The sequence below is a fragment of the Campylobacter sp. CNRCH_2015_0338h genome, assembly GCF_025772785.1.
GTDB lineage: Bacteria > Campylobacterota > Campylobacteria > Campylobacterales > Campylobacteraceae > Campylobacter_D.
Window position 1 is genome coordinate 57,672 of record NZ_JAKMST010000003.1, and the last position, 115,343, is coordinate 173,014.

The following is a 115,343-nucleotide window of genomic DNA, read 5'->3' on the forward strand; positions in this document are numbered from 1 at the left end:
CAAAAAGCTTAAAACGCTTAAAAATTTCAAAGTTTTAGAAGATGAAAGTATTGATTTTGGAGATTTTACTTTAAGTGGGACTTTGGATTTGGCTGCTAAACGTTTGGGTTTTAAAGAAAGCAATATAGAAAAAATTAAAACTCAAATCAATCAAGAAAAAGTTAATATTTTAATCACGCATCAGCCAAAATATGTAAAAACTTATGATGTGAGTGGGTTTGATTTGATTTTATCAGGACATACACACGCAGGACAAATTTTCCCTTTTTCTTTGCTAGTATATTTAGAGCAAGGCTTTGTGTATGGGCTTTATAAATTAAGCAAAGATAGTTTGCTTTATGTAAGCAGTGGGGCTGGATTTTGGGGGCCTGCTGTGAGATTTTTAGCTCCTAGTGAGATAGCTTTGATTAGATTAAAAGGAGAATGAGTGGGATTTAGCAATAGTGCTTCAAAAATGTTTGGAATCATAGCAAAATATAAATTTCCAAAAATCATACAAAAAAACATTAATAAAGCTTATGTGAATGCTTTTAATATCAATATGAGTGAATTTAAATCCTTAGAAGAATATGAGAGCTTAAATGCTTTATTTACAAGAACTTTGTTAAATGAGCGAGAATTAGAAGATGGCTTTGTAAGTCCAAGTGATGGTAAAATTTTAGAACTTGGAAGTAGTTTTCAAAATGACTTAAAAGAAAATTTAGCCTTTAGCATTAAAGGTTCAAGTTATAGCATAGAAGAGCTTTTAAAAAACTCAGCTAGCAAAGAAGAATTAGAAAATGGCATAGATTATGCAAATATTTATCTATCTCCAAAAGATTATCATCATTATCACGCACCTTGTAATATGCAAATTTTAAGTGCTACTTATATGAGCGGGGCTTTATTTAGTGTGAGTGAGGCAAAGTTGGCTAAGATTATAAACCTTTATACTAAAAATGAAAGAGTAGTTTTAAAGTGCTTAGTGGAAGGAAAATTTATACTTTGGATGGTATTTGTGGGTGCGCTAAATGTAGGTAAAATGCATTTTAGTTTTGATACTAGTATACAAACTAATGCTGCAAATTTTGATTTTACTCATACTTATGATGGGCTTTTTGCAAAAAAAGGTCAAAGGCTTGGAAATTTTGAGCTAGGTTCGACGATAGTTTTAATTGCCCAAAAAGGGTTTTTAAAATTTAGTAAAAACGCTTATGAGCAAGTTGAATTTTCTAAGAAGATTGCGGATTTTGCTTAGTCTCATCTTCATTAGCAACTTTATATAAAAAGGCAAAAATTTCAGCCACTGCTTTATACATATTAGGTGGGATTTCATCGCCCAAGTCAAGCTTGCTAAGAACTTCTACTAAGTCTTTGTCTTCTTTTATGGGTATGCCATTTTCTTTAGCTAAAGAGATGATTTTAGCAGCGTTTTCACCTTTAGCATTAGCTAGAATTTTTGGTGCATTTTGATCTTCTTTGTTATAGCCTAGCGCAACAGCTTTTTTTGTTTTTTTAGCCATTTTTAAGCCCTTGTATCAAAACCCATATTAAAGTCATTGTATTCTTCTTGATTGTGAAATTTGCTTTTAACTATATCACTGATGAAAAAATTAGAGCTTAGAAGTCCTACTTTAACCAAGGCTTTTTTTAGCTCATGCGCTCTTTCGTAAAGTTTTTTTCTAAAATTAGCATTTTCTATCATCATATTTATATCGATGTATTTATCATTACTTAGAGATAAAAATACATTGATTTTTCCTAATTTTTCAAATTCAAGATTAATTTGTGCATAAAATTTATCTTTTTTGCCACGTTTAAAGACTACATTAGATTTTTCTAAATCATCCCAAAAGAAAGGTAAAAAAGTATGAATGCTATTATTGGCTAAAGATAAAAGCTGATTAAACTCAAGCTGAGCTATAAGACGATTTGCTTGATTTAGTATGCTTTCATTGTCTAAATTTTTAGCTAGATTAGAAACTTGCAAAAGAGTGGATTTGATATCTTTTTGTAATTCTGAAGAAATTTCTGTGCTATCTTTTGGAGTAATTTTTCCAAGATCTTTTATAGAAAGTTCTAATTTTTTTTCTATGTTTTTTATATCATCTAAAGAATTTTTTGCTTCATGATTTTTAGGATCTAAAGCTTTTAAAACCTCATTGAGTTTTCTTCCTATTAGGCCTAATTCTTTGTTTAGATTATTTAAAAGCTCTTCTTGCAAATTTTGGCTAAAATTAAGATTTTTACTTACATTTTGTTTGAAAATATCTTCTAGTAAAATTTTGCCTGAAGTACTTTTAAATATATCTTCCAATTTAGTGTTATTTGTTTGCAAATTTTGACTTTTGCTATCATTTTTGCTTGGTTCTTCAGCATTTTTTTGTAGTGTTTTTGGTTCTTCTTTAGGATTTTCTTTGATATCTTTGCTTTGTGGTGTTTTTTCTTCTTTTGTGTTTTGAATTTCTTTATCTTTTACTATGCTTTCTTGTTTTTGTTGAGTTTCTTTTTTATCCTCTGTGTTTTTTTGTGGAGTTTTTATTTCCTCTTTTAACTCTTCTTTGATGTCTTTAGTATGTGGAGTTTTATTTAAATTTTCTTGTGTTGTTTCAGTTTTGTTTTTGTGATTTTTGATATCTTTTAAAAGCGTTATAAGATCTTTAATGTTTTGACTAAGTTCTTTTAGTATATGCGTATTTTGAATTTTTATATTTTCAGGTTTGGCTAGTTCTTTATTGATAAGTGCTAAATTTTTATTAAGATTTTTAATGAAATTATTAGCAATATTTTGTAGCTTTTCTTGATTAATGGAGTTTGGATTTTTATTGATATAGTTTTTAAAATTTTCTATTTTATCAAATAGTTTAAAAAGTGTCTTGTAGTTTGTATTTTCTAAAGAAATTTTATTATCTTTTTTGTGATTTTGTAAGATGTGAATAAGTTCTTTCAGTGTACTTGTGGTGTCAAGATTTTTAAGATCTAAATTACTTATATCGCGTTTTAGATTTTCACTAGTAGCTCCTTTTATGGTATTTAAAAGATTAAAAAAGCTTTGTGGTAAATTTTGCTCTTTTAAAGAATGATTGAGTTTTGCTTCTAAAAATACACCTGAATTTTTTACCAAAGATGAAAGATTTTTATTGTTGATATCTTTAGCGGGTTTAACTAGATCTTCTAAAACTTTAAGCAGTTTTTCAAATTCAGGTTTTTTAGAAAGCTCTGCTTGAAGTTTTTTAACTTCATTGGCAAAATTAGGTGCAAAATTTAAATCTTTGTGATTTTTTAATACTGCTAAATCAGGATCTTTGTTGGTTTTGATTTGATCTAAAAGTTTATTTAATAATTCTTGTAATTTTTGATCGATTTTGCTTACATAATCTTTAGGTAATTTGATTTCGGGATCATTTTTAGAAAATAAAGGATTTTTTAAAGCATCAATAAGTGAGGTTTTTTTGTCTGATTTCTCGCTTTTGTTCTCTTTGTTTGTTTCGTTTTTTGCAAATTGATTTTGATTGTTAGAAATATTAGTTATCATCTAGCATTACCATATTACCTGGTTTTCTTTTAAATTTGGTTAGATTTTTAAATTTTGGTTTATCTATAGCAAAGGCAATTAAAACAGTCAATAAAACGATGTAAAAATACATAAAACCATTGCCTTCAAAATAATACATCAAAGTTCCAAGCACAGCAGGCGCAAATAAAGCGCCAAAAGAATAAGTAAAAAGAACGGCTCTACCTAGCTCAACTCTTTTGCTAGAATCATCAAGCATATCATTTGCTCTGGCTAAAGAAAGAGCGTATAAACAACACATACCCATACCTAGTAAAAAGCTAAAAAAGTATTTTAAATAAATATTATAACTTAATAACAAAATACAAAGCATAGCACTTAAAGCGGTAAAAGCACATAAAATAATAGCAAATTTACGACTAATTTTATCAGAAAGGGTTCCGATGAAAAGTTGAGATATAAACCCTCCTAACATGGTACAAAATATAAAAATCGACGCCTCTTTTGCGCCAAATCCTTGTATAAGTATAAATAAAGAAGCCATGGAGAAAAATCCATTTAAAAGCATACCTGCTATAAAGCTTGTCACTAAAGCTAAAGGCACTATATCAAAAACTTTAGGGATGGAAATTTTGGTTTTTTGTGGTAAAACCGGCTCTTTAATACGGATTAAAAATAAAGGAATAGAAGCAAACATAATAAAACTAGCGCTTAAAATAAATACTGTATTACTTGGGAAGTCAAATGACATAAGTAAAATTCCAAAGCCTGATGATGAATAAAATACTACTTCATAAAAGGCTATTACTCTTGAGCGAATAGCATTTTTTGCTTTTTCATTAAGCCATGATTCTATGACCATTAAAAGTGCATAGTAACAAAAACCAAGCAAAAATCTCAAAACCATCCAAAAATAAAGATTAGAGTTTAAACTATGAAGCATAGTAGCTATACCAAAAATGATGGCAAAAATTCCAAAAGATCTTATATGTCCTACTTTAGAGACTATCCTATGAGCACTAATAGTGCTTACCATAGCACCAAGAAAATAACAACTTCCTATTATCCCTATATAAAAATTACTAACATCGTTATGTTTTAAAATAATTGCTATAGAATTTACCGTTAAAGCACTTCCTATAAAAACAAAAATCATACCAAAAAACAATGCAGTTAATGATCTAATCGTTCTCTTTGAGCTCAACATTTTCTTATTAAAAAATTATATATTAATACCGCTATGGGTGTGACAAACATTGCACAAAACAAGGCAAAAATACTCATTAAGCCTTGAAACTCTAAAAATAAAAATCCTGCTATTAAAAATACATAAGCAAAAATTTTAAACAAAGAAAAAAAAGCTAATGCGTTTTTAAAAATACTTTTAAATTTTGGTTTTAAATCGTCATCTATATGGATAAATTTTATAATTTTTGGCAAAGAATGTTGTTTTTTAGCAAAAATTTGCAAAGGCCTTTGTGTAAAATCATAATTTTTAGCTGCTTTAAAAATAAAATTTTTATAATTTAAAAAAGATATCAGAATGATTAAATTTTGAGCCAAAAATCCAAATTCAAAGCTTATAAAGGTTTTAAAGCTTAATTCTTTATAGAAAAAAACTCCTGCTAAGAAAAGTAAATTCAATCCTAGCAAGAGTTTTAGTAAAATTTTAGGCTTTAGGATCATTTTTTAAATCTTTATAGCGATTTTCTTCTTTAAATTCCTCATAGCTTTTTACTTGTGCTTTGTAAGCTTTGTAAACATTTAAAATCGCTGCAGCTACTCCTATAAACACTCCTACCCAAAAAAGCCAAATAATGCCGGTTAAGTTTTTTAAAAAATAGCCTATGCCAACTCCGATTAAAACAGCTACAACCATGGATATGCCAAGGCTTAATCCATCTGCAGCTTCTATACCTTTGCGAATGATTTTTTGTCTTTTATTCATAGGGCTTTAAAACTTTCTTGTGCTGCTTGTATGGTTTTATCAATGATTTTTTTATCCATACATTCACATATAAAACCTGTTTCAAATTGAGATGGTGCTAAATACACACCTTTGCTTAGCATTTGTGCATGAAATTTAGCAAATAATTTAGTATCTGATTTTAAAGCATCTTGATAATTATTAACAGGGTTTTCACAAAAGAAAAATCCAAACATAGAACCAACGCAATTAACTTGCAAAGGAATTTTGCAATCATTTGCAGCTTCTTTAAAGCCTTGAGTAAGTCTTTTACCTAGTTTTTCTAATTTTTCATATAAACCTTCATAATTTCTTGCTTTTTTTAAGCTCGCATAACCTGCAGCCATAGCAAGAGGATTGCCACTTAGTGTTCCTGCTTGATATACCCCGCCCAAAGGACTTAATAAATCCATAATTTCAGCTCTTGCAGCAAAAGCAGCCGCAGGCATACCTCCGCCTATAACCTTACCAAAAGTTACTATATCAGCTTTTATATTATTAATTCCAAAAGAGCCTAGGTATGAAGCTCTAAAACCACTCATAACTTCATCAAAAATTAAAAGAATTTGATGCTCATCACATAGTTTTCTTAGCTCTTGTAAAAATTCTATTTTAGCAGGTACTAAGCCCATGTTTCCTGCAATTGGCTCTATAATGATACAAGCTATATTATCATCATTATTGATTAAGTTTTTAACACTATCAATGTCATTATAAATAGCTACTAGAGTATTTTTAGCTACATCGGTTAATACTCCTAGTGAGCTTGGGGTGTTAAAAGTAGCGGCGCCACTTCCAGCACTTACTAGTAAAGAATCAGAATGCCCATGATAACATCCTTCAAATTTGATGATTTTATCTTTTTTGCTAAATCCTCTTGCAAGACGAATAGCACTCATAGTAGCTTCTGTGCCACTACTTACAAAGCGTATTTTGTCTAAATGCGGCCAATCTTTTAGGATAAATTTAGCTAATTTAGTTTCAGCTAGGGTTGGTGCGCCAAAGCTTGAACCATGTTCTAAAGCTTTTTTACAAGCTTTTTCAATATCCTCATCACAATGTCCAAAAAGTAAAGGTCCCCAGCTTTGTACATAATCTATATAAGTATTATCTTCTATATCGCTAATATAAACACCTTTTCCTTGCTTGATAAATAAAGGATTGCTACCTACACTTGCAAAAGCACGCACAGGAGAATCAACCCCGCCTGCTATATATTCACAAGCTTCTTCAAAGGCTTTTTTATTATTTTTCATTTTTTACTCCTTTTGTTGTTAGTAATATAATCATAAAGCGATTTCATCTCATCTTCTGTTAATGAGTAAGTCGGCATAATGCTTTTTGCTTCCTGAGGTTGGCTTAGAATTTCTCTAAAACGTGTATAAGGAGTGTTTTTAATACTTGGCACTATAAAAGGAGTTTTTTCTCCATTTTTAGTATAATATCCTAGTGTTTGTTGTCCTCCATCACCATGACATTTAGCACAACTTATGCCTCTTGGATTTTTGTAAAGGGATTCTTGGTATTCTTTAGGTGAGATAAAATCTTCAGCCCAAACACCATAAACTATAAAAAACAAAAATAAAATAATTTTCATTTATCACCTTTAACAAAAAAGAAGTTTTATTATGATACAATTTTTTAAGTTAAAGAAAGCTATAAATTTAAGGAAAGAAATGACACTTTTAGATGGTAAAAAGTTAAGTGATGAGATAAAAAATAATCTAAAACAAGAAGTATTAGAACTTAAAACCCAAAGTATAGAGCCTTGTTTGGCCGTGATTTTGGTAGGTGAAGATCCTGCTAGTGCTACTTATGTGGGTTCTAAAGCAAAGGCTTGCGAGCAATGTGGGATTAAGTCTTTGGTTTATAGACTTGATGTAAACACAACTCAAAATGAACTTTTGGCTTTGATTAATACTTTAAATCATGATGATAGTGTTGATGGAATTTTAGTTCAGCTTCCATTACCAGCACATATTAATAAAGATATCATCCTAGAAAGTATTAATTTCAATAAAGATGTAGATGGTTTTCATCCTTTTAATGTCGGGAATTTAAATTTAAATTTAAAAGGTGGTTTTTTGCCATGTACGCCTTTGGGTGTTATGAAAATTTTAGAGCATTATGATATAAAATTACAAGGTGCTGATGTGATTGTAATAGGAGCTTCTAATATAGTAGGTCGTCCTATGGCTACGCTTTTATTAAATGCTAATGCTAGTGTGAGTATTTGTCATATTTATACAAAAGATTTAAAAGCTTATACAAAAAATGCTGATATTATCATCGTAGCGGCAGGTTGTCCAAATCTTTTAAAAGAAGATATGGTTAAAGAGGGTGTGATAGTAGTTGATGTAGGGATTAATAGGGTTGATGGGAAAATAGTGGGTGATGTTGATTTTGAAAATGTAAGCAAAAAAGCTAGTTATATTACTCCTGTACCAGGTGGAGTAGGACCTATGACTATAGCAATGCTTTTAGAAAATACTATAAAATCAGCTAAAAATAGGATTAAAAAATGAATTTTCTGAAAAAAATCTATAAATTTACGCAATCTTGGACAGGAACTTTAATAGTTGTTTTATTGATTATATTTTTCTTTATACAAGCTTTTACCATACCAAGTGGTTCTATGAAAAATACTTTATTAGTGGGGGATTTTTTATTTGTAAAAAAATTCTCTTATGGTATTCCAACTCCGCATATTCCTTGGATAGAAGTGCCTGTTTTACCTGATTTTAATAAAAATGGACATTTAGTAAGTGCTGAGGGTCCTAAAAGAGGAGATATTGTAGTATTTAGATATCCACATGAGCCAAAAATCCACTATGTAAAAAGATGTGTGGCTAAGGGCGGAGATGAGGTTATTTTTGCAAATAAAACCTTATATGTGCGTATGGTTGAGGGTGATGAATATATGAAAGATTATTATCCTAATAAAACAAAAATCATAGGCGGAAGGCTTTTTGTAAAAGAACCTTTTGTAGAAAAAGGAATACATTATGATTCTAGAGTGGATATAGAAAGTGTATTTTTTCGCTATTTAAATTTAGGTCAATTTGCTATGAAGCCCGCTTCTTTTGATGAATTAGGTGCTAATAATATTTATGGTTTTAATGCTTATTATTATAAAGTTCCTGAAAATGAGTATTTTATGATGGGAGATAACCGTGATCACTCTAGTGATAGTAGATTTTGGGGGAGTGTAGATTATAAATATATAGTTGGTCAACCTTGGTTTATTTATTTTTCATGGGATGAAAATAAAAAAGTTAGATGGGAAAGAGTAGGGCGTTTGGTTGAAACTATAGAAAAAGATGAGCGTTTTATCCATCATAATGAAAGCGATATAGAAGCTTTGGAATAATTACTCAAAGAAACAATATAAAATTTTTATGTGTAGAAAATGTATAGTTTCTACACAAATTTATAAAAATATACACTCTTAATTTTATTCGTAGATTTTTTTAAGCTCCAAGTTGTAACAATTAACACAAATAAAAATCAAAGCAAAAATAAAGGATAAAAAATGCTAAGTCAAAGATCTCAAAATCTAGGAGAATCCTTAACTTTAGTAATGACTGATATAGCCAAAACTTTAAAAGCAAATGGTGAAAAAGTTATTAGTTTTTCAGCAGGTGAGCCTGATTTTGATACTCCAGAAATCATTAAAAAAGCAGCAATTGAAGCTATTGAAAAAGGTTGCGGGGCTTATACGCCAGTTGTGGGTATAAAAGAAGTTATAGAAGCTATACAATATAAATTTAAAAATGATAATAATTTAGAATATAAAGCAAGTGAAATCATTACTAATGTTGGTGCTAAACATTCTTTGTTTATGGCAATTGAGTGTTTAGTTGAAGAAGGTGATGAGGTTATTATACCAAGTCCTTATTGGGTAAGTTACCCTGAAATGGTGAAATTTGCAGGTGGAACTCCTGTGTTTATAGAAGGTGAAGCAAAAAATGGCTTTAAAATTACTCCTGAGCAATTAAAACAAGCTATTACTCCAAAAACAAAGGTTTTGATGTTTAATTCCCCATCAAATCCTACAGGTGCTATATATTCTAAAGAAGAAATTACTGCTTTAGCTAAGGTTTTAGAGGGAACTAAAATCGTGGTTTTGAGTGATGAGATTTATGAAAAATTAGTTTATGATGGAGAATTTTGTGCTTTTGCACAAGTGAGCGAAGATGCTTTAAATAGAACTGTAAGTATTAATGGTCTTAGTAAATGCGGTGCTATGCCAGGATGGCGTTTTGGCTATATGGCAAGCAAAATGAGTGAGTTTAATAATGCTGTTAAAAAATTACAAGGACAAAGCACTTCAAATATCTGCTCAATCATTCAGCATGCAGCTTTACCGGCCTTGCTTGGAAAAGCAGATAGCGATATTGAAATGATGAGGCAAGCCTTTTTAAAGCGTAGAGAATTAGCGTGTGAAATTTTAGCCAAAAGTGATAAGTTAAAATTAGAACAAATTCCACAAGGAGCTTTTTATTTATTTATATCTTGCAAAGAAGTTGATAATGATTCTATGAGATTTTGTAAAAGACTGCTAGAAGAGCAAAAAGTAGCTTTGGTGCCAGGTATTGGTTTTGGCATGGAAGGGTATTTTAGGCTCTCTTATGCAACTAATGAAAAAGATATTATTGAAGGTTGTGAAAAAATCGTTGAATTTGTAAAAAACTACTAAAATCTTAAGCCTGTTAAAAACAGGCTTTCTTTCAAAAAAACTTATAAGCAAGTCTTTGGTATGATTATGTAAAAAATATAGGAAAATCAATGGAATTTGAAGTTCAATATAAAAGTGCAAATGCTAGAGCTTGTCGTATAAAAACTACACATAGTGAAATTTTAACTCCCATCTTTATGCCAGTTGGAACTTTGGCTGCGATTAAAAGTTTAGATGCTGTTGATATGAGTGAGATTTTAAACGCAAAAATCATTTTAGCAAATACTTATCATTTGTATTTAAGACCAGGATCTAAGGTGATTAAACAAATGGGTGGCTTGCATGGTTTTAGTAAATTTAATGGATCTTTTTTAACAGATAGTGGAGGCTTTCAAGCTTTTTCTTTAAGTAAAAATTCCAAACCTGATGAAAAAGGAATTCAATTTAAAAGTCATATTGATGGAAGTTTGCATTATTTTACTCCACAAAGTGTTTTAGATGCTCAGTATGATTTTAACTCAGACATTATGATGATTTTAGATGATTTAGTGGCTTTGCCTACAAGTAAAGAAAGGATAGAGCTTTCTTTAAAACGTACTATAAAATGGGCAAAAGAAGCTATTGATTATCATAAATTAAAGCAAAACCAAGGTGTAGGAATAGGGCAAAATATCTTTGGTATTATCCAAGGTGGAACGGATTTTGAAGCTAGAAAAATTTGTTCTCAAGCACTTTGTGAGATGGATTTTGATGGACTTGCTATAGGTGGATTGAGCGTAGGAGAAGAAAATGAGGCTATGTATGATACGGTTGAAGCTATGATGCCTTATGTGGATAACAATCGCCCTAGATATTTAATGGGAGTTGGCACACCTGAAGATTTGGTAGAAAATGTAGCAAGAGGTGTTGATATGTTTGATTGTGTGATGCCAACAAGAAATGCAAGAAATGGAACTTTATTTACTAGCTTTGGAAAATTTAATATCAAAAAAGCAAATTTTATCACTGATCATGCTCCTATAGACAGCAAATGTTCTTGCTATACATGTAAGAATTTTTCAAGGGCTTATTTAAATCATTTATTTAAAGCTAAAGAATTAACCTTTTTTAGACTCGCAAGTATTCATAATTTGCATTATTATCTAAATTTGGTAAAGCAAATGCGTGAAGCTATTATCAAAGATGAATTTGAAAATTTTAGAAAAGAATTTTATAGACAAAGAATGTAAGTAAAGTGGTACGCCCAAGAGGATTCGAACCTCTGACCTTTTGAACCGCAATCAAATGCTCTATCCAGCTGAGCTATGGGCGCAAAATAAAAGAGTAATTTTATCAAAAAATTCTTAAAATTAGCAAAAATAAGTAATTTTATAGAATTTTTATATTTTTATGCTAATCTTCTTTGAATAATATTTTAGCTTAAGGCAAAGTAATGATACATAAGATTTTAATAGCTAATAGAGGTGAGATTGCAGTAAGGGTAATCCGTGCTTGTAGGGATTTGCATATAAAAAGTGTTGCTGTTTATACTGAACCTGATCATGAGTGTTTGCATGTAAAAGTTGCTGATGAAGCATATAGAATAGGAACTGATGCTATAAGAGGGTATTTAGATGGCAAAAGAATAGTTGAAATTGCTAAAGCTTGTGGAGCCGATGCTATACATCCTGGATATGGCTTTTTAAGTGAAAATTATGAGTTTGCTAAAGAATGCGAAGAAGCAGGGATTATCTTTATAGGACCAAAATCAGATGTTATCCGTAAAATGGGAAATAAAAATATAGCAAGATATTTAATGAAAAAAAATGGAATTCCTGTAGTTCCAGGTACTGAAAAATTAAATCATTGTACATTAGAAGAGATAAAACTTCAAGCTTTAAAAATAGGTTATCCAGTGATTTTAAAAGCCAGTGGTGGCGGTGGTGGTAGAGGTATACGCGTAGTACATAAAGAAGAAGATTTAGAAAAATCTTTTGAAGCTTGTAAGAGAGAGGCATTAAGCTTTTTTAAAAATGATGAAGTTTTTATGGAAAAATATGTTATTAATCCAAGGCATATTGAGTTTCAAATTTTAGCAGATAATTATGGTAATATCATTCATCTTTGTGAAAGAGATTGCTCAATACAAAGAAGACATCAAAAAATCATTGAAATAGCACCTTGTCCAAGTATCTCAGAAAAACTAAGAAAAACCATAGGAGTTACCGCAGTAGCTGCTGCAAAAGCTGTGGGTTATACGAATGTTGGGACGGTTGAGTTTTTACTTGATGATTATAATAGATTTTATTTTATGGAAATGAATACAAGAATTCAAGTAGAACACCCAATCACAGAAGAAATCACAGGAATTGATCTTATCACAAGACAAATTCGTATAGCAAATGGGGAAATTTTAGATCTTGAACAAAGTGATATAAAACCAAGAGGTTTTGCGATAGAAGCTAGGATTACAGCAGAAAATGTATGGAAAAATTTCATTCCAAGTCCGGGCAAAATCACAGAATATTTTCCAGCTTTAGGGCCATCTGTAAGAGTGGATAGTCATTTATATAAAGACTATACCGTGCCACCTTATTATGATTCTTTGCTTGCAAAATTAATCGTTAAAGGTTCAAGTTATGATAGTGCGGTTAATAGACTCGAGAGGGCTTTGAAAGAATTTGTGATTGATGATATTAGAACAACTGTGCCATTTTTGATTGCAATTACCAAAATAAGAGAATTTAGAAGAGGGTATTTTGATACTTCTTTTATAGAAACACATATGGAAGAGCTTTTAGAAAAAACAGAAGATAGACACCAAGAAAACAAAGAAGAAGTAATTGCTGCAATAGCTGCGACTTTACAAAAGATAAAAGAAAGTAGACAATCATGAGTTTTTTAGATGAATTAAAAGATATAAAAAAAGCACTCCAAAAAGAACAAGGTCAAACAAAAAAAGAAAAGGTTAAAGCGAGTAAAAGTGGAGTAAGTATGAAAAATACTGACTTAGATGCTATACAAAAAGATTTAGCTAAGCAAAAGGAAGATAAAAAACAAGAGCAAGAATTTGAAGATATGTTTTTAAAAGAAGAGCGTTTGGCCAATGAATTTATGGAATTTGTAAAAAATAGCGATATTAAAAAGATCTAATGAATAATATTATTGGTTTTTGTACTTTAGAAGAAGAATGCCCTTATCTTGAAAATAGGTACTGTAGAAATGAGTATAATTATATATCTTTTATCACAAAAACACAAAATCAAGAACTAGTTTCAAGAGGTTGGCGTCGCTTTGGTTCGTATTTTTCAAGACCAATATGTAATGATTGCAATGAATGTCAAAATTTACGTATTTTAGTAGAAAATTTTCATTTTAGCAAAAGTTATCGCAGGGTTTTGAAAAAAAATACAGCCACTAAAATAATCTTACAAAAACCTTCTTTAAGTGATGAGCATTTATTGCTTTATGAAAAATATCACCATTACCAAAAAGATAAAAGAAATTGGAAAATTTATGATTTAAATTTTAGAAAATATTATAATCTTTATGTAGATAATGCTGGTACTTTTGGATATGAGCTTGATTTTTATATAGACAATAAGTTAGTTTGTGTTGATTTGATTGATATTTTAGAAGATGGAATTTCTAGTATATATTGTTTTTATGATCCTGATTTTTCCCATCTAAGTCTTGGTAAATACTCACTTTTAACAGAAATTAAACTTGCACAATTAAAAAAATTAAAATATATTTATTTGGGATATTTTGTAAAAGGGTGTCAATCTTTAGCATATAAAGCCGATTATAGTCCAAATGAAATTTTAAAACACACTAGTGCTTTAAATGAGCAAGCATTTTTGTGGAGTTAGGTTTATAGAGAGGATTTTATGCAAGTAGTGCAAACTTTAGAATCAGTTAGTGTTAATACTGATGATTTTTTAATGTTTAAATATTTTCAAGATCTTATCCGTAAAAATTTTTCCAAAGTTATAGGTAATAAAAATAAAACCTTGTCTTTTTTTGTAGAAAATGAAATTCCTCAAAGAAGATATTTTTTAAAACTTGTTAATCATAAATATAAAAAAAACACTGGAAATCAAATTGATAATCTTGCTTTTGCACATTATAAAACCTTTAAATTAAATCTTGCTCAAGCAAATACTTTAAAGCCTGTAATCTTTGCTAAAATAGGCTTTGCACAAAAGAATATTTTAATCACACTAAGTTCGAATGAAAAATTATTTGCTGTGTATTTAGAGCAGTATTTTAAAGATCATAAAAGCTTGTATGATGAAAAAAATTGTATATTTTCAGTAGAATACAAAGATGATAATACTTTAAATCTTTTAGAAATTTTAGCTAGTGTAAATGAGCATTTGAAATATTGTGTTGATTTTACGATTAATGAAACTCAGCTTTTAGAATTTAGAAATAAAATGAAAAACAAAGCTAGTACTAATTGGAAATTTAATGCTCTAGCAAAGCTTTTTGAAAATTATTTTCAAACACTAGGATGTAATTCTAGTGATGATTTTGCTACTATTAGACAAAATTATCTTAATTTGGTTAAAATTTATCATCCTGATCGCCATCAAGGTAAAAGTAAGATCGAACAAGTTTATTGCCGTGAAGAATTTGAGAAAATTCAGCTTGCTTATGAGAGTTTAAAATCTTTATATAAAAATAATACTTGATGCTAAAATAACATCATTTTAAGTTGCAATTTATTAAAATTAATTTTTTATAAAAATTTAGGGAATAACATTGGTTGCTGATAGAAAGTTATTTTTTTTAAGTTGCATTCTTATAACTATAGGAATACTTTTTTCATATTCTTTAAGTGCTTTTACTGTTCTTTATTTAGAATATAATGAATTTCATTTTTTTATCAGACAGCTTTTTTTTGGGCTTAGTGGTATAGCTATTATTTATTTTGTTTCAAGATTAAATCCTGATAGTAAAATGGCGCATTATTTGATGATAAGCGTTTTACTCATCTCTTTTTTATTTATACTTATTTTACCTTTTCTGCCTACCTTTCTTGCTACTGCAGCAGGTGGTGCTAAAAGGTGGATTAGGCTTGGTCCTTTATCTATCTCTCCAGTTGAATTTTTTAAAATAGGTTTGATTTATTTCCTTGCTTGGTCTTATACAAGAAGAATTGATGATAGCAAAAAAGCAATCAAACATGAAGTTTTAATTTTAATTCCTTATTTTATTTTAGCTGCTTTTGTTATTGGTTATATTTATATGACACAAAATGATTTAGGGCAAAGCGTTATTTCTTTTTTCTTGGTTTTTGCTTTAGCTTTTTTTGCAGGAGCTAGTAAAAGACTTTTTGCTTTTGGTGTGGTTATTGTTGGAATGATTGGGGTTTTGGTAATCTTAAGTAATCAAAGAAGAATTCAGCGTATTTCTGCTTGGTGGGGAAATATCCAAGATGCGTTTTTACCTTTCTTTCCTGATTGGTTAGCAAGTGTTTTAAGAGTAAGTCACAACTCAGAGCCTTATCAAATTTCACATAGTTTAAATGCTATAGCTCATGGTGGATTTTTTGGAGAGGGTTTAGGGCTTGGAACTTTTAAACTAGGATTTTTAAGTGAGGTCCATACGGACTTTGTCTTATCAGGGATTACTGAAGAGATAGGATTATTGGGATTAAGTATTATTTGTTTTATATATTTGATGGTAATACTTCGAATTTTTAGAATAGCAGGGCGTTGTGAAAATAAAGTTCATTTTTTGTTTTGTTCGGGTGTAGCTTTGCTTTTATTATTTTCATTTTTTATGAATGCTTTTGGAATTATTTCCTTGACTCCATTAAAAGGTGTTGCTGTGCCGCTTTTAAGCTATGGAGGTAGTTCAATGTGGTCTATTTGTCTTGGAATAGGCTATGTTTTAATGATTAGTAAAAAGGTAAAAATATAAATTTGTTAATTAAAATATATAAAAAATAACTTAAATAAAAAATATTTGCTATCAAGTCTTTACAAAAAACTTTTTTCTGCTATAATTATGCTACATTTATTATACAAGGAGGCGGATATGAAGAAATACAGGCGTTTAAACACATTATAATCATTTATCAATTTTATTTTTAATTTTTAATAAAGGAAAGAAATGAAAAAAATATTATATGTTGTTTTGGCGTTATTTGGTATATTGGCTTTAGGTGCTTGCTCAAGCGATAAAAATCAAGCTAGTGCTTCTAGTGAAAAAGTTTATAAAGTAGGTATAGCTGCAAATTATCCTCCTTTTGATTTTGTTAAAGATGCAAAAATTACCGGATTTGATGTTGATTTACTAGAAGAGATTGCAAAAAGAGAAAATTTAAAACTTGAGTGGGTAAACATGAGTTTTGATGGTTTGATTCCTGCTTTAAAAGCTGGAAAGATTGATATGATAGCTTCTGCTATGAGTTCAACACCACAAAGACTTACTAGTATGGATTTTAGTGATACTTATTTTAATACCAAAAATTTATATTTAAAACTAAAAACAGATTCTAGTATTAGCGATAAACAAAGTTTGGAAGGTAAAAAAATAGGTGTTCAACTTGGAACCATCCAAGAAAGTGCTGCTAAGGCTATTCCAAATGCTCAAGTGGTGGCTAGCGAAGAAATGTTAGCTGCAATTTTGGCTTTAAAAGCTGGTAAAGTTGATGCAGTTTTAACAGATAAAGATATCGGTAAAGGTTATTTAAAAACTAATGAAGAGTTAGAAGCATTTTTAGAAGAAAATGATGGAAGTTCAGGATTTTGTATAGCTTTTGATAAAGGAAAACAAACTGAGCTTGTTCAAAAAATTAATGCAGGTTTAGAAAAAGTTAAAGCTGATGGTACTTACCAAAAAATCGTAGAAAAATACGATTTACAATAATCAACTTAAAGCCTTGATACTTGCTTTCAAGGCTTTAAAAAAATACTCTATATCTTCTTTTGTGTGTGTATAATGAAAACCCACTCTTAGCCAACCTGGTTTAAATTTTAGCTCTTGATTATCTTTTAATTTTAGTAAATCATGCCCATAGGGTCCTGCGCAAGCACAGCCTGCTCTTGTTTCTATCTTATAAGTTTTGCTTAGTTTGTAAGCTAAATCAAAAGGAGAAATTCCTTCTATGTTAAAAGCAAAAATAGGCAATCTATGGGTGATATTTTTTGCATATAAGATCATTTTTGGAAAATTTGTACATTGTTTTAAAAAATACTCACAAAGCTCTTTTTCTTTTTTTTCTATATTTTTTAAACCTATTTCATTGCGTACTTTAAAAGCTAAACTTGCTCTAATAAGTTGAATAATTCCAGGTGTGCCACCTTCTTCTAAATTTTCAACCTCGCATAAGTATTGCTGAGAAGTTCTTGAAACATAGCCTACGGTTCCACCTGCAGCAAAGCTAGGAGTATTACCACATAGATTTTTTTTAATAGCAAGTAAGCCACAAGATCCTACACCACCAAGTAATTTATGAGAACTGATAAACACTGCATCGTAAAATTTAGGATTTAAGTTAGCATAAGGAGCTAAGGTGGAAATATCAAAGGCGACTACGCCATCATATTGTTTGATTAGAGTGTAGATTTTTTTATAATCACTTAAAATTCCTGTGACATTTGAAGCAGCGTTAAAGCTTGCTATGATTTGTCTGTTTTTGGATTTTTTTAACAATTTTTCCAAAAAAGCATAATCTAACTCGCCTTTTTTATCTAAGGGTATGCGAACGCATTCACACAAAGCTTCTCTGAATGAAAGTTCGTTAGAGTGATGTTCATAAGGTCCTACTATAACTAAAGGTAAGGTGCTTTTATCTGTATTTTTAAAGTATTTTTCTTTAATAAGCGGGGGTATATATAGACCTAAAAGTTCTTGAAATTTTTTAATAGCAGCTGAAGATCCACTCCCGCAAGCTATAAGAGCAAAGCTATTATCTAATTCAAGGTATTTTTTTAAATTTGTTCTTGCATTTTCATAATGTTGCTGTGTGATGAAAGAATTTAAAGAGCTATCTGAATGTGTATTTGCATAAGTTGTAAGAATTTTTTTTATTTCTTTTTCTATACTTTTTAATGCTAAAGCGCTAGCTGTAAAATCAAAATAATATATGCCTTTTTTTAAAATAATATCTTGTTTTAATGTTTCAATATTCAAAAAAATCCCCCAAAAATTTGTTAAAATTATATCATACAAAATATTTAAAATAAGGATGTGGTTATAAATTTTAGTGATTTTTCAAAATGCTGTGAAACTTTGGAGCTTAAAAATATTTTTGATTTTTATAGTATTTTTGATGAGTTTGAATTTGATTTGAAATTAAGTTTATATGATAATATTTTAAATGTTTTTATTTTAAAAGCTTTTGATATTTTATATTATTTAAATTTAGATGATAATGCTTTGAAGGCTTTGAGCGTTTTAAGTAAAAATGATAGAAAACGCTATTCTATCAATAAATCTATTCCGCATTTTCAAGCTCTAGGACTTGTTAATAAACTTTTAGAAAAAAATATTTTGACTTTGGAAAAAAGTCAAGAAAAGCCTATTGTGAAAAATAAAAGACAAAAGATTAAAAAAGAATTACGCTCATATAGCATTCAAGATAAGGTTGTTTTTAAAAATCAAGGATTGAGATTTTTCTTTTATTTTATATATCCTAATTTAAACTTAATTACGATGAAAAGATACAACAAGCTAATGGGAATAATCCAAGAAAATTTAGAAAAATATCAAAGCTTTACTTTTGAGCTTTTGTGTAAAGAATTTTTAGCTAAAAAGCTTAAGGTAGAGCAGGTGTATAGTTTTTGGAATTATTATTGTGAGATAGATCTTTATTATAAAAAAGAAAATTTTTGTGTTTTAGGTGAGGTTAAATTTAAAGAAAGAAAAATATGTAAAAATATTTTAAATACCTTAAAAAACAAAGCAAAACAGTTGCAAATTCAACCTAATTTATATGTGCTTTTTTCAAAGAGTGGCTTTAGTAAAGAGCTTATTCTAAATAAGGAGCGTAATTTGCTTTTATATACTTTAGAAGATTTTCAATTTTTAATTAAGGATTAAGTGTGGATGAGAAAATTTTAAAAAGTTTAGATTCTAGTGAAAAGGAAGATTTCCAAAAAGGTTTAAAATTTTTAATAGAGCAAACTTTTGTAGTAGAAAATGCTTACAATCAATTGATAAAAAACCATACAGAGTTAATGCAAACAATGAATGAAATTATAGAAGTCTTACCAATGGCTTTGTGGGTTTTAGATACTAATAAAAAGATAACACTTCAAAATAACTTAGCTAATCAACAACCAAAACTTTTAGAAAAAATTGATCTTGAAAAAACTCATTATGAGCTTGAGTTTGATCATAAATTTTATTTAATAAAAGTCACCTCTCATGCGGATAAACTTATAGTTAGCGCCACTGATATTAGCGATGAAAAAAGGAATGAAAGATTAGCCAGTATGGGTACAGTAGCAGCACACCTAGCACATGAAATACGCAATCCTATCGGTTCTATTTCTTTGTTAAGTTCTACTTTGTTTGAAAGAAGTGAGTTGAAAAATAAGCATATAGTATTAGAAATTCAAAAGGCAATTTCTAGGGTGGAGCGTATTGTAAATTCTACTTTGCTTTTTACAAAAGGAGTGCATGTTAATTTAAATGAATTTAATTTAAAAGAATTACAAGATGAATGCGAACAAGCTATTGGAGCTTATAATTATCTAGCTAATATTGATTTTACATTTGAAATTTTAGATTTAAAAATCAACGCAGATAAATCTTTGCTTGCTTTGGTTTTGCAAAATTTGCTGTATAATGCCATAGATGCTATTGAAGAAAGTGAAAATGATGATGGTTGTATAAAAGTTAAATGTGAGCAAAAAGAAGATAAAATCTTTATCAAAGTTTATGATAACGGGGTAAGTATCAAAGATAAAAAAATGGTTTTTGAAGCTTTTAAAACAACTAAGTTAAAAGGCAATGGTCTAGGACTTTCTTTGTCAAAACAAATTATTGATGCACATAATGGAATTTTAGGTTTTGATGAAAATCCAAAATGTTTTTTTATAGAGCTTAAAATTTAAGCTCTATAAAATAAATTTTTTCTTAAAATAATAAAAATATTTGTCCTCATAGCTCAGCTGGATAGAGCGCAGAATTCCTAATTCTGAGGCCGCAAGTTCAAACCTTGCTGGGGACACCATTATTATTTAAATACATTTCTTATATTTCTTTAAACATCTATTTTTAGGCATTTGTAGTATTTTATTTATTTCTTTTATTTCATTTATTTGATATAATTTCAATACCCATTTTATACCCAGTGTTATTTTTTATAGGTATTGGGTATATTTTTGGTATTTTTTGGGTATAAAGGGGCGAAAATGGCACTCTCTCAAAGTGATATAGAAGCATTAGAAATAAAGGAAAAACAATACTTAGTTCCGCTCGGTGAGCCAAAAGAGCTTTATTTAAAAATTCATCCTACAGGTAGAAAAGTTTTTCAACTTAGAGAGCAAAAATTAAAAAAATATATAACCATAGGAGAGTTTAGAAAAGGATTGTTAAGTCTTGCAGAAGCTAGAAAGGAAGCGATTAAGATTTTGCAACAATTAAGAAGCGGGGATTTTATCGATAATAAGAATAAAAAATTTACATTAAATATAGCAAATGATCATTATATGGAAACTATAGGAAAAAAACTTTCATATTTTACTATCAAAAAGGAGCAGGGGACTTTTGTAAAATACATACAGCCTATGCTAGGAGAAAAGCCTATTAATTTGCTAGAAAAGAAAGACTTTCTTCCTATTTATGATCATATGAATTCAAAAAATATTTATTCAACTTTAAATAAAAGTATTGCTTTTATTTGCAGAATTTTAGAACTTGCAAGACAAAGAGGAGAATTAAAAACTAGCATTATTGCAGATTTGAAAGATTTACAAAAGTACTATAGATTAATCAATGATGATTGCAATGTGAAGCATTTTAAAGCTTTGGTAGAAGAAAAAGAGGTTAAGTTTATGCTCGAATGTATGAAAGAATACAGACAAAGAGCTAGGGTTAATGTGAATATTATAAATGCAATTTATTTTACGCTTTTGACAGCGCAAAGAAGTAAAAACATACGATTTGCTAAATGGAGTGAGATAGATTTTGATAATAATCTTTGGGTTATACAAGCTGAAGATATGAAGGTAAAAAGTAATGGTGGAAATATTATCCCATTGAATGAATATGCATTAAAAATATTACAAATGCAAAAGATGTTTAATATAAACAAAGAATATGTGTTTTTTAATTTTGATAAATGCATTAGCGATAACTTTGCAAGCAAGTTTTTCAAAATGTATGATTTGAAACATACAATACATGGATTTAGAAGTACTTTTAGGAGTATATGTACAGAAAAAAGCAACGAGCTTATAAAACTTGGCATAGGCAAAGATATCGCTGAGATGATATTGCACCATGTAAATGGAAGTGAAGTTGAAAGAGCTTATAATAGAAGTAAGGCCATTGATTTAAGGAAACAGCTTATGAGTTGGTATGGCGAATACTTAAATTCCTTGTGTCCATTTGATTTTAAATGATAACTTTTTTAGATTTAAACCAATGATCTAGTTCTGTTTTTTTGTACCTGATTGTTTTAACATCAATCTTGTAGTGTGGCATGCCATTGCTTCTTGCTCTAAATTGTTGTAAAGGGTTTAATCCATACATTTGCTCTACTTGCTTTGGTGTTAAAAATTCTATATTTGACATGGGGTTTCCTTTAAATATTGTATTTTATATTGATGATTTTAAACAAAATGTCTTTGTATGCATTCCATACTTGCGTATAATCTTCACGGCCATCGTTTAACTCTTCATTTTTTACATTTTTCCACCATGATATGCTTTCTTGTTTGCAACCTATGGCTATATCTTGAGAATTAAAGGATATAGAAAATTTTTCTACTTGTAATGAGCATATATTTTCCATATCTCCTATGGTATTTGAAATTAAAGTATTTTTAAAAAATGGATTTGTAATTCTTGTTTTTAAGAAATTGTTTTCTCTTAAATCAGCCCCGCTAAAATCACAATCTATAAATCTAGCAGAATTTGAAAAAATGTTTTGTAGCGAGCAATTTTTAAAATTAGTTTCATTTGCAATTACATCTTGCACATAAGCGTTTTTTAAAACAGCATTTGTAAAAACAGCATTTGATATAATGCTTGATTGAAAATCGCAACATTGTAAAATGGCATTAGTGAAATCAGCCCCGATTAGATCCAAACTATTAAAATCTACGCCTGTTAAATTTTGCTCTTTAAAATTAGCATTTTTTAAAGATATTTTTTGCTTTCTGCAAAAATCAAGTAGTTCGCTCAAACTAAATTCAGTTTTTTCTATAATAATATTTCCATTTTTGTCATAAATTATAGCCATTTTATTTCCTTTAGAATTGTTTTTTAAAGAATGGGTGTTTTGAATAAAATTTTTCTATATCATCGTAGTTTTTATAGTAGTATAATTTGTTTTCTAGTCTTTTTAAGATAGCTTCAAAAACTTCATTTTTTCCTATTTTTTCTGCAAATAAACTAAACTCCCACTCTTTCATGCAAAGAATGTTATAATCACGAGCAAGTATTTTCCTAAGCTCTAATAATTCCTCATTGCTAAGTCTTCTTTTAAAGCTTAACTCGTTTTTATGTTCTAAATCATACTTTAAAGCTTTAATCTCATTTTCATATTTTAGCTTTTGCTGTTTAAGTTGAGATTTATAACCTAAGCTCTGTCTAAAAGCTAGTTTTTGCATTTGTTCTTTTTCGAGGTTTTTAAGGCGTTTTTCACATTCTATAAAATAACGCCTTGCTTGTCTACCTTTTTCATTGTTTTCAACCATACAAAGCTCTTTTGCCATATCTAAGGTTACATAGTATTCTTTGCGTGGGCGACCTTTTGTATAAACAAGTTCTATAATGTAGTCTTGATTTTCAATGAAATCGTAATTTTCAATTCTTTCGTTTATCCAATTTGCAAATTGTCTCTTAGCATCAATAAAAAAATGCAAATCTCTAGCTAAAATTTGATTGTTGTGTCTAAGCGGAATTAAATCTGTCATATCATTTCCTTATCATAATAAATTCATTTATAAATCAAATTATATATAAAACAATATCATTTGTCAATATAAAAGAATATAAAATGATAAGTAATTGATATGTATCTTTTTAACAAATTTGTTAAAAAGATTTACGAATCTTTTAAATCTTTTGTAATAAGAAAAATAATATATTGCGTAAGTGGTAAACCAACTTCATTAGCTTTTTTTTGCAACTCACCTTTTTGCTTATTGCTAAGCCTTATCTGTACGATATTACTTCCCTTGCTTTCTACTATAGAAAAATGTAAATCAAATATATATTTATAGTTACCTTTAAACCATTCTATCCACATACCTACAGATTTTAAATTAAAAAATAAATTATCATTATCTTCTAATTGCCATTCTTTGTATATGTTATACATTTTTTCATAAGGGCTGATTTCTTGCATATCTATTTTTAAGCCATAATCTAATAAAAATTCATCAATTTTTTCTTTGAATTCTTCTTCTGATACAATCAATTTTGGTCTTAGATATTTTATAATTTTAGAAGATAATTCATTCACAATATTATCAAATGGTTCTTTTTTTGTTCTTCCTAAAAAACTATCTTTAATACTATATAAAAAGTTAAGGGCTTGTAGCATTTGTTCTTGATTAAGCTCAAACTTATCATTTACTATATCTATACTTTCTGCTATAACACCTTCATCACCTGCTGAAGTCTCATCTTTAAATATTTCTTTTCTATATTTTTCTAAGTTTTTCATTGGTTTTCCTTATTTAAAATTTTTTCGAAATTTCGAAAAAGGGTTTTAATTATCTTTTATTAAAAATAATAATAATGTATTTTTCTCATTTTTTAGAAAAATTATTATGACTATTTTTCCTTCAATCTACCTTTTTCATCAAATTCTATATCTTCTTCTTGTTCTCTTATTTTTATCTTTTTGAAGTTTTCCCACATTTGTTTCATATTATCACTAGTTTGCATTATACCTATAACCTTATATATTTGTGCTGTTAAATTTGGCTGTCCTATGTCTTTAGATAAACTTTGATGATATCTTGCATTTTTGGGAGTTTTTTCTTTTAATTCTTCTAAAACTCCTTTTGGAAGTTGTTCGTAAATAAGCACATTAGTCCATTTTCCTATTATTGCTGGGCGTTTTTGTATCCCTTTTGTTGTAAAATCCCAACCATTAAGTCTAAATAATTCCTTATAAAAATCATCTGGAAATCTTTTTTCCCACTTAAGTAATTCTTCGCTAATATAAGCTTTTAGTATTTTTTGAAGTTCATCTCTTTCTCTCTCATATTGATAACCTGTTGCTTCATCAACTAAAGCTGTAATTCCAAGTCTAGCCAAAGAACGAATTAAAATCTCTGCTTTTTTGGCTGTTTCTATTTGTGCTTGTGTTAAAATATTTTCTTCTCTTGCTTTTAAATATAAATCAGCCACTAAAGGTAATATATCGGCATTATAACCTTCTTTAACTTTGCCGTTTTTATCCAAATATGAAATTCGGTTGATCTGGGTTTTAAGTTCCGAAGAAATCAGTGGTTGGAGATTTTTTGCATCCATAAAAGCGGGTATTTGATCTAATCTTGCATTTCCCCTTGGTTCTCTTCCTAAGGCTTTAAATACCCCGCTATGAGTAATAATTCTTATACCATTTTCTAAAACCGCTACATCAATAGAAGTTTCATTTATTTTCAACACACCATCTGCTAAAGATTTCAATAGTTTATTTCCATTCATTACCCCTCCTCCTTTTTTTATTTTTGATAATTTTATCAAAAAGTATTTTATAAACAACTTCTTTGTTTGTAGATTTGAAGATTTTAGTATGTTTTATCTAATTTAAACATCCTTTTATATTTTTTAAGATTATCTTTTGAGAAAATTTCAAGAATAAATAATCCTATGATAATTGCACAAATCCCAAGAAATGCAAAAGTTAAAGCTAATATTGAGATAATAATATTAAAAGCTTTTGAGAGGGCATTTAAAGCAGATCTTATTGTTTTTGTAATCATAGCTTGCAACTCTCATAATCAGCTTTATACCATTTAATGAAATTTAATTCTATATCACCACCTAACGCACTTTTGTATTTAAAAGTCCATATTATGTTATCTTCTTTGTGTAATTTAGGTTTAGTTTTTCCATTTAGACTTGGTTCATTTGATTCGCGATAAAACGCTAATTTGTATGCCTCATCTAAGGTATAAGCACCAGACATTTGATAAAACTTATTTTCATATTCACAGTAATTGCCTATATTTTTACTTTCTATTTCTTTAATTGTTTCAATCATGCATTTATAGAAATCAAAGCCTAAGTTTTTAACTAAAATCTCTATCTCAACAATTAATAAATATTCAAAATCTTCATCTTTGTTATTATTATAAACTGTCTTATTGTTGTGTTCTATAAAATAGCTTGTAAAATGGTCAATCAAATGAATCATACTTGCTCTTTTTATATTTGAAAATGCTCCAAGTTTTAAATCAAAAGCATTAAAACAAAATACTGCAATATCACAAAGTGCTTTTACTTTTTCTAAGTCATCTTTTGCCTTAAAATACTCACTAACTTTTTCAAAAGCATTACCTAAAAACTCTGCTTGTTGATTTTCATAGGTTAAATGCCTTATTTCTCTATATTTAGTTAATCTTTCTTTGATTTCATTAAATTGTTCTCTTGTCATTTTTCGCCTTTCAATAATTCTTTTGCTTTTATCAAGAGTTTTTTTAAGTCATCTAAATTAGATCTTAATTCATCCTCATCACACTCTTCCATGTAGTCAATCAACTCTAAGCATTCTTTGTTAATTAAAGCCAAAGCTCTTGCGTGTTCTATGGCTGTGTTAATTTTTTCTTTTAACATTTTTACTTACTTTAAAATGGAAGCTCACCATCATCTTCTAAGGTGGTATTTAAAGTATGAGTTTGTTGAGGTTTTTGATTAAAATTTTGTGCATATGGATCAAATGAAATGCTTTGAACTTGAAACTCATTTTGCTCTTGTGGTAATTTTTTGTGTCTGGCTTTAAAGTTTTTATATGCAACTGGCTCTTTTTGGTTTTTAAATTCATCAAGACTTTGTAGTTTTGAGTTAAAAATTCTACTAAGTACTATTTTATTTTCAACTTGATTGTTTTTATTTAAAAACTCTTCTGTGTCAAAACCCAAAAGCAAAGTTTTATTTGTTAGCTCATCAAGACTTGTAGCTTCTGTTTCTTTTCCGTAGATATTTGCTTTTGTTTTTTTGCTAAGATCAAGTTCTTCTATACCTAAAAATAGCATTATTGCGTTAAGTTGTCTAAAGCCTAAGTAGCTTTCCTTTTCGCCTTTTGAAGTTGTGTATGTAAAATCTCCATTCTTTGCAATAAATAAATTAAAATCAGCTAATTTATTGTGTTTTTGGCATACAAATTCACATTTTACAAAAGTATTTGTATGGCCTGTGTTGCCGATAGTATCATATAAGAATATTTTTCTAAAATAGCCACCATATAAACCACCTTCGTTTAAATATTCAAGTAGTGGCTGATAATTTGCCACTTCATAATTTGCTTTAAATGTTGGTATCATTTTTTAGTCCTTGTTTAAGTTCGAATATTTTATTTTTATCATCTAACAATTCTTTTATTTTCTCTCTTGTAAAGATATTGTTGTTTTTGATAAATGCATTTTGTTCTTCTTTATTTAAACCCATATCCTCTAAGGTTTTTCTTAGTTCAAGCCCAAGTTTTTTTAGCTCATTTGCTTCATCTTTTATTAGCGTTGCTTTAGTATTGTTATAGTCTCTGATAGTATCTAATTCACTCTCATCTAACATTCCAAGACCGCAAATACTTAAAGTAACGCGCCTTTTAGCTTTAGTTATGGCTTTCATTAAAGCATTTGCTAGGTTATCTCCGCCCAAATTTTTAATATTTAAAGCTCCTGTGTCGCAATCTGTTCTACCATCTGGAGTGCTAGCATAAACCGTAACCATATAAATATCTCCAATTTGATTAGCTTCTGTTTTAGTGATAGATACTTTATGGATTTGTCTTAACTGATCTGTTGCTGTTTTTGTTGCATAAAGAGTTAATTTGCCATTAAGTTCAATGTACTCAAAAGGCTTAGTTAGCATATTGATGCCTAAACTATCGCAAATACTTTTTACATAAGAAGTTCTTTCTTCATCACTTAATTTTGATAAATCTCCTTTAACTAGTGCTAATTCATATGGATTAAAGTTAAAATTATTTTTTTGTGTTTTTTCAGCTACTACTAATTCACTCATTTTATGCTCCTTTTTTGATTTTTAAACACATTGAAGTGCTTTGTCTTATATATTCTTTTGGGATTTCTAATTTAGTAAAATCTAAAAAGCCTTTATAATCAATCGTTGTTCTATTTTGCGGATAAACACTAATATCCAAGCATTTAACTTTCTCACCATTTGCTAGCTCTATAAATTCTTTTTTAAGAGCTTCTAGTTTTTCTTTTATAGGCTTCATTGTGCTTTCAAGTCTAATTATTTCTAAGGCTAATTCTTTTGCATGAGCATCATCAAGTTTTTTGTAGTCGCTTTTTTGATTAACGAGATAATCTTTTATAAACTCATCTATTTTTCTAAGCATAAAATCTTGATATTCCTTATCGCTTTTAACCACACAATAAGTCAAATCATCATTCTCATTTAAGACTGCAAAAACACATTTTTCAAAACCACCTACAAAAAGTTGAAATTGGACTTGAGCGTAGTATTTTGGGCTAGGTTTTTTAAATTTTAACACTTGCTCGTATTCTTCGTTGTTAGTTGAGTATTTAAACTCGTATATTGTTTTTTCATCATCTATACCATCTAAAGAAGCCATAAAAAGATCATTTTCTAAGCTTTGAATAACAATAGGAGTTATATCTTTTCCTATCATAAATTCCATTTTTGCTCTGATTAATTCCTCATACTCTCTACCTTTTTGCATGGCTTTATTGGTATATGGCTCAAAAAGTCCTTGTATAAGTTCTTTTGCCTTTTCTTTGCTTAAAAAAGCACCTTTTTCACCAATGCAAGAAGCGACTATACTAGCTGTGATTTTTCCTTTTCTAAACTCAAGCCATTCTTTAGAGCCTTGTTCTAAATCTATGATTTTATATTTCATTTGTTTTCTCCTTTAGTGTTTTTATTTTTTTAATTGCTAATTCTTCAGCGTTATCCATAGCTATAAGCCCTAACTCATCAAGTATTTTTATTTTAAAAGAGTGAAGTTTTCTAAGCTCTTTTTCTTTTTCTTCTAAAGCCAATAAGCTTTGATTTATTGCTTTGTTTTTAAGCCTGATATGATGCTGGGCTTTGAAAAGCTTTATTTTTAAATCATCATCTTTTTTGAAAAATAACAACATCAAAGCTCCTTTGTTAATAAGCTTAATAGTTTAATGTTTTCAACTTCTATAGCCATTCTTAAGTTATTTTCACTTTTAAATAAGTCTTTAGCTTCTTTTAGTTTTTCTTCTAATAAAACTATTTTCTTTTTATATTCGCTGACTTCATTTGCATAATCATCAAAACGAACGTATGCCTTTTTGTTTATTACTTCTGCTCTCATTGATATTCCTTTCAAAATCTTTATACTCAAAAGAGCGCAAAGCAAAAAGGAAAAAATATGTCTTATTGTTTATAATTAAGGAGTAATCGCAATGAAAAAAACTTAATGAATGTGATGTAAAATCAAAACAAAAATCTTTGCGCTCATTTGAGTATAAAAGGGGTTTAAGAAAGCCGAGTAAATCCGCAAATCTCGGTATTGTATAATTGTTTAAGTTTATGCTAAGCGGATTTAGTTAAAATTTATCTGTGTTAAAAAGTATTAGAGTTTTATAAGCTCTCTAATTAGCTCTAAGATTAAGATTAAAATTGTTAAAATTTTATCTAACATTTTAGAGCCTCCTTTCTCAACACCGAGATAAGTTAGCAACTTAAACTTTATAATTATACAAAATTTTTCTTAAACCCTTAGTTTTCTGTCATTTTTAAAGTGCAAGAAAACATAAAATAGCACTATAAACATTTATACTAAGCCAAGTTTTTGGATAACTTGCTAACCCTTCTGCTATAAGAACTATCAACGCGATAGTAAAGCTTAATTTCCAAGCAGTCAAAAGCTTAATCAAGTCTTTTTAGTAAAAGACTTTGTTAAGCTTTAATAGCATTTAAAGTTTTTTGCGTTTCCTTTACTTTGGATATTAAATCCCAAATCTCAAACTCAACATTTTCTTTGTAAGTTTCTAAAGAAGTTGAAAACTCCCAATCTTCCATTTTGCACTCAAGATCTGTTATAAAATCTTCTATCAAATCTTTAAGATAAAAAAGATTTTTACCACTCATACTCTCATCATACATAAGCTCTTTAGCTAGAGTATCAGCTTCTCTTTCTCTTTTTTCTAAATCAAGGCAGCAACTATCTAACATTTTAAATCCTTTTTTGTTTCTTAGGTTTCATTTGTTTCGATGAAGAAAGAATACAAAAAGTATGCTTAAATAATTATTAAAAAGAATACAAAATGTATTTTATTTTTTATGATATAATTTTGAGTATAAAATAGAGGCAAAATAAAGGGTTGTTGTTGAAAAAATTACTGATTTTATTTGTATGTATATATGCTTTTGGGTTTGATGTGTGTGAGCGAAGAGAGATTGAAATGTCTGCGTATATAGAAAAACATGCTGTTGGTTATAAAAGCAAAAATTTTAATCTTTCAGAAGAAAAACTATACAAAAAATCTTTTAGCGATTGCTATGATAAAAAGAATAAAGAAGCTTGTTTATATATTTATAATAATTTTGCTATAGATGGAAATTTTAAAGTTGAGAGCAATATATTTAATTTGATTGAAATAATGGCTTATGTTGGTTTAATTCTTGATATGGACAAAGATAAAAAGTATAAAGAAATTAATCGCTTGATAGCTTTAGATAGTTGGAAAAAATCATCAGAATTGATAGATTTTGCTTTAAATAAAACTAATGATACAAAAGCTATAGAGGCATTAAAGCTACTAAAAAAGATGAGTGATTTTGAAGTTAATCGGGCTTATGCGTGTCCTTTGTATTATAATGATAAATTACAATCTGATATAATAGACATGCCCTGTGCCTGTAAAAAAAATACTGCACTTTTAATAAAACCAGATACTATAAGACGAGCTTTTTTAAATTTAAAACTTTTATGTGATAAATATAAAGATAGTGTAAGCTGTGGAGTTGTTGGTGGACTTTATGAAAATGGAAAAGGCATAAGGGTAGATTTTAAACAAGCAAAAAAATACTATGGCTTAGCTTGTGATGGCGGTTATCAACTTGGCTGTGATGGATATAAAAGGTTGATGGGGTATTGAGGGAATATAGTTTAAATATTTATCCGCATATTTCTTTAGTAAATTTTTCTTTTGTATCACTATCTATTTTTAGATATTTACCGCTACAATAATTGCATAATATTTTTTGCAAGGAAGTATTTATTTCTTTATTTTCTTTATTTTCTTTATTTTCTTTATTTAAATTTTTTTTAATTTTATCTACTGCTAACTGTAAGGGCATCGACCATTTACTTTCTGTCATTTCTTGTAATAGTGCATAATCTATTTCTTTTTTATCGATAATATAGCCCACTAAAGCTATAACCTCATGTATAACCTTTTGGCATGTAGAACCTGATGATATTGGCTGCACAGTTCTAATTTTTTGAAATTTTACCATTATTTTATTTATTGTATTAAAACGGGATTTTATACTATCCATTTCATTATCACAATACATTAAATTTTTTATTTTCCATATAGAAATTTTTTCCTAATTTAACAAGATCTTCATTAATACATAAATAATCTAAAAGTTCCAAATAATCATCAATATAACAACCAAATAATTCATTTAAAGCATATGCAGAATAAAAGAAATTTAAAGAATTTGGTTTAGCCTCTAGGATATAGTTTTTTATTTTATCAATTGCATCTCTATATTCAAATAAAAGTTCTTTTTCTGGTTGTTCTATAATACTATTTTTTTTAAATTTTGTGAAATAAAATTTATATGTTTGTTGTAGCTCTTTTTCGTAATCAATTTCTTTTGCTTCTTGATTGTATGATACTATGTAAATTTTGTGTATCAATTCACATAATATATCTTTATATTTCTCTAGTAAAAAATATTTTTCTGTGTCCGTATATATTGCTAGTTCATTTGCTATGTTATTTGTTTTGGTGTCTATGAAATACACATCTTGATATTGTACGATTTCTAGTGATATATCGGGCTGATTAGAATATTCCATACCTGCAGATTTAAATAGATATAATAATGTTTTTATTATATCCGGCATAGTTTTTATTATATCCGGCATAGTTTTTATTATATCTAGTATAATTTCTATTATATTTGGTATGTTATCTGTTATATTTTTGAAATTTGTAGTATTATTGGTGTTGATTGTTAAGGTATTCACAATCATTCTCCTATTATTTCATTATATTTTTTTTCTTGTAATACGTATAGATTATTAATATTTTCTTTGATTGTATTATGTTTAATTATCTCTAAATTATCGTAAAATGTGATAATTTCAATTAAATATCCATTTGTTTTTCTATTGTCATCAATTACAACTTGATGATTTTCCGCATTTGTTATGGTGGTTAGACAATTGTCTTCTTTAAGCTTGATTTGTGAGAAGTTTTTTGTTTTATCAATATTATTTATTTTTAGACTTAATTGGTTATTTATAGATTCGTTATTAAATATTCTCTTTATACCTATTCTTGCTACCGATTGAATTTCTTCTTCAATGAGTTCTAGTATTTTGAAAATAAAGTCAATATTTGTCTCATCTGCTTTGTTTTTAGATAAATTAAAACCTATAATATCGTCACCTAAAAAAATACTAGTGTCTTTGCCTTCAAATGTAAGTTTGTAAGTAGGTTGATATTTTAAATTAGGATCAATCTGTCTAACTTCTTGTGGAATACTAAAAATAGACAGCCTTTCTATTTTTGGACTTGTGTTATCTATTTTAATTATAGAAAATAAATTTTCCACATCACTTTTAAAAGTTACAAACAAATCGCACACATCTATTATTTTTCTATTTTCTAGTTTTAAATTGTCCATTTTAATCCTCTCTTATTTTTATATTATATTAATATAATAAATATTAACAAAATTAAGCAAAGAGTATTCCATTCTGTTATATTTTATCACAATTAAACTTATATCTTTTTATACTTAAATTTTCCACTTCATAATTTGGAACTTTATAGCATTCTTTAAAATTATTACCTTTTATAATCTTGATATAAGAGTTTGGAATAGCAATTTGATTTTTTATTCTTTGAGGGTTGCTATCATAATTAACTAAATTTAAAACTTCAATTTCTCCAAGCTTTAAAGCTATTTGCCTTTCTCTTTTTTCAATCTTATTCCATACTTTTTGATTAATTTGTGGATTTTGCGGAGTAATATTACTCATTAAGAATGTACTTCTTTGAGCTTGAGTAGTTTTTCTCATAGAGGCATTAGAAAGGGTATGTCCTCTATCATAACCACTATTTTTATAATCACTCCAAGTGGTACGATATTTTTTAGGTATATTTGTATCATCTTCAAAGCGCGGGCGCTTTTTGATTTGTTCGCCTTTTAGATTATCTGCTTCTAATTTATAAGCTACTGCTTTAGTACCTTTGTAGTTATAATCATAGCAATTAATATAATAAAATTTATCTAAAACTTGAGAGCAGTTTTGTTTAGTAAAATACTTTGCAAAATCTTCACTTGGTTTATATTGTGTGTAATTAGCTAAGGCTAGAGTTGTTAATAGTGATAAAATTATAAGTTTTTTCATTTTTGCCTATTATATTTAAGCCACTAAATAATCTATATATTCTTTTCTTTTGCTCCAAAGAAATGCTTTTACATTATGCTCTTTTGAAGCGTTGACTAAAGCGTCCATATTTCTACCTTCCTTATTGTTAAAAATAATAATATTATCAGCATTAGCTTTTCTTTCTTGAGGTAAATCCATAAAAGAGAATAATGTTGCCTTTAAATTATCATTCTTTGGATTATTAATTATTTTTATAAGTCTTTCTTTTTGCTGTGAAGATTTTGTAATTAAAAAATCAAATTTATGATTTAAATGACTTTTTCCGTCCAAACTAATATTTTCTGTATATCTAATAAAATTTTCTTCAAAAAAATTTTTTACATCATCAAAAAAGAAGCTTTGTATTTTGCCTTGAGCTAACACAAACATATCATTAACACTTATAAGTGCTTGTATGAGATTATGTTGTTTTTTTGCAAAATCACTTTCATTTGCACGAGTAAATAAAATATCATTGTTTTTTTGAATATTGAAGCCATTAAGAATTATTTCTAATTCTTTTAATCTTTTTTGAGAATTAAAATCAAAACCGCTTAATGATAAATTTCTTAAGGTTTCTCCACCATCGCTTAACTCTATCAAATCATCTTTTTTTTCTATATAAAATAAAATATTATCATTGCTTTTATCTAAAAATGGTGTTGTAACTTCATATATGCTATTTTCTATTTTGGATACATCAAAGCTGTTTTTAACATAAGAAAAATAAGAATTCATAAGATTTTCTATATTTAACAAAATAAATCACCTTTTGCAAATTTTATATTTATTATATTACAAAATTGACAAAAATCATAACTTTGATTTAAAAAATCTTCATTTGATTTGATATTAAATTCATTTAAAGGGAAAGCCCATTTATCTGCATAATTTTCCATAAAAATATGGATATGATTTTCGTTTCTAAATCTAAATTCGCTATATTTTTCCATAAGTTCTGATAATCTTTTATCGCTTGGAATTTTATTTGGATTAAATTCTGGATTTGTATGAGAAGAATAAAAATCAATTCTTGCTATTACATTAATTGCATTGTAGCGGTATTGGTTTGTTTTTCTTTGGAATTGTACGCTAGATCTTGAAATATCAAGTATAAAATTCTCTTTATGATATTTATCATCATTGCATTGTAATTCTATTTTTAAAGATTTAGAATTTTCAAGACTTGGCAATATATAAGTTTGTTGTATTTTTGGATATTTTTTAATGCATAATAGTTCTTTAACATTTATCATCTTACAAACTCTATAAAATTTTTAAAGGTTTCAACTGTCATTTTTGATACAACCACCCCTATGATTTCACACTGTGCAAAATCGCTAATTTTAACTTCTTTGTAGTCCTTGTTTTCAGATACTAAATAAATAAAATCGCAAAAAGCTTCTTTTTTAATTTTTTTACAATATAAATCTTCGCCTTGTCTAAAAATAACTATATCAGCACTCGATATAGTACCAAGAGTATTTTTGCTTCTATCAATAACAACAAAATCTCCATGTGTTAAAAGTGGCTCCATGCTATCGCCATTTATTTTTATAATATCGTAGCTTTTTTTTATAGGAATGTCTAAAATCTCTTTTAGAAAACTTCCATCAACACAAATACTAGTATAATTTATATCTTGTGCTAAAACTCCATATCCAGCTGAAGCAGAAATATCAGGATAGTATTTAAATTCGATTTGATTGTGGTTTTTATTTGTTGAGGTAAAGGATAACAACTCTTCAATTGGAACATTTAAAATCTCTGCTATTATAGGTAACTTATTAATACTCGGGCTTCTTGTGCCTTGCAGATTATTATTAAACCATGATTTTACCGTAGATAGTGAAGGGTTGTATCCTTTTTTAGAACATGCTTGTATAAAGTCTTGATAGTTGGAAAATTTGGAGTATAGTAAGTCCTGTAATTTTTTAGTATCTACATTTTTCATATCTTTACCTAATCTATAAAATTAAAACAAAAATATCGACAATAAGTATTATTTTTTATACAAATTGTATCATATTTTGTAAATACAAAAAGCATACTTAACCTTAATATTTAAAATAATTTTAAGATTACATAATGTATTCTTACGATATGAAAAAAATCGATTATTACAAAATAACAAAAATTTTAAAAAAGCATTATTCTGAAAGCATGACTCGAGATATAAAAATAAATAAGAGAAGAGTATCTTTTAAAAAACAAATAGAGTTTAAAAGGCTATATGGAATTCCACATGAGTTTTGGGTAGATGTGCGTTCTAATCTTACAAATATACCAAAAAGAGGAAGAAAACCAAAAAAGGAGTGTGAGTGAAAGAGCTTAATTTAAAAATTAAAATTAAAGATGAGCATTATAAGGTGCTTGAAACACTTTCTAGCCAAGATAATAAAAGTGTTGATGAATATATTTTTTCGACTTTAAATAAATTCATCTCTCTTGATATTAGCTTGGCTTTAAGGGTTGAAAACGCTTTGATACTTAATAAGGATTAATCTTTGTCACTAATTAAATCTGGAGTATCAAGACTAAAGTGTTGCGAAGTGTTTTTATCCTTTTCCAATAAAGCCACTTTGCTTTCTAATGCTTCAACTCTTAGTTTTAAATCTAAAATGATTTTTTCTAATTGTTGGATTTCCATTTTAATCCTCCTTTCTTTAAAGATGGGGAATTTTAACTAAAAAGGAGTGCGGATGAAAAGGATGTTTTATGAGTGTGATTAACTACTTGCTTTCAGGTCTTAGTATAGGATTTTAATCGGAGTTTTTATTTATTTTTTGTCTCATTTTTTACATCAAAAGTTCAAAGATAAATATAAATCAGCCAAGAGGAAATAAATTAAGGAAAAATGATGAGTATACCGCATTTTAAAGCTAGTTTAGAAGTGGCTTTAGGAGATAAAAAGCCACTTAGAGCTAGAAGAGGTTTTACAAAAGTAGCTAATACGATTTTTTATGGTGGCTTAAGTATGGATGCTTTGGCTCTTTACTTACAGCTTAAGAGAATGAGTGAAAAAACTTTAGTAAGTGAAATTTACTTAAGAGAACTTATTTTAATCAAAAAAGATACAAGAATAAGCTTGCAAAGATTAAGACTTGCTAAAGATGAATTAATCAATTTTAATCTACTTCAAATTAAAAAAATAAATTATCATAGATTTAATTATGAGTGGATTTTAAAAGATGAAAACAATGAAATAATTAAGCATTTTAACAAAACTGAATATAAGCTTAAAAGTGCTGATAAAAAACCAAGCAAAATATTTAAAAATAATACTTCTTCCGTAGTCGGAAATTTGAATACGGAAAAAGAAAAAAATGAAAATTCCCTATATATAGAAACACGCACGCACGCGTATAAAGAAAATAATATAAATATAAATAATAATAAATTTATAAATTTAGAAAATTTAGAAAATAAAGAGAATACAAATAAAAATAATAACGCTACGCGAACTTTTTTTGTTGTTGATTTTGGAGCTTTAAAAACACAGGAGTTTAGCATGGGTAAATTTAAAAAACCTAGTGTAGATGATCTAATGGAGCAGATTAATACCTTTAATCAAAAACACAATACTTGCTTTGATGAGAGTTTGGCTGAAGATTTTATAGAGTATTGGGATGTTAGGCAGTGGAAGAGAGGCAACAAAAAAATGGCTTCTGTTGCTGGTAGCTTACATACTTGGCTCAAATATGCAAAGGAAAATGCATTAAGAAAAAATGCTTTTAAAGTTAGAAAAAAAGAGACTGAAGCTTGTGTGGTGAGCTCTTTGATGGATTATTATGGATTTGAAGATAGTCAAGAACAAAAATATATTGATGTAGTAAGTATTAGTTGAGGGTGAAATGAAAGAAAAAGTTAAAATTTTAATGAATTTGTTAGAGCTTAATGAAGCTCAAGCGGTGGATATAGTGGGCAGATATTTAAAAGATGTCAAAGATATACATGTTTTTTTAGATTATTATTTTGAGACATGTATGAGTGAAAAAATCATCGGTTCTACTTATGAAAAACTTAGAATTGTTTGCAAGATAGCACAACTTGAGTTTAAAGAACGATTTGAGAATAAAGAAAGTTTTTTAAAATGGATTTTTAGAAATTACAAGTCAAGAGCTTTTTTTAGATTATATAAAAATGATTTTACATATGAATATTTTGCTTATGATAGTTTCAAAAATAAAGTAAAACTTGAAAATAGTTCAAATGATTGTTTAATATGTATAAATGGCTTTAAAGAATTAACATATCACGATGGGTCTTTAGTGGAAGATGGGTATTTTAAAGAGGCGCTTATAGACTTCATGTTTAAAAACCAGCATAGAGTTGGTAAAGATTTGAGCTTGGATATTCAAAAGATAGAATTAAAAACGGAACTTTGCCATCAAAAAACAAAAGAAGAAGAAAAAATATTGCACTTGCAAAATTTGGAAAAGTTTTCTCAAAAACTAAAAGAAAAAACCAGCACCAATTTTAATTATTTAAGCAAAAATAAAGAAAAGGTAATACGATGAGCTATTCTTTAAAATTAGAGCTTAAAAATAACCCTGTGCCTTATAAAAGAACAACTCAAAGAGCTAAGTTTGTTTGCAAGGATTATCTTAAGTATTTAGATTTTAAAAAACTCTTGCAAATTGAGTTTAGAAAGCAAAATGGAATAAGCCCTAATCAAGCTTTTGACTCTAAAAAGCAATACGAGTTTTCTTTAAAAATAGGTTTTAACAATAAAAAGCATGGTGATGCAGATAATATCGTAAAGGCCGTATTGGATGCGCTGTTTGAAAATGATAAGAACGTGTTAAAAGGGAAATATGAAATTGTTGCTTTTAAAAAGGCTTTTTTGGATTTAGAAATTAGCCAATATGATTTTAAGGAAGGATTATCTTATGAGCAATAAAGTATTAACAAAAGATGAGTTAGAGCAAAAAGTTGATGAGTTTTTTGCTACAAATACACCACTTGCTGAAACAAAAGAAAAAACTATTTATGCTCCAAAGACAATAGAAAGTCTAGCTGTATTTTTAGGTGTTACGACAAAAACTCTTAGTATTTGGGAGAAAGATGCAGAATTTGGAGAAATAATTCAAATAGCTAAACAAAGATGTGCTAGCTCTATAATAGATCATTCTTTGATAGGCACTTACACTCCTAGCATAAGCATGTTTTTGCTTAAAAACAATCATGGCTATGTAGATAAACAAGAAGTGGTTAGTGATAGTGTTCAAAAAATAGAAATCATAAGAAGTGAAGTTAAATGCAATTAAAACTTGATTTTTCTTACACTCCGGCACAACTTAAAGTTTTTGATGATAAAAATCCACGCTTTATAACAGTAGCAAAGGGTAGAAGATTGGGTTTTACAAGAGGAAGTGCAAAATATGTAATAGAAAATCTTTTAATGGGGTTAAATGTTCTTTGGGTTGACACGGTTCAAAGCAACTTACAAAATTATTTCGAGCTTTACTTTATGCCTGAGCTAAAAAAACTCCCAAAAGAATTTTATTCTTGGAGCGTTCAAGATAAAAAACTCATTTTAAATAATGCTGTGCTTCATATGAGAAGTGCTGAAAGACCTGAAAATATAGAAGGCTTTGGCTATGATTTGGTAATTTTAAACGAAGCAGGAATTATCTTAAAAGGCTCTAAAGGGGAGTATCTTTGGTACAACGCTATACGCCCTATGTTGCTTGATAATCCTAAATCAAGAGCGATTATAGGTGGAGTTCCTAAAGGAAAAAATCTTTTTTATGAGCTTTGTAAAAAAGAATTAAGTGATGAAAATTGGAAACATTTTCAGTTCTCAAGTTATGATAATCCTTTTTTGAGTAAAGATCAAATCAAAGAGCTAATCGAAGAAGTAGGCGGAGAAGATAGCGAAGTAGTTAAACAAGAAATTTATGGAGACTTTATAGATAACTCTAGTGCAGAACTTTTTGCTTTAAGTGATATTGAAAAAAGTATGAATGTTATTAGTTTTGATATGCAAAAAATGCAAGGAGATAATATATGGGGACTTGATGTAGCAAGATATGGAGATGATAAGAGCGTTTTGGTCAAAAGAAAAGGTTTTGTTGTAGATGAAATTAAAAAATATAGTGGGCTTAGTATTAGTGCTTTAGCAAATGTTGTTTTAGCAGAATTTAATAAAGACAAGGAAAAGCCACGAGGTATTTTTATAGACACTTGTGGGCTTGGAGTTGGTGTATATGATATATTGAGTGATTATGGTTTGCCTGTATTTGAGGCAAATTCTGCAAATTCTGCAACTAACAATGAATACTTAAACAAAAGAGCGCAAATGTATTTTACTTTGGCTAAAAACATAAAACATATGCAAATTATCAAAGATGATGAGCTAAAAAAAGATTTACGCATGATTGAATATGAGTATTCTGATAAGGGGCTTTTAAAGATAAAGGCAAAAGAACAGATAAAAAAAGATTACGGAAAAAGCCCTGATACTAGTGATGCTTTAGCTTTAACTTTCTTTGAAAAATTGCACCCAAAAAACAATACTAGTGAAGATTGGAGTTATGATGGCTGGTGAGTTTTTAATGGTATATGAGAATATAGATCCGCTTAAAATTAAAGAGTTAGCTAAGAAAGAAGATGATGTTATAAAAATAATTTTGGCTAAGTGGATATTAGATCTTTTTGGGGGTTTTAGAAATATTTCTAAAAAGCAATACAAGAGAGAAATGGTGAAAATTTTAAAAGAAAAAGGTGTGAGTGATGATGATATTGCTAAGCTAACAAAGCTTAGTAAAGTTACCATATGGAGAATTAATAATGAGAAATAAAGAAGAAAAAATTACATATTTAGTAAAACTTATAAGTGAAAGTAAAAATGCTTATGAAAAATACAAGCCTTATTTTTCTGCCTTGCAAGATGCATATTTATTAAAAAATGAAAAAAAAGAAATTTATGAAAAAAGAAACAAATCTTGCATCTTTATACCAAAGATTAATGCAAAAATTAAATATTTAATAACTGCTTTAAATGATGTGTATTTTAACAGTGAGAGAATGGCAGATATTGAAAGTTATATTAATTCAGATGAGCAAATTATAGCTATGTGGCAAAGAGCTTTAGATTTTTATACAGGAGAAATTAATTTGTTTAAGCTCTTTCAGCCTTTATTTTTAGATGTTTTAACAACAGGAACATCAATAGCAAAAGTAACTTGGCACAAGGGTATGCCTCGTATTGAAAGAGTTGGTATAGATGAGGTTTATTTTGATCCAAATGCTTTAAATAATGATGATATTAGTTTTATCGTAAATGAGATTTATCTTTCACATGCACAAATTAAGCAAAGGCAAAAATTAGGATTTTATCAAAAGACAAATATAGATGCGCATTTTGACAAAAATGAAGAGTTTAAAAAGGTTAAGTTATATGATATTTATGTGAAAAAAGATGATGATAAATGGGTTGTTTCAACACTTTTAGAAGAGGAATTGCTACGCGATGATGTGGTTTTAGAAGATGGACAGCCTTTTGTTTGGGGGTCAATGCTTCCACAATTAAAAACAATAGACAATGAAGAATATGTGTGTGCTTATGGCGAACCTGTTATGTCAAGTGCATTGTCTTTGCAAAAGGAAATAAATATCACAAGAAATCTTTTAATAGATGCAATGAGAAGTGCATTAAACCCAAAAATAATACTTCAAAAATCTGCCGGAGTTTCAAGAGAAGACTTAGAGACTGTTGGCAAGCCAATATATCTTACAGAGCCTTCAAGTGTTGGTTTTTTGCCAACACCGAATATAAGTAGCTCGGGGGTTAATTTAGAACTCTTAGAGAGTGAAATCACAGAGGTTACTGGTGTTAGCCCACAAAATAACGGTGCGCAAACTGCACAAAATGAAACTGCTACTGAGATTAGCATAAAAGCACAAGAAGGTGGTCGAAGAAGTGCAGACTATATTAGATCATATAATGAGACTTTTGTAGAGCCTTTGTTTGATAGATTTGCAAAACTAGTATTTAAGTATGGAAATGATGAATTTTTTAATGGGTTTACAAGAGAGGATATACCTAGTTTTAGATTTAATATACAAACAGGTACTGGAGCTATGAATAAAGAAGTTAGAAGAGCAGGACTTCAAGCAAGTATGCAAGTATTTTCACAACTTTATCAAATGTATATGAGTATAGGTGATATGCAAAGTGCATATGGAATTGTTAAAGCTAATGAAGAGTTAGTTAAAGAACTTTTGCCTATTTTGGGGATAAAAAATGTCAATTCTTTATTTGCTTTCAACAAGGGTATGCAATGAAGATTTTATTGGATTTAAATTTTGATATACAACAAACAAAAGGAGGTAAGAGGCTAGTTGATTTTATAGATAAAAAATACCAAGAATGTTTTGCAATGGCAAAAAACCAACAACAAACAGCAGAGTATAGGCTAAAAGCTTTAGAGCAAATGGCTTTTTTAGACACGATAATAAATTTACTAAAGGAAGAAGATGATGAATGAACAAATGAATGAAAATGATGCTTTAAATGAACTTTTAAACTCACTTAATGACAATGAAGAAACCACTCAAAACAAAGAGGAAGAACAAGAAGTAGAGCAAGTAGAACAAGATGAACAAAATAATCAAGATTTATCTAAACTTTTAAAAGAGCAAGCAAATGAAATTAAAACTTTAAAAGAAAGCTTAGCACTGCTTAATAATAAAAATAAGCCAAGTAAAGAAGAAGAAGAAAGGAAAGAGTATTTAAAGCAATTAGGGCTTGAAGGAATTGATGAAAGGCTTAAAAAACTAGATGAATTAGAAGCAAAAGCTAAGCAAAAAGATGAGGAAGAAAGCTTGCGTGCTAAATACATGGAGGTTGAAAGAACAATTAGAAAAGAGTATCCAAATGCTGACTTAAAAACTATGGGAGAATTAGCAAACAAACTTGGTGGATTAGCAAGTGGAGATTTACAAAGCTGGAGAACACTTTTGGCTATGGTTTATAAAAAAGATATTGGTAAAAAGGCAGATGAGAGCTTACCTAGATCAAATTACGCAGGTGGCGAGAGTGATTTTAACTCAAAAATAAAAAAAGGTGATGATATTTCTAATATTGATTTAGGAAAAGAATTATTATCTTTAGCTTAAAGAGGGGCATTTAATGAATAAGGTTGATAGTTTTTCATTTACTGATTTTCTAAGCAAAGGTTTTGATAATTTTAGTAAATGGGGGAATAAAGAAATAGCAAAAAATGGAGCAAGAACTAATTTTGATAGGCTTATAGACATTGGTGGACTTGCCGGAGGACTTTGGGGTGGATATGAAGAGCAGAAAATGGCAAAAAAGAATTTTGAGCTTCAAAAAGATGCTTACAATTTTAACAAATACTTAGCACAAGAGGAGCTTAGAAGAAGACAAAATAGAGAAAATAACTTAAAAGAAGTTTGGGCTAGTTAAAGTTTATGGATTTAAGGGGTTACCTTAAATCCTTTATTTTAGATATTAAATAAAGGTAGAAAAATGGCACATTATAACCCACAGCAAGTAGTATTTAACCCAAGTCTTGGTGTAATCCAAAATGCAGGAAAAGTAGGTGGAGTTTTATACGATAGTATGAAACAATATAGAGAAGAAGAAAACAAAAGAAGACTTTTGGCGCAAAGAGATGAAGAATTAAAAGCTCGACAAGAACAAAATGAGATTAATAATGCTTTTTTAAATAATAATTTATTGCAAAAGGAAAGAGCTTTTGAGTATGCTATGGAGCAAGATAGAATAAAGAGTAATTTAACTTTGCAAGATTTGCTTTTAAAAAAATCAAAAATAGATTTAGAGCAAACAAAAAGACAAAGAGAATATGATTTTTTAGCAAAGCAAGCAATGATTAATTTACCAAGTTACACAAAGTCAAATCCTGAGATAAAAGCAATAGAAGAAAGATTTAATACTATAAAAAAAGGTGGTGGTGATTCTTATTATGATGGGCAGGGGCTTTTGGGTGGAACATGGCAAAATATAAAAGGACTTTTTGGTGCAAATAATATAAATAACGAACAAGATAATTTGTTTAAATTTATGAGTGATAGTATTTATAATGAAAAAGTTAGAAGAGATACAACCTATAATAGAACAAGGCATGATGAAATTTATAAAGAGCCTTCAGCTTGGAAACCACAAACTATAAATGCTAAAGAATTTGAAAGAATAACAAGAGATTATATAGCTGTTAATGAGGCTAAGATTAATGCTTACTATGATGAGCAAATGGCAAAGATTTCTAATTTAAAAAATCCTTACATTAATCATCTTTATGAAGAGCAAAGACAAAAAGATTTAAAAGATTTTAGAGAGGGTTTAGCACAAGAGCTTAAGGTTTATTATATTAAAGATGGAAAGTATGACAAACCTAGCAAAAAAGCAATTACAGTAGAAAACCAAAAAACAAAAGAGGCTCCGCAAAATTCTCATAACTTATTAGCGTTTGCTAATAATCAAAAATTTTATGATGTGAATTTAGGAGGCTTTGAGGCACAAATTTCTGAACCTGATTCTAATGGAAATGTTATTTTAATCAACAGCGTAGGAAAAAGAAAACAAGTAAGCTTGGAAGAACTAAGAAAAGAGGGGTTAGTAAAATGAGCATAAGAGAATTTTTAAAAGAAAAACCAAGAGAAAGTGATATTTTAGCTTTTTTGCAGCAGGATAATAAAGATAAGAATGATTATTTAGATGAGTTAAGAAATGACATAGATAAAGCAATTACACAAAATAGAAATAATATCTCAATATATAATATACAAGACCAAAATCTAACAAATCCACTCGGGCATATTAGTCAATACAAGCGAGATTTGTATGATTATGAAAATAATCAGGAAATGAATGCTGATGATTTAAGTGATTATATTTTAGATAAACAATCTCAATTTAATGCTTCTAAACCTATTTTTGCTGATGATAACGAAGTGGCGAGAAAAAGCAATCAGTTTATGAGAGATTTAGGAGATGAGCTTCAAAAATCCGGAAGAGGAAAACTTTTACAAGATAGCGATGGTTCATATTGGGTTAAAGATGTAAAAGGCAATTATGCTAAGGTTCAAGGAAGCCTAATAGGTGACTTATATCGTGGGATTAGAGATAATGGTGCTAGTGTAGCACTAGGAACAGCAGGTGCAATTGGCGGTGGTATGTTAGGTGGTGGAGTTGGTATGGTCGCTGGGGGTGCATTAGGTGCATCTTTAGGAGCTGGATATGATTATTATGGGAACACAAAAGATACAAATCAGAAAGCAAATTTAAAAGAAGCTCTTATGCTTATGGGGGAAAATGCTGGACTTTCTTTAGTTGGAGATGTAGCTTTAGCCGGAGTAGCTAAAGGTGCAAGAGCTTTAAAAAATACATACGCTATGGCAAAAACAGGGTCAGCTGTTGGCAAAGATATGATAGATGGGATAGCTGTTAAGGGAAATAATCTAAAAGAAAACATAGGGGATAGGTTTAGAAGTGCAATGCCTACTTTTGTAAACGATGCTCTCTCAAGTGGTTTAGATACAACAAAGAATCATGTTAAAGAAATATTAGATGAGAAGCAAACTGGACTTTATAATAATTTAAAAAATGATACTTATTTAAATCCTATAGAAGTTAATCAAGGCAATGTGTATGCAGATCTTTTAGCCAAAAAAGCTCAAAACATAGCCGATATGTCAAAAAATAATCTTGTAAAAAATATTTCTCAAAAAACTGCAGATATTTCAACCGCAATAAGCAAAAATATAGGCTCAAAAGAAACAGCACTTAGCCACCAAGAACTTTTAAATATGTCTTTTATGGATAATGATTTAGCTAATGTATTAGCACAAAATGTAAAAGACAATCCTCAACTTGCAAATAAACTTTTAAATGCCTTATCATCTAGCGACAAGGTTCTTTTAGATGAGCTAGGCATAAGTGATGATATTGGTGCAAAAATTTTATACGATTTAAAAGAGAGTAGAGCTAAAAGAGCTTATGATGAATTTGGTGCAGGCTTAGATAAGCTTGAAAAATTAAACCCAAATGGAGTAGAAATTGATAAACAAATATTTAGAGAGTTAGCTGATAATGCAGGGGTTTATAGTGAGGCAACTCCGACTATTGTTAGAAGTTTTTTAAAAAGATTAGATAGTGGAGAACTAGATGGAAAAAGTGTTAAGCAAATTTATGATGAAGTTAGTGCAATTAGCGACAAACTAAAAGGCGAGCAATCTTATAATTATAAAGAATTTTTAAATAGTGTTAAAGATGAACTTTTAAACTCTTTGGTTAAAAATTCAAGCGACCCTAAACTTGCAAAAGAAATTTTAGAAAAAACAAGATCTGACTATGCTAAATTCAAAAAATATTATGATAGTGAAATTGGTAAAAAGCTAGATGGTAGCGAAGAGGATATAAGTAAAAAATTAAACAAACTCATCAACAATACAAATGATAATAAAAATTATGAAGCTATAACTAAAGGCTTAAATCCGCAAGAAATAGCGGTAATTGATGAAGAATTTATCAAAAGAAACATTGCAAAATACACAAAAGAGTTTGATGGCAAAAAAGTTTTAGATTATGAAAGCTTTTTAGAAAGTACTAAGCATTTTAATCCAAAGAGTGAAACTGGGAAAATCAAAATGGAAACCTTAAAAGCTATGGGGCGACTTAGAAAAAATATGAAACCAATATACCAGTCTTTAGCTACAACAAAAACGGAAAAACAAGGCAAAAGCATAGCTACAACTATAGATGGCAGGGCTATGATGATGTTTATTAATCAATTTAGTGATTATATAGCTTTTTATTTTGGGAGAATGTTTGGGCTTGGAAAACAAGCAGGAATGAGAATACAATATCGCCGTATGGTAAATAACATTAATAACTTTCAAGATTTTAAAACACAAACAAAAGAGTTTATCAATAGCATAAAGGATAAGTATATTAAGGAGCAGGCTCAAAAGTTAGATGCCGAATTTAAAGCTAAAGTTAAAGATTTAATCAAAGGCGATAACTTTTATATGGATAAGCCTGATCCTAAATATGCTAAAAGTGATTATACTGCTAAATTTAATGTAGAAAAATGGATTAATAATGTTACAGGAATTTTAAAAGATGAATGGGTAGTGAATTTAAAAGCTATGGCTAAAAAACACCCTGAAATGTTTAAAAATGAAGCAGATGTATTTAGGGTGATTAAAGAGATAAAGGACAATCCTACGCATTTTTTTAAAAACTATGATGATGAGGTGGCATTAATAGCTAAACCTTTAAAAGATAATAAGGTTGGTAATATAGCCATAAAAAAAGATAGTGGCAAAATTATACACATTAATAAAACAAAAGATAAAGATTTGGAGAGATTAAATCGTAGAAATAAAGAAATGCTGACAGGTACGCCAACTCCTGCAACCACTAAAGGCAGTACTACCAATGTGGAAGGCGGTTTATTACAGCATTCTTCCAAACATTCTACCCAAGATAAACCTAAAGAAAACTTAATTGAGAAATTAAAGGACAATAAGAACAGGCAAAAAAAATCTATACATGATTTTTTTGCTAGTAAAAATGGTAAAAAGTTTGATATTTTTGATTTATATACAAGCAAAACAGATTTATTAGATATCAAAAGACTACAAGATAAATTAGAAATTTTTAAAGCTCAAAAGCCAAAAGAAATAAACTATAAAAGCATAAAAAAAGGATATATATTAGATGATTTGCTCAATGTAGATGAAGATGTTGTTTTTGCCGTAGTAAACAAAAAAGACCTTAAAACATCATTAACGAGAAGTTTAAACCAGTTTAGAAATAGACACTCTAATTCAACTATAAACAACATAAGAGAAAAATTTAACGAAAGAGAGCATTTTAAGGAAAGCTCTAATTTTGATGGCTTACCTACTATTACTAAAGATGGTCTGGTTATAGCAGGAAATCATAGAAGCACTGCTATAAAAGATTTAAAGGGTGATAACTTAAATAGATACATAAATCAAGCTAAAAAAGTTTTTGGAAGAGATGTTTTTAGTGGTTTTGATGAGAAAAATGCCATGATAGTTAGAATTTTAGACAAGAGTGATGATGAAACCATCATAAGGCTTTCTAAATTGTCTAATGATGGAAGGCTTAGTGATGAAAGTGAAAAATTGCAAGCTTTAGGAGCAAAATATAAAGATAAATTAAAAAATATAGAAAAAGCAAAGATAAATAGTGATAAAGAATTAATGTTATTTTTGGGTTCAAAAGATGTCTTGGAAAGTAAGAGGGCGTTATTAGACTATATGATGCCTGATATTTCTAATGCTTTGCTAGCTTGGGAGAGAAGAAGTGGCGGAGATAGCGAATTTAGTAGAATATTGAATAACAACGCATTAAATTTATTGCACTTGAAACAGTCTCTTAACGAAAACAAAATATTGAATAACAATGAAGATTTTTTTAGTCTTTTTAAAAGAGCCATAGAGAGTATGAACCAAAGTAATGCATATAAAAGTTCTAGTGAGCTTTATGAAATCTTATCAAAATATGCCCAACCTAGTCTTAAACTTGAGGATAGTTTCATACCAACACACAAGGACTTACAAGCTGATATTTTGGGCTTTATTATAAAATATAATGATACTTTAAGTAATCCTAGTGAAGCATTTGAAATAAAAATAAAAAATGCGATTGAATTTATAAATGAAAATAATACACACTCTTTATTTGAGGATGTAAAATTGAGTAATTATGATATTATAAATAATATGCTAAATACAAATATATCAAATTCGGTCAAATATCAAGAAATGTTGTCTAAGGCAATAGATACTATATCAAAGCAAACATCTAATCATAAAAAAAGTATACTTGTTCAGTTGAAAGAGGATAAAGAAGCTAGGAAGGAGTTTATGGATAAATATACTAAAAAGCTTAAAAATAATATGAAAAAATAAAATATTTTTTAATTTATTTCAAAATATACTAGTTTTGAAATAGCCATTTTTGTCAAAATCTCCAAAAAATATCAAAGGAGATTTTAAAATGGCTTTGTCATCTATGGACTTTACCCCACCAGCAACACAAAATGTTAAATTAAAACCTAGCGTATATGAAAAGATTATACAAATAGGTGCAAGCGAGACACCACTTTTAAACAAAATAGGCACATCAAGTGTTACAAGCCCACTGTTGCATTCTTGGCTTACAGACACATTAGCAGACCCAAAGAAGAATGCTAATTTGGAATTAAGTAAATTTAATGGCGAAACAAAAAACACAACTCAAAAAACATCTAATGCAACACAAATTTTTATTACAGAAGTTTCAGTTACCACGGCTTTAATGAAAGCTAAACAATATGGTGGCAATGAGATGGAATATCAAGTTGGTAAAAAGACAAAAGAGCATAAAAGAGATATAGAATATGCTTTATTTGGATTGGGTCGTGATAGTGATGTTAAAAAATCAGTGTTTAAAGAGCATATTCAAGCGCAAAATGGTGTAAGTGGAGAAATGGCAGGATTGTTTCACTATATAGCAAAAGGAGAAACAAGCTTTAGTGGTGGAAAAAGAGGCAATGTATTAGCATTTGATGAAGCAAAAGATTGGAGCGGAACTCCTAGCTTGCTTACTGAAGATAAATTAAGTCAAATTTTACAAAGCATTTGGGATAGTGGTGCTACACCTAAAGATGTATTTTTAGGAGCTAGTTTAAAACCGGCTATTAATAAACTTGCTACTAGGATTTTTGGAAATGAGAAAAATCTAGTTGGAAATGTTATGAGCCTTGAGACAGATTTTGGAACAATCAATTTTCACTTACATAGACTATTAAGCCCTAAATATGGATTAGGTGATGTTTTAATAGCAGGTGATTTTGAGTTTATGAAACACGGGCTTTACATTCCTACTTTTATTGAAGATGTATCTACTGATGCAACAGCAAAAGCAAAAAGATTTTACACTCAAAGCACATTAGAAGTAAGAAATGCTGATGCATTTGCTATAGGTGTTGGGCTTAGTGGCGTAGAAGGTGGAGCTTTAAATCTTAAAAAATGAAAAGTGTATTAGTTAGGGATATTATCTTAAAGAAAATGTCCAAAGAAAGAACTAGTGTTGATGATAAATTTATAAAAGCCTATGTTATGGAGGCTTTTTATTATATTTGTGGCAAATGTGAGCCTAGCGTACTCACTAAAACCATAAGAGAAGATGACCAAGTGGTCTTAAGAAACACTAGAAACAATGCATTTTTGATAGTCCCTGATGAGCCAAATTTTGAAGATGAACAAGAACATTTAATGATAGATGAAAGCCTTTGCTACGCTGTTATTAATTATGTATGTTTTTTGATGAGCAAAGGCGAAAATGTGATGTATTTAAAGCTTTGCAATGAAATTATCAATGATTATATTAGTAACGATGGAAAGGAGCTTGAAAATGCACACTTGTGATACATATAAAAAATTTATCAGAGCAAAGAGTTATGATGATTATGAAAAAAGTATTACAAACTTAGATTTTATAGCTTATTTGGATACTAAAAAATGGCTTGAAGCAATGGATGATTTGTTGTTATTTTGCCAAAGAAGAATAAAAGATAGCGATTTTTATACAGGGGAGTAAAATGGTAAGTTTGGCTGAATTGAAAACAGGTAAAGAAAAGCTAGAATTAATTAATCAAATTTTATTAAGAATTGATACTATAGCTAGAGCTTTAGACAATACAAGACTTGATGAAATTGTCGGTTTAAAAGAGAGCGTAAATTCTTTACATGAACAAACACTAGAACTAAAACAAGAAGTTTTAACAATGTATACTAGTTTTAGCGAAAATAAAAAAGATTTTGATACTAAATTTTCTAGTGTTAATGAAAAATTTAGCATTATGCAAGAGCGTTTTAGTTTTATAGAGCAAGCTTATAATGATTTTTCAAGTTCTAAAGAAGAACTTGAGCTTATAAAAGGCTTTATAGAAGAAAATAAACCTGTATTTGAAAGCTTAAAAGATGATTTATCTAAATATGAAAGTATGAAGATAGATCTAGAAGCCATTATCACAGAAGCTACAAATAATACAAAATTATCAAAAGAATATTTTGAATTAAGCTCAAAAATAAAAGATGATATTTTAAGAGAATTAGAACATTGCAAAGATTTGGTGCAAGAGTTAAACTATAGTGCTGATGAGCTTAGAGGACTAAAGCCAGAGCTTTTGCAGATAAAAAAAGAAGTAAACGAGCTTTCATCGCAAGCTAGTAAAGTAGTTTTAGATGCAAGCGAAATTATAAAAAATAAAATAAATACTATCTTTTTTGAAAATCAAAGATTAAATCAAGAAATGATAGATAGTGTCAAAAAATTGGAGGAAATAAAATATGATGTTGGCATAAAGTATAAAGAAATAATACAAGCTTATAATCTTTTACTAGAAACCAAAGAGAGTTTAGAAGAGTTAAAAGAAGTTATTGCTTTATATGAAGAATTTGAAAACGACATTAAATCATATTCAGAGCTTATAAAAAATTTCAAAGAACAAATTGCGAATTTAGAAAGTGATTTAGAAAATAAAGCACAAGGTTTACACGAAGCTTTAGAAGCAAAAGGTGAACAAGTAATCTCATCCATAGAAACAGCAAAAAATGAAGCTATTGTTAAATTTGATGAGCTTGTTGCAAAATGTGAAGGATATAAAATACATTTTGAGCAAAGTTATGATAGGTTTAATCAAAGAGCTTTAATAGCTAATGAAGATTTGGGGAGACTAGCCGAAGTTGCTAAAAAAGAGCTAGGCAATGACAAGTTAATCTATGAAACAGAATTAAAAGCTTTGCGTGATAGCACTATCGAAGCTATGAATGATATTTATCAAAAAATGTGCGATGATGCAACAGGTATAGTTTCCAATATAGAAGAAAGAGAAAGTAATTTTAGAGAATATATAGAAACATCAAAAACTTTGATTGATAATTTAACTCAAATTTTTATCACTACTTATCAAGGGTATAAAAATGAATTTGATGTTTTTGTAAATAATCATTTGCAAAATTTACATACTCAAAAAGAAGAATATAAACAAGAACTTGATGTAAAAAAAGAAGAATATAAACAAGAACTTGATGTAAAAAAAGATGAGTGTTTGGAAGAGATAGATGCAAAGGCTATTGATTATGATATAGTGAGTATAAAAGAAGACGTTGTAAATTTGAAACCTAGGGTTGAGGCTTTAGAGTTTGACAAGGTAAACAAAGATGCTAAGATTGATATACTAGAAAATGCTATTAATACTAATACTCAAAAAATAGAACAAACAAAAGAAGAGCTTTTAGAAAATGTAGAAACTACAGAGCAAAAATTACAAAAAGAAATAACAAATATTAACGAACAACTAAAAACAAAAGTTTCTATAGAAGGAAACAAGACGATAAACGGAAATATAACTTTAAGTGGTGCTTTAACGGCAAATGGAACTACTAATTTAAATGGAAATACTACTTTTAAGCTTATTCCAAATTGTGCAGTTAATCCAACAGCTGATAATCATTTAGCTAGAAAGTGGTATGTAGATTATGGTGGTGGTATTAAAAATTTAGGAACAGTAGGTTCAACAAACATAGACTTAAGACAAGCTCAACATTTTATTTTAACAGCAAATGCAAATACAGAGTTGGGCATAGCTAATTGGGGCGGGGCAGGTAAAAGTGGAACCATAACCATAAATAATTGTCAAAACATAAAATCTTTTAAAGCACCATTTAAATTTAGAATAGCACAAAGTGGTTTTAGTGGAACTGAGACCTTTGCTTATTTTTGCATAGCAGCAAATAACATCAGATTAGTAAGGTCTTAATATGAATACTCTAATGCTTGCAAATTCAATATTTCAAGTTAATTTACCTCCAGAACTTGGCGGAGGCGTGGCTAATTATAATTATATGTTTAGTTTAAATAATCTAGTAAGACCTAATGAATATGTTATGCCTGCTAATTTAGCAAATAAAGAAGTTTTAGTTGTAGGAGAAGTTTGGACTGTAAACAACATGAATAATAAAACTTCAGCAAATTCTATTGATATAACTTGGAATAATTATGCTAATTCGCATCGTTTTTATGGTCCATCAAGATCATACACAGCTAATAAAAAAATACCAGTGAAAGCAAAAATAAAATTTGGCGCTATAAACTCAAATAAAATTAGATTTTCTTCATATCAAACAGGTAGTCACAACGCACAAAGAGGGTGGAATACTAGTGATTGTAATTTGCAATGTCGTGGAAACTTGACATTTTATTATAACTAAGGAGGAAAGATGTTTTACAAGATAGATGATAAGGCTTTTTTTAATGAAGATGTGTATTTAAAAAAAGTTATTATTAAAGTAGATGAGGAAGAATTAGAAGGGGAAGATACTTATTTTTTAAGTAAATTAAATGATGATGAGCTTAAAGCTCTTGGTTTTGCTAGAGTGAGTGAGCAAGAATTGCCAAGTTTTGATGAAAAAAGCCAAGAGCTTGTTAGAAAAGAAGAATTTGATGAGCTAAGTAATATCTTTCATATAAAATACGAAGTACGCCAAAAAAGCTTAGAAGAACTAAAAACAATTAAGCTTGATGAAATAAGAGCTAAAAGAGATGAGGCTTTAGAAGGCGGACTTGTTTATAATGAACATACTTTCCAAACAAGAGAAAAAGATAAGCTTAATATCAATGGAGCTGTAACTAATTTAATGCTTGATATGCAAAGTGGAACTAACTCAATTTCTGAAATCATTTGGATTAATATCAATGATGAAAAAGTAACTTTTACACCACAAGATTTTTTAAAATTTGCTTCAATGGTGGCTTATCATACCCAAGAAATTACATTTAAAGCAAATGCATTAAAAGAAAGAATAGAGCAAGCTAAATCTGAGCAAGATTTAGAAGCTATTGTTTGGGAGGATTAATATGTCGCATTTAGAAAATTCAGCAAATATAGCTTTATTTGGAGGTTCTTTTATCTTAGCTTTTTTCTTTCAGTTTTTAGCATATACTGGTATTAAAGAAGCTCAAGCTTTTACTTTGTTTATTATTTTTATATTTTCAGCAATAGTAGGTTTTTGTAGAACTTTAGCTTTAAATGAAAGTGTTAAGGCTTATACCTTTTCTGATCTTTTGTCAAAGTTTTTAATGCTAGGAATACCTTTTATGTTTGCTTTGGGTGCAAAGCAAATAGATGCTTTATATTATTTTGTAGATTATAGTTTTAGCTTCTTGATTTTAGGAGAAATCCTTTCTGTGATGATTAATATTCAATGTATAAAAACAAGAAAAGCAATAGCTGAAGTAGATATTTACAATATTGCAGTTGAGAAAATAAAGAATTTTTCAAGCGGTTTTTTAAAAACAAATACTTATATAAAAGAAGAAGAAAAGGGTAGGCAAGATGATAAGAAAAACACTTAAAAGGGTTATAGTTAAACCTTTTGGCAAAGATAGATTTGAAGTTGTAAAAGAATTTGAAGTTAGTTTGTGTGGTTTAAATTTTATCGTGCCAAAAGGCTTTGTTAGTGATGGTGCTTCAGTGCCACGCATTTTTTGGAGTATTTATCCTCCATATAAAAGTGAGTATTTTAGTGCAGCAATTGTGCATGATTATTTATGCCAAAAAGCATATTCAAAAGATGATTATAAGCTAGCAGATAAAGTTTTAAAAGAAGCTATGAGTGAGCTTGGTTGCTCTAAAGTAAAGACTTTTATTTTTTATCATGCGTGTAATACATTCCATGTGGTTAAATGTTTTTTGAAAGGAATAAAATGAGTTTAGAACAAGTTATTCAAACACAAAATGAAAGCTTAAATGAGCTTAAAAATAAAATGGAAAAATTAGCGCAATTTTATGAAAACGGTAAGATAGATAAAGAAGAATTGATAAAAATCATAAATGAAGAGCTAGATAAGATAAATCTAGATGATAGTATAAAAGATGGTATTTTATCTTATATTACAGAAAATCAAGCTAGTTTAAAAGGTGAAAAAGGCGATGCATTCACTTATGAAGATTTTACGCCTGAGCAACTTCAAAGTTTAAAAGGCGATAGTGGAGCCAAAGGAGAAGATGGAAAAAGTGCTTATGAAATTTGGCTTAACAAAGAAGGTAATGCAGGAAAAAGTGAAGATGAGTTTTTAGCTTCTTTAAAGGGTGAAAAAGGAGACAAAGGCGAAGCAGGGGAGCAAGGAGCCAAAGGTGAAAAAGGAGATAAAGGTGATAGTATATCTAAAGAAGAGCTAAAGCCCATAGTAAAAGAAGTTGTAGATGAATTAGGTATCTCAAATGGTGGTATAGTGGGTGAAGATGGTCAGGTAATAACAGATGATAAGCTAAAAGAAGTTATAAGCAGTGTTACTATGCCTTTTCTTGAAGAAAATATTATAAAAATTTCAACCATAGAAAACAATTGTTTGAGTACTTTTTTAAATGCTATGCAAAATAATGCATTGATGTGTAATATTGCAAATACTCCTCCACCTGAAAAAAATGGAAATTCCGTAGGATATGAAAAAGGCTTTATATGGGTTGATAAAAGCACTACTCCAAATACATTTTATGTAAGTAATTTAACTGAATGGGTAAAAGTCGAACTTTCAAAAGAAATACCAATAAATAAGCTATCTTTTAAGGTTTCAAGAAATAATGTAGCTACAACTTACTCAGCTTGTTGTGTTTGTAATTTTGGTCTTATTGATATAAATGCAAATGCAGTATTTGCTAAGGAAGCTAATATTACTACAAGTCCAAATGGAAGTGTTGTTTTTGAAATAAATGGAAAAGATTATACGGCTACTATATCAAGCACTATACCACTTTATGGAACAGGCTATACATACAATATTTTTCAAGCTAACAATAAATCTTTACTAAGTGGTGCCTTAACAAATGATGGAATTTATGAATATACACTTATATTTGATCAACCTTTGCCAGCAAATATTATGGGTTTTGGGTTGCGTCCTTATGGGAATGTTGTTAGCAGAGATTGGGCTCCTAAGATGATTTTAGAAGCTTTTTCAAATGGTATCTTAGAACCTATGAGCAGATTAGAAAAAATCGCAAAGACTAATGCAGAAGTTTCTAAAAAAGGCATATATGCAATAGATATTAGAACAGGTGATGATATTTCTAAAGATGTAACATCATACTCACAATGGAACATAGAATAAATCAAAAAAGGAGAATAAATGAAACTAAAATTAACTAGAAAGTATTTAAGAAATACTTGTGTCATAGGAGAGTTTAAAGTCTTAGATGAAAAAGAAAATATTCTTTTTGAGTGTTTTTCTTTAGAAGAAGATAAAGAAGGGATTGAAAGAGAAAAAGACTTAAGAGTTCCTGCAGGAGTTTATAATCTAAAAAGACATACATTATCTAGTTTTAATGATAAAGGTAAAAGGGTTGTAGCAGGAGTTAAGGTTTTAAACGATGATGATAGCGTTGTAAATATCTACAACGATGATGTGCCTTTTGATAGACACATTTTGTTGCATTGGGGAAATACAGACAAAGATACAAAAGGTTGTATTTTACTAGGTTTAACTAAGAGCGATGAAAGCATAGGACAAAGCAGACAAGCTTGTAAAAAATTATATGACTTGCTATATCAGCAAGATTTATCAAATATAAAATTAGAAATCACGAATAAATTTTAGAAAGGAGTAAGTTTAGAGTAGGTTACCACATAATCCCCCTAAAACAAGGGACAAGGTTAATAAGCCTTGACTATAATCATACTTAGTAGTATAATTATAAAGATTATGTGGATTATATAGCTCAAATTTAATCACCTACTTTCTAGGGTTTAAGCCATAGGGGGTCAGACCTACGGCTAACCCTTGAAAGTATTATATAAAAACCTACTTTAAACTATAAACAATATGTCATTTTTATTTAACAATACAAAGCTTTATATTGCTTTAGCCTTAATGCTTATACTTAGTGTATTTTTATATCTTAAGCTAGATAGCACAAATGTAAAATTAGAAAAAAGTCAAAGTGATTTAAATTTAGCTTTGGGTGTAAATAATGAACTCACGAGGATTACTCAAGAGCTTAAAATAAGACACGAACAAGAGCTAAAAGCACTCTTTTATGCAAATACTCAAAAAAATCAAATCAAAGCAAGGGTTGATGATGTTAAAAACTATATATCCAAAAGCAATGAAACTAACACTACTAAGCTTTTTAATGTTATGCTTGATAGGCTGTGGGAGCAAAACACAAGTGTTAACCAAAATACAAATTCAAAAAGTGCAAATACCAAATGAGCTTTTAGAATTTGATAGAGCAAGAAAACCTATAGTGCAAGATGAAAAAGATATATTAAAAGCTTATAGTGAGCTTTTTTATCACTATAAGCAATGTGAGATCAATATAGATAAAATTAAGGAGTTGAATGATGAATTATGAGCAAAGATTAAATCAATTTAAAAAAATATATCCCGAAATTTTAGAGTTAAGCTTGGCGGAAAAATCCCCATTTGGAGAATTAAAAAAGATATTAGATGATAGCATAAAAAATGATGTTATTAAAAACGAAGAGCAGTTTAAAACTTTAGCGAATGCGCTATCTTTAGTAGGACAAAGTATAGTAGCACAAAGTCAAACGACAGCATTGGGTATGATTTTGCAAGGCGATGAAAACGAACTTAATAGCGAGAAAATAAAACTTATACAAGCACAAATAGAAACTGAAAAGAAAAAACCCGCACTCATAGATAGACAACGAGAACAAATAGATGATATATTAAGAATAGAATCGGCAAAAGTTGCACAAGGATATAGTTTTGGGCTAAGCGCAGGTGGGCTTGAAATACCAAAAGAGTTGGAATCTTGGGTAAAAGAAAAAATTGAAAATATAGATAAATGATTGATAAAAAATATAGAACTCCAAAATATTTTTTAAGAGCTAAATATCCACAGAATGCAAATGATATAGGATATGTAGAATGCTATCAAGCTTGGTTTTTATACGGAACTACCTTTGTACATAAATATGTAGAGCTTCTGCATAAACAATTAATAAGAAAAGGTAGGGCTGTAAAAACAAGAATTTATCACCCGCTCTTCCCAAATTCCTATGGAATTGATTTTTATGATATTAAAAGTCCTTCTAGAGCTCCATATAATTACCATAATAGTGGGGATTTGGGGTTAAATCAGTTTTTTGTAGGTCAAAACCCTTATGAGTGGTATAGAGGAGACCCTGGAGATAAAAGTGGAATATATCATGATACTTGTCAAATTATAAGGAAAAGACAAAATTTAAGCTTGTTTAATTTTGATTTTCATGGAAAAAATGTTGTTACAAACCCTAGCTATCTTTTAAAATACAAAGAAGAGCTAAAGAATTTTTATTATCTACATGATCTTACTTTTGAAAAAATACATGGCTTTTATGGTGCTATAGTCCCTGGATATGGTAAGCCAAAATATATTTTTGTAAAATCTAATATAGTTAATAATGAGCTTGTAAAACCTAATTTTATTTTACCAGATAAAGACAAATTTAAGCCAAGTTTAGTAGAGAGTGAAGATGGTAGATATTACAATTTAAGACCATATTATGATGAGTTCTTGAGATTAAATAAAAATGTATTTATTGTACCTGAAAAAATATCTAATATTGATTTTTTAAGTGCATTTAACAATAACATCAATGTTTCTAAATTAGGCGATATATTTCACCCTCTAGCATTTCTTTCTAATTTAAATAATATAGCTTATCAAGAGCCTGTTGTTTTGAGAAGTCGGAGTAGTTTTTTTTATAAAAATATCTCATTGATGCCTTGTTATAATAATGAAAGCAATATGCCTTATGGAAGAAAAGATAGATGGTTTATTTTATGGGATAGTATGTATGATCTTTATGTGAAAGAGGATAAGGAATGGTGGGAGTTTATAATAGCTCCTGTTGTTTCTGCTGTGATTGTTTTTATTAGTTTTTATACAGGTGGAGTTATAGGCGGAGCTTTGGGCGGTATGATAGGCGGAGCTTCAGCCACAATTATAACCAATATAACAATCGCGCTTAGTACGCTTGGAGGTGTTATCGATGCATTAAGTTTTTTAGGCATAGTAGATAAAGGAAGCTCTTTGTCTAAAATAAATAAAGCTTTAAAATTGGTTTTAGCCGTTGCAGGATTGGTAAGTGCTGGATATAAAATAGGAGTTGATATTAATACAGCAATATCTAATCAAACCCCTATAGTTGATGTTTTAATTAATAAAGATGCTACATCTTTAGACATTATAGGTTATATTAGTGATATATTTTTAAGCTCTAATTTAAAAGAAGCTAGTTTGCCTTTAGATGAAAATAGTGATATTGATGAGCATGTTTTTTTTGGAGAGGCTTCAAAGGAAGATATTGAAATGGTAACTAAAAATCTACTAAATGAAAACTGGTATAGTTTTGACACCTTAGATATTTTAAATGAAAAAGATGTTGAGATATAATTTAGATAATTAAGTTTTGTCTAATATATTTTAAAGTATCTTTTTGGAAAATAAAAAAATATATGTTCTTAGCAAATTATACCCATTTTATACCTATTTGTGAATTTTTTGGTATAAAATATCTATAAATAAGCTATTTTATAGCATAGTTCAAACCTTGCTGGGGACACCACTTTAAGGAAAAAGATGTTTCATATAGTCTTGGTTGAGCCTCGTATACCACAAAATACAGGAAGTATAGGCAGAATGTGTTTTAATGCAGGATTTACTTTACATATTATCAATCCACTTTTTAGTATCGATGAAAAAGCAGTTAAAAGAGCGGGGCTTGATTATTGGAAAAAATTAAATCCTTTATTATGGAATAATTTAGAAGATTTTTTAAAAGAATATGAAAAATTTCAAGATAGATTTTTCTTTGCGACAACTAAAACTACTCAAGCTTATTTTGACGTAAATTATCAAAAAGGTGATTTTTTGTTTTTTGGAAGTGAAAGTTTTGGCTTGCCTATGGATTTAATGCAAAAAAAATGGGAAAATGCCATTACTATACCGATGAAAGATTGTGGTAGAAGTTTAAATTTAGCTACAAGTGTAGGTATAGTGAGTTATGAGGCTTTGAGGCAAAATTTTGCCTCTTTTGAAAAATTTTAATGATTTAAAACTTGATTTAAAAATTCTTTCAATCTTTCATTTTTTGGGTTTTCAAAAGCTATTTTAGGACATTCATCTACTGCTATAATGCCTTTATCCATAAAGAAAATTCGATTAGCTACATTTCTTGCAAATCCCATTTCATGTGTAACTACAAGCATGGTTAGACCTTCTTTAGCTACTTCTTTCATGATGTTTAAAACTTCACCTATCATTTCAGGATCTAAAGCTGAAGTTGGTTCATCAAATAAAATCACATCAGGATTCATCATTAATGACCTTGCTATGGCAATACGCTGTTTTTGTCCGCCTGAGAGTTTGTGAGGAAAATAGCTTTCTTTATCACTTAAGCCAACTTTTTTGAGTAGTTCTCGTGCTTTTTTTACTGCTTCGTCTTTACTCATGATTTTTGTTTGTACTGGCGCTAGACATAAATTTTCTAAAACATTTTTATTATTAAAAAGATTAAAATGTTGAAATACCATGCTTACTTTTTGACGAATTTTATTGATATCTGCTTTTTTATCAAGTATATTAACATTATTGATATAAATATTACCACTATCTGGTGTTTCAAGTTTATTTAAACAGCGTAAAAAAGTACTTTTTCCACCTCCACTAGGCCCTATAATAGCAATAATATCACCTTTATGTACTTCAACACTAATATCTTTTAAGACTTCTAAATCTCCGTATTTTTTAATTAAATTTTCTATTTTAATCATGTTTATTTAATCTCACTTCTATAATTCTTGCGATAAGTGTTAAAATTTTAACACTTATATAATATACAAGTCCTGTAAAAATAATAGGTTTAGGGTTGTAATAGATTGCTTGTAAGCTTTTACTTTGCATGGTAATATCCATAACACTAATATAACCTACTATTGAAGTTTCTTTAAATAAAGAAATAAATTCATTCATTAAAGAAGGTAAAATGTTTTTAATTGCCTGTGGGAAGATGATTAGTCTCATAGAAGCAGAATAATTAAGCCCCATTGCTCTTGCTGCTTCCATTTGTCCTTTGTCTACGCTTTGAATTCCACTTCTTACGATTTCAGCTACATAAGCAGAGCTATTAAGTCCAAGTGCGATAATAGCCACATAAAAATTATCACTCCAAGTAGCAAAAATCACTACTGAAAAAATCAAAAGTTGTAAAAGTAAAGGGGTTCCGCGTATGATGTCTATGTATTCATCTATAATAAAATTTAAACTTTGGATTTCTAAAAATCTTAAAAACGCTAGAAAAAAACCAAGCGCAATGCCTATTAAAATTCCACCCACTGTTAAACCAAGTGTTGTGAAATAACTATGAATATAAGCTTTAGCTTCTATGGTATAAGCATATTCACCTGTGGTTAAACCATTTTGATCTTTGACTTGTAAAATTTCAATAGGAAATGAGAAATAAGCCCAAAAAATAATAATGGCAAAAAATACAAAAAGTTTCATCGTATTTTGTTTCAACTTGCACACCTTGATAAATTTTTAAAAATCTAAGTGTATAAAAATTAAGTTTTCTTTTTACTTAAAGGTGTTTTATGTGATGTTGTTGTTAATATTTTGAGTTAAAATTTCACATAGCTATAAAAAATAAAATAAATTTAACCTAAAATTATATTTTTTTATAACAAATTCATTTTTTTATGATAAATTTGTATTTGAAAATTTATAAAAAAAGGAGATAAATATGGATTTAATATCCCAATTTGTTGCCTTTGTGAATAATCAGTATTATTCTATTTTAGTAATTTTACTTATTGTCACGGGGTTTTATTATAGTTATTTGACTGGTTTTGTGCAATTTCGAATGCTTCCTTATGTATTTGATATCTTAACAGAAAAGCAAGAAAAGCATGAAAAACACCATATTACTCCTTTTCAAGCCTTGATGATTTCAACAGCTTCAAGAGTTGGTATAGGAAATATCGCAGGTATCGCAGTGGCAGTTGTTTTGGGTGGACCAGGTGCTTTATTTTGGATGTGGGCTATGGCGTTTTTTGGTGGTGCCTCAGCTTTTGCAGAAAGTACTTTAGCACAAGTTTATAAAAGCCGTGATGGTAAAAGTTTTAAAGGTGGCCCTGCTTATTATATTAGTAAAGCTTTAAATTTAAAATGGCTTGGAGCTGTTTTTGCGGTGATTTTAATCATTACTTATGCTTATGGATTTAATGGTCTTCAAAGTCAAACTATGACTTCAGCATTTGAGTTTTACTATAAAGGCATGGTTGATGCTAGTGAAGTAAGCTTTGCTCAAAGTTGGTGGCCTATTGTAATAGGAGCAATTTTAGCTGTTTTTGCTGCTTATATGTTTTTTGGTGATCATACTAAAATAGGTAAAGTAAGCTCAGTTATAGTTCCTATTATGGCGATGATTTATGTTGGTTTATCTATCATAGCAATGTTTATGAATTTTGATAAAATTCCTGAAGTGTTTTCTATGATTTTTAAAAGTGCTTTTGATTTTGAAGCTATTTTTGGTGGATTTGCAGGTTCTGCTTTGGTTATAGGTATAAAAAGAGGATTATTTTCTAATGAAGCAGGTATGGGTTCAGCACCAAATGCAGCAGCTTCAGCTCTTACAACTCACCCTGCAAAACAAGGAGTTATTCAAGCATTTTCTGTATTAATTGATGTGATTATTTGTACAAGTTCAGGATTTTTAGTGTTATTTTCACTTGCTTATGCAAATAATATCGGTGTAGATGGTAAACCTATTTTAACAGCACTACCTTTGGTGCAAGAATCTATGAAAGAATATTATGGAAATTTGGGTGTACATTTTACTACTGTTAGTATAGTTTTATTTGCTATTACTTCTTTGATAGGAAATTATTATTATGCTCAAGCAAATATTAAATATCTCACTCAAAATCCTATTATTATCAATCTTTTTAAAGCAAGCGCTGTACTTATGATCTTTATTGGTGCAAATATGGATTTAAAATTTGCGTGGGATTTAGCTGATACTACTATGGCGTTTATGGCTACGATTAATATCATTTCCATTTTATTGCTTGGTGGTATAGTGAAAAAGGTATTAAAAGACTTTAGTGAGCAAAAAAGACAAGGTAGAGATCCAGTGTTTAGCGCTTCAAAGCTTGGTATTAAAAACGCAGAGTGTTGGGACTAATGATAGATTATATTATTATTGCTTTGTTTATAGCTTTTACGGTTTTTCTTGTGTTTGGCTTTAACCGCCAAATGCAAGAAAAAGCCAAACAAAGAGAAGAAAAATTAAAAACAAAGAAAGATTTTAAAAAAAATAGGTAAAATACACTAAAAAATTTTTAAAAAAGAGTGTAAAATGAAATTGTTAATAGAAATAGGCACAGAAGAACTTCCTGCTATTCCCTTATTAAAAGAACTTCCAAATATTACTAAAAAATGGGAAAAGATTTTACAAGAGTATCATTTAGAATCTGAATTTAAATTTTTCTATACTCCTAGAAGATTGGTTTTTATCCATGAAAATTTTAAAGAAAAACAAGATGATTCTTTTGTGGAATTTATAGGCGCACCTAGGGCGATAGCTTATAAAGATGGAAAGCTTACTCAAGCAGGGCTTAGTTTTTTAGAAAAAAGTGGTTTAAAAGAAGAAGAGCTTGAATTTAAAGAAATTAAAGGTAAAGAAGTCTTGTATTGTCAAAAACAAGTGCAAGGCTTACAGAGTAAAGCAGTTTTAGCTCAAATGATCGAAGCTTTCTTAAAAAGCTTGAGCTTTGGTAAAACTATGAGATGGGGCGATGGTAGTTTTGAATTTATTAGAGCTATTCGCTCGCTTTGTTGTATTTTAAATGATGAGTTGATTGAGTTTGAAAGCTATGGTGTTAAAAGTGCAAACAGTACTTTTGTGCATAGAAGTGTTAGTTATGATTTAATACCTTTTGTAAATATTGATGAGTATTTTAAAACTTTAGAGCAAAATTATATTATTTTAGATCAAGAACAAAGAAAAAAGCTTATTATTGAACAGTTAAAGACACTTGAAAAAGAAAATGATATTACTATTGCAGAAGATGATGAGCTTTTAGCTGAAGTTGTAGCTATCACAGAGTATCCAAAAGCATTATTAGGGCATTTTGAAAAAGAGTATTTAGAAATCCCAAGTGAGGTAATTATCACTTCTATGAGAGAAAACCAACGCTATTTTGCAGTATTTAAAAACAATACTTTAAGCAATCATTTTATTGTAGTTTCTAATGCAGTTTGTAAAGATTATTCTAAAATCATTAATGGAAATGAAAGGGTTTTAAGAGCAAGATTAAGTGATGCGATGTTTTTTTGGAAAAATGACTTAGCACAGGGCTTAAATAATGATAAAATAAGCCAAATGGTCTATCTTGAAGGACTTGGAACCTTAAAAGATAAAATTATCAGAGAGCAAAAAATCGCCGCTAAGCTTTGTGAGATTTTTGCTAATACCCAAAAAGATGAAATCTTAAAAGCCATAGAATACTCAAAAGCTGATCTAAGTACTCAAATGGTGTATGAATTTACTGATCTTCAAGGCATTATGGGATCTTATTATGCTAAGGCTATGGGTATGAGCGATGAGCTTGCTTTGGCGATTAAAGAACAATACCTTCCAAATGGCGATAATTCAGCTATGCCAAGTAATGAATTTAGTTCTATTGTAGCTTTAGCTTATAAATTTGATACACTTATGGGGCTTTTTTCAATGGGGAAAATCCCAAGCGGCACAAAAGATCCTTACGCTTTAAGAAGAGCAGCAAATGGTGTTTTAAAAATTATTTTAGCTTTAAATAAAAATTTTGATCTTAAGATATTTTTAGAAGCAATAGCTAGTGAATATAAAAGCTTTGATTTGAAAATTTTATTAGATTTTATCTTAGAGCGTTTGTATACTTTTTATGAAGTAAATGCTTCTTTTGTTAAAGCTGTGCTTAGCTCTAAAACTTATGATGTTATTTATATTGATTCTTGTATAAAAGCTTTGATTCAAAGTGCAAATAAGGCAGATTTTAGTCAAAATTTTGCTACTTTTAAGCGTTTGGCGAATATTGCAGTATTAAGCGAGGTTCAAATTAATGAAAATTTGTTTAACACTCAAGAAGAAAAAGATTTATATCAAGCTTTTATGCAGTGTAAAACAAAAGAAAATAATACCCAAGAGCTTTTAGAAAGCCTTTTTGCACTCAAACCGCAAATTGATGCTTTTTTTGATAAAGTGATGATTAATGACAAAGATGAAAATATTAAAAACAATCGTCAAGCTTTAGTGTGTGCAATTTATCGTGAGTTTTTAAAAATAGCTGATATTAAAGAGCTTAGTATATGAGAAAAATTCTTTTTTTGCTTTGTTTTTTGGTGTTTGCATTAGAAGCTAGAGAGATTGAGCTTGTAAAAGGGCAAGTAGTTTTTTTAGAATTTGATAAAAGTAATTTTTTGCAAGTTAGTTCAAATTCTAAAAAACTTCCTTTTTTTGAGTATAAAAATAAAGTTATTGTTAGTGTAGCTATGCCTTATAAAAACCCCAAAGATAGAAAATTAATAGCTGAATTTAAAGATAATTCCAAAGAGGAAATTAATATAAAATTTAGCGAAGGAAATTATAAAAAAGAATTTTTAAAAGTTAGTGCTTCTAAGGTCAATCCACTTAAAGAAACACTTGATCGCATTAGCAAAGAATATCAAGAAGCTATTAAGGTTTATAATACTTATACTAATATGGCTTTATTTGAAGGCAATTTTGCATACCCTTTAGAAAGTAAAATTACAAGTGCTTTTGGAAAAGCAAGATTGTTTAATGATACTCTTAAAAGTTATCATAGCGGAACTGATTTTAGAGCAGCAAGTGGGACAAAAATTTATGCAAGTAATGATGGTATTGTAAGGATTGCTTCAGATCGTTACTATGCAGGAAATTCAGTGGTGATTGACCATGGATACGGGATTTATTCTCAGTATTATCATCTATCAAAACTTAATGTAAAAGTAGGACAAAAGGTAAAAAAAGGCGAGCTTATAGGTTTGAGTGGAGCTAGTGGTAGGGTTACAGGGCCACATTTGCATTTTGGAATTTTAGTCAATGGTGTGCAAGTTGATCCGCTTGATTTTATAGCTAAATTTAATGCTTTATAATGATAGCTTTTAGTGAATTTTTTCAAAATTGGATTGATAAATATTACTCCCAAGTTGTGAGTGTTGGCAAAAATGGAGATTTTTATACCGCAGTTAGTGTGGGAAATCTTTTTGGAGTACTCTTAGCTAATCATTTTTTAAAACTTATAGATGATAAAAAACTAACTTTACCGGTTGAAGTTGTGGAAATAGGGGCAAATGAAGGGCATTTAATGCTTGATTTTATACAAGCTTTATACACTCTTAGAGCTGATGTTTTAGAGCAGATTGAATGTTTTATTATAGAGCCGCATGAAAAGTTAAGAAGTGTTCAAAAAAAACTTTTTGATGAATATGATTTGGATGTAAAAATTTATAATTCTTTAGAAGAATGTCGTTTTAAAAATGCCTTTTTTTATGCTAATGAATTATTTGATTGTTTTGCATGTGAACTTATAAAAGATAGAACAATGGCATATGTTGATGATGATTTAAACATTGTTTTTAAGCCTATAAATGAAGATCTTTTAAAAGAATGTGAAAAATATGCTATCACCAATAGTGAGCTTTGTATCTCTTATAGACCTTTTTTATTCAAATTAAAACAAACTTGTGAAAAATTAACTTTTGCATGTTTTGATTATGCAAAAAAAGAAGAAAAAATTAGTATTAGAATGTATAAAAATCACCAAGTGTATAATCTTTTTGAAGAGAATTTAAAAGATTTTTTTGCTAAAAGCGATATTACATATAATGTAAATTTTGATCATTTTTTACAAGTTTTAAAAGAAGAGGGCTTTGAGGTGTTAGAATATAAGAATCAAAATCAAGCCTTAATTGATTTTGGCTTAGAAGAAATTATCGAGCAAGCTAAAAATGCTAACCCTCAAATTTATAAAAACTTTATCAGCCAAAGTAAAAATTTGATGTTTAACTTTGGCGATAAATTTAAGTTTTTAGAATTTAAGATTTAAAATCACTGCTTGTAATATCAAGCCCAAAACCTTTTAAGCCTATAAATTCTTTATCGGTATTTTGACTTAGAAGTTTGATTTTTGAAATTTTTAAATACCTTAAAATTTGTGCTCCTATGCCGTAATTTTTAAATTGTATGTTTTCTTGTTTTTCATTTTTCATGAAAATGATTACACCACCTTTTTGACTTAAAAATTCAATCTGTTTTAATAATTCATTAAATTTATTAGAAGTTAGAAGTTCAAAGTCACTTCCACTAAGATAAAATTTAACATTCTCACATTCTTTCAAAGCGCCAAAGCTAAAAGCTATGTGTTCATTTTCATTGTGATCTTTAAAAGTCATTTTTTTAGCTTTAAAACCTGCCAAAATACTTTCTTCTTCTTTAATTAAAGAAATCAAACTTTCATTTTTTAAACGATACTCGATTAAATCTGAAATAGTAATCATATTAATAGCATGTTTTTTGCAAAACTCAAGCAAATCACTTCTTCTAGCCATATCTCCATTATCTTTAACAATCTCACATATCACGCATGCTTCTTTTAATCCTGCCAAGCGACATAAATCCACTGTTCCCTCGGTATGGCCTGTTCTTTCTAAAACTCCGCCTTTTTTTGCTATCAAAGGATTAATATGACCAGGACGCACAAAATCACTTGCCTTTGCATTATCATCAGCAAAAATTTGTATAGTCATATCCCTTTCATAAGCACTTACTCCTGTTGTTGCATTTTTTGCATCGACAGTGATGGTAAAAGCTGTTTCGTGATTTGATGTATTTTTAGGCACCATTAAAGGTAGTTCAAATTTTTTAGCCAAATTCTCACTCAATGCTACACACACCACACCTCTTGCATGAGTAATGGCAAAATTTACTTTTTCTTGTGAGCTAAATTGTGCAGGGAAAATCAAATCTCCTTCGTTTTCTCTATCTTCTGCATCTACCATAACTAGCATTTTGCCATCTTGAAGTTCTTTTATAGCTTGTTCTACACTAATATATCCCACTATTAATCTCCTTTTTTTATTTTTTAAGAAATTATATAACATTTTTCTTGACATTATGTAAAAAATAATATATAATGCCACTTTTAATTTAAAAATTGCTTCATTTATTGGGGTATCGCCAAGCGGTAAGGCAACAGGTTTTGGTCCTGTCATTCAGGGGTTCGAATCCCTTTACCCCATCCACTTCATATGATGCCGCGAAGTAGAGCAGTGGTTAGCTCGTCGGGCTCATAACCCGAAGGTCGGGAGTTCAAATCTCCCCTTCGCAACCAATTCCTAATGAAATTTTTCAAAGAATTTAAATTAGCTACAGAGTAAATAAAAATATTGTTAATCTTACTTTTAATGATTTTCATTAGTTTTAATACTCTAATTTAACATATCAGAAATTTGAATTTAGCTTTAATATAAAACACTTAAAAAAATAATTAAAATAAGAATGTAATTTAAAAAAGTTTTGATCAGAATAAAAATACGAGATTAAATAAAATGGTGGATTTAGCAGGACTCGAACCTGCGACCAACCGGTTATGAGCCGGTTGCTCTAACCAACTGAGCTATAAATCCGCCAGAAGTTAAAATAAAAATGTTATTATATCTTTATTTCCTTAATTTAAATTTAGAATTTTATTTTTACTGCTTTTTCTATTGCTAAATATCTAAAGGTTATTAAATTTTGTAAAATTCCAAAGAAAATCATAAAGGTAGCAAAAGAACTCCCCCCATGACTAAAAAATGGCATAGGTATACCAACAACAGGGGCAAAACCTATGGTCATTGATATATTTACTGCTACATATATGAAAATAAATAAAGCAATGCAATTTGTCACTACTCTTGTAAAATAATCATCTTTGAGCTTATAATTTAAACTCAATAAATGAAAAATGAGTAAGGTGTAAAGTAGTATAATTATAACTGCACCAATAAAACCAAATCTTTCAGATAAATATGCAAAGATAAAATCACTCGTAGAAATAGGTAAAAATTTAAAATGTGTTTGTGTGGCTTCATCGGCCTTTTTTCCGCTCAAACCACCGCTTCCTATTGCAATGATGGATTGTTTTACATGGTAACTTGGCTCTTCAGCTAAGAAATCATGAATTCTTTGTTTTTGATAAGGTTTTAAAAAATCACTATAAATAATAGGCGAAGCTATAGCTATAGCTAAAAAAATACTAAGCCAAATTTTATAATTTACTCCTATGATAAAAAGCGTTCCAAAGCCCACTATTAAAAGTACTAAAGCTGTTCCTAAATCAGGTTCTCCTGCTATAAGTAAAAATGGGAGTAAAATATAAAAACTTAGCTTTAAAAATTGTTTTAAACCATAGCCATTATGAGGTGGTGGGTTTTGATAAATCAAATAAGCTAGCATTAAAATAAAAGAGGGTTTGAAAATTTCAGAAGGTTGTATGGTAAAATGTGTAAAAGGTATCTCAAGCCATCTTCTAGCCCCAAGTTTTTCAACACCAAAAATATCCACACTCAAAAGCAAAGCTATATTGATCCAATATAACACAGGTATAAGCCACATTAATCTTCTTAAAGGTAAAAAGAAAAAAAATGCAAAGCCTGTAAAACCTACTAAAGTATAGATAAATTGCTTTTCGGCTAAGCGTGTATTTGCTTCATAAATTAAAAGAAAAGATATAGCTATGATAGGTAACACTAAAAGAGGTTGAACAAAATCAAAATGCGTCAGAATTCTTCTATCAAGTTTTATCAAAGCTAACCTTTTTTACAAAATATTGTGTAATTATATGCTAAAATTGCAAATTTTATCACAAGGAAATATAATATGCTAAAAATTTCATCACTTTGTGAAGAAAGATTGGATATTTTTTTATCAGATATACTTAAACAAAGTCGTTCGCAAGTTGCTAAACTAATCAAAGAAAACTGCATATATATTAATGAAAAATTAGAAAATAAAAGTTCTAAAAAAATAAAACAAAAAGATGAAATAAGTATTTTTTTACCTTTAGTAAAAGAAGCTAAAGAAAGCTACACGCCTGAGTTTGATATAGAAATTTTATATGAAGATGATGATGTTTTAGTTTTAAACAAAGCTCCTAATGTTGTCGTGCATGGTGCAAGTAGTGTTAAAGAAGCGACTTTGGTGGATTGGCTTTTACATAAGGGCTATGCTTTATCAAATTTAAATGGAGAGCATAGAGCAGGGCTTGTGCATAGACTTGATAAAGGCACAAGCGGAGCTATCATCATAGCAAAAAATAATCAAGCACATCAATTTTTAGCAAATCAGCTTTTAGATAAAAGTATGGGAAGATTTTATCTTGCTTTGAGTGACTTGCCTTTGAAAAATGATAAAATGAGTAATGAAAAAGCCATTATGCGTTGTCCTAATAATAGGCTTAAAAAAATTACTACAAATATCAAAAATCCTTTAGCAAAAAATGCAAAAACAGATTTTATAAATTTATTAAGTGCTAAAAAATGCTCTTTAATAGCTGCTAAATTATACACAGGAAGAACCCATCAAATCAGGGTACATTTGGCAGATTTTAATCGCTATATTTTAGGAGATGAATTATACGGATATAAAGGAAAAATAAAGTATAATAGAGTAATGCTTCATGCGTATTTGATTTATTTTATTCATCCTAGGACTAAAGAGTTAATGTTTATAAAAGCTCCTATGTTTGATGATTTTTATCAAATTTTAAAAGAAAATTTTACACAAGGAGAGATAGATGAAAAAACTTCACTGGATTATCTTAAGTTCTGCTTTAGCTTTTAGTGCTTGTAGTACAACTATGAGTTCGCCTCAAATTGCTCAAGTAAATGATACTTTACCAAAAATTTCAAATATTAAAAGTATAAGTGATATTACAAGCATAGCTTTTGAATGGGAACCTTTGTATGATCAAAATATAGCAGGCTATTACATTTATAGAGCAAATGCAGCTGGTGCACCTATGGAACTTATAGCAAAAATTAAAAATAAATTTCAAACTCATTATACTGATACAAATTTAGAACCAAATACAAGATATTATTATTCTATGAAAACCTTTAATGAGCTTGGACAAGTTTCTCAAGATGGCGTAAGCATAGAAGCTTTTACCAATAGAGTGATTGATCCAGTGCCTTTTGTGCAAGCTATTGTGGGTTTGCCAAATCGTGTAAAAATAGTTTGGAGACCACACCCTGATGTAAGAGTAAATTCATACATCATTGAGCGTGCAAATATGAAAGATATGAAATTTAAAGAATTAACTAGGGTTAAAAATCGCTTAAGTGCTGAATATATAGATGATTCACTAAAGCCTGATGAGAGTTTTCAATATAGAATCATAGCTTTAACTTATGATGGCATTAAAAGTACCCCAAGTAAAATAGTGGAATCAACTACTAAAGCACTTCCTCCTATGGTAAGTAATTTACAAGCAAGTAAAGATGCGCCAAGAAAAATCATTTTAACTTGGGATAAAATTGACTATGCTGATTTTGCTTATTATAAAATTTATTCTAGTTCAACCACCTTTTTACCTTTTAGCGTGGTAGCTAAAACTTCTGAAAATACTTATGAAGATGTAGTTAAAGGCGTGGCTGAAAAAAGATATTATAAAGTGAGTATGGTCGATAAAGATGGCTTGGAAAGTCCTATAGCAAGTGAGCCTGTAGAAGGTATTACCTTAGGGGCACCATTAGCACCAAGTATTATTTTATGTGCTGTTGAAGATGATGGTATTAGAGTTGAATGGGTTGATAATGATGATAGAGCTAAAGAATACATAGTTAAACGAAGTGGAGGTGGAAGTAATGCTGTGTTTAAGGAGATTAAATCTAAACAATTAAAAGACATCACAGCTGTTCCTGGAAAAGTATATAGTTATGAAGTTATAGCTATTGATGCAAATGGTATAGAATCAAAAGCTTCTGATAAATTTACAGCGGTGAAATAATGCCAAATTTTAAGTGTAAAATTCTAAAAGAAATTCAACTTCCTTTTGAAAAAGATGGGGTTGAATTTTTATGGCTTGCTAAAGGTGAAAATGTTGATTTGCTTTTTACGCGTATAAAGCAAGAAAACTTTTTTTTGCAGATTAAAAAAGATGAAAAAAAACAAGAATGGCTTATTAAAGGTGAAAAACACACTAAGCCTTCGCAAATTGGATATTTGCAAAAAGCTTTACTTGTGTTTAAAGAAAACTTTACTCAAGATGTAGTTTGTGAAGCTGTAGCATTAAAACATACAAGGTTAATCCAAAAAACCCTTTTGATCGCTAATGATTTAAAAGAATTACTAGAGCAAATAAAAAACAAAAAGCAAATTTTTATTGAAATAGGTTTTGGAAGTGGTAGGCATTTGCTTTATCAAGCAAGATCAAATCCTGATGTTTTGATTATAGGTATAGAAATTTACACCCCTGCGTTGGAGCAAGTAGCTAAACTTGCCTTAAGCGAAAACTTAAATAATGTTTTATTAATAGAAACCGATGCAAGATTATTACTAAGCGTACTTGAGTCTAACTTGATAGATAAAATCTTTTTGCATTTTCCTGTTCCTTGGGATAAAAAGCCTCATCGTAGGGTAGTCGGGTTAAATTTTGCAAATGAATGCGCTAGAGTTTTAAAAGAAAATGGGCAATTTGAACTTAGAACAGATAGTTTTTCGTATTTTGATTTTACTTTAGAAACTTTTTTAACTTTTTCGCATTTAAAAGCTTTAATCAAAAAAAATGAAAATTTAGAAATTTCAAGCAAATACGAAGATCGCTGGAAAAGGCAAAATAAAGATATATATGATTTAATCATTAGTGGTTTTAGCAAGAGTGAAAGTTTAAGCAAGGATCAAAAATTTGCCATTGAAGATTTAAGATTAAACGCAGAAGAATTAGCTTGTATAAAAAAGAATTTTAAAAATGAAGTTTTTAAAGGTGAGGATTTTTTCTTGCATTTTGAAAAAATGTATATTAAGGATGATGGGTTTGTCATTAAAATAGCTTTTGGTGCTTTTTATAAGCCTGAGCATGTTTATATAGCTTTAAACGCACAAAAGATAGAATTTATTTTTGAACAGCCTTTTAGAACTAAAGAAAATTTAAAAGCTATAGAAAAATTAAGAGAAATATTGTATTCTTATATCAAATAATCATTTATAAAATAAATAAGGAAAAGCAGTGATGATAGAAGCTAAAAAGCTTTGTCTTGGTTATGATGAACTTGTTATAGAAAATACTAGTTTTTCGCTAAAAGATAATGATTTTGTTTTTATTACAGGAAAAAGTGGTAGTGGAAAGTCAACTTTGTTAAAATCTTTTTATGGAGATTTAGAGCCAATAAGTGGGAATTTAAAAGTTTGTAATAATGATTTAGTGGATATTTCTAATGCTGAGCTTTTACAGCTTAGGCAAAAAATAGGGATTATTTTTCAAGATTATCGTTTAGTGCAAGAATTTAGTGTAGAAAAAAATGTAATGCTACCTTTGATGATTAAAGGTTATAGCAAGAATGTATGTAAAGAGCAAGCCGCAAAGCTTTTAAAGCATGTAAATTTAACTTTCAAAGCTGATAAAAAGCCAGCTCAGCTTTCAGGTGGAGAGCAACAACGCGTGGCTATGGCAAGAGCTTTAGCACATAATCCAAAATTACTCTTATGTGATGAACCAACGGGAAATTTGGATGAGTATTCTTCAGATATTATATGGACTTTATTAAAATCAGCTAGAGAAATACTTGGAACTTGTGTGGTGGTTGTTACGCATAGAATTCCTACTAATTTAAGACTTGATTACCGTCGTTTTAATATAGAAAATGGGAGAATGAATGAAATCTTTTAAAAATCATCTTTCTTTGATATTTGCTTTAATGGTAATGATGTTTGCTTTTGAGTTTTTAATCATTACAAACAAAACTATAGAGCATTATGAAAAACTTTTAAATAAAGATTATAATATTATTTTAGTAGGTAAAACTCATTTAGATAAAAAAAGCATAGAAGATCAAGTAAGTCATTTTCAGTCTTTAGAAATTTTAAATCCAAATGAAATGATAGATAGACTTAAAAATGATATATCAGCCAAAAACATAGAGGTTTTAAAGGCTACATTGCCAAAATTTTATACTTTAAAACTCAATAAACTTTTATCAGAAGATGAGCTAAATGCTTTAAAAGATAAGCTTTTAAAAAATCCTAATATTACTAAAGTAGAAACTTTTGCAAAAACGCATACAAAAATTTACAAACTTTTGGTTTTGGTGAAATTTTTATTATGGTTTTTCTTGTTTATTATAATATTGCTTAGTTTTGTATTATTGCTTAAACAAATGAAAATTTGGCTTTTTGAGCATACTCAAAGAGTGGAAATCATGTGTTTGCTTGGAGCACCGTTTTGGTTTAGATCTTTTATGCTTTATAAGATAGTTTTTATTGATTGTTTTATAGCATTTTTATTGCTTGTATTATTTTTTACCCAAGTTTATGATCTTGAATCTATCAAGCTAGCTTTACAAAGTGTGGATATTAGCTTACCTAAAATAAGTATTTTCACACATTTGTTTTTGATTTTTTTAGCAATGCTTTGTGTTTGTTTTGCTTGTGTGAATTTTGTAATGTTTAAGGTTAGAAAATGAAAAAATGCTTTTTGCTTTTTTTGTTTTCTTTTTCTGTTTTATTTGCAAATGAAATTGCACAAAAACAAAAAGATATTAAAGAAAATGAGCGCATAGTAAAGCAACTTTCTAAAAAGTTAGAGGATTTAGCTAGTGAAATTTTAGATAATGAAAAAAATCTAAAAAAAATTGCTTCAGAAATTAGCACTTTAACTTCGAAAACTTCTAAACTTGAAAGTTCAGTAAAAACTCAAATAAAAGCGCTAGAGCAACTCAATGCGCAAAATAAAGATCTTTTGCAAAATAAAAACAAAATAGAAGGGAAGATTATTGATTTAATTGCTAAAGATTTTGCTTATGATTTAGCAATTCCTAAAAATTATATTGAAAGTGAAGATAGTATTATAGCTTTAGAATTAGTTGGGATCTTGGATAAAATTTTCAAAGAAGAATTTTATCAAATTTCAAAAGATTATGAAAATATAAGTAAAAAAATAGAAGAAAAGCAAACTCAAATTACTACAATTAATAATAATTTAAAAGCCTATAAAGATCAAATCGATGAGCTTAAAAATCTTAGAAAAAAGCAAGAACAAGAAATAGCTAAGCAAAAAACAGATAAAGAAATTTATACTAGAAAACTTTCTAATTTACAAGCCCAACAACAAGAATTGAGAAAAACACTTAATAAATTAAAAATTATTAAAGAAAAAGAAGAAGAAAAATTAGCACAAAAAAAAGAAGATAAAAAACCAAGCTCAAATGTTAAACAAGTAGGCTCAAGTTATCAAACCAGCAGTGTTAAGCGTTATAGCGGTCCTAAGACAATCGCCCCTTTAGAATCTTACACGGTAAAGCAAAAATTTGGAAATTATATAGATCCTATTTATAATATTAAAATTTATAACGAAAATGTAGTTTTAAAAAGTGATAGTGCTAATGCTGCAGTAAGAAATGTCTTAGATGGTAAAGTAGTTTTTGCAAAAGCAACTCCAACTTTAAAACAAGTTGTGATTGTTGAAAATAAAGATGGTATACATACTATTTATGCGCATTTAGATAAAATTGCACCTGGGGTTAAAGTGGGTAGAAATATCAAAAAAGGTTATATTATAGGTAGGGTTGAAAGTGATTTAACTTTTGAAGTAACACAAAAGAATTTTCATATCAATCCTTTAGAGATGATTAAATAAATTAGTTTTTTTTAATGCGAATTTTGATATAGTTTCAAATCAAAGGAGAAATTTAATGAACAATAAAAGAAAAAGAGTATTGGTTAAATTTTCTGGAGAAGCTTTGGCTGGAGAAAATGGGTTTGGTATAGAAAATTCTATTTTAAAATACATAGCTTCTGAAATAAAAAGCTTGATTAATGAAAATGTTGAAGTAGGTATAGTAATAGGCGGTGGAAATATCATTAGAGGGGTATCTGCTGCAAGAGATGGACTTATAAAAAGAACAAGTGGTGATCATATGGGTATGCTTGCTACTGTGATTAATTCTATAGCTATGCAAGAAGCATTAGAAAGTGCTGGGCTTGATGTAAGGGTTCAAAGCGCTATTCAAATGGAAGCATTCTGTGAAACTTATATCATGAGAAGAGCACATAGACACTTAGAAAAAGGACGTATAGTTATCTTTGCTTGTGGCACAGGCAATCCTTATTTTACTACAGATACTGCTGCGACTTTAAGAGCGGTAGAAATTCAAGCAGATATGATCATTAAAGCAACTAAGGTAGATGGAATTTATGATAAAGATCCTAAAAAATATGATGATGCAATTATGCTTAATGAGTTAAGCTACGAAAGAGCTTTGCATGATAATATTAAAGTTATGGATGATACTGCAATAGCCTTAGCTAAAGATAATGCTTTACCTATTGTGGTATGTAATATGTTTAAAGAAGGAAATTTATTAAAAATCATCCAAGGCGATATGAGTTTATGCTCTATTGTTAAAAATCAAGATTAAGGATAAAAATGAGAGTAGAACAAATAGCTGCAAAAGCATTAAAAAAACTAAAAGATGATAGATATAAACTAGCTCTTGTAGTGGCTAAAAGAGCTGAAGAGCTTGCAAATGGTGCAGAACCTTTAGTAAATTTAGATAAGAATAAATACAAATATACCGATATTGCTTTACATGAAATAGCAGAAGATAAAATCGTTTTAGAGGGATTTATTGAAGCTAGTAAATGATGAGTTATTGTTAGATAAACTTGTTGATGATGTTAAAAATTGTAAGGATTTACAAAGAGCAAAAGAAATCCTTTTTATGGTCTTCCCACAATCTGCTGTTTTAGAAAAAGCAGTAGATTTTTGTATCCAAAAACACGAAGGACAATTTAGAAAAAGCGGAGAACCATATGCGGTTCACCCTATATTAGTGGCTTCTTTTGTGGCATTTTTAAGCCCTGTACAGTCTATGATTATCGCTGCATTATTGCATGATGTGTTAGAAGATACAAATTGCAATGAAGAAGAATTGAGTTCAAATTTTGGTGAAGAAGTCACCAAATTGGTTCAAGGCTTAACCAAAATAGTCAGTATTAGAGAAGATCATCTTACACGCTCTAATTCTAATGAAAAACTTGCAAAATCTGCTTTGACTTTTAGAAATATGCTTTTAGCTGGTGTTGAAGATGTGAGCGTGCTTGTAATAAAGCTTTGTGATAGATTGCACAATATGCTTACTTTAAATTTTTTAAGAGAAGATAAACAAAAAAGAATCAGCGAAGAAACCTTGGTGGTATATGCGCCTATAGCTCATAGACTTGGAATTTCAAGTATAAAAAATTTGCTCGAGGATTTAAGTTTTAAGTTTTTATTGCCTGATGAATATGCACAAATTGATAATTATATAAATGCAAAAGATCAACAAATTCAACTTGGATTTAATGAATTTATCTCAAAAATAGAAATGTTATTTTTGGAAAATGGGTTTAGACAAGGTAGTTTTGTTATACACAAAAGAATTAAACATAATTATTCTATTTATTTAAAAATGCAAAGAAAAGGTGTAGGACTTGATGAAGTTTTAGACCTTTTGGGTGTAAGAATTTTGGTTGAAAAAGTTTATGATTGTTATTTGGCTTTAGGAATTTTACATACACATTTTAATCCTTTAATTTCAAGATTTAAAGATTATATAGCTTTGCCAAAACAAAATGGTTACCAAACCTTACATACAACGCTTTTTGATGCAAAAAATATCATAGAAGCTCAAATTCGCACCTTTGATATGCATAAGACTGCTGAATTTGGTGTGGCAGCGCATTGGAAATATAAAGAAGGAAATATAACAACACCAAATTTAGATTGGCTTGCGGATATTTCTATGCATGGTAAAGAAGATGGCAATGCTGTGCAAGATTGTGATGCTATCGAACTTTATGAATATGCAAAAGATAGTTTATATATAGAAGATATAGCAGTATATTCTCCAAAGGGAGAAATTTTTACTTTACCGCGCGGGGCTACGGCTTTGGACTTTGCTTATGAAGTTCACACCAAAGTAGGGCTTCATGCAAAAACTGCGTTTGTTAACCGCATGAGAGTACCACTTTTAACCGTGCTTAAAAATGGAGATATAGTTAGCATTGAAACTTCAGAAGAAGAATTTTTTAGATGTTCATGGATAGATAGCGTTAAAACAGGAAAGGCTAGAGCTAGTATAAGAGATTTTTGCAAGCAAAAGAAAAAAGAATTAAATAACAAAATTGCTGTTAATCTTTTATCTACTGTTTTTAATAAAGATTCTAAACTTATAGAAGAATGGCTTGAAAAAGAAAATTTTAATAAAAAGCTAAGACAAATTGCTTTGGATTTTAATTATTTTAAAGATGTAATTATTGCTCTAAGAAAATATATGGGGCAAAATCAAGCAGCTAAATTTGAACAAAATGAGCAAAAATTTGAAAGCATAGTGATTGGTTCTAATTATAAAATAACCACGATTAATTTTGATTATTGTTGTAGGCCTAAAAGAGGAGATGAAATCATTGCTTTTAGACATTCAACTGGAGCAACAATACACCATAAGCTTTGTGAACAAGCAATGAAAATGATAGAAGATAACAAAGAAATGGTTTTTGTTTTTTGGAATGATAGTTCGATAAAAAGTTACAAAATCATCGTTTCTATAGAAAATAAAAAAGGTTCTTTAGCAGATTTTCTAACTACTTTAGCTAAAATGCAGATTAATGTTTTAAGTATTAACTCAGCTGATTCAGAGCCAGTCGTTGCAAATTATTTTGAAGTACAAGTTGAGTTACCTAATAATATAGATCTTGAGAATGCAAAAGAAAGATTAAAATCTAGATATAAAATTTTAGATTTTACATCTTTAAATGATGCATATAATAATCACTAAAAAAGGTTTTTTATGGATATTAATGAAATTATTAAAGAAATTAAACGAGGAATAGCAGAAATTATTGATGAAGAAAGATTAGTTTCTTTAGTAAAAAATTACTATGAAAAAGGTGAAAATTTTTTTGTAAAGGCTGGTTTTGATCCTACGGCTGCTGATTTGCATTTGGGTCATACTGTGGTTTTGAGCAAAATGGCTTTGCTTCAAAAACATGGGGCTATAGTGCAGTTTTTAATAGGTGATTTTACTGCTCAAATTGGAGATCCAACAGGAAAAAGTGCTACAAGAAAAAAACTTGACAAAGAAGAAGTACTTAAAAATGCTAAAACTTATGAAGAACAAGTTTTTAAGATTTTAGATCCAAATAAAACTCAAATTCATTTTAATTCTAAATGGCTAAATGAGCTTGGTGCTGCTGGTATAGTAGAGCTTACTTCGACTTTTAGTGTTGCTAGAATGCTTGAAAGAGATGATTTTACTAAGCGCTTCAAAGAACAAAGCCCTATATCAATTTGTGAGTTTTTATATCCGCTTTTGCAAGGTTATGACAGTGTTGCATTAAAAAGTGATATAGAAATGGGCGGTACGGATCAAAAGTTTAATCTTTTAATGGGTAGACAGCTTCAAAGAGTATATAATTGCCAAAAAGAACAAGCGGTGATGATGATGCCATTGCTTGAAGGCCTTGATGGTGTAAATAAAATGAGTAAAAGCTTGGGAAATTATATTGGTGTAACTGAAAATGCCAAAGATATGTATGCTAAAGTTTTGAGTATTAGTGATGAATTGATGTTTAGATATTATGAACTTTTAAGCGAAAAAAGCTTAAATGAAATTTCACAAATAAAAGATGATATTAAAAATGGCTCATTGCATCCTAAAAAAGCTAAAGAAAATTTAGCTTTAGAAATTACTGCGCGTTTTCACTCAAGCGAGTGTGCTTTAAAAGCTAAGGAAGAATTTGACAAAGTCCATAGCGCAAAAGAACTTCCTAGTGATATGCCAAATTTTACTTTAGAAGGTAGTATTTGGCTTGCAAAAGCTATAGTAGAGTGTAAAATGGAAAGTTCTACTTCAGCTGCTAGAAGATTGATTAATTCAAATGCAGTAAGTGTTAATGGAGAAAAAGTTCAAGATGAACAATTCCAACTAGAAAGCGGTGAATATATTTTACAAGTTGGAAAAAGAAAATTTGCAAAATTAAAGGTAATATGATGAGTTTTAAAGCTTTAAAAATTGGAAAGCATGAGATAAAATATCCTATTTTTCAAGGTGGCATGGGACTTGGTATAAGTTGGGACAAACTTGCTTCTGCAGTTTCTTTAAATGGTGGATTAGGGATTATTTCTTCGGTAGGAACTGGATATTATGAAAATAGAACGCATATAGATAAAGAGTTCAATGCAAAGCCTTATGGTAGTGATAATTTTTACTCAAAAGCAGGCTTAAAAGCTTTGATAGATAATGCTAGAAAGGTTTGTAAAGATGCGCCTTTAGGCTGTAATATTTTATATGCAAGTAATAATTATGCGCAAATTGCTCGTAATGCTTGTGAGGTTGGTTTTAATGTGATAGTTTCAGGAGCAGGGCTTCCTACAAATTTACCTGAATTTACACAAGATTATCCTGATGTTGCTTTGGTACCTATTGTATCATCAGCTAAGGCTTTAAAAATTATTTGCAAAAGATGGCAAAGCAGATACAATCGCTTGCCTGATGCGGTTATAGTTGAAGGACCAAAAAGCGGTGGACATCAGGGTTTTACTTATGAGCAATGTTTAATGGATGAATATCAGTTAGAAAATGTAGTACCACAAGTTGCACAAGAAATTAAAAACTGGGGAGATATACCATTAATCGCTGCGGGTGGAATTTGGGATAAGCAAGATATAGAAAAAATGATGTCTTTAGGAGCAAGTGGTGTTCAAATGGGAACTCGATTTATAGGAACTTTTGAGTGCGATGCTAGTGATGATTTTAAGCAAGTATTGCTAGATTGTAAAAAAGAAGATATTGAGCTTTTAAAATCTCCAGTTGGCTATCCTGCAAGAGGGGTAAGAACTAATCTTTTAAATTTAGTAGATAAAAGAATGGGGCCAAAAATTTCTTGTGTGAGCAATTGTGTTGCACCATGCGGTAGAGGCAAGGAAGCTACTAAGGTAGGTTATTGTATAGCAGATAGATTATATGATGCTTGGAGCGGTAAAAAAGAAACAGGCTTATTTTTTACAGGGGCTAATGGATATAGACTAGATAAGCTTATTAGTGTAGAAGAGCTAATGAAAAAATTAGTTAATGGCGAAGATGCTTAGAATATTTTTTATTTTTTTATTATTTTGTTTTAGTGTTTTTGCTAATGCAGAAGTTAAGAAATTTGATCAAAATTTTTTAACTTCTAATTCAGAAGAAAAACTACAATTACACCAGCAGTTAAAATCTTTGTATATACAAAGTGTGATTAATGATAATAATGAAGAAAAAAATGAGATTTTAAAAAGATTAATCATAAGTTCAAATTCTTTAGGCTTTGATGATAAAGCTTATGTACAAGAGCTTAAAGAAAGCGGAGTAAGTGAAGAAGAAATTTCACGTTTAAAAAATGCTTTAAAAGTTATACAAGATCAAAAAATAAAAAAAGAACAAACAAAAATTGAAACCAATACCACATCACCTATTAATAAAAAAGAAGATAAAAAAGAAGATAAAAAAGAAGATAAAAAAGAAGATAAAAAAGAAGATAAAAAAGAAGATAAAAAAGAAGATAAAAAAGAAGATAAAAAAGAAGATAAAAAAGAAGATAAAAAAGCTCCGGTGCAAAAAGAGCTTTTTGTGCTTGATGTAAAGAAATCAGACAATGGTATCTTACTTGATTTAAGTGAAAAAATCAGCCAAAAAGACATTAAAAACTTTACTCTCAAAGGCGATAAGAATTTTCGTTATGTTGCAGATTTTGATGGGATTTTAAAAGGACCTAAGAGAACTTTTGAATTTAAAGATTTTGATATTATCGTATCGCAATTTAACCCAACAAGTATGCGTTTGGTCTTAAGTTCAAAAAAAGAATTAAAGATCAAAATAGAGCTTAAAGATCAAAGTCTTTTTATGGGACTTGAAAAAGTAGAAAAAAAAGAAGAACCCAAACCTATAGTTAAAAAACAAGAAGAAGCTAAAAAAACAGAAGTAAAAAAAGAAGTTGTTAAAAATGAGCCTTTATATATTTTAAAATCAAGTAAAGATAAAAATGGTGTTAATTTAAAATTAAACAATGATATTGATATTGAAGATATTAAAATCAATTCTTTTAAAGATGGTAAAACATATCGTTCTATTGTAAGTTTTGAAGCTATTTTAGAAGGTGATAGAAAAAAAATCGATATCAATAAAAATCAATCCATCACAATAGCGCAGTTTAATAAAACTACAGTAAGAGTTGTTTTAAATTCTACTAGTGATTTTAAAACTAATCTTGATTTAGATGATGAGGAATTATTTATAGGCTTTGAAAAAAAGGTTAAGAAAGCACCGACAAAAACTACTTCAAAAACCGCAAAAGCTACCATTAAAAAATCAGGTAAAATCATAGTAATTGACCCAGGTCATGGAGGTAAAGATCCAGGTACTTTGGGTGATAAGGGTGTTAGAGAAAAAGATGTAGTTTTAAGCGTGGCTTTAAAACTTGGTAATGAGCTTAAAAAACGTGGATATAGAATTTATTATACTAGAAGTACAGATAAATTTATAAACTTAAGAGATAGAACCTCTATGGCTAATGAAAAAATGGCGGATTTATTTATTTCTATCCATGCAAATGCAGCTCCAAATAAACAAAGAGCTAAAACTTTACAAGGTATTGAAACCTTCTTTTTATCGCCTGCAAGAAGCGAAAGAAGTAAAAAAGCTGCTGAGTTGGAAAATCAATCCGATTTTGAAGAGATGAATTTCTTTTCAAAACAAACCTTTTTAAATTTTTTAAACCGTGAAAAAATCGTTGCTTCAAATAAATTAGCTATTGATGTTCAAAAAAAGATTTTAAGTAATGTAAGAAAAAAATATAAAGTTGTGGATGGTGGAGTTAGAGAAGCTCCATTTTGGGTTTTAGTGGGTGCGCAAATGCCTGCTATATTGATTGAGACAGGTTATATTAGTCATCCTAGTGAAAGAAATAGATTAACAAATAAAAATTTCCAAGAATTATTAGCTATTGGTATTGCTAATGGCATAGAGAGTTATTTTTATAAAAATCAATGAAAAAAGCAAATATTATCATTAAAAACAATGCACCTTTTTCTTTAGATTTTGATGATTATTATTTTAATTCTAGCGATGGTTTAAGCGAGAGTGAATTTATCTACACTAATGTTTTTGAATTTCAAACAAAACAAACTATCATTGCAGAGCTTGGTTTTGGTATAGGTTTAAATTTTTTCCTCACTTTAAAGCGTTTTATAAAAGAAAAAAAAGAAAATCAAAGACTATTTTATCTTAGTTTTGAAAATTTTTATATAGAAAAAGAAACATTAAGAGAAATTTATAAAAATCTTGGTTTTTATGGGGAATTTAAAGAGCTTTTAGAGCAGTTTTTAAAATTTTATCCCCCATGTAAAGATGGAGTTTATAGATTTTATTTTCAAGATTGTTTTTTAGATTTGGTATTTGGCGATGCTAAAGAAAAGTTGCAAAATTTAGACTTTAAAGCTGATGTTTGGTATTTAGATGGTTTTGCTCCTGCTAAAAATCAAGAGATGTTTGATGAGGATATTATAAACAAAGTTGCCAAAAATTCAAAAATAAATGCCAAGATTTTGACCTTTTCCTCTGCAAGCATTTTAAAAAAAGCTTTAATTAATAATAATTTTCAAGTACAAAAAATCAAAGGTTTTAGAAAAAGGGAAATGATACAGGCTGTTTTTAATGACCTTGAGTTTGAAGATAAATTTGCTTATTTTAGTACTCCAAGTTTAAAAAAAGAGATACAAAAAATAGCCATCATCGGAGCAGGTATAGCCGGAGCTAGTATAGCTTATGAGCTTTCTTTAAGAAATGTTCAAGTAGATGTTTTTGAAAAAGAAAATTCATTAGGAAAAGGTGCTTCTGGAAATATCAATGGAATTTTAAGCTCTTTGATTTTAAAACCTGATGTTTTATTGGGTGAGTTTTCACAATATGCTTTTTTAGAGGCTAGTAGATTTTATAGGCAAATTTTAGATTTAATTCCTCAAGGGGTTTATGAATTTGCTCATAATGAACTTATGCAAGAGCGTTTTGATAGTCAAAAAGATAATGTTTTATTTGAAATTATTAACAACCAAGCCTTTTTAAAAGATGGGGCTTGTATAAAACCTCAAGAGCTTGTGAAGACACTTTTGCAAAAAAGCAAGGCTAGAGTATTTTTTGAGCATGAATTTAAAGATTATTCTTATGAAAATGAAAAATTTTCTTTGCAATTTAATAATCAAAAAACATTAAAAGATTATGATGTGTTAATTTATGCTCAAGGTGCCGATGCTAAGAAATTTTTAGAGTATAAATACATGAAATTAAGCAGTGTTAGAGGTCAATGTACTCATTTAAAACCATTTTTAAAAAATTCTCATGCTTTATCTTCAAAAGGCTATATTTGTCCTATCAATGAAGAATTAAATTTGCAACTTATTGGTGCAAGTTATGATAGGCTTAATCAAGATATAACGCTTTTAAAAAAGGATGATTTGCAAAATATTGAGAATATAAAAGAATTTTTGCATGTTGAAAATTTAGAAATTATGGGTGGAAAAGTAGGATTTAGATCATATTCTAGTGATAGATTTGCCATAATAGGTCAAGCCTATGATGAAAATTTTTATATGCAAAGTTATAAGGCGCTTTTATGGCATAAAAATAAAAGTCAAGTAGCACCAAATGATTTTATTCCTTTGTATTTTTCTATTGCTCATGGATCTAGGGCTTTTGCTAGTGCTATTATTGGAGCTAGAATACTTAGCGCATTAATCTTTGATGAGCCAAAAATAGAAAAAGATTTTTTACATGCTACTCATCCTGCAAGATTTTTAATCAGAATGTTAAAAAAGGGAAAAATTTTATAATAAGTAGTTTTTTTTGTCTGAAATGCTATTAGCTATATTGTAAAAATATAATGCTATTATAAATATAGAGTTAGCAATATTTCATGATAAATGTGAAATTTTGTATCTTTATAAAATAATACATTAGAGGTTGAGTGAAAAAATACATTTTTTTAAGCTGTATATGCATAAATGCATTTGCTTTAAATTTAGAAGAAAGCTTAGGTGAGGGTGAGGCTAATATTAGCAAATATCAAAAGTCAAACACTGTTTCTAAGCAAGTATTTTTTCAAAAACCACAAGAATACCAAGCTCAAAGTACAGATCTTAGTTCTTTTGCTAGTAATTCTTTAGGTCAAGTTTTAAATTTAAGCTCTAAGGATAAAACGGAGGCTAATTTAGACTATGATGCTTTAAATGTAAATATAAAAAATATTAATTCAATACTAGATTATGAAAATGCTACTTTACTTTTGGAAAAACAAGCAAGAATAGGGCAATTAGAACAAGCTTATTCTTTAGGACTTATTAATCGTTATGAATTTGATGAGTTTAATTTAGGTTTTAATTATTTTAATGATCAGTATAAAGAAGCTTATGAAAAAAATAGTTTTGGTGCTGAATTTCAATTTAGTCATTATTTTAAAGCATATGCTAATCACTATAATATAAAGGAAAATGATAGTGAAGATAGCACAGAGCTTGGTTTGATGTTTGATTTGCCTTATTTGAATGTTTTAAATGTAAATTCTAATATAAAAGAATTACAAAATCAATATAACATTACTTATTCTCCAATTTCTATTTTAGATTTATCACTTAATTATCAAGATGAAAAAACTAGCGCCAAAGATCAAACAGCAATGTGGGTAAGATTTAGACTAAATTATGAGCAAAGTTTAAGTAAGCAATTTTATAATAGTTTTTACCGTAAAAACAATATAGGTGAATTTAATCGCTATGATTTTGCTACTAGGACTTATTAATTACTCATAAAACGAGTAATATCATTATAAGTTACAAATACCATTAAACTTAAAAGCAAAGCCATGCCAAAATAACTAAGATATTCAAAACATACTTTTGGTACTTCTTTTTTAAATATTAGCTCATAAAGGTTAAAAAGTATATGTCCTCCATCTAGCGCTGGGATAGGAAGTAAATTTAATACTCCAAGGTTGATAGAAATTAAAGCAGTGATTAAAAATAAAACCACTATGCTAGTATTTGCTGCTTTGGAGGTTATATCTACCATAGTGATGATTCCACCCATGTTTTTAGCGTCTAACTCCCCGCTGATGATTTTAGCAAGGCCTTTAAAAATAAGCAAAGAAGCTTCTATGCTTTCTTCATAAGCATATTTTAAACTATTAATTCCTGGATGATAAATAGTAACAAACTCACCCTTAGGTGCTATGCCAATTAGTGGTTTTTGAACTTTTTGATAAAACTCATTATAACCTTGATCAATTTGTGGAGTTAGGGTGATGTTGATGAGTTTATCATCGCGTTCTATACTAAGTAAGGTTGGTTTTATATGCACAAGTTTACCGATTTCTTCAAAGCTTTGAATTTTAACTCCATCTATAGCTAGGATTTTATCTCCAATTTGTAAATTTGCTTTTTGCGCAGCTGAGTTTGGTGCTATATTGCCAATAACAGGTGCAAGTTTTTGAACTCCTAAAAAACCTATGGCTGTATAAAGTAAAAATGCTAGAAAAAAGTTAAAAAATGGTCCTGCGAAAAGTATGTAAATTCTAGCTAGAGGACTTAGAGTGTTATAGCTATTTGGTTCGTAATTTTTTTCGCTAGGATTTAAATCATCTTGTCCTTTGAGTTTAACATAACCACCAAAAGGTAGAGCAGATAAGCGATATTCTGTGTTTTTGTAAGTTTTTTTAAAAACAGCTCTTCCAAAGCCTATACTAAAAATTTCTACATCTACTTTCATATGTTTTGCGGCTAAAAAATGTCCTAACTCGTGAAAAAAAATTAAAAAAGATATAACCAAAAGCGTTATTAAAAAGCTAAAAGAATAAAATTTAAAGCCAATGGCTAAGATGATAAATAAAAATAAATATGATTTCAAATTATACCTTTTTTAAATGTTTTGTATAAGCTAGTATGTATTCAAAAGCTGAATAAAGTGTAAGTACTAAGGCAATAAACAACAATGTATTAGCAAAAGGCCATTGCATGATTAAAAATATAATGGCTATCATTTGAAAGGTTGTTTTTATTTTTCCTGCAAAAGAAGCACTTACGTCAAATTTTTCACTCACCATAACCACTCTAAAACCGGTTATAAAAAATTCTCTTACTAGAATAATATAAATCATCCAAGGATCGGCTTTTTGGGTGAGTAATAATCCTAAAAAAGCAGCCAAAACAAGCATTTTATCTGCTAGTGGATCTATAATAGCTCCAAGTTTTGTAGTTTGATTCCAAGTTCTTGCAATATAACCATCAAAAAAATCAGTCAAGGCAGCTATACCAAAAACAACACAAGCAAAATAATTTACCCAACTAGGATGAATATTTTCAAAATCATTAATAAGTAAAAAAAACAAAAGTGGAGCTAATAATATCCTTATAAATGCTAAGATATTAGGTAAATTCATTGTTTATTAATCCTTGTGTTTAAAGAAAATATCCCAAAATGGGGTAATGAATCATTTAAAAGTTGTACCACCATCTACGATTAAGGTGTGTCCTGTGATCCAATTTGCTTTATCAGAACATAAAAATAAACATGCTCCTGCTAAATCTTGAGGCTGTCCAATGCGGTTTAATGGACTAAGATTAATAGTTGCATTTTTAACTTCTTCATAATTTGTGAATGCTTTAAGCGCGTCAGTGTCAATTGGTCCACCACTTACTACATTTACACGGATGTTTTTAGAACCAAGTTCAGTTGCAGCATATCTTGCCATAGCTTCTACCGCTGCTTTAGCTGTACCGTGTCCTGCATAGTTTTCAATATGTACTAAATTTCCTGTTGAAGAAATAGATAATATACTACCCCCGCCGACTTTTTCCATTCTTTTTGCTGCTTCTTGTGCTCCAACAACAAAAGCATTTACAGTTGCTGTAAAGATATTATTAATACCTTTTGGTTTTAATTTCATAAATTTAGTATATCCACCTACAACAGCACGACCTGAGATAATAGCATTAGAGATGAAAAAATCTATTCTGTCAAAATCTTGATCGATTTTTTCAAATAATTCTTTATAAGTTTCTGGTTCAAGTATGTTAAACTCGTAAGCCTTTGCTTTGATTTTATAGTTATTTTCTAAATCTTTTACAATTTCTTGAGCTAAATCTGCGTTAGAATTATAAGTAAAAGCTACATTGGCTCCTGCTTTTGCAAACTCATATACAATAGCTTTACCAATCCCTCTTGTTCCACCGCTAATTACTAAAGTTTTATTTTGAAAAAAAGTATCCATTAAAATCCTTTGATATTATAGTTTTTCATAATCGCTTCTATTTTTGCTAAATTGCAATCACTAGGTTTACAAAGTGGCAAACGATATTCTAAAGTAGGAGTTAAACCTGCTATATACATTGCTGCTTTAATAGGTATAGGATTGCTTTCGCAAAATAAAATTTTATTGATATTATACAACTCATCATTAATTTTTTTAGCTTCGATGTATTTTTCTTCTAAAGCTAGATGAGTTAATTTTGAAATCATATCAGGAAGTAAATTTGAAGTAACTGAAATCACACCTTTACCACCATTTGAAAGTATAGGATAATTAATCGCATCTTCTCCGCTTAAAAGCATCATTCTAGGCTCATGTGCTAGCAAATCAACGCATTTATCAATGCTCCCGCTAGCTTCTTTTACCCCATAAATATTTTCACAATCTCTAAACAATCTTATAATGGTTTCTGTTTGAAGCTCACAACCTGTTCTTCCTGGGACATTATATAAAAGTACAGGTATATCTATGCTTTTTGCTATTTCTTTATAATGTAAATACAAACCTTCTTGTGTGGGTTTGTTATAATATGGAGTAACGCTTAAAATACCATCAGCTCCATGCTCTTGTGCAAATTTAGCCAAACTTACAGCTTCATGGGTAGCATTACTTCCTGCTCCTGCTAAAACCTTACAAGAACTTCCCTTGCAAGCATCTAATGCTATTTCTATACAAATTCTATGTTCTTCATGGGTTAAAGTGGCACTTTCTCCGGTTGTTCCAACAGGCACTATCGCATCAATCCCATTTGCTATTTGTCTTTTGATGAGTTTGTGGTAAGTTTGTTCATCTAATTTTCCATTTTTAAATGGAGTTATTAAAGCTGTCATTGCTCCTATAATGATTTTATTGTCCATTTTCACCCCTTTTTAAGATTATTGTAGTAGATTTGTTTTCATTGAAATATTTTCTAGCACAATGAATTAAATCATCTTTGCTTAGATTTTCTATATTTTTTTCATAATCAAGTAAAGGTTTTAAATCACCTTTGGCAAGATAAGAGCCATAAATATTTGCAACGCTACTTGCATTGCTTAGTGAAAAAATAAAATCACTTTTTACAGTATTTTTGATTTTTTCCATGATAGTATCATCAAATTTAGCATTTTTTACATCTTCAAGAATTTTTAAAAGCTCTTTTTCAACATCTTCTGCTTTTATACCTTCATTGCAAACACAAATAAATATAAATAAATTCTCATCTATATTTTCGCTTGCATAAGCATAAAATTCATTGATAAGTTCTAATTTATCAATTAAAATTTCGCTTATTAAAGAACTTTTTCCATTTCCCAAAAGTTCGCTTAATGCACAAAGTTTTGGCATATCCTCATGATTAAATGCAGGAATTTTATACGCAAGTGCTAGTAATTGTGTATCGCTTTCTTTATGCAAGATCACACGTTTAGCACCATCTTGCTCAGGTTCTTTTTCATGAACTATAGGGATTTCTTTGGTATTTTTTATATCTTGAAAATGCTTTTTAGCTAAAGTAAATACTTCATCTTCGTTAATATCGCCACTTACAAGCAAAATAGCATTTTTAGGTTGATAAAAAGTTTGATGAAAATCTTGTATATCTTCTATTTTCCAATTTTGTATATCTTTAAAAAAGCCTATCGGGGTCCAGTGATATGGATGGTGTAAAAAGGCATGATTGTATAATCTAAAATACAAATATCCCAAAGGATTATTATCAGTTCTCCAACGCCTTTCTTCTAAAACTACATTTCTTTCAGGTTGAAACTCATCATCTTTTAAATTTAAATTACGCATTAATTCAGCAAAAAGCCATAAAGACTTATCTAAATTTTCACTAGAGCATTTTATAAAATAATGCGTATAGTCAAAGCCCGTGCTTGCATTATCCACTCCGCCAAAACCCTTGACTATTTCATCAAATTCACCTGCTTTTAAATTTTTTGTACTTTTAAAATTTAAATGTTCAAGCATATGGGCTATACCACTTTTTCCCATTTTTTCATTTCTTGAGCCAACTTTATAAAAAATATCTACACTTATAACCCCGCTTTTTTTATTTACAGGTAAAGTATAGACTTCAAGTTCATTTTCGAGGGTGATTTTTTTATAATTAATCATTTAAAATTAACTCCTATAGCTTGACTAATATGATTAAAACCATCTTGTTTTAAAAGCTCAATTAAACCTTGATTGATATTTTTAACAATGCTTGGTCCTTTAAAAATCATAGCTGTATAAATTTGAACCAAACTAGCCCCGTTTTTAATGCGTTCATAAGCAAGTTCAGCACTATCTATACCACCGCTTGCTATTAAAATAGTATCTTGATAAATTTCTTTAGCTACTTCTTTAAAAAATGTCGCACTTTTTTGGGTGATTAATCTACCACTAATTCCGCCAAAAGTTCTTACATTGTCAATCAAAGAATAATCTATACTAGTATTTGCCATGATAATGCCATCAGCTTTTGCACTAATAGCGCTTTTACAAAGTGAAATTGCGCTGTCTATATTCATATCTGGAGCAATTTTTAAAATCACAGGTTTATTTGTGATTTCTTTTGCTTGGTTAAATAAAGTACTTACAAATTCCTCGCTTTGTAAATCTCTTAAATTCTTGGTATTTGGAGAGGATATATTAATTACAAATAAATCACATAAATCTTTAAATTCTTTTAATAAAATAATATAATCATTAATAGCTTCTTCATTTGGAGTGATTTTGTTTTTACCTATATTTGCCACTAAAGGTATGCTAAAAGGATAGACTTTTTTTACTTCTTTTGCGATAGCATCTTTACCTTTATTATTAAAACCCATAGCATTTTGAATACTTTCTTGTTCAACAAGTCTAAAAAGTCTAGGTTTTTCATTACCATTTTGAGGTTTTGGAGTAAAAGTTCCATACTCTAAAAAACCAAAACCTAAAGCACTTAGCGGTCTTATCATGGTTGCATTTTTATCAAAACCACCTGCTAAGCCCACAGGATTATAAAAATTCAGATTAAAAATTTCTTGATTTAAAATTTCATCATTTATTACACAGTCTTTTGCAAAAAAACTAAGCCCCCCAGGAAATATACAATCTAGCGTCCGCATACTAAATTCAGCCAGAGCATGAGCATTTTCTGGATCTAATTTATATATTAAAGGTTTTAAGCTTTCATAAGTCATATTTTTCCTTTATTTGCAAAATAGCATATTGTACTAAAAAAATGATAATTTTTAGTTTTCATTTTCTTTGACTTTATCAGTTTTTTGTGCTTTTTGTTTTAATTTTTGATAAATTTCACAATGTTGCATTAAATAAGCATCATTTCCTATAGAAGCTATTTTTCCTTTATCAAGCACAGCGATTTTATCGGCATTTTCTATGGTGCTAAGTCTATGAGCGATGATGAGTATCAAACGATCTTTTTTTAAGCTTTCTATAGTTCTTACTATGGCTTTTTCGCTTTCATTATCAAGTGCTGAGGTTGCTTCATCAAAAATTAAAATTTGAGGATTTTTATATAAAGCCCTTGCTATAGCAATGCGTTGTTTTTGTCCACCTGAGAGATTTTTTCCATGTTCTTTTAATTCAGTATGTATACCACCAAGTTCTTGAACAAAATCATAAGCATTAGCTTGTTTTAAAACCTCTACTACACGTGCTTCATTATATTCTTTAGCATAAGCTATATTTTGAGCTATAGTGTCATTAAATATATAAATATTTTGAGTTACCAAAGAGATATTTTCTCTTAAATTAACAATATCAAAAGAACTAATATCTTTTTGATTGATTAAAATTTCACCGCTATCTTTTTCAAAAAAATACATCAAAAGATTGATAATAGAAGATTTTCCTCCACCGCTTGATCCAACTAAGGCTAGAATTTCTCCTTTGTTAAAAGAAAAATTTACATCTTTTAATACCATTTTATCTTTTTGATAGCTTAAAGAGACATTTTTAAAATGGATATTTTGGATATTTTCTGTAAGTTTTTCTTCACCGCCTTTAATTTGTGGTTCTAAATCAGTTAGATAAAAAGTTCTCTCACTAGCTGCCACAGCATTTTGTAATCTTGTATAAAGTGAAGAAAGTCTTTTAATAGGAGTATAAGCCATAAATAAAGCTGTAGTAAAACTAAAAAAAGAACCTATGCTTAAACTTCCATCAATTACTTCTTTGCCACCTATTATAATTACTATTGCAAAGCCAATTGAACCCATAGATTCCATTAAAGGGCTACTTAAAGCTTCGATTCTAATGCCTTTTAAAGAAAGTTTGCAAACTTCGCTATTTGTTTGGCTGAATTTTTGCATTTCATTTTTACTTGCATTAGAAGCTTTAATAAGTTCTATATTAGAAAAGATTTCACTTAATCTTGAAGTAAGATCAGAATTTTTTTCTTGGGTATTGCGTCCTATTTTTTTGATTTTTTTAGCAAAAATAGCAAGAGGGTAAATTGCTAAAGGCAAAATTACTAAAGCAAAAAAAGCAAGCTTTGGGCTTTGATAAATCACTACGCTTAAAAGTCCAATTGCGGTTAAACTTTCTCTTAAAATTTCAGGTATGATAGTAGAAACTATATTTTGCAAAGCTCCAATATCAGAAGTACACCTGCTGATTAATTCCCCGCTTCTGTATTTATGAAAAAAGCTCATATCTAAGCGCAAAAGATTGCCAAGGACTAATTCTCTTAATCTTCTTAAAATATCTGTCCCAACATAAGATATATAATAAACTTGCATATAAGCACCAAGATTTTTTAAAGCATAAATTAAAACAACAAGTAAAGGCATGTAGTAAAGCAAATCAACATTTTTTTCTATAAAAATTTTATTTAAAATAGGCTCTATGATGTATGCACTAGCAGCTGTTCCACCACTAGTTAAAAGCATACCTATAATAGCTAAAACAAAATAAAACCAATAATCTTTATAATAAGGCTTAAAGCGAGTAAAAACCTCTTTAAGCTTCATTTCTTTGTAATTTTTATCCATTTTTCTCCCATACCACACCATTTGGTGTATCCATTAAAAGAATATTCTCTTTAGCTAAATCATCACGAATTTGATCTGCTAAGGCATAGTTTTTTTCTTGCTTTGCCTTGTTGCGTAGAGCGATTTTTTCTTCTATTTCTTGACATTTTTCTTCACTAATACCAAATTGAAAATATTTTATGGTATCTATGAAGCCTATACCAAAAATAAAAGCAAGTTCTTTTAAGGTTTTTTCTACTTGTATTTTATAAGTTTTATCTTTTGGGTTTTGATCTAAGTAAATATTACTTTCATTGATAAACTCATCAAGTAAAGCTAAGGCTTTAGAGGCATTTAAATCATCATTTAAAACTTCTAAGATATTTTTAGCTACTTCACTTTCTATGGTAGTTTTTTCATCTATAAAAGCATTTAAATTTAAGCGTTTTTTTAAGCGATAAAATTTATCAAGTCTTTTTTTAGCAGCTTGTAAGTCTTCTAAAGCATAGTTAAAATGCGCTCTATAATGCACGCTTAAAAGATAAAATCTCAAAACCTCTCCACTAAAAAGTTTTAAAGAATCTTTTAGAAAAAAGCTATTTCCTAAGCTTTTACTCATTTTTTCACCATTAATTTGTACAAAGCCATTGTGTAGCCAAAAATTAGCTAATTCATGATTGTTTTTACAACGACACTGGCAAGCTTCATTTTCATGATGAGGAAAAAGTAAGTCTATACCCCCTGCATGAATATCAAGTTTATCTTTAAAAATACTTTCTATCATCACAACGCATTCTGTGTGCCAACCTGGTCTTCCTTTGCCAAAACTTGCAGGATAAAATTTTTCATCAAATTTCCATAAAACAAAATCGCTATCATTTTTTTTAGCCACGCTTTCTTCTAGGCGTGATTGATTATCTTCTAAATTTCTTTTAGAGATATAAAAGTATTTATCATCTTTACTAGTATCAAAATAAATCCCATCTTCAAGTTTATAAGCTAGGTTTAATTCTAAAAGTTTTTCTATATATATAATCATTTGCTCAATATAAGCTGTAGCCTTTGGTTTAAAATCAGGTTCTAAGATATTAAGTGCTTGCATATCCTCTTCATATCTTTTAATATAAAAATTTGTAATTTCTTCTAAACTTTTGCCACTTTCTTGCATTTTTTTTAAGATTTTATCATCAATATCAGTGTAATTTCTAGCAAAAACTACTTCATAATCATTTGCTAACAAAACTCTTCTTAAAAAATCAAAACATACACTACTTCTTGCATGCCCTAAATGTGCATCATCATATACAGTAGGCCCGCATAGATAAATGTTTGCTTTTTTTGTCTCATGTGGGATAAATTCGCATTTTTTCTTTAAAACACTATCAAAAAAAACCATTAAAACAAACCTTTAAAAAATGATAAATTTCAATTAAAAATTGTATTAAAATATCTTTAATTTCAAATAAGCCTAGAGCAAATAAACTTAAAAATACTATACTTATAAGCCAAAATTTAACCCTAAAAATACTCCAAAGATTTTTAAAGCCAAATTCTTTTATATTAGCATATAATAAATAAAAAGCACTAATAGATGAAGCTAGTGCAATACCTAAGCTCTTATAAGCTTCTTCTTTAATAAGTAAAATAATCACTATACTAAAAAATGCTGATATAAAAAGTGTTTTAAAGGCTATTATAGCGGCTATTTTTTGTTTAAATTTAGCATAAAGCCATAAAGAAAAAAGTTTTTGCAAGCCAAAAGGCAAAAGCCCCAAAAGATAAGCTTGTAATAAAAATGCAGTGATTTTTGTATCTTCTTGATTAAAATTTCCTCTTTGAAACAAAAACTCCACAATTTCTTTAGCTAAGATAATCCCAACTATACTAGCTAAAATCAAAAGCACGCTTAAATACTCAAAAGCTTTTTGCATAAAAGCCAAGGCTTTTTGTTCTTCATTTGCTTTTAAATGTCTTAGTATTTTGGGAAAACTTACTTGACTTAGAGCGATTGCAAAAAGAGCTAAAGGAAGCTGAAAAACTCTGTTAGAATAATACAAATACGAAATACTTCCAGCCATTAAAAAACTAGCTATAGTAGTATCTAATAATGAACTAATTTGATTTGCTGAAGAGCCTAAAAGTCCATGGGTAAAAGTAGAGTGAAATTTATCTAAATTAGTTTTTGTTTTTTTAAGTTTTATGCTTAAATACATACTTTTTAAAATTCTAGTGTTTTTTAAAGCAAAAATATGCCATATAAGTTGAGTTAGACCACTTAAAACAGTCGCATATGAAAAATAATACAAAGCTTCTAAAGGTTCATTTTGACTAACAAAAAATCCTGCAATCACAACAAAAAGATTAAAAAATGAAGCAGAAAAAGAAGTGATGAAAAAATTTTGTTTATAATTTAACAAAGAGCCTAAAAAAGTTACTAAAAAGATAAAAAATAAATACCAAAAATTAATAGAAACTAAAGGCGCAGCTAGAATGATCGTTTCTTTGTTAAAACCAAAGGCAAAAATCTTTGTAAAAAATTCAGCAAAAAAACTCACCAAAATACAGGTTAAAAACACTATAACACTAAATTGTAATAAGACATTTATGCAAAAAGCACCTTTTTTACTTGCTTTTAAAAAACTTGGTAAAAAAGCTTGTCCAAAAGCCCCTTCTGCAAAAATTCTTCTAAAAAAAGCAGGCATTTTTAAAGCTACAAAGAAAATATCACTATAAATTCCAGCTCCTAAATATAAAGCTAAAACAATATCTCTTAAAACACCCATAATCCTAGAAAATAAAATTCCTAAGGCATTGATGATAAAATTTTTAAAAACAATATTTTTTCTCATTAATTTTCATTCTTTAAATATTAGTTTGAGTATTATAAAATTTTTTAGTAGCAATAATTTTAACTAAATTTTGATTTTATTTTTGCTAAAATCAAAATTTTATACACAATAAGGAAGCTTAAGCTATGGAAGAGAAGAAAATTTTATATACTAAAGACCCTTATAAAGAGCTTTTGATATTTGCTTCTGAAAATAAATGCGAAGTTGATGAACTTGATTTTAGATTATTAAGTTTTAGTACTTCTTATACTTATGATAATCAAGAATGGATAAAAGTTAATGAAAAAGAATTAAAAATTTTTGAAGAAGATGAAAAATTTTTAATTCATGATTTAAGTATAGAGCAAGAGTATAAAATAGAAATTTATTTTAAAAAATTTGCACACTCACCAACTTTTGAGATTAGTTTATATACCAACGAAATTTGTACTTTATTAAAAGCTAGTGTTAAAGCCAGTGAAATTATTGCTTTTCATGATAAATTGGCGCTAGAACTTTTAGAAGCTATTTACAAAGCGATGATAAAAGAAAAATATTTACTTGGATTTAGAATTTTTGATTTTAAAAAGCAAATTATTGATTTTAATACCAAAGTTAAAGAAAAGCAAAAATTTGATTTTGAAGTTGAATTTGAAGTATGTAAGGGGGTTAATCCACAAGAGCCTACAAATGAAGAAATTCAATATCACTACCTAGAAAATCTAAAAAAGCACAATGATGTGATGAATAGAAACTATGTAGCACCCATAGGAAAAGATGAGGTGGCTATTGAGAGGATTAAACCAAAAGAGGGTAGCGATGGCAAGGATTTAAGATTTAAAATTTTAAAAGCACTTCCGCCAAAAACAAATAAAGAAAAAGTTGTTTGTTCGGATAATTTTGAAGTTAAAGAAGATGATGAAAGCATAAAATATATTGCCAAAAAAGATGGCTTTATTATCCAAAAAAAATCTATTTATGAGATAGAAAATTATTTAGAATTTAATAAGGTTGATTTTAAAAGTACGGGTTCTATTTGGGCGGGTTTTGATAAACAAGTTATCATTGTGATTAAAAATACAAATAGTTTAGAAGATGCAATAGGTCCTAGGATTACTGTTGAAGCTCAAGAATTAGAAGTTACTGGTAATATGGCTCAAGATTCTGTTTTAAGAGGTAAAAAAGTAATTCTTAAAGGTAATATGCATCATAAAAGCACTATTATAGGGCAAAAGGTTGAGGTTAATATCTTAAGAGGATATTGTGAGGCCGAGGAAGTTTTTGCTGAAACTTTAGAAAATGGTTCTATCAAGGCTAAAAAAGTAAATATTAAAAAGGCTGTGGGTGGGGAGATTATTGCGGATGAAATTTACATACAAGAGCTTGGTGGTAATTGTTTGTGTATTGCTAAAAGCTTGATTCATGTTGAAAAAGTTCAAGGAAGTGGCAATAAACTTGTAATTCAAGATCTCAAAGCTTTTGATAAAGAAAAAAGTGGAGAAGAGATACTTTTGCATATTGAAGAGTTAAAAAAAGAACAAGAAAATTTAGTCAAAGAAATTGAAGAAACCAAGCATACTATCCATGTGAGTAAAGATTCTGTGAGAATTTTGCAGCAAAAGGCAAAAGAATTAATGAGTGCAAAAAGAGCTGTGCCACAGGCTTATAAGATTACTATTAAAGATTTTAATCAAAAGATTGAAAATTTAAATATTTTAGCTAATAAAATAGAAACCTTAAAAGAAGAAGAAAAAACAAATATAGAAAAGCTTAAAAAAATTCAAGATGAACTTTTAAAATCAAAAATTATTAATAAAAGTGGAAAATGGACGGATTTAAACGAGGTTAAATTTGTTTTATTAAATCCTAGAAAAGAATTAAGCTATCATCCTCATAGTGAAGAAAAAATTCAATGTTTTGAGCTTGAAAAAATAGATACTGAAAACGGGATGAGTGTTTATGAAATTCGCTCTATTAGTAATTACAAGGAATAAGCTAAATGATAGTGGCAATTGAAGGAATAGTGAGTAAAAAAGAACCTACTTTTGTTGTTTTAAAAACTTCAAGTGGGGTAAGTTATGGTGTTTATGTGTCGCTTTTTTGCTCAAGTAATTTTGAAAAAGATCAAAAGGTTGAGTTTTTAATCACACAAATTATCAAAGAAGACTCTCATAAATTATATGGATTTTTAGATATTAATGAGCAAAGAATGTTTGAATTATTAATTAAAATTAGTGGTATAGGAGCAACTACTGCTATGGCGCTTTGCTCAAGCTTAGATACTAATACTTTTTATGCGGCTTTGCAAAGTGGTGATGAGAGTGTATTTAAAAAGGTTCCTGGTATTGGTCCAAAGAGTGCAAAAAGAATTATAGCTGAGTTAAGTGATGCAAAAATCAATATAGAAAATTCCAATCAAGACCAAGCACAAGCTTTGGCAGCTTTACTTTCACTTGGTTTTAAACAAGAAAATATTTTAAAGGTTTTAAGAACTTGTGAGAGTAAAAATACTAGTGAGCTTATTAAAGAGGCTTTGAAAAAATTAGCATAATAAAAGGAAAAATATAATGATATATGGTGTAATTTTTGGTGCAAATTCTTATGAGCATGAAATTAGCATTGTGAGTGCTGTAGTATTAAAAAAAGTACTCAAAGCGCAAAAAAAATTTATATTTTGTGATAAAAATAAAGAATTTTTTCTTATAGATGAAGAAAAAATGAATGCAAAAACTTTTAGTAGTGGTGCTTATAAAAAAGAAAAAGCCTTGGTGCTAAAGCAGGGTGGGTTTTTTATAAAAACTATGTTAGGCGAGAAAAAACTTGACATTGATGTAGCGGTAAATATCGTACATGGAAAAGATGGCGAAGATGGCAAAATAGCTGCTTTGCTTGATTTTTATGGTATAAAATACATAGGACCGCGCATAGAAGCTAGTGTTTTATCTTTTAATAAGGTTTTAACTAAACTTTATGCACAAAGTGTAGGGGTAAAAACACTTGATTATAAGGTTTTAAATTTGCATAAAGAGCAAAATGTTTCTTTAGACTTTCCTTGCATCTTAAAGCCTGCAAGATTAGGTAGTAGCATAGGTATAAGTATAGTTAAAGATGAAAGTGAGCTTAAATATGCTAAAGATGTTGCTTTTGAATTTGATGAGGATGTTGTGGTTGAAAAATTTGTAAGCAATATTAAAGAATATAACTTAGCAGGTTGTATGATAGGTGAAAAAATGGAATTTTCTATCATTGAAGAGCCTAGAAAAAATGAAATTTTAGATTTTGAACAAAAATATTTAGGTTTTTCAGAAAGTTCTAAAGTCGGTGAAGCAAATATTAGTGAAGAATTAAAGCAAAAACTAAGAGATAATTTTACGAGAATTTACAATCCTTTATTTAAAGGAGCTTTGATTCGCTGTGATTTTTTTGTGATAGGTGATGAGGTTTATTTAAATGAGATCAATCCAAACCCAGGATCATTGGCAAATTATTTATTTGAAGATTTTACCAATACAGTTGATAATTTAGCTAAAAATATAGAGCTAGAAAAGCAAATTAAGATCGATTATGCTTTTATTCACAGTATTAATGGACAAAAAGGTAAGTTATAATCATGGCTACTTTTAGCAAAGATGAAATTTATACTGCAACTGAAGTAGTAAGAAATTTCAGTACTATGCTTGAAAAAACAAAAAAGAGCGAAAACGGTAGAGTGGTGATAGTAAAAAATAATAAATTTGAAGCCGTGCTTTTAAGTTTTGAAGAATATGAGCGTTTAAATGAAGCTGTAATGCTTTTAGAAAAGATTTATAAAGATAAAAAAGGCTAGAAATGGCAAAAACTAGAGTATATTCTAATGGATATTTTTATAATTTAAGTTATGAAATCATCAATCCAAAATGTGAAAAAACAATTCTTATTTTACACGGTTGGGGTGCTAATAAAGAGCTTATGAAACAAGCTTTTGAAAAGCCTTTGAGTGATTTTAAACAAATTTATTTAGATTTACCTGGTTTTGGAAATTCAAGCATAGATGCACCTATGGATTCTTATGCTTATGCCAAGGTTGTAGAAGACTTTTTAACTACAATTGAGCAAAAAACAGATTATTTAATGGGGCATTCTTTTGGCGGAAAAGTTGCGACTATTATGTGTCAAAATGCTAATTTTCAGGGTTTGATTTTACTTTCTAGTGCAGGTGTGGTTTTGCCAAAAAGCTTTAAAGTGAGGTTTAAAATAGCCTTGTTTAAAATTTTAAAAAATCTTCCTTATGGGGATTTTTGGAGGAAATTTTTTATTAGTAAAGACGCTCAAGGCATGAGTGAAGTGATGTATGAAACCTTTAAGAAGGTTGTTAATGAAAATTTAGAAAATGAATTTCAAAAGCTTAAAAACCCTATTTTGATTTTTTGGGGTAATGAAGATAAGGCTACGCCTTTAAAAAGTGGAGCGATTATCCACTCTCTAGCACAAAAAGGGAAATTTTTTGCATTAGATGGGGATCATTTTTTCTTTTTAAAACATGCTGATTTTATAAATGAAAAAATACATGAGGAATTTTTAAAAAATGATTAGTATGATAGCCTTTTTAAGTTTGAATTTTTTACTTGGATTTTACCTGATTTTAGGTTTGCAATGGTATTCTTATAAATTCTCACGCATAATTTTACATTTTGCTAAGCCTTTGTGGCATTTATATTTTTTAATAATTCCTTATTTTGCTTTTGTGTTTTCTTTGTATAGTGGAAATTTTTATTTATATTTTATAGTTTTTGCTTTATCTTTGTTATATGGTGGATACTTATATAAAAATTTAGATAAAAAGCTAGTTTTTACTGCTAGGATTAAGCGTTATTTTTTATTTTTGTCGCTTTTTACTTTAGTATTTATGCCATTTTTTTGGATAGGTTTAGAAGCTTTAGTAGCTGCATTTTTATTAAGCTTTTTAGTAGAAAAAATAAACCAAAATATATTTATAAAAAAGGCAAATAAAAAGATTTGTGATAATCCAAATTTAAAAATTATTCTAATTACTGCAAGTTTTGGAAAAACAAGTATAAAAAATTTTTTATACGAACTTTTAAAAGATGAGTTTAAGTGCTATAAAACTCCAAGAAGTGTTAATACTTTCATGGGTATAGTAAAAGATATCAATGAAAATTTAGAAAGTAATACTGAAATTTATATCGTAGAAGCTGGCGCAAGAGAGCAAAATGATATTTTAGAAATTACAGAGTTTTTAAATCCTCAAATTTGTATAGTAGGTGAGATTGGTTTGGCGCATTTGGAGTATTTTAAAACTCAAGATAACATCCGTAGTGCTAAGTTGCAAGCTTTAAAATCCAAACGTTTGGAAAAATACTTTTTACACTCAAGCACCTTATATGAAAATGAATTTTATGATAATTGTTTAAGTGATGTTAGGGCAAGTTTAGAAGGTTTAGATTTTAAAGTAAGATTAGATGATAATATTTATGATTTTCATGCGAATTTATTAGGTGCTTTTAATGCTTATAATATTAGCGTGTGTATTTTACTTGCTCATTATTTAGGAATAAAAATAGAAAATATTATAAAAAGCGTATTAAATTTAAAAGCAGTAGAGCATCGTTTGCAAGTGATTTCTAAAGAGCCTAAATTTATTATAGATGATGGTTTTAATGGAAATTTTAAAGGTATGAGTCAAAGCTATGAGCTTTGTAAAAACTATCAAGGAAGAAAAATTTTGGTAACCCCTGGTATAGTTGAAGTTAATGAGGAAGAAAATATAAAATTATGCAAGATAATCAATGAATGTTTTGATTTTGTAATTATTACTTCAGAGGCTAATAGCGCGATTTTGCAAAAACATATTGCATTAGATTTTTATGTATTAAAAGAAAAATCTCAACTTGTGCAAGCTTTATCAAAATTAACCCAAAATGGAGATTTGATTTTATTTTCTAATGATGCGCCAAGTTTTATGTAAAACCATTTAGCTTAAAAAGGCCAAATGGTTTCCATGAATTTTGTCCCCCAAGGCTTACGCGTTGATTTATCTATATCACCTTCTGTTTTATAAAGAATTTTTGCATCAGCTATGTATTTACTATCTATCATATTATCTTGAGAAATATCATAAGGTCTTATAACCCCACTTAGCTGAATGATTTGTTTTTCACCGTTAATTAAAAGCTCACGACTTCCTTCTATAAAATAATTTCCATTAGATAAAACTTTAATCACTCTAGCAGAAATGGTGGTCTGGAAATTTTCACTTCTAGTTTGGCTTCCTGTGCCTTGATATTGTGAAGTGCTTGCTGTGGTATAACCTATGTTTGTATAATCATTGATAAAATCTCTAGCTTTGCTAAGTCCAGCAGCAGTGGTTACTTGTCCTCCGCCCAAATTAACATTATTGTTTTTACTTGTAGCTTTAGAGCCTTGTGAGTTTTGTGTGGCATTCTCTCTAATGACTACGGTAACTAAATCATTTACATTCATTGCTTTTTTATCAGAAAATAAAGGATTATCTCCTTTACCAAATAGCGATCCAGGATTGCTTTGGGTGTTATGATTTTGCTTTGGAGCCAATTCTTCTACATAAGTTGGAGGTTTCATGTTAATATGCGGATCGACTGTGGCGCTACAACCAAACATTACAAAAGGTAACAAGTAAAAATTAACATTTTTAAATTTCATAGCTTTATAACCTTATATTATTGTGATGAATTTTAAAATTATTATATTACAAAAAAACAATTATTTTGTTAAAAAAGAGGAAAAAATGAAATCCATGTTTTTATTAAATTGTGTTGATGAGAAATTTTTAACACAGTCTTTAGAAAAAGTTCAAGGTAAAATAGCTTTTTATTTTCCTGTTTTTTGTGAAAAAAATAAAGAAAAAATTGCTTTAATATGCTCAAAAACCAATTTCAAGATAGATTTTTTTAGTAGTTTTGAAAAAAATGATTATCAAAGCAAATTTGCTCAAAATTCAAATGATTTTTTTAAAAAAATAATTCAAGATTATGAAAAATTAAAAAAAGAAAATGATTTTGTTATAGTGGTTGGAGTAGATGATTTTGGCTTGATGGGAGATTTGGGTTTAAATATAGCCTTAGCTAAAGAGCTAAATGCCCCATTATATGCAAAAAGTCAAGATGAAAATCATACTATGTTAAATTTTTTACTAAGTCAAAAGCTTAGCGACTTTGTTTTGTTAAAAGAAAATGAAGATTTTACTCAGGATTTATTACAAGAATATACCTATAAAACTCAGGCAAGATTTTCTTATGAGCTTTTTGAAAAAGCAAAAGCAGATAAAAAAATAGTGGTTTTACCTGAAAGTTTTGATGAAAGAGTGTTAAAAGCTAGCGAGTTTTTAATGCAAAATGAGATTGTTGATTTGATTTTGCTAGGTGATAGCAATGAAATTTGTGCTAAAGCTAATAGTTTAAATATCAATATCGATGGTGTACGTATTATAAATCCTAAAAATTCTCAATATAATGAAGAATTTGAAGAGCTTTTGTATGAAGCTAGAAAAAGTAAAGGCATGAGTAAAGAAGAAGCCAAAAAGTTAGTGCAAGATAAAACTTATTTTGCGACCTTGCTTGTACATACTCAAAAAGCGCATGCTATGGTAAGTGGTGCGAGTACAACTACTGCTGAAACTATTCGTCCTGCCTTGCAAATCATCAAAACAAAACCTGATGTAAGTTTGGTTTCTGGTATGTTTTTTATGTCTTTAGAAGATAAAGTTTTGGTTTTTGCTGATTGTGCTGTTATGCCAAATCCAACTCCTGAGCAACTTGCTGAAATTGCTTATGTGAGCGCAAATAGCGCTAAAGCTTTTGGGCTTGAACCTAAAGTGGCTTTGCTTTCATATTCTAGTGGAGATAGTGGAAGCGGGGCTAGCGTGGATGCAATTAAAGAAGCTACTAAAATAGCTAAAGAAAAATATCCTCAACTTGAGCTAGAAGGTCCTATCCAATTTGATGCAGCATATGATATGCTAACAGCAAAAAGTAAATTGCCAAATTCTAAAGTAGCAGGAAGAGCAAATGTATATGTGTTTCCTGATTTAAATGCGGCAAATATTTGTTATAAAGCAGTTCAAAGAACGGCAAATTCTTTAGCGATTGGTCCGATTTTACAAGGTCTTAAAAAGCCGATTAATGATTTAAGTAGAGGTTGTTTGGTAGAAGATATTGTTAATACTGTGATTTTAAGTGCTATTCAAGCACAAGAATAAGGAGAAAAATGAAAATATTAGTTTTAAATTCAGGTTCATCTTCAATTAAATTTAAGCTTTTTGAAAAAGATGAGGCTTTAGCATCTGGTTTGGTGGAAAAAATAGGCGAGCAAAGCTCTAAAATAGAATTAAAAGATCTAAAAAGTGGTCAAAAATACAAAAAAGAATTGGCGATTAAAGATCATGAACAAGGTATTGAATTAGTAAATGAATTATTTGCTCAAAGTGGAATTTTACATGATTTAAATGAACTTGATGGATGTGGACATAGGATAGTTCATGGAGGCCCAAATTTAACCAAGCATTGTTTGGTGGATGATGAAATTTTAAAAGAAATTGATAGAGTTGCTCACATAGCACCTTTACATAATCCTGCGCATTTAATAGGTATTAAAACTATGATAAAAGCCGCTCCACAAGTTCCTAATGTGACAGTTTTTGACACAGCTTTTCATCAAAGTATGCCTGATTATGCTTATATGTATGCTTTGCCTTATGAGTTTTATGAAAAACACCAAGTTAGAAAATACGGCTTTCACGGTACATCACATTCTTATGTAAGCAAGCAAGCTGCGCATATACTTGGTAAAGATATTAATGAATTTAATGCAATTAGCGCTCATCTTGGAAATGGTGCGAGTGTTTGTGCTATAGAAAATGGAAAATGCGTAGATACTTCTATGGGCTTTACACCGCTAGAAGGTTTGATTATGGGAACTAGATGTGGAGATATTGATCCTGCTGTATTGCCATTTTTGGCAAAAGAATTAAATTTAAACCCGTCTGATTTAGACACTATAATGAATAAAAAAAGTGGTGTTTATGGAATTTGTGGGTTTAATGACTTTAGAGATATTGAAGCTCAAATTGAACAAAATAACGAAAAAGCAAGACTTGCTCTTGATATGTTTTGTTATCGTTTGAGTAAATATATCGGTTCTTATTTTGCGATTTTGCCTAGAGTTGATGCATTGATTTTTACAGCTGGTATAGGCGAAAATGATGATATTGTTAGAGCAAAAGTATGCCAAAGGCTAACGCATTTGGGATTTGATATAGATTTAGATAAAAATGCACAGCTTAGAAGTGGTGAGATTAATAAAAAAGACTCTAGAATTAAAATTTTAATTGTTCCAACAGAAGAAGAATTAGAAATAGCTAAAATTACCACAGAGCTTATTAAAAATAAATAACCTTGAGTTTTAAAACTCAAGGTTTGTTTTAAAATGCAGGGACTACTGCACCTTGGTATTTTTCATTGATAAAATCTTTTACTTTTTGACTTTGTAAAGCCTTTACTAAAGCCTTGATTTTAGGATTGTCTTTATTATCTTGAGTGGTTACTAAGATATTTGCATAAGGACTTTCTTTGCTTTCTATTAAAATAGAATCTTTTACAGGATTTAAATTTGCTGATAAGGCATAGTTTGAATTAATCACTGCAAAATCAACATCATCTAAAGCTCTTGGAAGTTGTGCTGCTTTTAACTCTTTAAATTTGATATTTTTTGGATTATCTTTAATATCAAGTGGAGTTTTTAATGCAGCATTTTCAAAACTAACGAGCTTTGTGCTAGCGATAATATCCAAAGCTCTGCTTTCATTTGTTGGATCATTTGGTACAGCTATGGTAGCATTTTGTGGAAGATCTTGGATGTTTTTATATTTTTTAGAATAAACTGCCATTGGTTCGATGTGAATTTTTGCAACGCTAATTAATTTTGTGCCTTTATTAGCATTAAACTCATCTAAATAAGGCTGATGTTGGAAAAAATTTGCATCAAGTTCTTTACTATCTGTACTAAGATTTGGTAAAACATAGTCATTAAATTCTTTAATTTCCAATGTGTAACCTTCTTTTTTTAGCAAATCTTTAGTTTGTTCTAAAATTTCAGCATGAGGAACAGGTGTTGCACCTACAGTGATAACTTCATTAGCAAATAAACTTGCACCTAAAATTGTGCTTGCAGCGAGCAATTTTAACAATTTCATTTTAACTCCTTTTTATAGTTTAAAATGCTTGATTATATTATAAAAATATTAATAAGATAAGAAAAGTTTTATTTTTGTTTGTTTTTATATTCTTTGGCAAAATGTTTAAGTTCTTTTATAAATTTTATATAACCACCTTTGTGCCAATTTTTTTGAGCCTTAATGAGAGCTTGTCCGATTTTATAAGAATAAGTATTTTGATTTTTAATACCTTCGCTTTTATAATCATCATAGCTTGATAAAGGTGGAAGTTTAAGATAAGGTTTTGTTTTTAAATCTTTTTGATATTGCTTGGCAAGTTTTGTGTGTTTATAGTAAATCTTTAGTAGAGTAAAAGGTAAAAAAGGAATTTTTTTCTTATTTTTAGTACATTCTATAAAAGCATAACCTAGTTTGTATGATAAATGATATCTTATTCTTGCTTTTGCTTGAGTGTTAATAGCTTTTATTCCATCTAAATATCTACTTCCACCAAGTTTTAACCATTTTTCATAATACTCTTGCCATTTAGGCCATGTTTGATTGCATAAAACATTATTCCAAAAACGATTATTACTACCTTCAGCATGTGTTATAGAAGCTTTTTGTGATAAATTGGTTCTATAATCAATATTTCCATTATAAGTATCTTTTAAATCTTTTATTTTAAATTTGTGTTCTAGCACCAGTAGTGTAAACAATCCTTGATCGTTTAAATTTTGAATGTTTTCGTTTAAATGTTTATATATAAATTGATAACACTGCAAAGGATTAGGTATAAGATCGGTAAAGACTAAAATTCCAGTTAAATACGTACGTTTTTGATGATGCTCTTTTTTTGCAGGCAGGCTTTCAAGAAGCAAAGTTTTACCTAATCTTGCACCAAAATGATATTTTCTAGCTCTTAATTTACTAAGTTCATCTATACTTTTTAAAAGCAAAACATCAAAATCAAGATAAATAATACTCTCGCATTCATCTAAAAACTTAAAAGCTTCAAATCTTGCAAAAGCCATATGCGTCCATCTTTTTAAGAAAAATAAATTATCAATATCATTTTGATTTTTACTAAGAGTGGCTAAAAAATCTTCTTGAGTAAAAGGAATAAATTTAATTGTTTTGTTTTTAACAATTTTTTGCATGATATTTTGATCATTCAAGCTAAAGCCATCATGTAAAATATAAAATACATCCACCTTTTCACCCATAACATCCATGATATTAATGAGCAAGGTTCCTATGGTAAAGCTTGAATTTTTAGTTGCTGCTAGCAAAATACCAAGTTTATGTTTCATTGTTTATCTTTTGGTGATTTTATAAAGAATATTTCCTATAAATTGTATGATTTGCACTAGTATAATTAAAATCACAACAGTTTGAATCATAATATCAGTTCTAAAACGTTCATATCCATAGCGAATAGCCACATCACCCAAGCCACCACCACCAACAGTTCCTGCCATAGCGGAAAATCCAATAACAATAATTAAAATTAAAGTAATACCATTAATAATACTTGGCAAAGCCTCACTAAACATAACTTTAAAGATGATTTGTGCTTTGCTAGCTCCATAAGATCTTGCTGCTTCAATGATAGCAGGATCAATTTCTTTAAATGCACTTTCAATCATTTTAGCTAAATAAGGTGCAATTCCTATGGTAAGTGGTACTATAGTGGCGGTTGTACCTATGCTAATGCCAATAAGATATTTTGTAAAAGGACTTAAAACTACAATGAGCACTAAAAATGGAAAAGATCTTAAAATATTAATGATAAAATCAAGCACACTATAAATGCTTTTATTTTCCCATAAGCCGCCTTTATCAGTAACAGTAAGTACAATTGCAGGGATAAGTGCAATTAAAAAGGCTAAAAAAGTGGCTGTAAAACTCATATAAAGAGTTTCCAATAATGCTGGATAAAGTATATTTTCAAAATTTCTTAAAATTGTTTCTAAGTTCATTATACAAGCTCCCAAATAACGCCATTTTCTTGTAAATAATTTAAAACTCTTTCTTGATCTTTAGCTTCTATATTGATTACTAAATTTCCTAAAGCATTGTTGTTTAGTTTTTCTATCTTACCCCAAACTATATTAAAATCAATATTTAAACTTCTAGCCATATGAGTGATTATGCTTTGGTTTGCTTTTTCTTTGCAAAAATATAAGCGTACATTAACTCCATTTTGTGGTAAAAAATCACTTTCACCTAAGAATTCACGCATTTTTTCACTTGGTTTTAAGAATAAATCTTCAATTTTCCCTTGACCTATAATTTGTCCATGCTCTAGCAATACGGCCTTTTGTGCTATTTGTTTTACTGCTTCCATTTCATGGGTTACTAATACTACGCTGATATTAAATTCTTGATTAATTTTGGCAATAAGCTCTAAAATGTTATTTGTAGTATTTGGATCAAGTGCAGAAGTAGCTTCATCGCTTAGTAAAATTTTAGGATTTAAAGCAAGGGCTCTAGCTATGGCTACTCTTTGTTTTTGTCCACCACTTAGCTCATTTGGATAAGCCTTGCTTTTAGCTAAAAGCCCTACAAGATCTAAAAGTTCATTAACTCTTTTTTGAATTGCGCTTTTATCAAAATTATGAATTTCCAAAGGCATAGCCACATTTTCAAACACATTTTTTCTACTCATAAGTGCAAAATGCTGAAAAATCATTCCTATATCTTTTCTAAATATTCTTAACTCTTTTTCTTTTAAGGTAGCTATTTCTTTACCAAAAACTTCTACGCTACCGCTTTGATAATTTTCCAAACCATTAATACATCTTAGCAAAGTTGATTTTCCTGCCCCGCTGTGTCCAACAAGAGCATAAATTTCTCCTTCTTTAACTTCTAAAGAAACATCATTTATAACTAATTCTTTGCCATAATATTTTTTAAGATTTTGTATTTTTATCACTTATTAGCCTTCTAAATTAGAAATTTCATCATTGATTTTTTCAAGTTGAGTTTTAATGCTTTCAAGTTGAGTTTTATTTTGCTCAACAACCGCAGCCGGTGCATTAGAGATAAATTTTTCATTTTTCATCATAGCATCTAGCTTGTTAAATTCTTTTTCAAGTTTTGTTTTTTGACTATTAAGTCTATTTAAAACACCGCTTAAATCAAGATCTTGAGTTGGTATAAATACTTCTAAATTCTCACTTACATCTCTAATGGATTTTTCTAAATTTGTACTAATAAACTCGATGTTTTCACATTTTGCAAGTGTTGAGATAAAATTAGTGTAATTTTTCAACTCAGCTATTAAACTCTCATCATTTAATTTTATACAAGCTTTTTGAATTTTTGCATTTGCAAGCTCTACTAGGGTTTTTGCACGGCGTAAACTCACTATGCTTTCTATAATGGTATTAAATAATTTTTCTATTTTTTCATTGCTAGAATTAAATTTAGGATATCTTGAAATCATTATAGACTCATGAGTTTGGATAGAAGTTTTACTTAACTCATGGTATAAATACTCACTAATAAATGGCATAAAAGGATTTAAAAGCTTTAATGCTTCTTTAAAAATGCTTCCAAGTTCTTTTATACTTGATTTTTCAGCCTTACTAAGCTCGATCCCCCAATCACAAAATTCATCCCAGAAAAATCTATACAAAGTATTTGCCGCATCATTAAAGCGGTAATTATCTAAATTTTCTCTTGTTTCTTTTACGCATACTTCAAAACGAGACAGCATGTATTTTGCCAAGTTAGTTTGAATTTTGCTTTTATCTAAATCTTCAAATTTTTCTTCATTTAAAAGTAAAAATTTGCTTGCATTATAAAGCTTATTCGTAAAATTTCTAACTTGTATGAGTTTGTCATTGCTTAATTTTATATCTCTACCTTGGATAGCTAAAAGAGCAAGAGTAAAACGCAAGATATCAGCGCTGTATTCATCCACACTTTGCACAGGATCAATGACATTACCTAAAGACTTACTCATTTTTCTACCTTGTTCATCTTTAACCAAAGCATGTAAATATATATCTTTAAAAGGAAGCTCACCTAAGGCATTAGTACTTTGAAACATCATTCTTGCAACCCAGAAAAATAAAATATCAAAGCCGGTGATTAATAAAGAATTTGGATAAAAATCTTTTAAATCATCTTCATGCCAAAGTGTGTTTTTGCCCCAGTCTTTATTACCCCAACCTAAAGTACTCATAGCCCAAAGACCAGAAGAAAACCAAGTGTCTAAAACATCAGGGTCTTGTTTGAAATTAGTGCTTTGGCATTTTGGACATTGACTTGGAGTTTCTTCGTTTGCCCATTCATGAGAACATTCACAATAATACACAGGAATTTGATGACCCCACCAAAGTTGTCTTGAAATACACCAATCTTTTAAATCTCTCATCCAGGCATTAAAACTATTAATCCAATGCGCAGGGTAAAATTTACTTCCACCAAGATTAACTTTTTCTATACTTTCTTTTGCGATTTCATTTTTTACAAACCATTGTTTAGAAATGTAAGGTTCTACTACATTTTTACAACGATAGCAATATCCTACTTGATTAGTATAATCTTCTATTTTTTCAACAAAACCTTTTTCTTGTAATTCTTTTATAATAGCATCTCTTGCTTCTAATCTTTCTAAGCCTTTAAAATGCAAGCAATGTTCATTTAAAATACCTTTTTCATCAAAGATAGTAATAAATTCAAGTTTATGTCTTAAGCCTACTTCATAGTCATTATGATCATGTGCTGGGGTTACTTTCACAAAGCCTGTACCAAATTCCATATCTACATGTTCATCAGCAATAATAGGAATTTTTCTATCTATTAAAGGTAAAATGACATTTTTGCCTATTAAGTGTTTAAATCTTTCATCGTTTGGATTAACCATTACAGCACTATCGCCAAAATAAGTTTCTGGTCTTGTGGTGGCTACTACGATGTATTCTTGAGAATTTTCTAAGAAATATTTTAAATAATATAATTTTCCTTTATTTTCTTTATGCTCAACTTCTATATCGCTTAATGCTCCATCATGAGTACACCAATTTACCATGTAATTTCCACGCACAATAAGCTTTTTATCATAAAGATCTACAAAAGCTTTTTTTACTGCATTTACCAAACCCTCGTCCATAGTAAAACGCAAACGACTCCAAGCAGGAGTGATACCCAAAATTCGCATTTGCTTAACTATAGTACCACCGCTTTGTTCTTTCCACTCCCATACTTTTTTTATAAATTCTTCTCTACCGAGTTCTTCTTTTTTAATGCCTTGAGCTAAAAGTTGTTTTTCTACAACATTTTGTGTTGCAATGCCTGCATGATCAAGCCCTGGTTGATAAAGAGTCTTATAACCATCCATTCTTTTATAACGCGTTGTGATATCTTGTAAAGTACAAGTTAGGGCATGGCCTATGTGTAAAACGCCTGTTACATTAGGTGGAGGCATCATAATGCAAAAGTTTTTGCCTTTTTCTTGAATTTTTTCATTACCATTGATTTCAAAATATCCGCGTTCTTCGCAAATTTTATAATATTCTTTTTCTAGTGATTTATCATACATAATTGCTACCTTGAGAATGAAAATAAATTGTTATGTTAGCTTAAAATTGTTAAAGAAGTTTTGAAATTTAGAAATTAGTTATAAAAAACTAATTTCTACTTTACGATTATTTTGTCTTTGAGAATCAGATTTATCTTTAGTAGGATAGGTGTCTTTTCCTAAAGATTCTATTTCTATAACCTCAGTAAAGCTAAAGAAATGTTTAGCCACATTCATTGCTCTATTTAATCCTATCATGTAGTTTGCAAAAGTGCTACCTCTATCGTCTGCATAACCTTGAATTTTGATTCTTTTGATTATATCTTCTCTTGCTAGATTTTGATTGATTTTTTCAAGTAAATTTTCATTGCTATATTCGCTATATCCATTTCTTTCAAATAAAAATTTCAAATCAGAAATTTTAACATCTACATAATTGTATTTTTTCTTATTTTTAGCAAAAACAATATCTTTATTATATATGCTTAATTTCATATTGTCGTTTGATAGCATATCGATAAAAATAGTTAAATTATAGTCTTGAGAATTAACTTTAACAGGATTAATCATTTCTTTTAGCATATCAATTCTATAATCACTTAAGCTTTTTCCATTTAATACATAAACTTTAACAAAATCATCACTCAAGCTTGGCTCATATCTGCTAGTTTTGCCTTTTGCAATGTATTCTTGCATGGTATTTTTATATTTTGTTGTTTTTTCTTTTTTTACGCTTGTTTGTTTGTTGTTTTCAACGAGAACTTTTTCTTCTTCTTGGGTTACTTTAGGTGTAATAGTTTCATTTTTAGAAACTTCAGCCATATTTGTTTGGGTTGTTAGCGCAACTTCTTGAGTACTTGTATTTTCATCTATGATAGGATTATTTTGTACTGGAGTTTCTTCTTTTAAGGGCTCTTGAACTGTTTGTTGTGATTGATAAGTATTATCACTTATATTATTTCTTTCTTGATTGTATTGAGTACTTGGTGGAGTGTAGCTTTGATAAGAACTACTTTTTTTATAATCGTATACATAAGTATTTGAATCATCTTCAAAATACCACATATAAAAACCAATACTAGCGCCTATTAGCACCACAAAAGCTATACTAAAAGCAATAATACTTTTCATTTTTTATCCTTTGTGAAGTCCTTAAAAGGACTTTTGATTATTTATAATTTTTAATAGAATTTTCTAAAATTTCACTTGCTTTTTCAATGCCTGCAAATTCTTTTACTTTTACCCATTTGTTTGGTTCAAGCATTTTATATGTTTCAAAGAAATTTTTGATTTTATCTAAGCTTGCTTTTGGTAAATCATCTAAACTTTTAATATTATCATATCTTGGATCAATTTTACTTACAGGAACAGCAAGTAATTTTTCATCCATACCGCTTTCATCTTCCATTAATAATACCCCTATTAAACGACAAGGAATCACAGCTCCTGCCTGGATAGGGTATTCATTTAAAACCAAAACATCAATAGGATCGCCATCATCTGCAAGAGTATTTGGTATAAACCCATAGTTTGCCGGATAAAACATAGCTGAATACATCACACGATCAACCATGATGGCTCCGCTTTCTTTATCAAGCTCGTATTTAATGTTTGATCCATAAGGAATTTCAATAACTGCATTAAGTTTGTTTGGCACTTCTCCAACTTTGATTTTGCTAATATCCATTTTTTATCCTTTATTTTAATAAATCATTGATTAAATTTTTCATATCAGCTACGATAGCTTCAATACTTCTTTCACCATTGATTACATGGTGGATATTTTCTTTAGTATAAAAATTTGTTATTTCTTCTAAAGGTTCTAAATAAACTTTCATTCTATTATTGAAAACTTCTTCGTTATCATCAGCACCTCTAGCACGTCCTAAAACTCTTTCTCTAGCAACTTCTTCGCTAACTTTAACTTCTATAACACCTTTTAAAATTACTTCACTTTGGTTTTTTAATACCTTATCAAACTCAAGCATTTGTTCAACACTTCTTGGATAACCATCTATTAATATAGTATTAGTTGGTGCATTTTTTAAAGCAGTGATGATAGTATTTACAACTACATCTAGTGGAACTAAATTTCCCTTAGAAATAAAGCTATCAATAGTCTTTCCAAGTTCGCTTCCACTAGCCACTTCTGCTCTTAGTAAATCACCTGTAGAATAGTGAGTAACGCTTGCATCATCTTTAGCTATGATGCTTGCATCGGTTGTTTTACCACTACCTGGTGCACCTATAATTAAAAATAATTGTTTCATTTAGTATTCTCCCTTAATCTTATACCTAATTCTCTCGTTTGTTCATTGCTTACTTCGCTTGGAGCTTGAGTCATAAGACATTGTGCTCTTTGTGTTTTAGGAAATGCTATAACTTCTCTAATGCTTGAAGATTTTGTTAAAAGCATGATAAGTCTATCAAGGCCTATTGCTATACCACCATGTGGTGGTGCTCCAAAGCTTAATGCATCAAGTAAGAAGCCAAATTTCTTTCTTTGCTCTTCTTCATTAATATTTAAAAGTTTAAAGACTTTTTGTTGGATAGGGCTTTTATGAATTCTTATACTACCACCACCTAATTCTACACCATTTAACACCACATCATGTGCAATAGAATTAATTTCTTCTAAATCTTGCTCGTCAATATTTTTTGGCATAGTAAATGGATGGTGCATTGCAGAATAGCTTCCATCATCATTTTGTTCAAACATAGGAAAATCAATAACCCATAAGAATTCTAATTTATCCTCATCGATAATTTTCATTTCATCAGCGAGGAATAATCTAAATCTACCCATATAATCAAGCACGGTTTTCTTAGCTCCTGCACCAAAAAATACTACATCTCCAACTTCTAATTCACATCTTTGGATTAAAGCATTTAAATCCTCTTCGCTAAAGAATTTACAAAGTGGACCCTTAGGACCATCTTCTTTCATTTGTATAAATGCAAGTCCTGCCGCTCCAAATTTGCGTACAAATTCTTCAAATCTTTGCATTTGGCGTTTAGAAAAAATCGTATCGCCTTTTGGAACTCTTAAAGCTTTAATGCGATTTTTCTTCGTATCTTTTGCGATATTTGCAAAAATTTCGTTATTTGATTTTGAAAAAATATCAATCACATCAATAAATTTCATATCAAATCTTAAATCAGGTTTATCAGAGCCATAATTTTCCATAGCTTCTTTATAACTCATTTGTCTAAAAGGTATGTTAATTTCTTTTCCGCAAGCTTTGAAAATATCTTTGAGTAAATTTTCTGCCATAGCTATGATATCTTTTTGCTCACAAAAACTCATTTCTATGTCTATTTGAGTAAATTCAGGTTGGCGATCTGCTCTTAAATCCTCATCTCTAAAACATTTTGCAATTTGAAAATATCTATCAAATCCTGAACACATTAAAAGTTGTTTGAAAAGTTGGGGACTTTGAGGTAAGGCATAAAATTCGCCTTGATGTACACGTGATGGTACTAAATAATCCCTTGCACCTTCTGGAGTGGCTTTAGTTAAAATAGGGGTTTCAACCTCTAAAAATCCCATGCTTGATAAAGAATTTCTTGCTGCTATACAAGCAGTTGATCTTAGAGCAAAATTATCATAAAGTTTTTTGCTTCTTAAATCTAAAAATCTATATTTTAATCTTAATTCTTCATTAACGCTTTCATCGCCTATAGCAAAAGGTATTACAGCACTTTCATTTTCAATAGTAAGTTTATTTATAACAACTTCTATTTCTCCGGTTTTTAATTTTGGATTTACAAGTCCTTCACCGCGTGGACGAATTTTACCTTGTGCTATTAAAACATATTCATTTCTTACTGATGAAGCTATATTATGTGCTTCTTGATTATCTGCAGGATCACATACTAACTGTATAAGTCCGCTACGATCTCTAAGATCGATAAAAATTACACCTCCATGATCACGGTAAGAATTTACCCAACCACATAATGTTACTTCCTCGCCAACATTTTGTATGTTAAGCTCTGTATTATAATGAGTTCT

The 115,343-nt window shown here is 29.1% G+C and carries 123 protein-coding genes, 5 tRNA genes and 2 pseudogenes (2 of these 130 cut by a window edge); 76 read left to right on the forward strand and 54 right to left on the reverse strand.

The window, feature by feature from the left end; genetic code table 11:
* Together L8X30_RS02770 and L8X30_RS02775 are read left to right on the forward strand one after the other, a co-directional pair.
* Positions 1 to 427 carry the 3' end of a metallophosphoesterase gene (locus tag L8X30_RS02770; RefSeq protein ID WP_263678895.1) on the forward strand. The gene continues 704 nt to the left of window position 1, outside the view, so only the last 427 of its 1,131 coding nucleotides appear in the window; its start codon lies off the left edge, out of view; it ends in the stop codon at positions 425 to 427.
* Entirely contained in the window at positions 428 to 1,237 is an 810-nt protein-coding gene (locus L8X30_RS02775) for a phosphatidylserine decarboxylase (RefSeq protein WP_263678897.1), read from the forward strand.
* Here L8X30_RS02775 and L8X30_RS02780 read toward each other — a convergent pair.
* Genes L8X30_RS02780 through L8X30_RS02810 form a run of 7 tightly spaced genes read right to left on the reverse strand, consistent with a single transcriptional unit; the run spans position 1,212 to position 7,056 of the window.
* Positions 1,212 to 1,502, reverse strand: coding sequence for a FlhB-like flagellar biosynthesis protein (locus tag L8X30_RS02780; protein ID WP_039617937.1), 291 nt, complete (start codon positions 1,500 to 1,502; stop codon positions 1,212 to 1,214). The genes L8X30_RS02775 and L8X30_RS02780 overlap by 26 nt on opposite strands.
* Before the next feature lie 2 nt (positions 1,503 to 1,504).
* A complete protein-coding gene (locus L8X30_RS02785) occupies positions 1,505 to 3,514 on the reverse strand; it encodes a flagellar hook-length control protein FliK (RefSeq protein ID WP_263678899.1) in 2,010 nt (669 codons plus the stop codon).
* Positions 3,504 to 4,697 (reverse strand): MFS transporter, encoded by a 1,194-nt coding sequence (locus L8X30_RS02790; protein WP_263679044.1) that lies wholly within the window; start codon positions 4,695 to 4,697, stop codon positions 3,504 to 3,506. The genes L8X30_RS02785 and L8X30_RS02790 overlap by 11 nt, the downstream gene beginning before the upstream one ends.
* Positions 4,694 to 5,179, reverse strand: a complete 486-nt coding sequence (locus tag L8X30_RS02795; RefSeq protein WP_263678901.1) for a hypothetical protein — start codon at positions 5,177 to 5,179, stop codon at positions 4,694 to 4,696. Before L8X30_RS02795 ends, L8X30_RS02790 begins: the two co-directional genes overlap by 4 nt.
* Positions 5,163 to 5,441 carry an AtpZ/AtpI family protein gene (locus L8X30_RS02800; RefSeq protein ID WP_263678902.1) on the reverse strand — a complete coding sequence of 93 codons (279 nt, stop codon included), beginning with the start codon at positions 5,439 to 5,441 and terminating at the stop codon, positions 5,163 to 5,165. The genes L8X30_RS02795 and L8X30_RS02800 overlap by 17 nt, the downstream gene beginning before the upstream one ends.
* Positions 5,438 to 6,715 carry a glutamate-1-semialdehyde 2,1-aminomutase gene (hemL, locus tag L8X30_RS02805; RefSeq protein WP_263678903.1) on the reverse strand — a complete coding sequence of 426 codons (1,278 nt, stop codon included), beginning with the start codon at positions 6,713 to 6,715 and terminating at the stop codon, positions 5,438 to 5,440. Before hemL ends, L8X30_RS02800 begins: the two co-directional genes overlap by 4 nt.
* Positions 6,712 to 7,056 (reverse strand): c-type cytochrome, encoded by a 345-nt coding sequence (locus tag L8X30_RS02810; RefSeq protein WP_257397032.1) that lies wholly within the window; start codon positions 7,054 to 7,056, stop codon positions 6,712 to 6,714. Before L8X30_RS02810 ends, hemL begins: the two co-directional genes overlap by 4 nt.
* Positions 7,057 to 7,135: 79 nt before the next feature.
* Between L8X30_RS02810 and folD the strand changes: the two genes are divergently transcribed.
* From folD to tgt, 4 genes are all read left to right on the forward strand, one after another.
* The gene (gene folD / locus L8X30_RS02815) at positions 7,136 to 7,984 is read left to right on the forward strand and encodes a bifunctional methylenetetrahydrofolate dehydrogenase/methenyltetrahydrofolate cyclohydrolase FolD (RefSeq protein ID WP_263678904.1); all 849 of its coding nucleotides are present in this window, start codon (positions 7,136 to 7,138) and stop codon (positions 7,982 to 7,984) included.
* Complete coding sequence (gene lepB, locus L8X30_RS02820) at positions 7,981 to 8,829, forward strand: signal peptidase I (RefSeq protein WP_263678905.1); 849 nt, start codon at positions 7,981 to 7,983, stop codon at positions 8,827 to 8,829. The genes folD and lepB overlap by 4 nt, the downstream gene beginning before the upstream one ends.
* A 162-nt stretch (positions 8,830 to 8,991) precedes the next feature.
* A complete protein-coding gene (locus L8X30_RS02825) occupies positions 8,992 to 10,158 on the forward strand; it encodes a pyridoxal phosphate-dependent aminotransferase (RefSeq protein WP_039628197.1) in 1,167 nt (388 codons plus the stop codon).
* An 89-nt stretch (positions 10,159 to 10,247) separates the two neighbouring features.
* Entirely contained in the window at positions 10,248 to 11,366 is a 1,119-nt protein-coding gene (gene tgt, locus L8X30_RS02830) for a tRNA guanosine(34) transglycosylase Tgt (protein ID WP_263678906.1), read from the forward strand.
* Positions 11,367 to 11,372: 6 nt separating this feature from the next.
* Here the strand turns inward: tgt and L8X30_RS02835 are convergent.
* A tRNA-Arg gene (locus tag L8X30_RS02835) sits at positions 11,373 to 11,449 on the reverse strand.
* 120 nt (positions 11,450 to 11,569) lie between these two features.
* Here L8X30_RS02835 and L8X30_RS02840 point away from each other — a divergent pair.
* The 6 genes from L8X30_RS02840 (at position 11,570) to L8X30_RS02865 (ending at position 16,998) form a co-directional block, all read left to right on the forward strand.
* Positions 11,570 to 13,012: an acetyl-CoA carboxylase subunit A gene (locus L8X30_RS02840; RefSeq protein ID WP_039668233.1), complete on the forward strand. Its 1,443-nt coding sequence runs from the start codon at positions 11,570 to 11,572 to the stop codon at positions 13,010 to 13,012.
* The gene (locus L8X30_RS02845; protein ID WP_263678907.1) at positions 13,009 to 13,269 is read left to right on the forward strand and encodes a hypothetical protein; all 261 of its coding nucleotides are present in this window, start codon (positions 13,009 to 13,011) and stop codon (positions 13,267 to 13,269) included. Before L8X30_RS02840 ends, L8X30_RS02845 begins: the two co-directional genes overlap by 4 nt.
* A complete protein-coding gene (locus tag L8X30_RS02850) occupies positions 13,269 to 13,988 on the forward strand; it encodes an arginyltransferase (protein ID WP_263663958.1) in 720 nt (239 codons plus the stop codon). The genes L8X30_RS02845 and L8X30_RS02850 overlap by 1 nt, the downstream gene beginning before the upstream one ends.
* A gap of 18 nt (positions 13,989 to 14,006) precedes the next feature.
* Positions 14,007 to 14,813, forward strand: a complete 807-nt coding sequence (locus L8X30_RS02855; protein WP_263678909.1) for an adenylosuccinate lyase — start codon at positions 14,007 to 14,009, stop codon at positions 14,811 to 14,813.
* Between the two features lie 70 nt (positions 14,814 to 14,883).
* Complete coding sequence (gene ftsW, locus L8X30_RS02860; RefSeq protein ID WP_257397039.1) at positions 14,884 to 16,047, forward strand: putative lipid II flippase FtsW; 1,164 nt, start codon at positions 14,884 to 14,886, stop codon at positions 16,045 to 16,047.
* A gap of 192 nt (positions 16,048 to 16,239) precedes the next feature.
* Positions 16,240 to 16,998 carry a basic amino acid ABC transporter substrate-binding protein gene (locus L8X30_RS02865; RefSeq protein WP_263663955.1) on the forward strand — a complete coding sequence of 253 codons (759 nt, stop codon included), beginning with the start codon at positions 16,240 to 16,242 and terminating at the stop codon, positions 16,996 to 16,998.
* On the opposite strand, the gene L8X30_RS02870 is transcribed toward L8X30_RS02865, so the two are convergent.
* Positions 16,999 to 18,264, reverse strand: a complete 1,266-nt coding sequence (locus L8X30_RS02870; RefSeq protein ID WP_263678910.1) for an aminotransferase class V-fold PLP-dependent enzyme — start codon at positions 18,262 to 18,264, stop codon at positions 16,999 to 17,001. It abuts the gene before it with no gap.
* A 57-nt stretch (positions 18,265 to 18,321) separates the two neighbouring features.
* Here L8X30_RS02870 and L8X30_RS02875 point away from each other — a divergent pair, with 57 nt between their 5' ends.
* The 4 genes from L8X30_RS02875 (at position 18,322) to L8X30_RS02890 (ending at position 21,704) form a co-directional block, all read left to right on the forward strand.
* Positions 18,322 to 19,173 carry a DUF234 domain-containing protein gene (locus L8X30_RS02875; RefSeq protein ID WP_263678912.1) on the forward strand — a complete coding sequence of 284 codons (852 nt, stop codon included), beginning with the start codon at positions 18,322 to 18,324 and terminating at the stop codon, positions 19,171 to 19,173.
* Positions 19,174 to 19,175: 2 nt separating this feature from the next.
* Positions 19,176 to 20,192: a sensor histidine kinase gene (locus tag L8X30_RS02880; protein WP_263678913.1), complete on the forward strand. Its 1,017-nt coding sequence runs from the start codon at positions 19,176 to 19,178 to the stop codon at positions 20,190 to 20,192.
* A 42-nt stretch (positions 20,193 to 20,234) separates the two neighbouring features.
* A tRNA-Arg gene (locus L8X30_RS02885) sits at positions 20,235 to 20,311 on the forward strand.
* A 181-nt stretch (positions 20,312 to 20,492) separates the two neighbouring features.
* A complete protein-coding gene (locus tag L8X30_RS02890) occupies positions 20,493 to 21,704 on the forward strand; it encodes a tyrosine-type recombinase/integrase (protein ID WP_263678914.1) in 1,212 nt (403 codons plus the stop codon).
* On the opposite strand, the gene L8X30_RS02895 is transcribed toward L8X30_RS02890, so the two are convergent.
* From L8X30_RS02895 to L8X30_RS02955, 13 genes are all read right to left on the reverse strand, one after another.
* The gene (locus tag L8X30_RS02895) at positions 21,697 to 21,876 is read right to left on the reverse strand and encodes a DNA-binding protein (protein ID WP_039625719.1); all 180 of its coding nucleotides are present in this window, start codon (positions 21,874 to 21,876) and stop codon (positions 21,697 to 21,699) included. The two genes, L8X30_RS02890 and L8X30_RS02895, sit on opposite strands and share 8 nt — an antisense overlap.
* Positions 21,877 to 21,886: 10 nt before the next feature.
* Positions 21,887 to 22,546 (reverse strand): pentapeptide repeat-containing protein, encoded by a 660-nt coding sequence (locus L8X30_RS02900; protein ID WP_263678916.1) that lies wholly within the window; start codon positions 22,544 to 22,546, stop codon positions 21,887 to 21,889.
* A gap of 10 nt (positions 22,547 to 22,556) precedes the next feature.
* Positions 22,557 to 23,222, reverse strand: a complete 666-nt coding sequence (locus L8X30_RS02905) for an antA/AntB antirepressor family protein (RefSeq protein ID WP_263678917.1) — start codon at positions 23,220 to 23,222, stop codon at positions 22,557 to 22,559.
* Positions 23,223 to 23,353: 131 nt separating this feature from the next.
* The gene (locus L8X30_RS02910; RefSeq protein ID WP_263678918.1) at positions 23,354 to 23,977 is read right to left on the reverse strand and encodes a hypothetical protein; all 624 of its coding nucleotides are present in this window, start codon (positions 23,975 to 23,977) and stop codon (positions 23,354 to 23,356) included.
* Positions 23,978 to 24,087: 110 nt separating this feature from the next.
* Entirely contained in the window at positions 24,088 to 24,969 is an 882-nt protein-coding gene (locus L8X30_RS02915) for a P63C domain-containing protein (RefSeq protein WP_263678919.1), read from the reverse strand.
* Between the two features lie 274 nt (positions 24,970 to 25,243).
* Positions 25,244 to 25,921 (reverse strand): hypothetical protein, encoded by a 678-nt coding sequence (locus tag L8X30_RS02920; protein ID WP_263678921.1) that lies wholly within the window; start codon positions 25,919 to 25,921, stop codon positions 25,244 to 25,246.
* Entirely contained in the window at positions 25,918 to 26,100 is a 183-nt protein-coding gene (locus L8X30_RS02925) for a hypothetical protein (RefSeq protein ID WP_047208132.1), read from the reverse strand. Before L8X30_RS02925 ends, L8X30_RS02920 begins: the two co-directional genes overlap by 4 nt.
* 11 nt (positions 26,101 to 26,111) lie before the next feature.
* Positions 26,112 to 26,807, reverse strand: a complete 696-nt coding sequence (locus tag L8X30_RS02930; RefSeq protein ID WP_263678923.1) for a hypothetical protein — start codon at positions 26,805 to 26,807, stop codon at positions 26,112 to 26,114.
* On the reverse strand, positions 26,791 to 27,507 hold the full coding sequence (locus L8X30_RS02935) for a hypothetical protein (protein ID WP_263678925.1): 717 nt from the start codon (positions 27,505 to 27,507) through the stop codon (positions 26,791 to 26,793). Before L8X30_RS02935 ends, L8X30_RS02930 begins: the two co-directional genes overlap by 17 nt.
* Before the next feature lies 1 nt (position 27,508).
* Complete coding sequence (locus tag L8X30_RS02940) at positions 27,509 to 28,369, reverse strand: lambda-exonuclease family protein (RefSeq protein ID WP_263678927.1); 861 nt, start codon at positions 28,367 to 28,369, stop codon at positions 27,509 to 27,511.
* Positions 28,359 to 28,610, reverse strand: coding sequence for a hypothetical protein (locus tag L8X30_RS02945; protein WP_047208136.1), 252 nt, complete (start codon positions 28,608 to 28,610; stop codon positions 28,359 to 28,361). Before L8X30_RS02945 ends, L8X30_RS02940 begins: the two co-directional genes overlap by 11 nt.
* Positions 28,610 to 28,813: a hypothetical protein gene (locus tag L8X30_RS02950; RefSeq protein WP_039625728.1), complete on the reverse strand. Its 204-nt coding sequence runs from the start codon at positions 28,811 to 28,813 to the stop codon at positions 28,610 to 28,612. Before L8X30_RS02950 ends, L8X30_RS02945 begins: the two co-directional genes overlap by 1 nt.
* 587 nt (positions 28,814 to 29,400) lie before the next feature.
* Entirely contained in the window at positions 29,401 to 29,676 is a 276-nt protein-coding gene (locus tag L8X30_RS02955; protein WP_263678931.1) for a hypothetical protein, read from the reverse strand.
* Between the two features lie 230 nt (positions 29,677 to 29,906).
* On the opposite strand from L8X30_RS02955, the gene L8X30_RS02960 reads away from it, so the two are divergent.
* A complete protein-coding gene (locus tag L8X30_RS02960) occupies positions 29,907 to 30,602 on the forward strand; it encodes a sel1 repeat family protein (RefSeq protein WP_375154576.1) in 696 nt (231 codons plus the stop codon).
* Between the two features lie 19 nt (positions 30,603 to 30,621).
* Here the strand turns inward: L8X30_RS02960 and L8X30_RS02965 are convergent, their stop codons facing one another.
* The 7 genes from L8X30_RS02965 to L8X30_RS02995 all read right to left on the reverse strand — a co-directional run bounded on the left by L8X30_RS02965 (position 30,622) and on the right by L8X30_RS02995 (position 35,075).
* A complete protein-coding gene (locus L8X30_RS02965) occupies positions 30,622 to 31,005 on the reverse strand; it encodes a hypothetical protein (RefSeq protein WP_263678933.1) in 384 nt (127 codons plus the stop codon).
* Positions 31,006 to 31,012: 7 nt separating this feature from the next.
* Positions 31,013 to 31,708, reverse strand: coding sequence for a hypothetical protein (locus tag L8X30_RS02970; protein WP_263678935.1), 696 nt, complete (start codon positions 31,706 to 31,708; stop codon positions 31,013 to 31,015).
* A gap of 2 nt (positions 31,709 to 31,710) precedes the next feature.
* Positions 31,711 to 32,370, reverse strand: coding sequence for a hypothetical protein (locus L8X30_RS02975; protein WP_263678937.1), 660 nt, complete (start codon positions 32,368 to 32,370; stop codon positions 31,711 to 31,713).
* 76 nt (positions 32,371 to 32,446) lie between these two features.
* On the reverse strand, positions 32,447 to 33,100 hold the full coding sequence (locus tag L8X30_RS02980; RefSeq protein ID WP_263678939.1) for a DNA/RNA non-specific endonuclease: 654 nt from the start codon (positions 33,098 to 33,100) through the stop codon (positions 32,447 to 32,449).
* Between the two features lie 15 nt (positions 33,101 to 33,115).
* Positions 33,116 to 33,880 carry a DUF1828 domain-containing protein gene (locus L8X30_RS02985; RefSeq protein WP_074693037.1) on the reverse strand — a complete coding sequence of 255 codons (765 nt, stop codon included), beginning with the start codon at positions 33,878 to 33,880 and terminating at the stop codon, positions 33,116 to 33,118.
* Complete coding sequence (locus tag L8X30_RS02990) at positions 33,874 to 34,377, reverse strand: DUF6978 family protein (protein WP_263661545.1); 504 nt, start codon at positions 34,375 to 34,377, stop codon at positions 33,874 to 33,876. Before L8X30_RS02990 ends, L8X30_RS02985 begins: the two co-directional genes overlap by 7 nt.
* Complete coding sequence (locus L8X30_RS02995; RefSeq protein WP_257402313.1) at positions 34,374 to 35,075, reverse strand: XRE family transcriptional regulator; 702 nt, start codon at positions 35,073 to 35,075, stop codon at positions 34,374 to 34,376. Before L8X30_RS02995 ends, L8X30_RS02990 begins: the two co-directional genes overlap by 4 nt.
* 149 nt (positions 35,076 to 35,224) lie before the next feature.
* On the opposite strand from L8X30_RS02995, the gene L8X30_RS03000 reads away from it, so the two are divergent.
* Together L8X30_RS03000 and L8X30_RS03005 are read left to right on the forward strand one after the other, a co-directional pair.
* Positions 35,225 to 35,446 (forward strand): hypothetical protein, encoded by a 222-nt coding sequence (locus tag L8X30_RS03000; protein WP_220701497.1) that lies wholly within the window; start codon positions 35,225 to 35,227, stop codon positions 35,444 to 35,446.
* Positions 35,443 to 35,625, forward strand: coding sequence for a hypothetical protein (locus tag L8X30_RS03005; RefSeq protein WP_087685558.1), 183 nt, complete (start codon positions 35,443 to 35,445; stop codon positions 35,623 to 35,625). Before L8X30_RS03000 ends, L8X30_RS03005 begins: the two co-directional genes overlap by 4 nt.
* On the opposite strand, the gene L8X30_RS03010 is transcribed toward L8X30_RS03005, so the two are convergent.
* On the reverse strand, positions 35,622 to 35,771 hold the full coding sequence (locus tag L8X30_RS03010) for a hypothetical protein (protein ID WP_158100226.1): 150 nt from the start codon (positions 35,769 to 35,771) through the stop codon (positions 35,622 to 35,624). The genes L8X30_RS03005 and L8X30_RS03010 overlap by 4 nt on opposite strands.
* Positions 35,772 to 35,981: 210 nt before the next feature.
* On the opposite strand from L8X30_RS03010, the gene L8X30_RS03015 reads away from it, so the two are divergent.
* From L8X30_RS03015 to L8X30_RS03145, 28 genes and pseudogenes are all read left to right on the forward strand, one after another.
* The gene (locus L8X30_RS03015) at positions 35,982 to 36,968 is read left to right on the forward strand and encodes a hypothetical protein (protein ID WP_263678941.1); all 987 of its coding nucleotides are present in this window, start codon (positions 35,982 to 35,984) and stop codon (positions 36,966 to 36,968) included.
* Between the two features lie 7 nt (positions 36,969 to 36,975).
* The gene (locus tag L8X30_RS03020) at positions 36,976 to 37,641 is read left to right on the forward strand and encodes a hypothetical protein (RefSeq protein WP_263678942.1); all 666 of its coding nucleotides are present in this window, start codon (positions 36,976 to 36,978) and stop codon (positions 37,639 to 37,641) included.
* On the forward strand, positions 37,638 to 38,024 hold the full coding sequence (locus tag L8X30_RS03025; protein ID WP_039625747.1) for an endodeoxyribonuclease RusA-like protein: 387 nt from the start codon (positions 37,638 to 37,640) through the stop codon (positions 38,022 to 38,024). Before L8X30_RS03020 ends, L8X30_RS03025 begins: the two co-directional genes overlap by 4 nt.
* A complete protein-coding gene (locus tag L8X30_RS03030; protein WP_257402309.1) occupies positions 38,014 to 38,391 on the forward strand; it encodes a DNA-packaging protein in 378 nt (125 codons plus the stop codon). The genes L8X30_RS03025 and L8X30_RS03030 overlap by 11 nt, the downstream gene beginning before the upstream one ends.
* Positions 38,382 to 39,674, forward strand: a complete 1,293-nt coding sequence (locus L8X30_RS03035; RefSeq protein WP_047208150.1) for a terminase large subunit domain-containing protein — start codon at positions 38,382 to 38,384, stop codon at positions 39,672 to 39,674. Before L8X30_RS03030 ends, L8X30_RS03035 begins: the two co-directional genes overlap by 10 nt.
* Positions 39,664 to 39,927: a hypothetical protein gene (locus tag L8X30_RS03040; RefSeq protein ID WP_039625751.1), complete on the forward strand. Its 264-nt coding sequence runs from the start codon at positions 39,664 to 39,666 to the stop codon at positions 39,925 to 39,927. Before L8X30_RS03035 ends, L8X30_RS03040 begins: the two co-directional genes overlap by 11 nt.
* Positions 39,917 to 41,413, forward strand: a complete 1,497-nt coding sequence (locus L8X30_RS03045; protein ID WP_220701489.1) for a hypothetical protein — start codon at positions 39,917 to 39,919, stop codon at positions 41,411 to 41,413. Before L8X30_RS03040 ends, L8X30_RS03045 begins: the two co-directional genes overlap by 11 nt.
* Complete coding sequence (locus L8X30_RS03050) at positions 41,410 to 41,616, forward strand: hypothetical protein (RefSeq protein WP_047208152.1); 207 nt, start codon at positions 41,410 to 41,412, stop codon at positions 41,614 to 41,616. Before L8X30_RS03045 ends, L8X30_RS03050 begins: the two co-directional genes overlap by 4 nt.
* Positions 41,606 to 42,247, forward strand: a complete 642-nt coding sequence (locus tag L8X30_RS03055; protein ID WP_257939463.1) for a hypothetical protein — start codon at positions 41,606 to 41,608, stop codon at positions 42,245 to 42,247. The genes L8X30_RS03050 and L8X30_RS03055 overlap by 11 nt, the downstream gene beginning before the upstream one ends.
* Positions 42,248 to 42,260: 13 nt before the next feature.
* Entirely contained in the window at positions 42,261 to 42,557 is a 297-nt protein-coding gene (locus L8X30_RS03060; protein ID WP_257402305.1) for a hypothetical protein, read from the forward strand.
* A 63-nt stretch (positions 42,558 to 42,620) separates the two neighbouring features.
* Positions 42,621 to 43,739 (forward strand): hypothetical protein, encoded by a 1,119-nt coding sequence (locus L8X30_RS03065; RefSeq protein ID WP_263678945.1) that lies wholly within the window; start codon positions 42,621 to 42,623, stop codon positions 43,737 to 43,739.
* A gap of 149 nt (positions 43,740 to 43,888) precedes the next feature.
* Positions 43,889 to 44,576: pseudogene (locus L8X30_RS07940) on the forward strand (hypothetical protein); the annotation flags it as partial.
* 1,928 nt (positions 44,577 to 46,504) lie between these two features.
* Positions 46,505 to 48,058 (forward strand): hypothetical protein, encoded by a 1,554-nt coding sequence (locus L8X30_RS07945; protein WP_412175497.1) that lies wholly within the window; start codon positions 46,505 to 46,507, stop codon positions 48,056 to 48,058.
* A gap of 88 nt (positions 48,059 to 48,146) precedes the next feature.
* Positions 48,147 to 49,163 carry a DUF5309 domain-containing protein gene (locus L8X30_RS03075; RefSeq protein WP_263678947.1) on the forward strand — a complete coding sequence of 339 codons (1,017 nt, stop codon included), beginning with the start codon at positions 48,147 to 48,149 and terminating at the stop codon, positions 49,161 to 49,163.
* The gene (locus L8X30_RS03080; protein WP_263678948.1) at positions 49,160 to 49,558 is read left to right on the forward strand and encodes a hypothetical protein; all 399 of its coding nucleotides are present in this window, start codon (positions 49,160 to 49,162) and stop codon (positions 49,556 to 49,558) included. Before L8X30_RS03075 ends, L8X30_RS03080 begins: the two co-directional genes overlap by 4 nt.
* Positions 49,545 to 49,730, forward strand: a complete 186-nt coding sequence (locus L8X30_RS03085; RefSeq protein WP_087685567.1) for a hypothetical protein — start codon at positions 49,545 to 49,547, stop codon at positions 49,728 to 49,730. The genes L8X30_RS03080 and L8X30_RS03085 overlap by 14 nt, the downstream gene beginning before the upstream one ends.
* A gap of 1 nt (position 49,731) precedes the next feature.
* On the forward strand, positions 49,732 to 51,954 hold the full coding sequence (locus tag L8X30_RS03090; RefSeq protein ID WP_263678950.1) for a hypothetical protein: 2,223 nt from the start codon (positions 49,732 to 49,734) through the stop codon (positions 51,952 to 51,954).
* A gap of 1 nt (position 51,955) precedes the next feature.
* Positions 51,956 to 52,405, forward strand: coding sequence for a hypothetical protein (locus L8X30_RS03095; protein ID WP_263678952.1), 450 nt, complete (start codon positions 51,956 to 51,958; stop codon positions 52,403 to 52,405).
* A gap of 9 nt (positions 52,406 to 52,414) precedes the next feature.
* Entirely contained in the window at positions 52,415 to 53,050 is a 636-nt protein-coding gene (locus L8X30_RS03100; protein WP_263678954.1) for a DUF4376 domain-containing protein, read from the forward strand.
* A 1-nt stretch (position 53,051) separates the two neighbouring features.
* A complete protein-coding gene (locus L8X30_RS03105; RefSeq protein WP_047208161.1) occupies positions 53,052 to 53,549 on the forward strand; it encodes a hypothetical protein in 498 nt (165 codons plus the stop codon).
* Positions 53,530 to 53,904, forward strand: a complete 375-nt coding sequence (locus L8X30_RS03110) for a DUF1353 domain-containing protein (RefSeq protein ID WP_263678955.1) — start codon at positions 53,530 to 53,532, stop codon at positions 53,902 to 53,904. Before L8X30_RS03105 ends, L8X30_RS03110 begins: the two co-directional genes overlap by 20 nt.
* A complete protein-coding gene (locus tag L8X30_RS03115; protein WP_263678956.1) occupies positions 53,901 to 55,304 on the forward strand; it encodes a collagen-like protein in 1,404 nt (467 codons plus the stop codon). The genes L8X30_RS03110 and L8X30_RS03115 overlap by 4 nt, the downstream gene beginning before the upstream one ends.
* A gap of 18 nt (positions 55,305 to 55,322) precedes the next feature.
* Positions 55,323 to 55,790, forward strand: a complete 468-nt coding sequence (locus L8X30_RS03120) for a DUF5675 family protein (protein ID WP_263678957.1) — start codon at positions 55,323 to 55,325, stop codon at positions 55,788 to 55,790.
* 225 nt (positions 55,791 to 56,015) lie between these two features.
* Positions 56,016 to 56,405: a hypothetical protein gene (locus L8X30_RS03125; RefSeq protein WP_263678958.1), complete on the forward strand. Its 390-nt coding sequence runs from the start codon at positions 56,016 to 56,018 to the stop codon at positions 56,403 to 56,405.
* Positions 56,362 to 56,547 carry a hypothetical protein gene (locus L8X30_RS03130; RefSeq protein ID WP_412175495.1) on the forward strand — a complete coding sequence of 62 codons (186 nt, stop codon included), beginning with the start codon at positions 56,362 to 56,364 and terminating at the stop codon, positions 56,545 to 56,547. The genes L8X30_RS03125 and L8X30_RS03130 overlap by 44 nt, the downstream gene beginning before the upstream one ends.
* A complete protein-coding gene (locus L8X30_RS03135) occupies positions 56,537 to 57,007 on the forward strand; it encodes a hypothetical protein (RefSeq protein ID WP_263678961.1) in 471 nt (156 codons plus the stop codon). Before L8X30_RS03130 ends, L8X30_RS03135 begins: the two co-directional genes overlap by 11 nt.
* Positions 57,004 to 58,596, forward strand: coding sequence for a hypothetical protein (locus L8X30_RS03140; RefSeq protein ID WP_263678962.1), 1,593 nt, complete (start codon positions 57,004 to 57,006; stop codon positions 58,594 to 58,596). The genes L8X30_RS03135 and L8X30_RS03140 overlap by 4 nt, the downstream gene beginning before the upstream one ends.
* 186 nt (positions 58,597 to 58,782) lie before the next feature.
* Positions 58,783 to 59,250, forward strand: a complete 468-nt coding sequence (locus L8X30_RS03145; protein WP_263678963.1) for a tRNA (cytidine(34)-2'-O)-methyltransferase — start codon at positions 58,783 to 58,785, stop codon at positions 59,248 to 59,250.
* Here L8X30_RS03145 and L8X30_RS03150 read toward each other — a convergent pair.
* A complete protein-coding gene (locus tag L8X30_RS03150; RefSeq protein WP_047208169.1) occupies positions 59,247 to 59,975 on the reverse strand; it encodes an amino acid ABC transporter ATP-binding protein in 729 nt (242 codons plus the stop codon). The two genes, L8X30_RS03145 and L8X30_RS03150, sit on opposite strands and share 4 nt — an antisense overlap.
* A complete protein-coding gene (locus L8X30_RS03155) occupies positions 59,968 to 60,705 on the reverse strand; it encodes an amino acid ABC transporter permease (protein WP_412175498.1) in 738 nt (245 codons plus the stop codon). Before L8X30_RS03155 ends, L8X30_RS03150 begins: the two co-directional genes overlap by 8 nt.
* Positions 60,706 to 60,943: 238 nt before the next feature.
* Between L8X30_RS03155 and L8X30_RS03160 the strand changes: the two genes are divergently transcribed.
* The 5 genes from L8X30_RS03160 to L8X30_RS03180 are packed head-to-tail and all read left to right on the forward strand — an operon-like array spanning position 60,944 to position 66,311.
* Positions 60,944 to 62,386, forward strand: a complete 1,443-nt coding sequence (locus L8X30_RS03160; RefSeq protein WP_214100050.1) for an alanine/glycine:cation symporter family protein — start codon at positions 60,944 to 60,946, stop codon at positions 62,384 to 62,386.
* Entirely contained in the window at positions 62,386 to 62,526 is a 141-nt protein-coding gene (locus L8X30_RS03165) for a hypothetical protein (protein WP_263678966.1), read from the forward strand. Before L8X30_RS03160 ends, L8X30_RS03165 begins: the two co-directional genes overlap by 1 nt.
* 34 nt (positions 62,527 to 62,560) lie before the next feature.
* Positions 62,561 to 64,555, forward strand: coding sequence for a glycine--tRNA ligase subunit beta (glyS, locus tag L8X30_RS03170; protein WP_263678967.1), 1,995 nt, complete (start codon positions 62,561 to 62,563; stop codon positions 64,553 to 64,555).
* The gene (locus L8X30_RS03175) at positions 64,552 to 65,358 is read left to right on the forward strand and encodes a M23 family metallopeptidase (RefSeq protein ID WP_263678968.1); all 807 of its coding nucleotides are present in this window, start codon (positions 64,552 to 64,554) and stop codon (positions 65,356 to 65,358) included. Before glyS ends, L8X30_RS03175 begins: the two co-directional genes overlap by 4 nt.
* A 2-nt stretch (positions 65,359 to 65,360) precedes the next feature.
* Positions 65,361 to 66,311, forward strand: coding sequence for an SAM-dependent methyltransferase (locus tag L8X30_RS03180; RefSeq protein ID WP_318529746.1), 951 nt, complete (start codon positions 65,361 to 65,363; stop codon positions 66,309 to 66,311).
* Here L8X30_RS03180 and L8X30_RS03185 read toward each other — a convergent pair.
* Complete coding sequence (locus L8X30_RS03185) at positions 66,301 to 67,323, reverse strand: bifunctional 3,4-dihydroxy-2-butanone 4-phosphate synthase/GTP cyclohydrolase II (RefSeq protein ID WP_263678971.1); 1,023 nt, start codon at positions 67,321 to 67,323, stop codon at positions 66,301 to 66,303. The two genes, L8X30_RS03180 and L8X30_RS03185, sit on opposite strands and share 11 nt — an antisense overlap.
* Positions 67,324 to 67,431: 108 nt before the next feature.
* Between L8X30_RS03185 and L8X30_RS03190 the strand changes: the two genes are divergently transcribed.
* Positions 67,432 to 67,506: transfer RNA gene (locus L8X30_RS03190), tRNA-Gln, on the forward strand.
* Between the two features lie 13 nt (positions 67,507 to 67,519).
* Positions 67,520 to 67,595, forward strand: a tRNA-Met gene (locus L8X30_RS03195).
* Between the two features lie 218 nt (positions 67,596 to 67,813).
* Here the strand turns inward: L8X30_RS03195 and L8X30_RS03200 are convergent.
* Together L8X30_RS03200 and L8X30_RS03205 are read right to left on the reverse strand one after the other, a co-directional pair.
* Positions 67,814 to 67,890, reverse strand: a tRNA-Ile gene (locus tag L8X30_RS03200).
* 52 nt (positions 67,891 to 67,942) lie between these two features.
* The gene (locus L8X30_RS03205; RefSeq protein WP_263675715.1) at positions 67,943 to 69,052 is read right to left on the reverse strand and encodes an FtsW/RodA/SpoVE family cell cycle protein; all 1,110 of its coding nucleotides are present in this window, start codon (positions 69,050 to 69,052) and stop codon (positions 67,943 to 67,945) included.
* A gap of 72 nt (positions 69,053 to 69,124) precedes the next feature.
* On the opposite strand from L8X30_RS03205, the gene L8X30_RS03210 reads away from it, so the two are divergent.
* The 14 genes from L8X30_RS03210 (at position 69,125) to L8X30_RS03275 (ending at position 85,327) form a co-directional block, all read left to right on the forward strand.
* On the forward strand, positions 69,125 to 70,087 hold the full coding sequence (locus L8X30_RS03210; protein WP_263678972.1) for an RluA family pseudouridine synthase: 963 nt from the start codon (positions 69,125 to 69,127) through the stop codon (positions 70,085 to 70,087).
* Positions 70,041 to 71,255 carry a fibronectin type III domain-containing protein gene (locus L8X30_RS03215; RefSeq protein ID WP_214126385.1) on the forward strand — a complete coding sequence of 405 codons (1,215 nt, stop codon included), beginning with the start codon at positions 70,041 to 70,043 and terminating at the stop codon, positions 71,253 to 71,255. The genes L8X30_RS03210 and L8X30_RS03215 overlap by 47 nt, the downstream gene beginning before the upstream one ends.
* Positions 71,255 to 72,445 (forward strand): tRNA (guanosine(46)-N7)-methyltransferase TrmB, encoded by a 1,191-nt coding sequence (gene trmB / locus L8X30_RS03220; RefSeq protein WP_263678975.1) that lies wholly within the window; start codon positions 71,255 to 71,257, stop codon positions 72,443 to 72,445. The genes L8X30_RS03215 and trmB overlap by 1 nt, the downstream gene beginning before the upstream one ends.
* 31 nt (positions 72,446 to 72,476) lie before the next feature.
* The gene (locus tag L8X30_RS03225; RefSeq protein ID WP_263678977.1) at positions 72,477 to 73,133 is read left to right on the forward strand and encodes a cell division ATP-binding protein FtsE; all 657 of its coding nucleotides are present in this window, start codon (positions 72,477 to 72,479) and stop codon (positions 73,131 to 73,133) included.
* A complete protein-coding gene (locus tag L8X30_RS03230) occupies positions 73,120 to 73,926 on the forward strand; it encodes an ABC transporter permease (protein WP_214099480.1) in 807 nt (268 codons plus the stop codon). The genes L8X30_RS03225 and L8X30_RS03230 overlap by 14 nt, the downstream gene beginning before the upstream one ends.
* Positions 73,923 to 75,098 carry a murein hydrolase activator EnvC family protein gene (locus L8X30_RS03235; RefSeq protein ID WP_263678978.1) on the forward strand — a complete coding sequence of 392 codons (1,176 nt, stop codon included), beginning with the start codon at positions 73,923 to 73,925 and terminating at the stop codon, positions 75,096 to 75,098. Before L8X30_RS03230 ends, L8X30_RS03235 begins: the two co-directional genes overlap by 4 nt.
* 55 nt (positions 75,099 to 75,153) lie before the next feature.
* Entirely contained in the window at positions 75,154 to 75,879 is a 726-nt protein-coding gene (gene pyrH, locus L8X30_RS03240; RefSeq protein WP_039628219.1) for a UMP kinase, read from the forward strand.
* 8 nt (positions 75,880 to 75,887) lie between these two features.
* Positions 75,888 to 76,106, forward strand: coding sequence for a DNA-directed RNA polymerase subunit omega (locus L8X30_RS03245; protein WP_039618002.1), 219 nt, complete (start codon positions 75,888 to 75,890; stop codon positions 76,104 to 76,106).
* Entirely contained in the window at positions 76,090 to 78,279 is a 2,190-nt protein-coding gene (locus L8X30_RS03250; protein ID WP_263678979.1) for a RelA/SpoT family protein, read from the forward strand. Before L8X30_RS03245 ends, L8X30_RS03250 begins: the two co-directional genes overlap by 17 nt.
* 12 nt (positions 78,280 to 78,291) lie before the next feature.
* A complete protein-coding gene (gene tyrS, locus L8X30_RS03255; RefSeq protein WP_263678980.1) occupies positions 78,292 to 79,494 on the forward strand; it encodes a tyrosine--tRNA ligase in 1,203 nt (400 codons plus the stop codon).
* The gene (locus tag L8X30_RS03260; RefSeq protein WP_039628221.1) at positions 79,494 to 80,591 is read left to right on the forward strand and encodes a nitronate monooxygenase; all 1,098 of its coding nucleotides are present in this window, start codon (positions 79,494 to 79,496) and stop codon (positions 80,589 to 80,591) included. The genes tyrS and L8X30_RS03260 overlap by 1 nt, the downstream gene beginning before the upstream one ends.
* Positions 80,584 to 82,527 carry an N-acetylmuramoyl-L-alanine amidase gene (locus L8X30_RS03265; protein WP_412175496.1) on the forward strand — a complete coding sequence of 648 codons (1,944 nt, stop codon included), beginning with the start codon at positions 80,584 to 80,586 and terminating at the stop codon, positions 82,525 to 82,527. The genes L8X30_RS03260 and L8X30_RS03265 overlap by 8 nt, the downstream gene beginning before the upstream one ends.
* Positions 82,524 to 84,362 carry a bifunctional tRNA (5-methylaminomethyl-2-thiouridine)(34)-methyltransferase MnmD/FAD-dependent 5-carboxymethylaminomethyl-2-thiouridine(34) oxidoreductase MnmC gene (gene mnmC / locus L8X30_RS03270; protein ID WP_263678983.1) on the forward strand — a complete coding sequence of 613 codons (1,839 nt, stop codon included), beginning with the start codon at positions 82,524 to 82,526 and terminating at the stop codon, positions 84,360 to 84,362. Before L8X30_RS03265 ends, mnmC begins: the two co-directional genes overlap by 4 nt.
* 134 nt (positions 84,363 to 84,496) lie before the next feature.
* Positions 84,497 to 85,327, forward strand: coding sequence for a hypothetical protein (locus tag L8X30_RS03275; protein ID WP_263664093.1), 831 nt, complete (start codon positions 84,497 to 84,499; stop codon positions 85,325 to 85,327).
* Here the strand turns inward: L8X30_RS03275 and rseP are convergent.
* The 9 genes from rseP to murJ are packed head-to-tail and all read right to left on the reverse strand — an operon-like array spanning position 85,324 to position 95,630.
* A complete protein-coding gene (rseP, locus tag L8X30_RS03280) occupies positions 85,324 to 86,430 on the reverse strand; it encodes an RIP metalloprotease RseP (RefSeq protein WP_263678984.1) in 1,107 nt (368 codons plus the stop codon). The genes L8X30_RS03275 and rseP overlap by 4 nt on opposite strands.
* Before the next feature lies 1 nt (position 86,431).
* Positions 86,432 to 86,962: a CDP-diacylglycerol--glycerol-3-phosphate 3-phosphatidyltransferase gene (gene pgsA, locus L8X30_RS03285; RefSeq protein WP_257928099.1), complete on the reverse strand. Its 531-nt coding sequence runs from the start codon at positions 86,960 to 86,962 to the stop codon at positions 86,432 to 86,434.
* Positions 86,963 to 87,013: 51 nt separating this feature from the next.
* Positions 87,014 to 87,793 (reverse strand): enoyl-ACP reductase, encoded by a 780-nt coding sequence (locus tag L8X30_RS03290; RefSeq protein ID WP_087689753.1) that lies wholly within the window; start codon positions 87,791 to 87,793, stop codon positions 87,014 to 87,016.
* Entirely contained in the window at positions 87,793 to 88,689 is an 897-nt protein-coding gene (dapA, locus tag L8X30_RS03295) for a 4-hydroxy-tetrahydrodipicolinate synthase (RefSeq protein ID WP_149062230.1), read from the reverse strand. The genes L8X30_RS03290 and dapA overlap by 1 nt, the downstream gene beginning before the upstream one ends.
* Entirely contained in the window at positions 88,679 to 89,932 is a 1,254-nt protein-coding gene (locus tag L8X30_RS03300) for a M16 family metallopeptidase (protein ID WP_263678986.1), read from the reverse strand. Before L8X30_RS03300 ends, dapA begins: the two co-directional genes overlap by 11 nt.
* Entirely contained in the window at positions 89,929 to 90,987 is a 1,059-nt protein-coding gene (locus L8X30_RS03305) for a quinone-dependent dihydroorotate dehydrogenase (RefSeq protein WP_263678987.1), read from the reverse strand. The genes L8X30_RS03300 and L8X30_RS03305 overlap by 4 nt, the downstream gene beginning before the upstream one ends.
* Before the next feature lie 51 nt (positions 90,988 to 91,038).
* Positions 91,039 to 92,802 carry an ABC transporter ATP-binding protein gene (locus L8X30_RS03310; RefSeq protein ID WP_263678988.1) on the reverse strand — a complete coding sequence of 588 codons (1,764 nt, stop codon included), beginning with the start codon at positions 92,800 to 92,802 and terminating at the stop codon, positions 91,039 to 91,041.
* Positions 92,795 to 94,177 carry a cysteine--tRNA ligase gene (gene cysS / locus L8X30_RS03315; RefSeq protein ID WP_263678989.1) on the reverse strand — a complete coding sequence of 461 codons (1,383 nt, stop codon included), beginning with the start codon at positions 94,175 to 94,177 and terminating at the stop codon, positions 92,795 to 92,797. The genes L8X30_RS03310 and cysS overlap by 8 nt, the downstream gene beginning before the upstream one ends.
* Entirely contained in the window at positions 94,164 to 95,630 is a 1,467-nt protein-coding gene (gene murJ / locus L8X30_RS03320) for a murein biosynthesis integral membrane protein MurJ (RefSeq protein WP_263678991.1), read from the reverse strand. The genes cysS and murJ overlap by 14 nt, the downstream gene beginning before the upstream one ends.
* A 125-nt stretch (positions 95,631 to 95,755) precedes the next feature.
* Between murJ and L8X30_RS03325 the strand changes: the two genes are divergently transcribed.
* Genes L8X30_RS03325 through L8X30_RS03350 form a run of 6 tightly spaced genes read left to right on the forward strand, consistent with a single transcriptional unit; the run spans position 95,756 to position 101,574 of the window.
* Entirely contained in the window at positions 95,756 to 97,603 is a 1,848-nt protein-coding gene (locus L8X30_RS03325) for a FapA family protein (protein WP_263678992.1), read from the forward strand.
* A 5-nt stretch (positions 97,604 to 97,608) separates the two neighbouring features.
* Entirely contained in the window at positions 97,609 to 98,160 is a 552-nt protein-coding gene (gene ruvA / locus L8X30_RS03330) for a Holliday junction branch migration protein RuvA (protein ID WP_263678993.1), read from the forward strand.
* A gap of 16 nt (positions 98,161 to 98,176) precedes the next feature.
* Positions 98,177 to 99,217 (forward strand): D-alanine--D-alanine ligase, encoded by a 1,041-nt coding sequence (locus L8X30_RS03335; RefSeq protein WP_263678995.1) that lies wholly within the window; start codon positions 98,177 to 98,179, stop codon positions 99,215 to 99,217.
* A gap of 2 nt (positions 99,218 to 99,219) precedes the next feature.
* Positions 99,220 to 99,435: a type II toxin-antitoxin system Phd/YefM family antitoxin gene (locus L8X30_RS03340; protein ID WP_012661347.1), complete on the forward strand. Its 216-nt coding sequence runs from the start codon at positions 99,220 to 99,222 to the stop codon at positions 99,433 to 99,435.
* 2 nt (positions 99,436 to 99,437) lie between these two features.
* The gene (locus tag L8X30_RS03345) at positions 99,438 to 100,181 is read left to right on the forward strand and encodes an alpha/beta fold hydrolase (protein WP_263678997.1); all 744 of its coding nucleotides are present in this window, start codon (positions 99,438 to 99,440) and stop codon (positions 100,179 to 100,181) included.
* On the forward strand, positions 100,174 to 101,574 hold the full coding sequence (locus L8X30_RS03350; RefSeq protein WP_263678998.1) for a Mur ligase family protein: 1,401 nt from the start codon (positions 100,174 to 100,176) through the stop codon (positions 101,572 to 101,574). Before L8X30_RS03345 ends, L8X30_RS03350 begins: the two co-directional genes overlap by 8 nt.
* An 11-nt stretch (positions 101,575 to 101,585) precedes the next feature.
* On the opposite strand, the gene flgH is transcribed toward L8X30_RS03350, so the two are convergent.
* Positions 101,586 to 102,287, reverse strand: a complete 702-nt coding sequence (gene flgH / locus L8X30_RS03355) for a flagellar basal body L-ring protein FlgH (protein WP_263679000.1) — start codon at positions 102,285 to 102,287, stop codon at positions 101,586 to 101,588.
* Between the two features lie 85 nt (positions 102,288 to 102,372).
* On the opposite strand from flgH, the gene pta reads away from it, so the two are divergent.
* Entirely contained in the window at positions 102,373 to 103,842 is a 1,470-nt protein-coding gene (pta, locus tag L8X30_RS03360) for a phosphate acetyltransferase (RefSeq protein WP_263679001.1), read from the forward strand.
* 8 nt (positions 103,843 to 103,850) lie between these two features.
* Positions 103,851 to 105,035: an acetate kinase gene (locus tag L8X30_RS03365; RefSeq protein ID WP_263679002.1), complete on the forward strand. Its 1,185-nt coding sequence runs from the start codon at positions 103,851 to 103,853 to the stop codon at positions 105,033 to 105,035.
* A gap of 28 nt (positions 105,036 to 105,063) precedes the next feature.
* On the opposite strand, the gene L8X30_RS03370 is transcribed toward L8X30_RS03365, so the two are convergent.
* The 9 genes and pseudogenes from L8X30_RS03370 to aspS form a co-directional block, all read right to left on the reverse strand.
* Positions 105,064 to 105,834 carry a MetQ/NlpA family ABC transporter substrate-binding protein gene (locus tag L8X30_RS03370; protein WP_220516277.1) on the reverse strand — a complete coding sequence of 257 codons (771 nt, stop codon included), beginning with the start codon at positions 105,832 to 105,834 and terminating at the stop codon, positions 105,064 to 105,066.
* A gap of 68 nt (positions 105,835 to 105,902) precedes the next feature.
* Positions 105,903 to 107,108 (reverse strand): glycosyltransferase, encoded by a 1,206-nt coding sequence (locus tag L8X30_RS03375; RefSeq protein WP_263679004.1) that lies wholly within the window; start codon positions 107,106 to 107,108, stop codon positions 105,903 to 105,905.
* A gap of 9 nt (positions 107,109 to 107,117) precedes the next feature.
* Positions 107,118 to 107,780, reverse strand: a pseudogene (locus tag L8X30_RS03380) (methionine ABC transporter permease); the annotation flags it as partial.
* Positions 107,777 to 108,733 (reverse strand): methionine ABC transporter ATP-binding protein, encoded by a 957-nt coding sequence (locus tag L8X30_RS03385; protein ID WP_263679005.1) that lies wholly within the window; start codon positions 108,731 to 108,733, stop codon positions 107,777 to 107,779. The gene L8X30_RS03385 and the pseudogene L8X30_RS03380, both read right to left, overlap by 4 nt.
* A gap of 3 nt (positions 108,734 to 108,736) precedes the next feature.
* On the reverse strand, positions 108,737 to 111,349 hold the full coding sequence (locus L8X30_RS03390; protein WP_263679006.1) for a valine--tRNA ligase: 2,613 nt from the start codon (positions 111,347 to 111,349) through the stop codon (positions 108,737 to 108,739).
* Positions 111,350 to 111,427: 78 nt separating this feature from the next.
* Entirely contained in the window at positions 111,428 to 112,459 is a 1,032-nt protein-coding gene (locus L8X30_RS03395; protein WP_263679008.1) for a hypothetical protein, read from the reverse strand.
* Between the two features lie 37 nt (positions 112,460 to 112,496).
* Complete coding sequence (gene ppa, locus L8X30_RS03400) at positions 112,497 to 113,015, reverse strand: inorganic diphosphatase (protein WP_120759358.1); 519 nt, start codon at positions 113,013 to 113,015, stop codon at positions 112,497 to 112,499.
* A gap of 10 nt (positions 113,016 to 113,025) precedes the next feature.
* Positions 113,026 to 113,598, reverse strand: coding sequence for an adenylate kinase (locus tag L8X30_RS03405; protein ID WP_263679010.1), 573 nt, complete (start codon positions 113,596 to 113,598; stop codon positions 113,026 to 113,028).
* Positions 113,595 to 115,343, reverse strand: the 3' portion of a protein-coding gene (gene aspS / locus L8X30_RS03410) for an aspartate--tRNA ligase (protein WP_263679011.1). 3 nt of this gene lie beyond the right edge of the window; only the last 1,749 of its 1,752 coding nucleotides appear in the window; its start codon lies beyond the right edge, outside the window — the gene reads right to left on this strand; the stop codon is at positions 113,595 to 113,597. The genes L8X30_RS03405 and aspS overlap by 4 nt, the downstream gene beginning before the upstream one ends.

Bases quoted from the DNA above. Each gene is read 5' to 3' on its own strand.
- L8X30_RS02780 (WP_039617937.1), bottom strand. From the start codon at position 1,502: ATGGCTAAAAAAACAAAAAAAGCTGTTGCGCTAGGCTATAACAAAGAA.
- L8X30_RS02785 (WP_263678899.1), bottom strand. From the start codon at position 3,514: ATGATAACTAATATTTCTAACAATCAAAATCAATTTGCAAAAAACGAA.
- L8X30_RS02795 (WP_263678901.1), bottom strand. From the start codon at position 5,179: ATGATCCTAAAGCCTAAAATTTTACTAAAACTCTTGCTAGGATTGAAT.
- L8X30_RS02800 (WP_263678902.1), bottom strand. From the start codon at position 5,441: ATGAATAAAAGACAAAAAATCATTCGCAAAGGTATAGAAGCTGCAGAT.
- hemL (WP_263678903.1), bottom strand. From the start codon at position 6,715: ATGAAAAATAATAAAAAAGCCTTTGAAGAAGCTTGTGAATATATAGCA.
- L8X30_RS02810 (WP_257397032.1), bottom strand. From the start codon at position 7,056: ATGAAAATTATTTTATTTTTGTTTTTTATAGTTTATGGTGTTTGGGCT.
- folD (WP_263678904.1), top strand. From the start codon at position 7,136: ATGACACTTTTAGATGGTAAAAAGTTAAGTGATGAGATAAAAAATAAT.
- lepB (WP_263678905.1), top strand. From the start codon at position 7,981: ATGAATTTTCTGAAAAAAATCTATAAATTTACGCAATCTTGGACAGGA.
- L8X30_RS02825 (WP_039628197.1), top strand. From the start codon at position 8,992: ATGCTAAGTCAAAGATCTCAAAATCTAGGAGAATCCTTAACTTTAGTA.
- tgt (WP_263678906.1), top strand. From the start codon at position 10,248: ATGGAATTTGAAGTTCAATATAAAAGTGCAAATGCTAGAGCTTGTCGT.
- L8X30_RS02840 (WP_039668233.1), top strand. From the start codon at position 11,570: ATGATACATAAGATTTTAATAGCTAATAGAGGTGAGATTGCAGTAAGG.
- L8X30_RS02845 (WP_263678907.1), top strand. From the start codon at position 13,009: ATGAGTTTTTTAGATGAATTAAAAGATATAAAAAAAGCACTCCAAAAA.
- L8X30_RS02850 (WP_263663958.1), top strand. From the start codon at position 13,269: ATGAATAATATTATTGGTTTTTGTACTTTAGAAGAAGAATGCCCTTAT.
- L8X30_RS02855 (WP_263678909.1), top strand. From the start codon at position 14,007: ATGCAAGTAGTGCAAACTTTAGAATCAGTTAGTGTTAATACTGATGAT.
- L8X30_RS02865 (WP_263663955.1), top strand. From the start codon at position 16,240: ATGAAAAAAATATTATATGTTGTTTTGGCGTTATTTGGTATATTGGCT.
- L8X30_RS02890 (WP_263678914.1), top strand. From the start codon at position 20,493: ATGGCACTCTCTCAAAGTGATATAGAAGCATTAGAAATAAAGGAAAAA.
- L8X30_RS02895 (WP_039625719.1), bottom strand. From the start codon at position 21,876: ATGTCAAATATAGAATTTTTAACACCAAAGCAAGTAGAGCAAATGTAT.
- L8X30_RS02900 (WP_263678916.1), bottom strand. From the start codon at position 22,546: ATGGCTATAATTTATGACAAAAATGGAAATATTATTATAGAAAAAACT.
- L8X30_RS02905 (WP_263678917.1), bottom strand. From the start codon at position 23,222: ATGACAGATTTAATTCCGCTTAGACACAACAATCAAATTTTAGCTAGA.
- L8X30_RS02910 (WP_263678918.1), bottom strand. From the start codon at position 23,977: ATGAAAAACTTAGAAAAATATAGAAAAGAAATATTTAAAGATGAGACT.
- L8X30_RS02915 (WP_263678919.1), bottom strand. From the start codon at position 24,969: ATGAATGGAAATAAACTATTGAAATCTTTAGCAGATGGTGTGTTGAAA.
- L8X30_RS02920 (WP_263678921.1), bottom strand. From the start codon at position 25,921: ATGACAAGAGAACAATTTAATGAAATCAAAGAAAGATTAACTAAATAT.
- L8X30_RS02925 (WP_047208132.1), bottom strand. From the start codon at position 26,100: ATGTTAAAAGAAAAAATTAACACAGCCATAGAACACGCAAGAGCTTTG.
- L8X30_RS02930 (WP_263678923.1), bottom strand. From the start codon at position 26,807: ATGATACCAACATTTAAAGCAAATTATGAAGTGGCAAATTATCAGCCA.
- L8X30_RS02935 (WP_263678925.1), bottom strand. From the start codon at position 27,507: ATGAGTGAATTAGTAGTAGCTGAAAAAACACAAAAAAATAATTTTAAC.
- L8X30_RS02940 (WP_263678927.1), bottom strand. From the start codon at position 28,369: ATGAAATATAAAATCATAGATTTAGAACAAGGCTCTAAAGAATGGCTT.
- L8X30_RS02945 (WP_047208136.1), bottom strand. From the start codon at position 28,610: ATGTTGTTATTTTTCAAAAAAGATGATGATTTAAAAATAAAGCTTTTC.
- L8X30_RS02950 (WP_039625728.1), bottom strand. From the start codon at position 28,813: ATGAGAGCAGAAGTAATAAACAAAAAGGCATACGTTCGTTTTGATGAT.
- L8X30_RS02955 (WP_263678931.1), bottom strand. From the start codon at position 29,676: ATGTTAGATAGTTGCTGCCTTGATTTAGAAAAAAGAGAAAGAGAAGCT.
- L8X30_RS02960 (WP_375154576.1), top strand. From the start codon at position 29,907: ATGTCTGCGTATATAGAAAAACATGCTGTTGGTTATAAAAGCAAAAAT.
- L8X30_RS02965 (WP_263678933.1), bottom strand. From the start codon at position 31,005: ATGGATAGTATAAAATCCCGTTTTAATACAATAAATAAAATAATGGTA.
- L8X30_RS02975 (WP_263678937.1), bottom strand. From the start codon at position 32,370: ATGGACAATTTAAAACTAGAAAATAGAAAAATAATAGATGTGTGCGAT.
- L8X30_RS02980 (WP_263678939.1), bottom strand. From the start codon at position 33,100: ATGAAAAAACTTATAATTTTATCACTATTAACAACTCTAGCCTTAGCT.
- L8X30_RS02990 (WP_263661545.1), bottom strand. From the start codon at position 34,377: ATGATAAATGTTAAAGAACTATTATGCATTAAAAAATATCCAAAAATA.
- L8X30_RS02995 (WP_257402313.1), bottom strand. From the start codon at position 35,075: ATGAAAAATGTAGATACTAAAAAATTACAGGACTTACTATACTCCAAA.
- L8X30_RS03000 (WP_220701497.1), top strand. From the start codon at position 35,225: ATGAAAAAAATCGATTATTACAAAATAACAAAAATTTTAAAAAAGCAT.
- L8X30_RS03010 (WP_158100226.1), bottom strand. From the start codon at position 35,771: ATGGAAATCCAACAATTAGAAAAAATCATTTTAGATTTAAAACTAAGA.
- L8X30_RS03015 (WP_263678941.1), top strand. From the start codon at position 35,982: ATGAGTATACCGCATTTTAAAGCTAGTTTAGAAGTGGCTTTAGGAGAT.
- L8X30_RS03020 (WP_263678942.1), top strand. From the start codon at position 36,976: ATGAAAGAAAAAGTTAAAATTTTAATGAATTTGTTAGAGCTTAATGAA.
- L8X30_RS03025 (WP_039625747.1), top strand. From the start codon at position 37,638: ATGAGCTATTCTTTAAAATTAGAGCTTAAAAATAACCCTGTGCCTTAT.
- L8X30_RS03030 (WP_257402309.1), top strand. From the start codon at position 38,014: ATGAGCAATAAAGTATTAACAAAAGATGAGTTAGAGCAAAAAGTTGAT.
- L8X30_RS03035 (WP_047208150.1), top strand. From the start codon at position 38,382: ATGCAATTAAAACTTGATTTTTCTTACACTCCGGCACAACTTAAAGTT.
- L8X30_RS03040 (WP_039625751.1), top strand. From the start codon at position 39,664: ATGGCTGGTGAGTTTTTAATGGTATATGAGAATATAGATCCGCTTAAA.
- L8X30_RS03045 (WP_220701489.1), top strand. From the start codon at position 39,917: ATGAGAAATAAAGAAGAAAAAATTACATATTTAGTAAAACTTATAAGT.
- L8X30_RS03050 (WP_047208152.1), top strand. From the start codon at position 41,410: ATGAAGATTTTATTGGATTTAAATTTTGATATACAACAAACAAAAGGA.
- L8X30_RS03055 (WP_257939463.1), top strand. From the start codon at position 41,606: ATGATGAATGAACAAATGAATGAAAATGATGCTTTAAATGAACTTTTA.
- L8X30_RS03060 (WP_257402305.1), top strand. From the start codon at position 42,261: ATGAATAAGGTTGATAGTTTTTCATTTACTGATTTTCTAAGCAAAGGT.
- L8X30_RS03065 (WP_263678945.1), top strand. From the start codon at position 42,621: ATGGCACATTATAACCCACAGCAAGTAGTATTTAACCCAAGTCTTGGT.
- L8X30_RS07945 (WP_412175497.1), top strand. From the start codon at position 46,505: ATGCTGACAGGTACGCCAACTCCTGCAACCACTAAAGGCAGTACTACC.
- L8X30_RS03075 (WP_263678947.1), top strand. From the start codon at position 48,147: ATGGCTTTGTCATCTATGGACTTTACCCCACCAGCAACACAAAATGTT.
- L8X30_RS03080 (WP_263678948.1), top strand. From the start codon at position 49,160: ATGAAAAGTGTATTAGTTAGGGATATTATCTTAAAGAAAATGTCCAAA.
- L8X30_RS03085 (WP_087685567.1), top strand. From the start codon at position 49,545: ATGCACACTTGTGATACATATAAAAAATTTATCAGAGCAAAGAGTTAT.
- L8X30_RS03090 (WP_263678950.1), top strand. From the start codon at position 49,732: ATGGTAAGTTTGGCTGAATTGAAAACAGGTAAAGAAAAGCTAGAATTA.
- L8X30_RS03095 (WP_263678952.1), top strand. From the start codon at position 51,956: ATGAATACTCTAATGCTTGCAAATTCAATATTTCAAGTTAATTTACCT.
- L8X30_RS03100 (WP_263678954.1), top strand. From the start codon at position 52,415: ATGTTTTACAAGATAGATGATAAGGCTTTTTTTAATGAAGATGTGTAT.
- L8X30_RS03105 (WP_047208161.1), top strand. From the start codon at position 53,052: ATGTCGCATTTAGAAAATTCAGCAAATATAGCTTTATTTGGAGGTTCT.
- L8X30_RS03110 (WP_263678955.1), top strand. From the start codon at position 53,530: ATGATAAGAAAAACACTTAAAAGGGTTATAGTTAAACCTTTTGGCAAA.
- L8X30_RS03115 (WP_263678956.1), top strand. From the start codon at position 53,901: ATGAGTTTAGAACAAGTTATTCAAACACAAAATGAAAGCTTAAATGAG.
- L8X30_RS03120 (WP_263678957.1), top strand. From the start codon at position 55,323: ATGAAACTAAAATTAACTAGAAAGTATTTAAGAAATACTTGTGTCATA.
- L8X30_RS03125 (WP_263678958.1), top strand. From the start codon at position 56,016: ATGTCATTTTTATTTAACAATACAAAGCTTTATATTGCTTTAGCCTTA.
- L8X30_RS03135 (WP_263678961.1), top strand. From the start codon at position 56,537: ATGAATTATGAGCAAAGATTAAATCAATTTAAAAAAATATATCCCGAA.
- L8X30_RS03140 (WP_263678962.1), top strand. From the start codon at position 57,004: ATGATTGATAAAAAATATAGAACTCCAAAATATTTTTTAAGAGCTAAA.
- L8X30_RS03145 (WP_263678963.1), top strand. From the start codon at position 58,783: ATGTTTCATATAGTCTTGGTTGAGCCTCGTATACCACAAAATACAGGA.
- L8X30_RS03150 (WP_047208169.1), bottom strand. From the start codon at position 59,975: ATGATTAAAATAGAAAATTTAATTAAAAAATACGGAGATTTAGAAGTC.
- L8X30_RS03155 (WP_412175498.1), bottom strand. From the start codon at position 60,705: ATGAAACTTTTTGTATTTTTTGCCATTATTATTTTTTGGGCTTATTTC.
- L8X30_RS03160 (WP_214100050.1), top strand. From the start codon at position 60,944: ATGGATTTAATATCCCAATTTGTTGCCTTTGTGAATAATCAGTATTAT.
- L8X30_RS03165 (WP_263678966.1), top strand. From the start codon at position 62,386: ATGATAGATTATATTATTATTGCTTTGTTTATAGCTTTTACGGTTTTT.
- glyS (WP_263678967.1), top strand. From the start codon at position 62,561: ATGAAATTGTTAATAGAAATAGGCACAGAAGAACTTCCTGCTATTCCC.
- L8X30_RS03175 (WP_263678968.1), top strand. From the start codon at position 64,552: ATGAGAAAAATTCTTTTTTTGCTTTGTTTTTTGGTGTTTGCATTAGAA.
- L8X30_RS03210 (WP_263678972.1), top strand. From the start codon at position 69,125: ATGCTAAAAATTTCATCACTTTGTGAAGAAAGATTGGATATTTTTTTA.
- L8X30_RS03215 (WP_214126385.1), top strand. From the start codon at position 70,041: ATGAAAAAACTTCACTGGATTATCTTAAGTTCTGCTTTAGCTTTTAGT.
- trmB (WP_263678975.1), top strand. From the start codon at position 71,255: ATGCCAAATTTTAAGTGTAAAATTCTAAAAGAAATTCAACTTCCTTTT.
- L8X30_RS03225 (WP_263678977.1), top strand. From the start codon at position 72,477: ATGATAGAAGCTAAAAAGCTTTGTCTTGGTTATGATGAACTTGTTATA.
- L8X30_RS03230 (WP_214099480.1), top strand. From the start codon at position 73,120: ATGAAATCTTTTAAAAATCATCTTTCTTTGATATTTGCTTTAATGGTA.
- L8X30_RS03235 (WP_263678978.1), top strand. From the start codon at position 73,923: ATGAAAAAATGCTTTTTGCTTTTTTTGTTTTCTTTTTCTGTTTTATTT.
- pyrH (WP_039628219.1), top strand. From the start codon at position 75,154: ATGAACAATAAAAGAAAAAGAGTATTGGTTAAATTTTCTGGAGAAGCT.
- L8X30_RS03245 (WP_039618002.1), top strand. From the start codon at position 75,888: ATGAGAGTAGAACAAATAGCTGCAAAAGCATTAAAAAAACTAAAAGAT.
- tyrS (WP_263678980.1), top strand. From the start codon at position 78,292: ATGGATATTAATGAAATTATTAAAGAAATTAAACGAGGAATAGCAGAA.
- L8X30_RS03260 (WP_039628221.1), top strand. From the start codon at position 79,494: ATGAGTTTTAAAGCTTTAAAAATTGGAAAGCATGAGATAAAATATCCT.
- L8X30_RS03265 (WP_412175496.1), top strand. From the start codon at position 80,584: ATGCTTAGAATATTTTTTATTTTTTTATTATTTTGTTTTAGTGTTTTT.
- mnmC (WP_263678983.1), top strand. From the start codon at position 82,524: ATGAAAAAAGCAAATATTATCATTAAAAACAATGCACCTTTTTCTTTA.
- pgsA (WP_257928099.1), bottom strand. From the start codon at position 86,962: ATGAATTTACCTAATATCTTAGCATTTATAAGGATATTATTAGCTCCA.
- L8X30_RS03290 (WP_087689753.1), bottom strand. From the start codon at position 87,793: ATGGATACTTTTTTTCAAAATAAAACTTTAGTAATTAGCGGTGGAACA.
- dapA (WP_149062230.1), bottom strand. From the start codon at position 88,689: ATGGACAATAAAATCATTATAGGAGCAATGACAGCTTTAATAACTCCA.
- L8X30_RS03300 (WP_263678986.1), bottom strand. From the start codon at position 89,932: ATGATTAATTATAAAAAAATCACCCTCGAAAATGAACTTGAAGTCTAT.
- L8X30_RS03305 (WP_263678987.1), bottom strand. From the start codon at position 90,987: ATGACTTATGAAAGCTTAAAACCTTTAATATATAAATTAGATCCAGAA.
- L8X30_RS03310 (WP_263678988.1), bottom strand. From the start codon at position 92,802: ATGGATAAAAATTACAAAGAAATGAAGCTTAAAGAGGTTTTTACTCGC.
- cysS (WP_263678989.1), bottom strand. From the start codon at position 94,177: ATGGTTTTTTTTGATAGTGTTTTAAAGAAAAAATGCGAATTTATCCCA.
- murJ (WP_263678991.1), bottom strand. From the start codon at position 95,630: ATGAGAAAAAATATTGTTTTTAAAAATTTTATCATCAATGCCTTAGGA.
- L8X30_RS03325 (WP_263678992.1), top strand. From the start codon at position 95,756: ATGGAAGAGAAGAAAATTTTATATACTAAAGACCCTTATAAAGAGCTT.
- ruvA (WP_263678993.1), top strand. From the start codon at position 97,609: ATGATAGTGGCAATTGAAGGAATAGTGAGTAAAAAAGAACCTACTTTT.
- L8X30_RS03335 (WP_263678995.1), top strand. From the start codon at position 98,177: ATGATATATGGTGTAATTTTTGGTGCAAATTCTTATGAGCATGAAATT.
- L8X30_RS03340 (WP_012661347.1), top strand. From the start codon at position 99,220: ATGGCTACTTTTAGCAAAGATGAAATTTATACTGCAACTGAAGTAGTA.
- L8X30_RS03345 (WP_263678997.1), top strand. From the start codon at position 99,438: ATGGCAAAAACTAGAGTATATTCTAATGGATATTTTTATAATTTAAGT.
- L8X30_RS03350 (WP_263678998.1), top strand. From the start codon at position 100,174: ATGATTAGTATGATAGCCTTTTTAAGTTTGAATTTTTTACTTGGATTT.
- flgH (WP_263679000.1), bottom strand. From the start codon at position 102,287: ATGAAATTTAAAAATGTTAATTTTTACTTGTTACCTTTTGTAATGTTT.
- pta (WP_263679001.1), top strand. From the start codon at position 102,373: ATGAAATCCATGTTTTTATTAAATTGTGTTGATGAGAAATTTTTAACA.
- L8X30_RS03365 (WP_263679002.1), top strand. From the start codon at position 103,851: ATGAAAATATTAGTTTTAAATTCAGGTTCATCTTCAATTAAATTTAAG.
- L8X30_RS03370 (WP_220516277.1), bottom strand. From the start codon at position 105,834: ATGAAATTGTTAAAATTGCTCGCTGCAAGCACAATTTTAGGTGCAAGT.
- L8X30_RS03375 (WP_263679004.1), bottom strand. From the start codon at position 107,108: ATGAAACATAAACTTGGTATTTTGCTAGCAGCAACTAAAAATTCAAGC.
- L8X30_RS03390 (WP_263679006.1), bottom strand. From the start codon at position 111,349: ATGTATGATAAATCACTAGAAAAAGAATATTATAAAATTTGCGAAGAA.
- L8X30_RS03395 (WP_263679008.1), bottom strand. From the start codon at position 112,459: ATGAAAAGTATTATTGCTTTTAGTATAGCTTTTGTGGTGCTAATAGGC.
- ppa (WP_120759358.1), bottom strand. From the start codon at position 113,015: ATGGATATTAGCAAAATCAAAGTTGGAGAAGTGCCAAACAAACTTAAT.
- L8X30_RS03405 (WP_263679010.1), bottom strand. From the start codon at position 113,598: ATGAAACAATTATTTTTAATTATAGGTGCACCAGGTAGTGGTAAAACA.